Source organism: Salinisphaera sp. T5B8, from assembly GCF_040361255.1.
Classification (GTDB): domain Bacteria; phylum Pseudomonadota; class Gammaproteobacteria; order Nevskiales; family Salinisphaeraceae; genus Salinisphaera.
The window spans coordinates 1-111,160 of record NZ_APNG01000012.1 but is presented as its reverse complement, the minus strand read 5'-3'; the positions used below and the strand labels follow the sequence as shown (position 1 = coordinate 111,160).

Here is a 111,160-nt window from a genome sequence, read left to right as displayed (position 1 = left end):
CCCGGCATTCGCGGGCGACGTGCTGGTCGCCGAGGGGGAGCAACGCTCGCGCTCCGGGCGTACCGGTGTCTACGACGTCACAGTGCGCAACCAGAACGATGAAATCGTTGTGCTCTTTCGTGGGCGTGCCCATCAGGTGCGCGGCGATGTGCTTGAGGTAATGGCGTCCTAGCCCTGTCGGTGCGCGAGCATCTGGCTTTCGCCTGCGATGGAGCACGCATAAGGCACGCGGCGGCATCGGTCGCGAGGCTTTCGTAAAACATTAACGCCGCCCCGGCGGCAACGAGATGGAGGAGATGAACATGGCCGCATTGATGGAACCCGAATCGCTGCTCGAACCGATCGAAACCGCCAGCCGCAACGAATTGCAGGCGTTGCAGCTCGAGCGACTGAAATGGTCGCTACAACACGCCTACGACAACGTACCCCGGTACAAGGCCAAGTTCGATGCCGCCGGCGTGCATCCGCGCGATCTGAAAACGCTCGCCGACTTGGCCAGGTTTCCGTTCACCACCAAGCAGGATCTGCGCGACGCCTATCCGTTTGACATGTTTGCCGTGCCGCGCGAGCAGGTATCGCGTATCCATGCCTCCAGCGGCACCACCGGCAAGCCGACGGTCGTGGGCTATACCGCCAACGATATCGAAACCTGGGCCAATCTGGTGGCGCGTTCGATTCGCGCCGCCGGTGGCAAGCCGGGCGATATCGTGCATGTCGCCTATGGCTATGGGCTTTTCACCGGCGGGCTCGGCGCGCACTACGGCGCCGAAAAACTCGGTTGTACCGTGATCCCGATGTCGGGTGGGCAGACCGAAAAGCAGGTCCAGCTGATCCGCGATTTCAAGCCACGCATCATCATGGTCACACCCTCGTACATGCTCAACATCATCGAGGAGTTCGAGCGCCAGGGGCTGGATCCACGCGACTCCTCGCTGGAGATCGGCATTTTCGGCGCCGAGCCCTGGACCAATGCCATGCGCGAAGAAATCGAGCGCCGCGCGGGTATCGACGCGGTGGATATCTACGGCCTATCGGAAGTGATGGGCCCGGGCGTGGCCAACGAATGCGTCGAAACCAAGGACGGGCCGGTGATCTGGGAGGATCATTTCTACCCCGAAATCATCGACCCGGATACCGGCGAGGTCATGCCCGACGGCGAGCCCGGCGAGCTGGTATTCACCTCGCTGACCAAGGAAGCCCTGCCGATCGTGCGCTATCGCACCCGCGATCTCACCCGGCTGCTGGCACCCACCGCGCGTTCCATGCGCCGTATCGACAAGATCACCGGTCGCTCCGACGACATGCTCATCATCCGCGGCGTGAACGTGTTTCCAACCCAGATCGAAGAGATCATCTGCAAGCAAAAAGGCCTGGCGCCGCACTATCTCATCGAGCTCACCCGCGAGGGCAATCTCGATCATGTCGCACTCACCGTCGAGCGTGGCCACGATTTCGACGACCATGCCACCGAGGACGAAACGCTGAGCAATCTGCAGCAACACATCAAGTCCTATATCGGCATCAGCACCAAGATCACGCTGTCGGCCGTGGGTACGCTGGAGCGTTCGCTGGGCAAGGCCAAGCATGTAATCGACCGCCGTCTGGGTCACCACGGTCATTCATAGCGCAACCGGCGGGCGTTGTGCGGCGCCCGCCCTGTGCATAAAAAAAGCCCCGCCGGAGCGGGGCTTTTTCGTGGGGCCGTTGTTTAGAACGTGGCCCAATCGGCGTCGTCTTCGACCAGGGCAGGCTCGGCCTTGCGCGGCTCGCGCTTGGGCGCCGGGCTGGCCGGCTTGGCGGCGGCGGGCTTGCTCGCCGGCGCGGCCGGCGTATGGGCCACATGCGACTGTACAGCCGGCGCACCCATCGCTGCGGTCGCGGCGATACGGAAGAACGCCATCTGCGTCTTCAGCGTATTGGCCTGCTCTTCGAGCGAACGGCTGGCGGCCGCCGATTCCTCGACCAGCGAGGCGTTCTGCTGGGTCATGCTATCCATCTGCGAAACGGCCAGGTTGACCTGATCGATACCGCTGGACTGTTCCTGGCTGGCGGCCGCGATTTCGGAGATCAGATCCGAGACCTTGTTCACGCTGTCCACGATCTCGTCGAGCGTACGACCCGACAGGCTGACCTGGGACGAGCCTTCCTTGACCTTGTTGGCGCTGTCCTCGACCAGTTCCTTGATGTCCTTGGCCGCGGTCGCGCTGCGGCTGGCCAGGTTGCGGACTTCCGCGGCCACCACGGCAAAGCCGCGGCCCTGTTCGCCGGCGCGGGCTGCCTCGACCGAGGCATTGAGCGCGAGCAGGTTGGTCTGGAAGGCGATGTCGTCGATCAGGCCGACAATCGAGGAAATCTTGCGGCTCGATTCCTCGATTTCCTGCATGGAGGCGACCGCCTGACTGACCACTTGGCCGCCATTTTCGGCCTGGCTGCGTACGCCGCGGGCCAGCTGATCGGCCTGCGCTGCGTTGTCGGCATTCTGTTTGACCGTGGAGGTCATCTGTTCCATGGAGGCAGCCGTTTCCTCGAGGTTGGCCGCCTGCTCCTGGGTCCGCGAGCTGAGTTCGTCGTTACCGGTCGCGATCTGGCCCGCACCGACGCTGACCGAATCCGAGCTGTCACGCACACGGGATACGATATCGGACAACCGATCCTGCATCGTGGACAACGCGACCAGCATGGCGCCGAATTCGTCGCGACGGTTGGTATGAATCGGCGTATCCAGATGACCGTCGGCGATGGCATGGACCACGCCCAGGGCCTGGTTCAGCGGCGAGGTGATCATGCGCGTCAGGATCACGACCAGCGCAATCGCCAGCACGAGCACACCGATTACGGCGGCAACGATGATCTGACGGCCGAAGTCGCTCGACGCCTGTGATGTGGCGAAGGCACCGTCAGCCTGGGCGACCTGTTGCTCTTCGATATCGCCCAGCGTGTCGCGCAGCGAATCGAACAGGGGGAGTGCCTGTTCGCGATACGTCGCGCGGGCTTGCTCGAATGCGTTGTTGTCTATTTCGCGGGTTAGCGTCTGAACTACCGACGGCAGTTTTGCAATTGTCGCGTCGGACTGGCTGGCCACGGCCCGCTCGGCATCCGTGCTGACCAGCGCGGGGTAGTAGGCGTTCCAGGCCTGCGTGATCTTTTCCATGCGATCTCGCGCCTCAGTTACGTAGGTATCTGCGGCGCGCGGATCGGCGCTGTCGATCACCGTGAGCATGTTCGCCTGCATACCGTTAAGCCTGATATGCGCCTGCGTGATATACGACAGCGCGCCCAGGTTTTCGTTGTATATCGAACGGGTGAAGTCGTTGCTGTTACCCAAGGCGTTGTAACTCAAAACACCCAGCGCAATGACAAGCAACAGAATGAGCGCGAAGCCGGCGCTCAATTTCGCTTTGACGCTTTTCAGTAGAGAAGACATAGGTTTTTCCTTCGAAAGAGCCCGGCTCAAGTCGTCCTCGGGCATTGAGGGGCTGTGCCGCGACGACAAGGTTTATCGGCAAAATTGACGTTATTTTTGGCGATCGACGGCGGCGCCGATTGCGCGTAGGGGTATATCGTCCGCACAGGCGCAGACCTTGAACAAGGGCAAGCAAATAAGCGTCAGACGCAACACGGGAGGACGCGAGGCATGTCGCCGTGCGCAACGAAATCAGGTATCTGCGCCTCGATGGGAAGCTACGGCGCAGCCGTTTCGAGGCGCTGCGCTCGACTCGGTCTGAGGTAGCGTTGGGCGTGGATTACGCTGTGCGAATCCAACCTGCGGTCTTGGCGAAACCGGTTGCCCGGTCCGGCCTTAGACGCAAGCCGACAGAGACTTAATTGGCCTGGTGGCGGCCGCGCCAGATACTAGGGGCGACACCAAAGCGATCCTTGAAGGCATGGCTGAAGCGGGCACTGTCGCCAAAGCCGTGGGCGAGCGCGATATCGGTAATCGACTGGCTGGACGTCGTATCCTGCGCCAGCGCGTCACGCGCGTGTTGTAGTCGGGTTTCGCTGATCAGGCGGGCAGGGGTCGTGCCCTGACGGGCGAGCAGGCCGTAGAGCGTGCGCCGCGACACGCACAATACGCTGGCCAGCCGATCGGGTGTGAGGTCGCTGCTGGCCAGATGGGTGGCGATATAGTGGCGGGCGCGCTGGATACGCTGGGCGTCGAGATCGGCTTCATCCGGCTCGGCGGCCCGCGCGAAGGTGGCGGCGAGCATCGCGCCCACGCCCTGCATGACATCGCTAATGCCCGGGTCATCGGCCTGGGGGCGCGAACGGGCGAGTCCGGTAATCGCGCCGAGCGCCGCCTGCATGGTCGGGATATCGTTGAGTTCGGTCGCACTGACCCGTTCCGCATAGCGCGGCAGGCGGCTGTCGACATCGTAGGGGATCAGCAGCACGGCCAGGCGGGCGCCGTCGCCGACGCGGATCCGGTAGGGCCGGGTGGTATCACACAGCGAAGCCCGACCCGGCACCAGACACACCGAGCGGCGGTCCTGGCTGAGTTCCATCGTGCCGGCGAGTTGCCACATCACTTTCAGGTAACCGGCGTTGGCCTGGCGGGCCAGTTGCGGCGTCCGGGCCACGTCCGAGGCGGCACTGCCGATATGGGTCAACGTGCACTCACCCAGTGCACAGCTGCTGGCCTGCGCCTGGAACGGGGATGTCGTACGGCTGGTCATCTGCAGTGGCGGAAAATGCAGGTTGACATAGTCCTGCCAGCCGCCGAGATCGGAAAAACGGCTCGCCTGCGGTCGGTATTGCGGATACGACATGTGATTCGACGGTCTCCAGCCCGTAGCGCCCGATTGTGTCGGGTCGAATAGTTGCAATGCGCATGCCAGTTCGTCGGGCGCCTGCAACGCTTTTATTCGTGTTTACCCCGTTGTTCGCGCACTGTCAAAGCGCGCACCGCGCAAGTGCGCTCGCTGCACACAGCGACAAGCCGATATGCACGCTGGCGCATGCGGGGTGGGCCGCCGGGGCGCAGGCTCGAACGCACCGATAACCGATCACCGCGGGTCATCGATCACGTTTGTCGCGAGCGTGGGCCCGTGCGTGTCTAACTGTTCGAGGAGCACGCGTGAATCAGGCATTCCAACACTTCATCGCCGGCCAGGCGGTCGACGCCTCCGATGGCGCGACCATGACCCTGCCCGACCCGGCGAGCGGGCAAACGCTGGCCACCTCGGCGGCAGGTACCGCCGACGACGCCACGCGGGCGATCGATGCCGCGCATGCGCAACTCAAGGGCGGCGAATGGTCGCAGATGAGCGGCGCGGCGCGCGGCTTGTGTCTGCATCGTCTGGCGGATCTGGTCGAACGCGATGCCGAGCAGCTCGCCGATATGGACGCGAATGCGATTGGCCGCCCGCCGGCCGAGCCGCGCATGCTCGATCTGCCCAATGCGATTGCCACCCTGCGGCATGCCGCGGGCTGGGCCGACAAGCTCGAAGGCCGCACCATTCCCACCGCCGGCTATATGGGCCAGCCCACTTTGTCCTACACCGAGCTGGTTCCGGTGGGCGTGGTCGCGGCCATCGTGCCCTGGAATACGCCGTTGATGATCACCTGCTGGAAACTCGGTGCGCTACTCGCCGCCGGTTGTACGACCGTGATCAAACCGGCCGAACAGACGCCGATGTCGGCGCTGCATCTGGCCCGGCTATGCCAGGAAGCCGGCATTCCCGACGGTGTGGTCAATGTGGTGACCGGCGACGGCGCAACGCTCGGGCCGGTGCTGTGTGAACATCCGAAGGTTGCCAAGATCACCTTCACGGGGAGCCCGGAAACGGGCGCGGCGATCCAGCGTCTGGCCGCGCCCCTGTTCAAGCATGTCGCGCTCGAGCTCGGCGGCAAGAGCCCGCAGATTGTATTCGACGATGCGGATCTTGAGGCGGCCGTGGGCGGCTGCGGCATGGGCCTGTTCTTCAACCAGGGCCAGGTCTGTGCCGCCGGTACCCGTATTCTCGTACATCAGGATATCGCCGAGACTTTCAGTGCCAGGCTCGCCGAACTCGCGCGCGGTATTCAAGTGGGCGATCCGGCCGATGCCGATACGCAGATGGGCGCGGTCGCCAGTCAGGGCCAGTACGACAAGATCAACGACTATATCCGCCGTGGCAGCGACGAAGGCGCGACGCTGCTGGCCGGCGGACCGTCCGAGCAAGAAAGCGGCGGCTGGTATGTGCGCCCGACGGTATTCGCCAACGCCCACAACGATATGAGCATCGCCCGCGACGAAATCTTCGGCCCGGTCGGCACGGTAATCCCCTTCGCCGACGAAGCCGAAGCCATCGCCATCGCCAATGACACCCGCTATGGCCTGGCGGCGACGGTATGGACGGCGAATGTCGCCCGTGCGCACCGCGTGGCCCGCCAGATCGAGGCCGGTGCGATCGGTATCAACGCCTGGGCGCCAATCGACCCGCAGCTGCCCTGGGGCGGCTTCAAGCAAAGTGGCATCGGCCGCGAATGCGGCCTGTCCGGCGTCCTGGCCTATACCGAAGAGCGGGTGACCACGGTCGTACTCTGACCGCAGGACGTGCCGGTTGTCTGGCTCGGCCAGCAGCCGGCACGTATCGAACCCGGCGCCGATGCTGTGCGCCGGCTATAAAAAATCAAAAACAAGCCGTCGTCGCCAATGGCCGACGTGCGATAAGACGAGGAGAGGGCGATGAAGAATCGGATAGGCGCGGCGGCGCGCCTGTGTGGCGCGTTGTGCGTGTTTGTCGGGGCCGGGGTGGCCGGTGCGGCGCCGGTGGATACGGCCCGGCTGAATAATGCAGCCGACGAGCCCGGCAACTGGATGACCCACGGCGGTACCTACCAGGAGCAGCGCTTCAGCCGACTCGACCAGATCGATCAGGACAACGTGGCCGACTTAGGGCTGGCGTGGTCGGTCCGGCTGGATATCGATCGCGGCGTGGAAGCCACGCCGATCGTCGTCGACGGCGTCATGTATACCACCAGCGCGTTCAGCATCGTTTATGCCTTCGACGCCAAAACCGGCGAGCTGTTGTGGGAATACGACCCCGAGGTCGCGAAAACAGCGGCCCGCGACGGCTGCTGCGGGCCGGTCAACCGTGGTGTCGCGGTCTACGAGGGCAAGGTGTTCGTCGGCGCCTTCGATGGCCGGTTGATCGCGCTCGATGCCGATAGCGGTGACGAAGTCTGGAGCGTGAACACGCTCATCGACACCGACCGCAGCCAGACCATCACCGGTGCGCCGCGCGTGGTCAAAGGCCGGGTGATCATCGGCAACGGCGGCGCAGAAATGGGCGTGCGTGGCTATATCACTGCCTACGACGCCGACACCGGCAAACAGGCCTGGCGCTTTTTCACCGTGCCGGGTGATCCGTCCAAGCCGGCCGAAAGCAAGGCCATGGCAATGGCGCGCAAGACCTGGTTTGGTGACAAGTACTGGAAACAGGGCGGCGGCGGGACCGTGTGGGACTCGATGGCCTACGACCCGAAGCTGGATCTGCTCTATATCGGGGTCGGCAACGCCAGCCTCTGGAACCGCCAGGCGCGCAGCGAAGGGAAGGGCGATAACCTGTTCGTGGCTTCCATCGTCGCGATTCGCCCCGAGACCGGCGAATACGTCTGGCACTATCAGCAGACGCCGGGCGACCAGTGGGATTTTACCTCGACGCAGACGATCACGCTCGCCGATCTTGAAATCGACGGCAAGACACGCCCGGTGCTCATGCAGGCACCCAAGAACGGTTTCTATTACGTGATCGACCGGACCAACGGCGAACTCATTTCGGCCGAGACATACGTGCCGGTGAATTGGGCCAAGCGTATCGACCTGAAGACCGGCCGCCCCGTGGTCGACATGGAAAAGGCCGACTGGACGAAGGGGCCGAAGCTGATGATGCCCGGCCCACTGGGCGGGCATAACTGGATGCCCATGTCGTACAACCCGCAAACCGGGCTGGCCTATATCCCGGCCCAGATTGCGCCGGCGTTGCTCGAACCCGACAACGAGGCGACCTGGCAGGGCCGCGGCACCCTGCAGCTGGGTACACAGCCGGTGGCCTTGCCCGAAGATGCCAAGGCCCGTGCTGAGATCGTGAATATGTATCGCGGCAAGCTGCTGGCCTGGGACCCGGTCGCCCAGCGCGAGGTCTGGAGCCATGATTATCCGACCATCTGGAACGGCGGCACCTTGTCGACGGCCGGCGGGCTGGTATTTCAGGGCACCGCCAATGGCGAAGTACGGGCCTACGCCGCCGATGACGGCGAGCTACTCTGGCGATCGCCCGCGAATACCGGCGTGATGGCCGGTCCGGTGACCTACAGGGTTGATGGCGAGCAGTACGTGACCTTCATGGCCGGTTGGGGCGGTGTTTTTCCGACCGCCTTCGGCGGGCTGGCGGCGAACACGCAGGTTGAGCCGCGGGCGCGGGTGCTGACCTACAAGCTCGGCGGCAAGGCGCGCCTGCCCGACGAGCCCAAGCGCGTGCAGGCCATTGAGGCCGATATACCGGCCAACGAGGCCGATGCGGATACGATTGCCCAGGGGCGGGACCTGTTCAATGTCCATTGCGGCGTGTGTCATGGCTTTAGCGCCTATAGCGGCGGGGTCGTGCCCAATCTGCGCAATATGTCGGCCGCCACGCACGACGATTTTCTGCGCATCGTCGCCGGTGGCACCCGTATCAAGCAGGGCATGCCATCGTTCGCCGATCGCTTGTCGCAACAGCAAATCGAAACGATCCATGCCTATCTGATCAAGCGCCAGCACGATCTGGCCGCCGAGGCGGAAGACGACGCCGCGCCACGATAAGCCGTGCACCCGGGTCATCGGTCACTGGTGCGCCGATGGCCCGGTGCTTTGCCGTGCGTGCCCGATCCGACCGGGGGGCGGGGGCGCCAAACGCGTTTGTGCATAGTTTCGGCGAACAAACCTTGATGCACGTCACGACAAGCCGAATTGCACCAACCGACATGCGCCCGGGGCGTCAGCGGCGCAGTCTTGAGATACCGCTGGTACAGGCGAGGGGGCAGTCGGGCGCACCAGCGCAGCTGCACTGAATTTGCGGTCGACGCGGCCGTGGGCCGGCCGTGCCGCTCGTATCGAACAGCTCAAGCGAGGAACGACTATGAACAAACGACTGTTGCGTGCCGGCGGTATTGCCGCGCTCGCCGCGCTGGTCTGGAGTGCCGGCGCCATGGCGCAGTTACCGCCCGATGAAATCGGTACCGTCACGCTCGACAAGCCGGGCCCGCATCGTGCCTACATCATCGATACCCAGTTCGATAATGCCACCACCGGCAAGGTGGTCGTGGTCGATCCGGAACAAAAGAAAATGCTGGGCATGATCCCGACCGGCTATCTCGCGCCGTCGGTGCTCTCGCATGACGATACCCGCCTGTATTCGGCCGATACCTTCTGGTCGCGCGGGGTGCGCGGTGAACGTACCGACGTGCTTACCGCCTGGGATACACAAACGCTGGAGCCGGTCTGGGAAGTCGAGATTCCCAAAAAGCGCGCCAATATCCTCATGGAACGCAACATGCTGACCATGAGCAACGACGATCGCTTCGTCTATATCTACAACTTCACCCCGTCGACCTCGGTCACGGTGGTCGATACCGAAAACCAGAGTGTAGCCAGCGAAATCGATATCGCCGGCTGTGTGCTCAACTACCCGATCGGCAAGCGCGCCTTCGGCTCGGTGTGTGGCGACGGCAGCTTCCAGCGCGTCAAGCTCGACGACAGCGGCCACGAAGTTTCGCGCGTGCGCACGCCGTTCTTCGACCCGAACGAAACCGCGATGAACGAACGCGCCGCCCGTGACGGCGATATGTACTACTTCACCACGCTCGACGGCGTGATCCAGCCGATCGACGTCTCCGGCGACAAGCCGGTGGCGGGTGAGCGCTGGTCGTTGTTCACCGATGCCCAGCGTGAAGCGGGCTGGGGCGTGGGCGGCTGGCAGCTGATGACGATCTCGCCGGCGCGCAACGAACTCTATGTACTGGTGCACGAGGATCATGGCGATCGCAACTGGGAAGACCCCAGCGACACCATCTGGGCCTTCGATCTGGACAGCCATGAAAAGGTCGGCGAGCTCAAGACCGAAAACTATGTCTGGAGCCTGAATGCGACCTCAGACGACGAACCGCTGTTGCTGGGCGTGAATATCGACGGCGGGCTCGATGTATTCGATCTGTCAAAGATGGAATACATGCACACGGTAGAGGGCATCAGCGCGATACCGGCGCTGGTGCTCAGCAGCCACTAAGGAGGCCGCGATGATTCATCCGATCGTTGCCGTGGCCTGTTCGCTGGTGCTGGCGGTCATCCTGCTGACCGGCGCCAGCCACAAGTTGCGTGCGCCGCATCGCTTTGCGCGCCAGATCGAGGACTATGCATTGCTCTCCGGTCATGCCGTGTCGCTGGCGGCCCGGGCGCTGCCGGTGCTTGAAGTGTTGATTGCGGTCGCGCTGCTGGTGCCGGCCCTGCGTGCCTGGGGCGCCGCCAGCGCGGCCCTGCTGCTGGCGTTGTATACGGCCGCGATCGCGATCAACCTCTGGCGCGGACGTCGCGAGATCGATTGCGGCTGCAGCGGGCCGGGTCTGGAGCGTCCGTTGTCGGGTGCCTTATTGGTACGCAATGCGGTGTTGATCGCAATGGCCGTACTCGCCGCCGTGCCCAGCACCACCGCCGTGCTGCATGGCTTCGGCCTGTTTCTGATCGGCGCCAGCGTGGCGGCCGTTCTCATCCTTTACACCGCGACCGAAGGGCTGCTGACCAACCAGCCGCGCCTGAAGTCGCTCTCCGGGAGATAGTCATGGATGTCGCTGTGTTGTCCCAGATTCTGCTGTGGATCGTGGTCGTGGCGCTTGCGTTCGTGGTGATGGCGCTGGTGCGCCAGGTGGGCGTGCTGCACTCGCGTATAGCACCGGCCGGCGCGCTCATGCTCGACAAGGGCGTGGCCGTGAACAGCCCCGCGCCGCAGGTCACTGCCACCGATCGCCACGAGCGCCCGGTGAATGTCGGCTACAAGGCCGACAAGGGCCAGCTGCTGTTTTTCATGTCGCCGACCTGTCCGATCTGCAAATCGCTGTTGCCGACGCTGCGTTCGCTGGCACGCAGCTATCGGCGCGATCTGGACGTGGTGTATGTCAGCGACGGCGATGCCGCTTCGCAACAGGCGCTGATCGCCGAGCACGGCCTGGAGGACGCCATCTATGTGGTCGGCCCGGAGATCGGCATGACCTACCAGATCGGCAAGCTGCCCTATGCGGTGCTCATCGATGCCGACGGCGTACTGCGCGCCAAGGGCCTGGTCAACAACCGCGAACATCTGGAAAGCCTGTTCGAAGCCCAGTCCATGGGCGTGGGCTCGCTCCAGGAATACATGCAGGGCCACAAGCGGGCCGCGCACTAACCACCGGGGGACACCATGAAATTTCTAGATCGTTTCTTCGAACGCTCGACCCGTCAGCTCGCGTATTCGACTTCGCGCCGCAACGCCCTGGTGCGTTTCGGCTCCTGGGTGGTGGTCGGCAGCGCGCTGCCGTTGATCCTGCCGGTGGATCGCAGCGCCGGTAACGCGCATGCGGCCGAACCGGGCACGCCTGGTGACCCCGGCGATCCGCAAAGCTGTGACTACTGGCGCTATTGCTCGATCGATGGCTTTCTGTGTACCTGTTGCGGCGGCACCATCAATGCCTGCCCGCCCGGCACGGATGTATCGGAAGTCACCTGGGTAGGCACCTGCCACAACCCCGCCGACGGGCGCGATTACATCATCGCCTATAACGATTGCTGCGGTAAGCAGGCCTGCGGCCAGTGTGCCTGTAACCGCAACGACAGCGAGCAGCCGCTCTATCGCCCCTTCAACAACAACGACATCAACTGGTGTCTGGGCGCCGAGCATCTGACCTACAACTGCACGATTGCGACCATTCGGGATGTGGCCAGCTAGCACGATGGGTACGCGTGCGCTTGTCGCGGCGGCGTTGTGTCTGCTGGGGGCAACCGCCACGGCACAGAGTCTGCCGGGGCCGGACAATCGGCCGGCCCCCGGCAACGAGGTGCCGGCGCTCACGCCGCGCGAAGCCGGCTATCGCCCGCAGGTGAACTATCAGCTCGAATGCTCGGGCTGTCACCACGTCGACGGCGAGGGCTCACGCGCCAACGATGTGCCGCGGATGAAGGATTTCGTTGGTCATTTTCTCGACGTGGAAGGCGGGCGTGCGTTTCTGGTGCAGGTGCCCGGCGTGTCGCTGTCGAGTTTCACCGACGCCCAGCTGGCGGACTTGCTCAACTGGATGCTCACCAGCGATATCGCCGGTGACAGCACGCCCGTCGACTTCGTGCCGTATACCGCCTCGGAGGTCGCCACTTTGCGGGCCGAGCCGCTCGAGCGTATCGATGTCAGGCGCAACGTGTTGCTCGAGCGCATGCGCGCCAAGCGCATTGCCATTCGCGACGGGCTGGGGGATCGGCCGTAGTCGAGCGAGTCGATCATGCAGCTCGCCAACGGCCGTCGTTGCCCGCACGTCCATCAATATCGGAATCGTCATAAACCGGGCGCACTGCGCCCACAAGCCAAGGGGGATTCATGAACACAACCAACAGCCGGCGCGCGGTGGCTATTGCACTGGCCGCCACCGCGGCTCTGGCATCGAGTCAGGCCGGCGCCCATACGCTCTACGATAACGGCGACACCGTGATCGACTTCGATTTCGAAGCCGCGGTCGGTGTATTCAACAGCTCGAAGTCCTATGCGCAGGTGCTGCGTACCGAAGACGACAGCCCGACCTGGCAGGAAGGCTATGCCAAATACGGCTTGAGCGCAGCCACCGGCCTCGACGGCGCGGGCAGCGTCTACGGCGCGTTCAACCTGTTGAGTTCCGCCACCCGTGGCGATGGCGATGCCGGTGGTTTTTCGACCGGCAAGGAAGAAGACACCCAGGTCGAGGACGCCTATATCGGCTGGGTGTCGGGCGATCTCGTGCCCTGGCTGGGCGAAGACGGTATCGACCTGTCGTTCGGGCGCCAGAGTTTCACGATCGGCGACGGTTTTCTCATCAATGGCGATTCGCTGAACTTCGGCGAAGGCTTCCAGCCGCTCGCCGATGCCGGTATCGCCCCGAACGGGCTCAGTCGCGGCGGCGCGTACTGGCTTGCGGCCCGTAAGGCCTTCGACAAGACCGCCATTCTGCGCCTGGGCGGCGACAGCGGGTTTCATCTGGACGGTTTCTGGCTGCATTCGGACAACAAGGCCCAGGCCGAAATGGAACTGGCGGGTGCCAATCTCGAATACCGGGACGCCACCTACGGCACCGTCGGCGTGACTTATCTCAAAGGTCTGGACGTCGACGAGGAATCGGCCGAATTCCTGGGCTATCAACATCGTGACGGCCAGAAAACACTGGCGTTTCGCGCCAACGGCAGTCTGGGCGTGGAAAACCTGTTCGTCTCGACCGAGTATGTCGATCAGGACAATGGCGACGACTACGCCGGCGGTGGCGACGATCACGCCTGGTACGGCGAAGCCGGCTGGACGTTTGCCGACATGCCCTGGTCGCCCAAACTGACCTACCGTTTTTCCAGCTTTTCGGGCGGCTTCGACCCGCTATTCTTCGGGTTCAACCGGGGTTATGGCACCTGGTTCCAGGGGGAAGTGGCGGCCAACTATGCCGGGCCGTTCAACAGCGATACCGACGTCCACCATGTGGGGCTGGCCCTGGCGCCCTCGGAAACGGTCGAACTGGGCGCGCTGTTCTTCCAGTTCGACAATGCCGGCGACGGCTTTCTCGACGGCAACGAAGTCGATCTCTATGCGCAGTGGATCGTCAACGAGCATCTCGTGATCAGCCCGTTGGTCGGCTTCTACACGCCGGACAACTCGGCGGCTGAAGGCGGCACGCAGATTGGCGATGACGACACCAACGTTTATTCGCAGGTGATCGCGATCGTGAATTTCTAAGGGCTACGGCCCCGGCGCATGCCGGGGCCGCCAGCGCACCGGCTTCAGTCGGTGCGATTGCCCATCGAGCCGGGCGGCGGCGGTACGTCGTCCGGCACGAAAAAGTCGGGCCAGAGTTCCTTGCTCGGATCGACCGCGTATTGCTCGAAGTCGTTGACGCCGTTTTCGTGCAGCAGCACATCGTCCATGCAGAAGCGGCCGGTGAAGTCGCGGCTGTTCTTGGTCAGGATGATATGCGCGGCGTCGGCCATGATCTCGGGGGTGCGGCAATGCGACTGCATTTCCTTGCCCCCGATCAGATCAATCGCTGCGGTGGCAATACCCGTACGCGGCCACAGCGCATTGAAGGCGATGCCGTCTTCGGCGAATTCCTCGGCCATGCCCAGCACGCACAGGCTCATGCCGTATTTCGCGATCGAATAGGCCACATGCGGGCCGAACCATTTCGGCTTCATGTCGAGCGGCGGCGAGAGCATGAGCACATGCGGATTCTCGGCCTTCTTGAGATGCGGAATACACTTCTGGCTGACCAGATAGCTGCCGCGGGCGTTGATCTGGTTCATCAGATCGTAGCGCTTCATCGGCGTTTCCAGCGTGCCGGTCAACGAAATGGCGCTGGCATTATTCACGCAGATATCGATACCGCCGAAACGCTCGGCAGTCTGCTCGACCGCCGCCTCGACCTGGTCCTCTTCGCGGATATCGCAGACGATCGGCAATGCCTTGCCGCCCGCCGCCTCGATTTGTTCGGCCGCGGTGTAGATCGTGCCCGGCAACTTTGGGTGCGGCGTATCGGTCTTGGCCGCGATGGCCACATTGGCCCCGTCGCGAGCGGCGCGAAGCGCGATGGCCAGGCCGATGCCGCGCGAGGCACCGGAAATGAAAAGCGTCTTGTTACTCAGATCAGCCATTTCGATCGTTCCTTCTACCGTGCGTTGTCGCTTTTGGGGAGTGCGAACCGCATCACGCGGTCGATCATCCAGGGCGTGAGCGAACCGGGGGACAGCCGCGACAGACGGGTCAGCATGCGATAAGACAAGCCGGGTACCACCTGCGAATGCTTGCCAAGGCCCTTGAGCGCGGCCTTGACTACATCTTCGGCGCTCATGATGGTCGCGCGCATGGGCGCGGGCCAGTTGGTCGGATCGACGTTGGCGTGATCGAAGAATTCGCTCTGGGTCAGGCCCGGACACAGCGAAACGACATCGACGCCGTCGCGGGCGAGTTCTTCGTGCAGCCCTTCGCCGAGGAACCGGTTCCAGGCCTTGGTGGCGCTGTAATTGGAAAACATCGGTGTCGGCATGATGCCGGCCACGGAGGCCAGCATGACGATACCGCCACGTCGATCGTCGCGCATACGCTGGCCGAAATGATGCGCCAGTATCAGCGGCGCACGGCAGTTGAGCGCGAGCATCTGCAGTTCGTCTTCGAGCGCATGATCGAGAAATTCGCCGGTCATGCCGGAGCCGGCGTTGTTGATCAGCAGCCCGACATGGCGCGTACCCAGGGCGTCGGTAATCGTGGTGAGAAAATCGTCGGCACACAGGTCAGCGCCGATGGCCAGCGTGCGTACCCCGTATTCCGATTCGAGCTCGGCGCCCAGGGCTTCCAGGCGCTCACGACGGCGCGCGACGAGCGCGACATTGACGCCCTTGGCCGCGATCTGGCGCGCGAACTCGGCGCCGATACCGGCGGACGCGCCGGTAATCAGGGCCCAGGGGCCGTATTTGTCGACAAAGGCCATGAAACAACTCCTGGCTTGCGGGGAATAACGACGAAGCGACCTACAGACCGTTCCAGTTCAATACCAATAGCCCGGTGTTGAGATACACCGCATAACTGACCCAGGCCAGATAGGGCACCAGTAAAAGTCCGGCGAGTCGGTCGATCCGCCAGAAGGCGGCGAGCGTTGCGGCTAGCACCAGCCATAGCGCGACGATGACGATCAGTGCCCAGAGCAGTGCGTGGGCGCCGAAGGCCACCGGCATCCAGAGTGCATTGAGCAGCAGCTGGAGCGCGAACAGCGCCAGCGCGCGACCGACGCCTGCCGCGCGCCAGACGCGCCATGCGGCCACGGCCATGCCGATATACAACAGCGTCCAGGCGATCGGAAACGCGATATCCGGCGGTGTGCCGGCCGGCTGGTTGAGCTGTTCGTACCAGAGCCCTGGCGGGAATACCGCGCCGGTCAGCGATACCAGTGCGACCGCGATACCGCATACCAGCGCCGCGCGCGTGGCATTGAACGACTCACGCATGGAAAACGCCCCGACGCGTGGGCACCCACCAGGTAAAGCCGAAGATCAGCGTGGCCATGATGGTTGTGCCCCAGCCAACCTTGCGCCCTTGGACGGCGATGAAGGCCAGCGGGAATTCGAGGATATGGATCATGAGCACGATCGCCCACAGCTGGGTAACCGGATGAGCAAAGCCGTACACGACATAGCAGTACAGGCCGAAGCCATGCAGTACCAGCAACACCAGATTGAGCAGCAGCCAGAAGCGGCGATTGTCGGCGATACGATCCATTGTCTAGACGCTGGTGGCGGCGCTGTCGGCGAGCATGGTCAGCAGCAGCTTCGGCATGGTTTCGGAGGTGCCCAGATAGGGCGCGATCTCGATATGCACGTCCGGATGCTGTGCCTGGGTCGTTGCGACTTCCTCGGGGATATCCTCGGCGACATGCCGGCCGGCTGACAGAAAATAGGGCAGTACGGTGATATGCGCCGCGCCGTCCGCGATCAGGCGTTCCAGGCCGTCCGGGATCGAGGGGTCGGCGAGTTCCAGAAAGGCGCATTCGATCGCAGCGAAACGCTCGCCGGATTCGGCGCGCACGCGCTCGGTGAGGGCGCGCACTTCGTCGTTCGAAGCCTGACGGCGACTGCCGTGGGCCACGACAAGCAGGGATTTTTTCATAGCCGCAATCCTACCAGAGCATGATGCGATGCAGGCGGCCGGACAGGTATCAATGCGGTTGGTAGACTATGTTGATCTACATCAACGCAGGTATCTCGCCATGCAGATGCCCTCCAACGAACCCGTCACCTTCCAGCGCGACTGCGAAGCGGTGCTCATTCCGGCCGGCGATACGGTCGAGATTCCGGTCGGCACCCACGGCAACATCACCCAGGCGCTGGGTGGCTCCTTCACGGTCTATATCGCCGGCAACCTGATTCGCATCGCCGGTGAGAACGCCGATGCGATCGGCCAGGAACCGCCCGAGCCGCTGCGCCTGCCCGAAGGGGCGGGCAACGACGATGTCGAAGCCATGGTATGGGACCAGATGCGGACCGTGTTCGACCCGGAGATCCCGATCAATCTGGTCGATCTCGGCCTGGTCTATCAGTGCGATTTCGATCATAGCGACCCGCAGGCGCGCATCGTGGATATCGACATGACCCTGACCGCGCCGGGCTGCGGTATGGGCGATATCCTCGTCGACGATGTGCGTAACAAGGTCAAGATGGTGCCCACCATCGCCCAGGTGCGTGTCGAGCTCGTATTCGACCCGCCGTGGACGATGGAAATGATGAGCGACGCCGCGAAGCTCCAGGTGGGCATGCTCTAGGGAATCTGTCGCACAACCTCTCGCGGATCGCGTTCGAGGCCGAACCCCGGGCGGGCTGTGGCCTTGCGCGCGCTTGATCGGCGTCAGTGTTCGCTACCGTGCAACTTGCGATTGGCTTGGGCACGCTACGCTCTCACTTGTCTGTCAATCGCGCGCAAAGCACACCGGCGCGACCGCGACAGGTGATGCAGAGATTCCCTAGCGTCGATATCGGTTTGCGCCGCCTCGCCTTGCCGGCGGGCGAGCGCGAACGTAGCCTTTGCTGCATCTTGCATCGACCAAGGAGCAGCCCGGGTGGCGGAGACGATTGAAAGCGGCGTGGGCGCCGAGCGCCGGCTACTGGGGCTGAGCTGGTCGCATTTTCTCAACGACGGTGCTGCGACCTTTTTGCCTGGCATCCTGCCGGCGTTGCTGATTCAGATGCAGCTGTCGGTCAGCCTGGCCGGCACCATCATGGCGGCGCTGCTGGTCGGTCAGGGCTTGCAGCCGCTGGTCGGCCTGCTCGGCGATCGCTTCGGCGGGCGCACGTTCGTCGTGCTGGGCCTGCTGGGTTCGTCGGTTGGCGGGGCGCTCATCGGTTTCGTGGATACGATGCCCTGGCTGATCGCCGTGCTGGTGCTCATCGGCATTTCCAATGCCCTGTTTCATCCGCAGGCGTTGGCTGGCGTACGCTTGCTGTCGCATCAGCGCCAGGGCAGTGCGATGTCGTTTTTTCTGGTCGGCGGCGAAATCGGGCGTGGTGTCTGGCCGGCACTGGCCAGCCTCGTGGTGGTACATATCGGCATGTCATATCTGTGGCTGCTGTCGATCCCGGCCCTGTTCACCCTGCCCCTGTTATGGCGCTGGGCGCCGAGCCTGCCCGCGCGTCAGGCCGATACCACTCCGATCGCCTGGCGCCGGCATGCGGGGCCCTTGAGTCGGCTGGTGTTGTTCTGCGCGTTGCGCGCGCTGATCATTTTCAGTGTGATTACGTTCGTGCCGGTGTTGTGGTCCCAGGCCGGCGGCGGGCTCACCGCGGGCGCGAGTTTCATCACCGTGCTCATGGTCGTCGGCGTGATCGGCAATCTCGGCGGCGGGCGACTGGCCGATTCGCAGCCCACGCGCCCGATACTCATCGGCTCGATGCTGGTGTCGAGCGTGCTGCTCCTCGCCTTTGTGGTGCTGCACGGGCTGTGGCTATGGCTGGTGCTGGCGGCGTTGGGGATCGCGCTGTTCTCGACCCTGCCGTTGACCATGCTCATTGCCCAGGACGTGTTACCGGAGAACCGCTCGTTCGGCTCCGGCCTGGCACTGGGGCTTGCCAACGCGATGGGCGCGTTGGCGATCATCGCTTTGGGGCCGGTGGCCGAGCATTTCGGCGCGGCCGCGCCGCTATGGCTGGCCGCAGTCGGTGGCCTGATCGCGGCGGTGCTGGCGTTCTGGCTGCCGGCGCATCGCGCGCCGACGCTAGGGAATACGTCCTAGAAATGCACCAGACCGAGCACGCCGATGAGAATCAGATAGCCGGCGACGATGTAGTTGAGCAGGCGCGGCACCACGAGAATGGCAATGCCGGCGGCCAGCGAGACGATCGGTACGAGGCTGGCATCGGAAATGGTGATGGTCATCGAACAGCGGCGGTGAGGAATTTGTCGTGAGAATGCGGCAAGGCGCAGCCGAGCGCAATCAGCTGCTGCCCGCGGTGCGCCCGATCAGCCGGTCGAGCTCGCGCCGTTGCAACGTCAGCGCTTCACGGGTCGCGGTTTCCAGATCGCGGGTGTTGCGCATGGCCGAAAATCCTTCGGCCAGCAGGCCATAGGTCTGGCCCATGCCCAGCGCCTTGGCTGGCGAGCTGGCCAGCTTGAACGCCCAATAGGCGGCGCGGTTGTCGGCAAAGCCGCCGAGCAGATCCACGAGCTCGCCGACCCAGCCGATCTGCTGTTCGCGTACGTCGAATCGGCCAACCTCGCGAAAGGCGGCGACATAGCCCTTGCGGGTGATGGGCTGATCGGGCGTGCGCGTTTCCAGCTGCTCGGCCATGTCGGCATCCAGGGTATCGGCGGTATGCTGCAGACGCACCGCGATCACCAGCGGTCGATGGTCGTCGATGATGCGACCGATACGGTTCGCGATCTTGCCCGGGTCGGCGGTCAGCTCCGACCAATCCGCTTCGAGATAGAAGCTGCGGGTAAGAAAATGCAGCAGATCTTCGCCGTCGTAGCGCTCGGCCAGGGGGCGATGCAGGGCCGCGGTGTTGCGGGCCTGCCATTCGCGTAGCGCGGCCAGGCGGGCGTCGAACGCCGGCTCACTACGCTCGGCAAGCGCGGCGCGGGCCTGGCGTAGTTCGATGAGTGCCTGTTCGAGATTCGAGCTCATGGCGTAACCGGGGCCGGTCGGGATATACGTGCGAAGGCGTCGGCTGCAAGACTGCCCAGATAGAGCGTATCGCCGTGTTCTTCGACGCTGGTGATTGGGGCGAAGGCATTCGCTGCATCGTCGCGCAGGTCGGTGACCACCGTACCATCGGCTTTGATCCCCAGCAGGCTGGCCACGTGCTTGGGCGCCGGCTGGAGCGCCTCGGGCAGATGGAAGACGATTTTTCGCAGCCAGGGCTTGTCGGCGGCGAAATCCAGCAGCTGGTTGCGCGGGGCGAACAGCGCGACCCACAGCGTATCGCTGTCGGCGCCGTGCGAGATCCCGTCGGGAAAGCCCGGCAGCCGGTCGATGAAAATATCGCTCTGACCCGCCTTGTCGCCGGTCAGCCAGTAGCGCAATACACGATAGCTGCCGGTTTCGGTGACCAGTACATGGGATTGATCGCCGCTGACAGCTACACCGTTGGCGAACTGTAGTCCGCCGAGTAACACGGTGACGCTGGCGGTGTCCGGGTCGTATTCCAGCAGCCGGCCGTGGCCGCCGTGTTCGAGAATATCGGTGCGATAGGCCGCCTGGTCGTACTTGCTCGACGCGTCGGTAAAATAGATGCGTCCGTTGGCGGCGACATCCACATCGTCGGTGAATTTGAATGGCACACCGTCGGCGCCGCTGGCCAGGATCTTGATATCGCCGTCGCTGTTGATCGCCAGCAGGCCCTTGTCGGCATCGGCCACGATCAGCGTCTGGCCCGGGCGGCTCGTGTCTGCGGCGGGGATACCGTTCTGGGCTGCGTTATCAGGCGGCGCCACCGGGCCATCCGAGAACGCCAGGCCGAGCGGGCGGCCATTGGTCGTGGCGAATACCTCGCCGTTGCGCCCGTTGCTGTCGAAACGCCGGATCGTACCGTCCTCGTAGCCGGCATACAGCCGCCCCTGATCGTCGATCGCGACATCTTCGGGGCCCACGGCCACACCCTGGGCCAGACGTTCGGCCTGGGCCAGCGGCGCGCTTTGCACCGGCGCGTTGCCGGTCACCGCAGGCGCCGGATTCCACGGCTGGGGCGTGAAATCGCTGGGCCAGAACAGCGCATAGGCGATGAACGCCAGCAGCGCGATCAGCAACAGGGTGAACAGTTTTTTCATGTCGTTCCTTGGCCCGCTAAACGCAGTCGGGCGGTGAATCCGCCTACAATGATCGCAAATATCAGTGCCGCTCGTTTACCTGTCCTCAGCAAACGACACGCGCGGGGCGACGTCTGGCACGCGCAAAAGACGCCAGCGCGGCCGTGGCGGCATAAATCTTAAAGGTTGCCTAATGAACGACACCGTTTCGCCCGCCCTGCTTGCCAAGCGCCGTGCCAGCCTCAGCCGGATCGACCGACTCGCGTGGTGGCTCGACGATGCCTTCGAAATTCCGGTTATCCGTAAACGCGTGGGCATCGACGGCATTGCCGGCCTCGTGCCCTTTGCTGGCGATCTGGTCGGTGCGGGGCTGTCGAGCCTGCTGGTGATCGAAGCCTTGCGTCTGGGTGCGCCCAAAAGCGTATGGATGCGTATGGGGGCCAACGCGGGCGTGGATTTCCTCGTCGGCCTGGTGCCGGTGGTCGGCGATATTTTCGATATTGCCTGGAAGGCCAATCGTCGTAACGAGCGTGTGTTACGACGCTGGCTGGAAAAAACCACCCAAACCGAAAAAAAAACCGCTCGCTGGGGCGGCGCGTTAGGCGTTAGTCTGGGGCTGGCCGCTGCATTCATCGTCACCGTCGTGCTCTGGCGCGCGCTATTCGGGTAAGCTCATGAGTCATAAAATTGATGTCGGCGATCGTGCCCCCGCTATCCAGCGCCGTGCCCACGACGGGCGCGAGATCGACACCGAGGCGTCGCTCGGAGAGCGGCCGCTCGTGGTCTATTTCTATCCGCGCGACGGTACGCCCGTGTGTACCCGCCAGGCCTGTGGCTTTCGCGATCAACTCGAGGCCTTCAACGCCATGGATGCCGAGGTCATCGGTATCAGCGCCGATGACGATGCCAGCCATCGGGACTTCGCAGAGAAACACGCGCTCGATTTTGCGTTAATTGCCGATGAGGACGGTTCGCTGTCCAAGGCCTTCGATGTGGGTCGTGCGCTGGGCGTGCTGGGCAACCGGGTGACCTTCGTGATTGATCGCGAGGGCATCGTGCGTCTGCGCTATCAGGCCCAGATGGCCGCGAACCGGCATGTCGACAAGGCGCTGATCACGCTGCGCGAGATCGGCTAGGCCCGACGAGCTACTGGCCGCGCAGCACCGCCCACAACAGCGCCGCCCAGCCCACGATCAGCAGCACGCCGCCGATGGGCGTGATCGCGCCCAGCCAGCGAATGCCCGAAAAGGCGAGCAGATACAGGCTGCCGGAGAAAACGAGCGTGCCCAGAACAAAGCAGATCGTGGCCACGCTCATGCCTGCGGAGCCCACGCCCTGGCGGGCGAGCAGGCCGACGCCGAGCAGCGCGAGCGCGTGATAGAACTGATACTGCACGGCGGTATGCCAGATCGCCTGCATGTCGGCAGTCAGCCGGTCGGCCAGGGCATGAGCGCCAAAGGCGCCGAGCAGTACCCCGATCAGCCCGTACAGACTGGCCGCGGCGAGTGCGAATTGGGTCATGAGCGAGCGGCCTCAAGGTCGATGAAGAGTTGGTTCTCGGCATAGCGTACGGCACGCCCGCCCAGATGCACGCGATCGTCGGCCAGCCGGCAAATGACGGTGCCGCCGCGGCGCGAGATCTGGCGTCCGGCGAGTTCGGTCTTGTGTAGACGCGCGCCCCAGTAGGGGGCGAGCGTACAGTGCGCCGAGCCGGTGACCGGGTCTTCGTCGATACCGTGCGCGGGTGCGAAATAGCGGGAGACGAAATCGTGTATGCCGTCGTCGGCGGGGGCGGTGGCGATCACGCCGCGATTGTCTTCGCGATTGCAGGCCGCCAGCGCGCGCATATCGGGCGCGAGCGCGGCTACGATGGCGGCCTGGTCGAATATGGCCAAGTGATTGGCGCCGACATGCCAGGCCACGCTGGTTGCGCCCAGCGCGGCTTCCACCGCTGCGGGCGCGCGCTCGAGCGGCTGTGCCGGTCGGCTGGGAAAATCCAGCCAAAGCATGCCGTCGGTTTCGCGCACGCCGAGTTCGCCGGCATGGCGGGTGGCAAAACGCAGTGGCGCGCGAAAGCCCGTGCGACAGTGCAACAGCACATAGGCGCTGGCCAGCGTGGCGTGACCGCACAACTCGACCTCGCAGGTCGGCGTGAACCAGCGCAGCTGGTGCGTCGTGTCGCCGGGTACGACGAACGCGGTTTCGGCCAGGTTGTGCTCGGCCGCGATCGCGAGCAGCGTCGTATCATCGAGCCAGTCGTCGAGCAGGACCACCGCGGCCGGGTTGCCGCGAAATACGCGGTCGGTAAAGGCATCGATATGCCAGGCGCTGAGTTGCAGTATCGCGTCTGTCATGGAAATGTCATCTGCTGTTGCTATCCGTTAAGCCCATTTTTCAAGCCGGCGCCTCGCGCCGCGAGTCGATTTCGCATGAGTGCAAACGCCAAAGACGTCGCAGAGCGCGAGCTCGATGCCCCCGATCTGTTCATCAATCGCGAGTTGTCGCTGCTCGAATTCAATGATCGGGTGCTCGAACAGGCCCGCGATACGCGCGTGCCGCTGCTCGAGCGGCTGAAATTCCTGTGTATTTCCTCGACCAATCTGGACGAGTTCTTCGAGGTGCGCGTGGCCGGGCTCAAGCAGAAGGCCGAACTGGTCAACTCGCCCACCGAGGCCGACAACCGCACGCCCACCGAAGCACTGCGTGCGATCAGCATGCGTGCACACGAGTTGGTGGCCAAACAATACAGCACGCTCAACAACGAATTGATTCCGGCGTTGCAGGAGGAGGGTATCCGCTTTCTGCGCCGTTCGGAATGGAACGCCGAGCAGCGCGCGTGGCTGGCCCAGTTCTTCGAGGAGGAATTGCTGCCGGTGATCAGCCCGCTGGGGCTGGACCCGGCGCATCCGTTTCCGCGCATTCTCAACAAGTCGCTGAATTTCATCGTATCGCTCGACGGCACCGATGCCTTCGGACGCAAGATCGATTATGCCGTGGTGCAGGCGCCGCGCGCGCTGCCGCGGGTGATCCAGCTGCCCCAGGAAACCGGCAGCGGTCCGCACGATTTCGTGTTCCTGTCGTCGATCATCCATCAGCATGTCGGCGACCTGTTCCCGAGCATGGGCACGCGCGGCTGCTACCAATTCCGCGTGACGCGCAATTCCGATCTGTTCGTCGACGAAGAAGAGGTCGACGATCTGCTGCGCGCGGTCGAGGGCGAGTTGCCGTCACGCCGCTATGGCGATTGCGTGCGCCTGGAAGTCGCGCATAACTGCCCCGACTCGTTGAGCAAATACCTGCTCGATCGCTTTTTGCTGTCGCGCGAGGATCTGTTCCAGGTGGACGGGCCGGTCAACGTCAACCGCCTGATGTCGCTACTGGATACGGTCGATCGCCCGGATCTGAAGTATCCGGCGTTTTCGCCGCGCCTGCCCAGCGAACTCGGGCCCAGTGGCGATCTGTTTGCCGAGATTCGTGCCTCGGACGTGTTGCTGCATCACCCCTTCGATTCGTTCCTGCCGGTGATCGATTTCGTGCGCCGGGCCGCGTCGGATTCGCGCGTACTCGCGATCAAGCAGACGCTGTATCGCACCGGGCCCGATTCGGCGGTAGTCGATGCGCTGGTCGAAGCCGCGCGGGCCGGCAAGGAAGTCACCGTGGTCGTGGAGCTGCGTGCGCGTTTCGACGAAGCCGACAACATCGAGCTGGCCAACCGGCTGCAGGCCGCCGGCGCGCATGTGGTCTATGGCGTGGTCGGTTACAAGACCCACGCCAAGATGACACTGATCGTGCGCCGCGAAACCGACGGTTTGCACAACTACGTGCATCTGGGCACCGGCAACTACCATCCCAAGACCGCACGGCTGTATACCGACTACGGTCTGTTCTCCTGCGACGACGATCTCGGCAACGATGTGCACGAGATGTTTCTGCAGCTCACCAGCCTGGGCAAGGTCTCGGGACTGGCACGGCTGCTGGATGCGCCGTTTCGCCTGCATGCAGCGATCATCGAAAAGATCGGCCGCGAGGCCGAGCATGCGAAGGCCGGCAAGCCGGGCCACATCATTGCCAAGATGAATTCTCTGGTCGAGCCGCAGGTGATTCGTGCGCTCTATGCCGCCTCCCAGGCCGGGGTGAAGATCGAGCTGATCGTGCGCGGTATCTGCTGTCTGCGCCCGGGTGTGGCCGGCGTGTCGGAGAATATTCATGTGCGTTCGATCGTCGGCCGGTTTCTCGAGCACACACGAGTGTTCTATTTCGCCAACGACGACGACCCCGAGCTGTATCTGGCCAGCGCCGACTGGATGGATCGGAATTTCTTCCGCCGCGTCGAAACCTGCTTTCCCGTGACCAGCCCGGCGTTATATGATCGGGTGCAGCGCGAACTGGCGCTCTACCTCGCCGACAACAGTCAGGCATGGCTGCTGGGCGAAGACGGGCGCTATACGCGTGCCGAGCCGGTCGGCGACGAACCGCCGCTGGCCGCTCAGAAGCGGCTGATGGAGGGGCCGGGCTGATCGCGGCGCATGCCACCGAATGTGAACCTGTGGTTGCGGTTGCGGTCTGATCGCGCGTAATTCTCGATTCGAGTCGGCGTTGGCGCCGGCTTCAACTCCGCAAGCAGGGGAAAGCATAGATGAAACAATGGATCACGGCGTTCGTGGCAGCGATCGCGCTGCTGTCGGTCACCACGACTGCCCTGGCGGCCAGCGAACAGGCCCAGGAACTCGACGATGCGACCACCGTCGTACGTCAGTTCGTGGATATCCCTGAAAATGCCATCCCGCCGGCCCTGCTGGGCCAGGCCTATGGCATCGCCGTCATTCCCAGCGTGTTCAAGGCCGGCTTCATCGTCGGCGGGCGCCACGGCAAGGGCGTATTGTCGGTACGTACCGCCGACGGCAGCTGGTCGAACCCGAGCTTCATCTCGCTGACCGGCGGCTCGATCGGCTGGCAGATCGGCGCGTCGTCGTCGGACATCATCCTGGTGTTCAAGACCCAGCGCAGCATCGACAAGATCGCCAATGGCCAGATCAACCTCGGCGCCGATGCCGCGGTGGCGGCGGGCCCGGTCGGGCGTAGCGCGGGCGCGTCGACCAATCTCGGCTTCGATGCCGAGGTCTACTCCTACTCGCGTTCGCGCGGGTTGTTCGCCGGCGTGTCGCTCGAAGGCGGCAAGATCAGCATCGATCGCGAAGCGAACTGGCTGTTCTACGACAAGGCCGGTATCGATGCTTACACCATCCTGCGTAGCAGCGACGAATCCAGTCTGCCGCAGCCCGGGCAGAAATTCGTGTATACGCTGGATCGCTACATGCCGCCGTCCAGCGAGTTCGATCGCGAGGCCGCGACCCGCGGCACGAGCATGGATTCGCGCAACAACAACGGCAATTCGGGCGGCAACGGCGCGCAACAGGACGATTACAGCCGCGGCCAGACCGTGCCCTACGAAAGCGGTAACGGCGTGGAAGTGCGCCAGGGCAATTACGACGCCCGGGACAACAGCGGCAATAGCGGCTACAACCAGAACAACAGCGCCAGCGACGACAACTACAACCAGGGTGGTGGTAGCGGCGACTACGGTAGCGGCAACAGCAACTATTGAGCGTTCTGTTTAGACGACCCTTTCGCTATGTGCTGATCGCTGTCGGCGTGCTCTTGCTCGCGCCGGCAGCGATGATTCTGCTCATGCGCTGGGTCAACCCGCCGGTGACGGCGTACATGCTGCGCGTTCATCTTCAAAGCGAGGCCAGCGACCAGGGTCCGACGATCTTCTACCGCTGGACCGATTTGGACGATATGGCCGCCTGCATGCCGCTGGCCGCGGTGGCCTCCGAAGACCAGACCTTCCCCAGCCATCACGGCTTCGTGTGGTCGGCGATTGGCGATGCGCTGGTCGACAACGCCGAAGGCGGCACCATTCGCGGCGCGAGCACGATCAGCCAGCAAACCGCCAAGAATCTGTTTCTGTGGCCGGCGAAAAGCTATATCCGCAAGGCCATCGAGGCCTATCTCACGGTCTGGCTCGAAGTGCTCTGGCCCAAGCGACGTATTCTCGAGGTCTATCTCAATATCGCCCAGTTCGACGACCGCGTATTCGGTGTGGGCGCAGCCGCCCAGCGGTTGTTCGGGATCAGTGCCAGCCAGCTCAGCACCGCCCAGTGCGCGCGCCTGGCCGCGGTATTGCCCAATCCGGAAAAATACAGCGCGGCCTCGCCGGGGCCTTATGTGCGGGGTCAGGCGGCCTGGATCATGCGCCAGATGCGTCAGCTCGGCGATGGTTATCTGGATGAAACGCTAGGCCGGTAAAGTAGACCGCTATGAACTCGTTCACGTATTGCCGGTGCCTCTCATGCTGATTCGCAGCGAATTCGAACCGGCATTCTGGCTGCGCAACGCGCACGCACAGACCGTGTTCGCCTCCAAGATGCGCTCGGCGCCGCCGATCGAAGTCGAGCGCGAACGCCTGGAACTCGACGACGGCGATTTTCTGGATTTGTCGTGGCTGCCCGAGCGCGGCCTGGATGCCGATGCGCCGGTGGTGATCGTGCTGCACGGGCTCAACGGTTCGCTGGAATCCAAGTATGCCCGCGGCCTGCTGCGCCAGGCCGATGCCCACGGCGCGCGCGGCGTGCTCATGCATTTTCGCGGCGCCGCCGAGCCCAACCGGCTGGCCCGCAGCTATCACTCGGGAGAAACCGGCGACTTCGAAACCGTGGTCGCCCATGTGCGCCGGCGTTTTGCGCGCGCACCGCTGGCCGCGGTGGGGTATTCGCTGGGCGGCAACGTACTGCTCAAGTATCTGGGCGAGCAGGGACGTGCGGCGCCGCTGGCCTGTGCTACGGCGGTATCCGTGCCCTACGATCTCAAGCGCTGTGCCGAGGCCATTCAGCAGGGGCTGTCGCGTATCTATCAGGCGCATCTGATCAATGGCCTGCGCGAGGCCTACGAGACCAAGTTCAAGCTCATCGAAGCCCCGCAGCCCTATCCGGATTTTCGCAAGCTGCGCGACTTTCCCGCCTTCGATAATGCCATCACCGCGCCGCTCAACGGCTTTCGTGATGCCGATGATTACTACGAACGCTCCAGCAGCGGCCCGTTTCTCAAGCATATCCGTGTGCCCACGCTGGTGATCCATGCCGAGGATGACCCGTTCATGGCACCGGACATCATTCCCGGACCCGAGGCGCTTTCCCAGGCGGTACGCCTGGAAGTCTCGCGTCATGGTGGCCATGTGGGCTTTGTGAGTGCCGGGCGTTACGGCGAGCCGGTCTACTGGCTGGAACAGCGCATTCCGGCCTGGTTGCGTGAACGTTTGCCCGGCTTCGTTGGCCCGGCATCGGTCAGCGAGGCCGAGGAAGCCGGCTAAGCGGCATGTCGGTCTCGCTGAGCGTGATCGTGCCGGCGATCGACGAAGCGACGGCGATTACCTCGTTACTGGCCGATCTGGCCGCCCAGCGCGATGTCGTTTTGCAGGTGATCGTCGCCGATGGCGGCTCGAGCGATGACACGGTCGCCGTGGCTCGTGCGGCCGGGGCCGAGGTGATTGCCAGTGCGTCCGGGCGCGGCATCCAGATGAATACGGCCGCAGCCCGCGCGCGCTACGACTGGCTGTGTTTTATGCATGCGGATAGCCGGCTGACCCACCCTGGCCAGCTCGCTGCGGCGATCGCCTGTTTGGATCAAATCGGCGATCACCGCGTGGCCGGACATTTCGCGCTGCGTTTCGTGCGCGAAACCGCGGGGCATGCGTTTTTCTATCGCTATCTGGAAGCCAAGAGTGCGACATCACGGCGTTACAGCATCAATGGCGATCAGGGCCTGATCATGCGCGCGCGTTTTTTTCACGAACTCGGCGGTTTCGATACGCGCCTGCCATTTCTCGAAGATCAACGCATGGCCGCGGCCATCGCCGCGGGTGGGCGCTGGCGGCTGTGCCCGTATCGGCTTGCAACCTCGGCGCGGCGTTTCGAACAGGAAGGCGAGCGTGCGCGTTACCTGCTCATGGCGTTGATCATGGCCATGTATAGCGCCGATGTGCCCTGTTTTTTCGAGCGCGCGCCTGCCGTGTACAAACGCCAGAGCCAGACCGCGCGGCTTGTCGTGACGCCGTATATCGATCTGCTGGCCGCGCTATGGCGCGAATACGGCACGTGCGCGGCGCTCAAGGTGAGTTGGCGTATGGCGGGCGTGGCGGTATCGCAGAGTTGGCAGCCGTTTCTGGCCCTCGATGTCGCGCTGCAACCGGTGCTCGGCACACGCCGTTATGCCAGTGCCTCGCACGATCGGCTGCCGACCGGCGTGCTGCACAATCGCGCCGTGCAGGGTGTTTTGATGGTCGTGGGTTTGTGCTGGGTTTTCGGGCCGTTACGACTGTGGTGTAGGCTGCGAAACAAATAATCGCCTGCCTGTCATGAATACGACCCAACCCGCTGCTTCGTCCGCCGATTCGCATGCCTACCGACGCGCGCTGGAAGGCACGCTCGGTATTCCGTTTACGCGCGGCAATCGCATCGAGCGTCTGGTCAACGGGGTTCGGATCTTTCCAGCCATGATCGAGGCGGTCGAGTCGGCCGCCGAGACGATCGATTTTCTGACCTTCATCTACTGGCAGGGCGAGGTCGCCGAGCGTTTCGGCCATGCCTTGGCCGAACGTGCCCGCGCAGGTGTTCGCGTGCGTATCCTGCTAGATAGCTTCGGCGCCCACACCATGCCCAAGGATGTGCTGGCCGAACTCGAAAACGCCGGCGCCCGGATCGCCTGGTTTCGTCCGGCCGTGCGCTGGCGCTTCTGGCAGGCCGATAATCGCACCCATCGCAAGATTCTGGTGGTGGACAACCGCATCGGTTTTACCGGCGGGGTCGGTATCGCCGCCGAATGGGATGGTGACGCGCGCGAGCCGAATGAATGGCGCGAAACGCATTTTCGTCTGACCGGGCCGGTGGTCGACGGCTTGCGCGGTGCCTTTCTATCGAACTGGGTCGAGGCCGGCGAGCGTGGTTTCGACGACAGCTGGGCGATGTCCGATCCCGACATCGCCGAGCACGAAAACGGCGCGCTCATCCAGGTGCTGCGCACTTCGGCCGCGGTGAACTACAGCGATATCGCGACCCTGTTTCGGCTGGTGATTTCGATCGCCCAGCGTCGGCTACGCATTACCACGGGCTATTTCGTGCCCGATACCGCCACCATCGACATGCTCTGTAATGCCGCCCGACGCGGGGTGAAAATCGAAGTGCTCATGCCGGGGCCGTATACCGATTCGCGGGTGGCGAGGGCCGCCGGCGATGATGCCTATCAACCGCTGCTCGAGGCCGGCGTCCATCTCTACCGTTACCAGCCGACGATGCTGCACGCCAAGATCGTGCTGGTCGACGACGTGGTGGCCATCAGTGGGTCGGCGAATTTCAACCACCGCTCCATGGGCAAGGACGACGAAATCGCCATCGCCATGATCGACCCGGACACCTTCGCCGCGCTCGACAGCGATTTCGATGACGATCGCGCACGTTGTCATCAGGTTACCCTCGAGAATTGGCAAAAACGCGGCGTCTTTCAACGCATCAAGGAATATCTCAGCCGGCTGCTCAAGCCACAGGCCTGAGTACGGCGATCGTTGTCACGCGCGGCGTAGCCGATCCAGGCGTAGGCGCGCGCGTGGATCGAACAATCGCCGTGCACCCAATGTCACCGCCAGCAGGGTGCCAAAGCCGGTGCCGGTGGCGATCAGGAACATGATCAGGATCTGATATTTGACCGCTTCCCAGGGCGGGCTGCCGGCCAGGATCTGGCCGGTCATCATGCCGGGCAGGCTGATGATGCCAGCTGCCGCCATGGCGTTGAGCATGGGAATGAGCCCGGCGCGCATGGCATCGCGCCGCATGTCGGCGATCGCCTCGGCCGCGCTGGCGCCCAGCGCGAGTCGCGTCTCGACCACGTTCGCGCCGCGCCAGACTTCCTGGGTGAGCCGGTCCAGCGCCAGCGCGATACCGGTCATCGTATTGCCCAGCAACATGCCCAGCAGCGGGATCGCGTACTGCGGCGTATACCAGGGCTCGACCCGAATCACGATCACCAGCGTCGCCACGGCCGTGACGAACGACGACAGGAACATGGCCGCCGTGCCGGCGAGAAAGCCATAGCCGCCGACGAAGCGTCGTTTCTGGCGGGTGGCTGCTTCGCGCCCGGCCAGCAGCAGCATGACAAAGGCCATGGCTGCGACCCAGTGCAGCTGCTGTTGGGCGAAGACCGCCTCCAGGATCAGGCCGACGAGCGCGAGTTGGGCGGCCGTGCGCACGGCCGCCACCAGCAGGGTTCGAGTGATGCCCAGCTGCATCGCCGTGGTCGTCGCCGCCAGCGCCAAAACCGCAATCGCGGCCAGGCCCAGATCGAATAACGACAGCGAAATCAGTTGCACGGCGTCGATACGGGTTGGCCGCGGGCATCGAGTACCAGCCGCGACGAGGCCACGCGGGCAAGCTGGGCCTCATCATGGCTCACCCAGATACAACAGGCATCGTGGGTGGTGCGATAGTCGCCGATCAAGCGCTCGACGCGTTCGATGTTCACGCCATCGAGATTGGCGGTCGGTTCGTCGAGCAGCAGCACGGCCGGGGTGTGGGCGAGGGTACGAACAAGTGCCATGCGCTGGCGCTGGCCGGAGGATAGATGCCCGATGGGCGTATCGAGCAGGTCGGGTTCCAGATCGAGTGCGGCGAGCAGGGATACGCAATCGCGATCGAAATGCGCACGCGGCGTATCCGCCCACCAGGCCGATTCCGCGGCCAGAAAGGCCACCTGGCGACGCCATTCGGGGGCGGGCATATCGGCGGCGCGTACGCCATCCAGCCGGCACTCGCCCGCGTGCGCGTCGAGATCGGCCATCGCCCGCAGCAGCCGGGTCTTGCCGGCCCCCGAGGGCGCGCTCAGGCCTAGGCAGCCGCCGGCTTGCACGGCGATATCGACCGGGCCGATACCGCCCACGGCCAGGGCGTCGACCACAAAGCGCGGCTTGCTCACGCGCGCTCTGATCCGGTTGGGCGCGTACGCTGTCTAGATCGCGTCGCGGTCGGTTTCGCCGGTGCGGATACGCACCACCTGGTCAAGGTTGTGCACGAAGATCTTGCCATCGCCGATCTGGCCGGTCTTGGCCGCTTCGATGATCGCGTCCACCACCGCTTCCACGCGGTCGTCGGCGACCGCGACTTCGAGTTTGACCTTGGGCAGGAAATCGACCGCGTATTCGGCGCCGCGATAGAGTTCGGTATGGCCTTTCTGGCGACCGAAACCCTTGACCTCGGTCATGGTGGTGCCGTGTACGCCCACCTCGGCGAGTGCTTCACGGACATCGTCGAGACGAAAAGGCTTGATGACGGCGGTAACCATTTTCATGGTTGGAAACTCCTCATTTTTGATGCCAGCGAGTCTAACAGCTGCCGCGGATCGTTACAGATCGTAACCGCGCTCTTCGTGCTCGAGAATATCCAGGCCGACCTGTTCGTCCTCGACACCCACGCGCAATCCCATGGTCGCTTCCAGCACCTTGAGAATGGCCCAGGTGAGCACGCCGGTATAGATGAATACGGCCGCCACGCCCAGGGCCTGGATACCGACCTGGCTGACAATGCCGTCGATACCCTCGGCAAAACCCTGGCCCGAGAACGGGCCGAGATCGGTCGAGGCGAATACGCCGGCCAGCAGCGTACCGATGATGCCGCCCACGCCGTGGACCGGGAATACGTCCAGCGAATCGTCGATACGCAGGCTGCGCTCGACCCAGAGCGTCGCCGCGAAACAGACCACGCCGGCGAGTATGCCGATCACGATCGCGCCGCCCGGGCCGACATAGCCCGAGGCCGGGGTGATCGTGCCCAGGCCGGCCACCATGCCGGTGACGATACCCAGCACGCTCGGCTTGCCAAAGCGGATCCATTCCGCCGCCATCCAGGTCAGACAGCCGGCCGCCGCTGATAGATGCGTGACCAGCATGGCCATGCCCGCCTGGCCGTTGGCGGCCAGCGCGCTGCCGCCGTTGAAGCCGAACCAGCCGACCCACAGCATGCCGGCGCCGGAAACCGTCATGGTCAGGTTATGCGGGGCCATCGCGGTTTTCTGAAAGCCGTGGCGCGGGCCCACGACAATAGCCGCGACCAGCGCGGCGACACCCGCGGTGACATGCACGACCGTACCGCCTGCGAAATCGAGCAGGCCGAGCTGGCCGAGCCAGCCGCCGCCCCACACCCAGTGCGTGACCGGCACATAGACCAGCAACAGCCAGGCTGCGGTGAATACCAGCAGGGTGGCAAAGCGAAAACGCTCGGCAAAGCCGCCGATGATCAGCGCCGGCGTGATCACCGCGAACGTCATCTGGAACAGCGCGAACACGGGCTCGGGAATCGTGCCGGCCACGCTGGTCACGCTCACACCCGCGAAAAAGAGCTTGTCGAGCCCGCCAATGAAGGCATTGCCCTCGGAAAAGGCCAGGCTATAGCCGCAGACAACCCAGATCAGCGATGCCAGGGCACAGATGGCAAAACACTGCATGAGTACCGACAGCACATTGCGTACCCGCACCAGCCCGCCGTAGAACAGGGCCAGCCCCGGCAGCGTCATGAACAGCACCAGCGCGGTCGTGGTCATCACCCAGGCGGTATCGGCACCATCGATTACCGGGGCGGCCGCGGCCGGAAGGCTGGAAAGGAGCAATACGGCAAACGCCAGCAGCGGGCTTTTATTCTTCGGCAGCATGAGGTTTCGCGGCGGTTTGGGATAAACGCCGGGAAGTATAGCGAAGCGATATACCCGTTCGTCTATCGGGCCCGGACTGGTTTGCGGCCGATCGACGGTAACGGCTGTTTTCGGTTCGGCCTGTTCGGCGGCACGCCATTTATCGCGGACAAAAAAAGAGGCCCCGTTGCCGGGGCCTCGTCGATGCGCAATCGCTCGCGAGCGCTTGCGATTTAGGACATCGAGCGACGGCTGCCGCCGGAGGTGAACTCCGGATAGGCTTCCATGCCGCATTCGCCCAGGTCCACGCCCTCGACTTCTTCTTCTTCGGAGACGCGGATACCGACCGTGAACTTCAGAATCGCCCAGACGATCAGGCTGGTGGCGAACACCCAGACGAAGATGGTGAGCGCGCCGATTGCCTGACCGGAGAAGCTCACTTCAGGGTTGGTGATCGGCACGACCATCAGGCCGAGCAGGCCGCAGACACCATGCACGGAGATCGCGCCCACCGGATCGTCGATCTTGATCTTGTCGAAGAACACGATCGAGAACACCACCAGGATACCGCCAGCGGCACCGAAGAGCGTGGCCACGAGCGGGCTCGGCGTGGAGGGCTCGGCGGTAATCACCACCAGGCCGGCCAGTGCGCCGTTGAGCGCCATGGTCAGGTCACCCTTGCCGAACATGGCACGGGCCAGCAGCAGGGCGGCGACCAGGCCGCCGGCAGCGGCGGTGTTGGTGTTGAGGAACACCATGGCCACCGAGTTGGCATTGGCAATATCGCCGAGCTTGAGCACGGAGCCGCCGTTGAAACCGAACCAGCCCATCCAGAGGATCAGCGTACCCAGCGCGGCCAGCGGCAGGTTGGCACCCGGAATGGCGCCAATGGTGCCGTCCGCGCGGAACTTGCCTTTACGCGGGCCGAGCAGCAGTACGCCCGCCAGGGCTGCCGAGGCGCCGGCCATATGCACGATGCCCGAGCCGGCAAAGTCGGAGAAGCCGAGGTCGCCGAGGGTGTACAGGCCGAACACGGAATCGCCGTTCCAGGTCCAGGAGCCTTCCATCGGATAGATGAAACCGGTCATGACCACGGCGAAGGTGAGGAACGCCCACAGCTTCATGCGTTCGGCGACCGCGCCGGATACGACCGACATGGCGGTGGCCACGAACACGACCTGGAAGAAGAAGTCCGAGGCGCCGGCATAGACCGAATCGCCATCGAAGCCGTTCTCGGCCGAGGCCGCGAGGGCTTTCTGTACCAAGTCGTCGCCGCCGGCGATGCCGTTCAAGAACAGGCTGCCGTCGTACATGATCATGTAGCCGCAGATCATGTACATGATGCAGGAGATCGAATAGAGCGCGATGTTCTTGGTCAGGATTTCGGTCGTGTTCTTGGCACGAACCAGGCCGCCCTCCAGCATGGAGAAGCCGGCGGCCATCCACATGACCAGTGCCCCGCAAATCAAGAAGTAAAAGGTATCGATTGCGTACTGCAATTCGAAGATATTATTTTCCATGGCGTGGGATTTCCCTCGAAATTTAAGGCGTTACGCGGGCGCGGCTTAAAGCGCGTCCTTGCCCGTCTCGCCGGTGCGGATACGGATGGCCTGTTCCAGCTCGGTGACGAAGATTTTGCCGTCGCCGATCTTGCCGGTATGGGCCGCCTTGGAGATCGCTTCCACGGCTGCTTCGAGTTCGGATTCTTCGATCGCGACTTCGATCTTCACCTTGGGTAGAAAATCGACCACGTATTCGGCACCGCGGTAGAGTTCCGTGTGGCCTTTCTGACGTCCGAAACCCTTGACCTCGGTTACGGTGATGCCTTGCACACCGACCTCGGAAAGCGCTTCGCGGACCTCATCGAGCTTGAACGGCTTGATTACGGCTGCGATTAATTTCATATGACCTGCTCCTGTCATGCGGTATCGCACGCTCCGTTGCCTCGCATTCAAGCAGTCGGGACGTGCAAGCGAGAGATTGCGATCCGGTCTAAGCACTCACCGTGCCAAGGCATGAAAAACAGCAGGTTATGCGCGAATCGAGGCGGGCGGGATAGGTCCGGAATCGGGCGCTCTGCGCGTTGCACCAATAAAGTGCAACGCGCTTTTGCGTAGCGCGTGGCTTCGCGTCATGCTGTGGTTTTAATCCTTGAGGTTGACCCGTAGCTATGCGCTCTATCGAAGATATCGCCACCCGTCTGGCCCAGGCGTTGCCGCCCCAGGTCGCGCCGCTGCGCGACGAGTTGCATGCCAATTTCCGTACCATCCTGCAGGGCCAGCTCGCCCGGCTGGATCTGGTGCCGCGCGAGGAGTTCGAAGCGGCCCGCGAGATGCTTGCGCATACGCGCCGCAAGCTCGATGCGCTGGAAGCCCAGGTGGCGGCCCTCGAAGCCGAACGCGATACGGCCGGCTCGCAATAACCGGTTTGGCGTGACGCTGGCAACGGTACATAGCCGCGCACAGACCGGCCTCGAGGCACCGCCGGTCACGGTAGAGGTGGATCTGGCCGGCGGCCTGCCGGCGCTCGCGATCGTCGGTCTGCCCGAAACCGAGGTCAAGGAAAGCAAGGACCGCGTACGCGCGGCCATCGTCAACAGCGGCTATGAGTTTCCGACCCGGCGTATCACGGTCAATCTCGCGCCGGCGGATCTGCCCAAGGAAGGCGGGCGTTTCGATCTGGCGATCGCCCTGGGGATTCTGGCGGCCTCCGGCCAGATCCCGGGCGAATCCGTGGCCGGTTACGAATTCCTGGGCGAGTTGTCTTTGTCCGGCACGCTGCGCGGCGTTCGCGGCGCATTGCCCGCCGCGCTGGCAGCGGGCAATGCCGAGCGTACCCTGGTCACTCCCGAAGACAATGGGCCCGAGGCCGCGCTCGCCGCGCCCGAGGGCGTATTTGCCGCCGCGCATCTGGCCGATGTGGCGGCGAGTCTGGCTGGCGACGAGGCGTTGTGGCATCGACCCCAGCCCGCGACCGGGCATCAAGCATCCGCGCATGAAGACATTGCCGACGTACGGGGCCAGCAACAGGCCAAGCGTGCGCTCGAAATCGCCGCGGCGGGCGGGCATTCGCTATTGCTGATCGGCCCGCCGGGTGCGGGCAAAACCATGCTCGCCTGTCGATTGCCCGGCCTGTTACCGCCGATGACGCACGCACAGGCCATGCAAAGTGCCGCGGTGGCCTCGATCTCACCCGGCGGGTTTTCGCCCGACAACTGGGGGCGGCGTCCGTTTCGCGCGCCGCATCATACCGCGTCGGGCGTGGCGCTGGTGGGCGGCGGCTCGGCGCCGCGTCCGGGCGAAATCACCCTGGCGCATAACGGCGTACTGTTTCTTGATGAGCTGCCCGAATTCGATCGCCGCGTGTTGGAAGTACTGCGCGAGCCGCTCGAATCCGGGCATATCGTCATATCGCGGGCGGCGCGGCAGGCTGAATTTCCGGCCGCGTTTCAATTGATTGCGGCGATGAATCCCTGTCCCTGCGGCTATCTGGGGGAAGCCTCGGGCCGTTGTCACTGCACCCCGGAACGTATCGAGCGCTACCGCGACCGGATTTCGGGGCCGCTACTCGATCGCATCGACATGCATCTGAATGTGGCGCCGGTGGCCCGCGACGTGCTCATGGGTGGTGCAGACACGCCGCCGCAGGAAAACAGCGCCACGGTACGCCAACGCGTGATCGCGGCGCGGGAACGCGCGGTGGCGCGTGGACAGGGCGCCAATGCCAGCCTCACGCCCGCGGCGATCGATACCCATTGTCTGCTCGAAAACAGTGCGCGCGCCATTTTGGAGCAGGCGATTGCGCGGTTGGGTCTGTCGGCACGGGCGTATCACCGTATTCTTCGGGTGGCGCGTACGATCGCTGATCTGGCCGGCGCCGATACCATCCAGTCTGCGCACGTGGCCGAGGCGATCGGCTTTCGTCAGCTCGATCGAAAACCCTCGGCATGAACCGGCTCGTCTATCGAAGATGAGCGAAGGCTAGCTGGGCCGGCCCGCGTTCAACACGCACTCCGAAGCCTTTGAAAACAGCTGACAAGCTCGGCTATTTCAATCCGGGCGGTTGGGGCGCGCCCTTGCTGCAGGCGTTGCTGACACGCGTATTCGACAAGCTGGCTTGTCAAAAAAAGGGCGCGGCCGGGTTTGTGGTCGGGCTTATCCATACTTGTTTATGCAATCTGATTCGGCCGGCGGCGCCTGACGGTAACGCGCATGCGCGCGTAGGCGCCGTTTGTGGCGCATGTCTTTATTTTGTCATCTTGCCGAGTATTAACCCGTTGCTTTGGCACGTCTCGTGCATCGAGTGATTTCATCCCGCTCAAGGCCCAGGCCGCGGCTGGGGTTTCTCGCTACGAGATATATTGCAAAGGGAGCAAAAACCGAGATGAAAAAACAACTTCTAATCGGCTGCGCGGCAGCGGTCGTTACCGTGTCCAGCGCCAGCGCGATTGCCGCCGAAGCCAGCGCCAATGTCGCTTACACCACCGACTACCGCTATCGCGGCGTGTCCCAGACCGATCGCGATTTCGCCATTCAGGGCGGTTTCGATTACGCGCTGGACAGCGGCCTGTATATGGGCACCTGGGCGTCGAACGTCGACAACTTCAACCCCAGCCCGGTGACCGGCGATAACGGTGCCCAGGCCGAAATCGATTTCTATGCCGGCTACGGGCTGGCGCTGAGTGACCACTGGGCGCTCGATTTCAACGTGCTCTATTACTACTACCCGGGCGCGAGCACGGCCGGTGACAACAACGAAATCGACTTCTGGGAATACACGCCCGGTATCGCCTATAGCGACGACAACATGACGGCGGCGCTGTCGGTGTCCTATAGCGACGATTTCTACAACGAATCGGGCGATGCCTTCTACTACAACACCAGCTTCGAATTCCCGCTGGAAGAGTGGCTGACCCTGGGCGTGCATGCCGGCTATCAGACCGTCGACGACAACGAGCTGTACTTCGAGGACTATGCGGATTGGTCGATCTCGCTGGCTACCACGCAGTTCGGCCTCGACTGGTCGGTGGCTTATGTCGATACCGATCTGGACGATACCGCCTGTGGCGGCGCCAATATCTGCGGCGCGACCGCGGTGGGCACGATCAGCAAATCGTTCTGAACGATCGCTGTATCCACGGCAAGAAGCCGGCCCTCGGGCCGGCTTTTTTTGTGGTCTGTCGGTGGGGGCGATCGCGACCGATCGCGACGATCGACCTGCTAGACTCTCGCGGCCATGGCGATGCCGAAACTCAATCCACAGCAAGACGCGGCGGTCCGTTATCTCGACGGGCCGTTGCTGGTGCTGGCCGGCGCCGGCTCGGGCAAGACCGGTGTGATCACACGCAAGATCGCGCACCTGATCTCGCGCGGCTATGCGGGCGACCGGATCGCGGCGGTGACCTTCACCAACAAGGCCGCGCGCGAAATGAAGCAGCGCGCTTCGAAGCTCATCGACAACGACGCCGCGCGTGGGCTGACCGTAAGTACCTTTCACAGCCTCGGCCTGCAGATGATTCGTACCGAGCATGCCGCGCTCGGCTACAAACCGCGGTTTTCCATTTTTGACGCCGAAGACGCCGACAAGCTACTGGCCGATCTCATCGGCAAGGACGCCGAGCTGCGCAAGACCGCGCGCTTTACCATCAGCGCCTGGAAATCTGCGCTGATGGACCCGGAGGCCGCGGCGGCGAGCGCGGCCGGCTCGGAACAGGCAATCGCACGGGCCTATGCGGAGTATCAGCGCCGCCTCAAGGCCTATAACGCGGTGGATTTCGACGACCTGCTCAGTCTGCCGGTGCAGCTGCTGCGCGAAGACGCCGCCGCGCGCGAGCGCTGGCAGAACCGGTTTCGTTACCTGCTCGTCGACGAATATCAGGACACCAACGCCGCCCAATACGAATTGATGCGTCTGCTCGCCGGGGTGCGGGCGGCGTTTACCGTGGTCGGCGACGACGACCAGTCGATCTATGCCTGGCGCGGCGCGCGCCCGGGCAATATCGCCGATCTGTCGCGCGACTTCCCGCATCTCAAGGTCATCAAGCTCGAACAGAACTATCGCTCGGTGGGCAATGTGCTGTCGGCGGCGAATACGCTGATTTCGTCCAACGCCCGTGTCTACGAAAAGAATCTGTGGAGCGCCATGGGCCCGGGCGATCGTATTCGCGTGCTCGCCTGTGCCGACGAGGCGGGCGAGGCCGATCGCGTGGCCAGCGAGATTTCGTCGCACCGGCTGCGCACCGGCAACGCGTTTGGCGACTATGCCGTGCTCTATCGCGGCAATTTCCAGTCGCGCGCGTTCGAAAAAGCCATGCGTGAACGCCAGATTCCCTATCGCGTCTCGGGCGGGCGTTCGTTTTTCGAGCGCAGCGAGATTCGCGACCTGGCCGCCTATCTCAAACTGCTGGTCAACCCGGATGACGACGCGGCGTTTCTACGCGTGGTCAATCTGCCGCGGCGCGAAATCGGCCCCGCCACGCTGGAAGCGCTGGCCCGCTACGCCGGTAGCCGACACCTGAGTCTGTTCGATGCCGCACGCGGCGTGGGGCTGGCTGGCGGCGTGGGTGATCGCGCCGGCCGGCGGCTGGCCGAATTCGTCGACTGGGCGAAAGGTCTGGCCCGTGACGGTGAATCCACGCCGGCCAAGGAACTGGTGGTCCAGTTGATTGCCGATATCGACTATCGTGAATGGCTACGCGATACCGCGGCCAATACCCGGGCGGCGCGCAAGCGCCTGGAGAACGTCGACGAGTTTCTTGCCTGGCTTGGCCATATGGAAGAAAACAGCGACGGCACGCCGCGCGGGTTGGATGAAGTCGTACGTCGGCTGAGTCTCATGGACTTTGCCAATCAAAGCGAAAAAGACATCGAAAACCAGGTGCACCTGCTCACCCTGCATGCCGCCAAGGGCCTGGAGTTCGATCATGTCTTTCTCGTGGGCATGGAAGAAGGGCTGCTGCCGCACCATGCCTGTATGGACGAAGACAAGATCGAGGAAGAACGACGCCTGCTCTATGTTGGTATCACCCGTGCGCGCAAGACATTGTCGTTGAGTTATGCACGCCAGCGCCGGCGCGGCGGCGAGAATACCGACAGCACCCCCAGCCGGTTTCTGGAAGAACTGCCCAAGGACGAAATCGACTGGCCCCAGGCGAAAAAACGCGACCCCAAGGCCGAAGCCGAGCACGGGCGCAGCCAGCTCGCCGCGCTCAAGGCGATGCTGAGCGAAAGCGCGGACTGAACAACGCGCCCGGCCAGGCACAAAGCGCGAAGTGCCGCGCCTGGGCGCTTCGAGATATCTGTCTTTTGCCTTATTCGCGTTTCTTCGCGTTCATTTGCGGACAAGATGCGCGCCTGCCGCCGCCGGCTGAGGCCTACGTAATCGGACGGGCTTTTGTGAGCGTTCAAAGACCCAGTTCGGTGAGCCCCGGGTGATCGTCCGGTCGACGCCCCTGCGGCCATGAGAACAGGCGTTGATCCGGTTGGATCGGACAATCGTTGATACTGGCAAGCCGGGTATGCATCAGCCCCGCGGCGTCGAACTGCCAGTTTTCGTTGCCGTAGGCGCGATACCACTGGCCCGTGTCGTCGCGATATTCATAGGCAAAGCGCACCGCGATGCGCGCTGCGCCATAGGCCCAGAGTTCCTTGATCAGACGATATTCCAGTTCGCGATTCCATTTGCGCTGGAGAAAGGCATGAATCGCCTCGCGCCCGGCCAGAAACGCCACACGGTTACGCCAGCGACTGTCCGGTGTATAGGCCTGCACGACGCGATCCGGGTCGCGGCTGTTCCAGGCGTCTTCGGCGGCCCGTACTTTCTGGCGTGCGGACGTTTCATCGAAAGGCGGCAGGGGTGGCTTGGTGGTCATGCATGCGCTCCAATGGATGTGGACAGAGTTGTCTACTTCGGTGAGTCTGGCCCATGTAGACCGACCTGTCTACAATACGCCCATGCATGAGATATCGATCGACCCCGAAGCGCCGGCGCGCGAACGCATTCTGCAGGCCGCCCAGCGGCTGTTTTATCGCGACGGTATTCGGGCCACGGGCACGAATGCGCTTATCGACGAAGCGGGCGTCACCAAGGTCACCTTCTATCGTCACTTCGCCAGCAAGGACGCGCTGGTCGAGGCCTTTCTGGATGCCCGGCATGCGTACTGGCTGGATTGGTTCGAACAGGCGCTCGACCGCCACGGCGCGACCCCGGCAGCGATCGCGCCCGCGCTCGCCGAATGGCTCGCCGATCCGGATTTTCGCGGCTGTGCCTTTCTCAACAGCGTCGTCGAATATGGTCGGGCGCTGGCGAGCGTGAAGCGCGTGGCGCGCATGCACAAACAGCAGATGATCGCGGCCGTGACGAACTGTCTGGATAAAAAGGATGCGGCCACCCAGCCAAAAGCGCGCCAGATCGCGCTGGCGATCGATGGCGCGATCATGCGTGTGCAAAGCGGGGAACCGGCGTCAGGCGTCGTGGCCGATCTCGACGCGCTGGTTCAATGCGTGGCCGGTACGTTCCCCGCGCTCAGTCAGGCATAAAAAAGCCGCCCCTGGGGCGGCTTTTACGAGCGCAGAATGCGGCGATTGTCTAGGTCGCGCCGGCTTCGCTGAGGATGTGATCCACGGCCTTGTGCATTTCCTCTTCGGACAGGTCCGGGTTGCCGCCCTTGGCCGGCATGCCCTTGTAGCCGTTGATCGCGCGCGAATAGAGTGTGTCCTTGCCCTGTTCGTCGAGGCGTTTCGTCCATTCCGCCGTATCGGAAACCTTGGGTGCGCCCGCAACGCCCGAAGCATGACAGGCCGCGCAAACGTTGGCATAGACTTCTTCGCCCGACATCGGCTCGCCGCTGTCTTCGCCGGAAGAGGCGGCCATGGAGGTGGCGTTCGGGTCGGTATTGACCGCATAGACCGGTTCGGTCCGGCTTTTCACGCGCTCAAGCTGTTCAGGGCGCATTTCGCCGCTGTCGCTCGCGCTGGTGATTAGTCGAGCGCCGACAATGGCCACGATCGTAATCAAAAACAGCGCCCCGAGTACGATCGTGAAAGCGCGAAAGAATGTCTGGTCGGAATTAGCGGTCATGGCAAACTTTGTTTTGCGTGAACGAACGGAGCGCGAAATTGCGCGCAGTATAACGGATTTTTCGCGTTACACGGATACGTGCCTGATCGCAGGATAGACGCAGCGCCAGCGTGTGCGTATCCTTTGCGGCGCCGATGCGCCCGTAGCTCAGTTGGATAGAGTGTCGGCCTCCGAAGCCGAAGGTCGCAGGTTCGAATCCTGCCGGGCGCACCATATAAAAATGCCGGCCGCAGCGCCGGTATTTTTATATGGTTCATCGATAAGTTCGAACCTGCGACAGACAAACAATACGTGTTCGACGCGCTCGTGCAGCGATTCCGAACCGTCGCGCAAGCGACGCGGCCTGAAGCGCCGCATCATCCTTCCAAGCGCAGGCCACAAAATGCCGCCCGTGAGGCCGGTATTTTCAGCGCAGCCATCCTGCGATGCCTCGAGAGGATTGAGAGGTTTGAGACTGACGCGCGACCTGTCGCGTTTGTAATCATCCAGGGCTCAACGCGGGACCGCGCGCCGGATCGCCGGGCTCATTGCATGAGAACGGCGAAGCGCACGGATTTTCCTCTATCGATACACGAGGGGATCGATGATCTGGAATGATCTACATATTCCGCCGTCGATAAGCGACCGTATCCACGAGTTATGGGACGAGCTGGCCGCGATCCCGGCCTCGCAGCCGGAAGAGCGGTTGCAGCATCTGTTCGATACGGTGGGTGCGCTGATCGGATCACGGCACGGGTTCTGGCTGTCGTCGTCGCGGATGCATGAGCCGTCGGCGGATGATCCGCTACTGGGTTGGCGTGCCCGCTCGATACATTTCTACGGCGAGCTGGCGTCGGATCAGACGGCCTACCGGCAATCGGTCAAGTGCTTCGATGCGGGGCGGATTGACGAGAGCACGCGTAATCACGTCCACCAGGCGGGACGCTTTCGAGCGTCGCTGCTTGCGGATCATGTGTCGGCGGCCTTCTTTAACGGTCGCCACTACGACGAGCACTATCGAGCACGGGGAATAGTGGATCGGCTGTTCGTGGTCTTGCCCGTCGGTGAAGACGTCGAGAGCTTTTTCATATTCGACCGGCTCGACGGTGAGCCGGATTTCGATCATGAGGCCTTGGCCGTCGCAAGCTATGCACTGAGAAGCCTGTCCTGGTTCACGCGTCAATTGCATCTGAGCTACGGCCAGCTCGTCGCGAAAACCCCGCTCACGCCGACCGAACGTCGCGTGTTGCGCCGATTGCTATCCGGCCGGGCCGAAAAGGCGATTGCCCACGATATCGATCAAAGCCCGCATACGACACATAACTACTTCACCAATATCTTTCGCAAGTTCAATGTGCGTAGTCGTGCCGAACTCATGGCGTTGTGGCTGGGACACGGCTAGGGAAGCTCTGCATAACCTGTCACGGTCGCGCCGGTGTGCTTTGCGCGTGGCTGGCAGGCAGCGGTGGGCGTAGCGTGCGGGTTGCACGGTGCGTTATGCCTCGACGCCGACCAGGCGCGCGCAAAGCCGGCGGCCCCTGCGGGGTTCGGCCTCACAGACGCCGCGGCCGCGTTGCCAGGCTTGACCTGCCCCTCGTTGATTTCCTGGGGCAGGCGCTGCGCTTGGACGCCTTGCCGCACCGTCTGTGAGGACTCGAACGCGATCCGCGAGAGGTTATGCAGAGCTTCCCCAGCGGCTGTTTGTATCGCGACATCGACATGTCGGCCAGTCGGGTAGGCGGTATCCGCACGTATAAGCCCGTCATCGATTCCGCAGTGCGGCGCTGCGCGGCGGCGCATGTGTCTGAAATCTGGTAGAAAAGCCACCGGAATACATCGCGAGGGCGTCCGCCCTCGGATGTTTTGCGCACAGGTCGTGGAACCGAACGATATGCGATACCGGACACAAACATGGCTGTTGGCGTTGGTGCTGATCAGTACGCAGGCCCTGGCCGGCCCGGGCCGCGGCGAGCCGGCGCAACAAGATAAGGCGAACGTGCGCGCTGCCGACCCGGGCACACCGTCAGACGCTGCGGCGGCTGACGAGCAGACCGAGCGCGAACGTTACTACCAAACGCTGTACGCCCATCTGCGCCAATCTCCCCTGCGCTATCCGCCGACGGCCGCTGAAGAGCGGGTGGAAGGTACGGCGCGAGTGCGCCTGGAGGTCGCTGGCGATGGCCATATCGCGGCCGGGCTGGCGCAAAGCAGTGGCGATTCGCGTCTGGATGCCGCTGCGTTGGCGGCGATGCAGTTGGCCAGCCCCGCGCCTGCCTGGAGCGACGATCCCACTGACTCGTTGACCGTAGTCGTGCCGCTCATGTTTCGGTTGAACGCGCCCACCCCGCAAGCAGCCGAGACCGCGCCCGGCGGGCACTGAGCCCGCCTTGCACGTTACCGCGCCGCAGCCAGTGGCTGCGGCGCGCCTGCATCATCGATACGCGGACTGTTTATCAGCCCGGCCCAGAAATAGATGGCCTTTGGGGCAATAGCGCGAGCATGTGGCGACATGCTTGCTGCGACCAGTAGCTTACAAGTAATTGATAAATAAACGGCATACAGGCGCCAGCGTTTATATTTTCATGGCATTGAAAACAGCTGGCCGAGGTTGGCTGTCTGGGGCCGGATTAATCGTCGAACGGCGGCTCATGCTGCCAATTGAAGAAATCGGGCATATCGGTGGATACACGGTTGGGGAAACGGGCAGGGCGTTTTTCCAGAAACGACGACACGCCTTCCTTGGCATCCTCGGAGCGCCCACGCGCGCGAATCGCCTGGCTGTCGATACGGTGCGCATCCATCGGATGGCCTTGCGCGTGCATGCGCCAAAGCAGTTGCCGGGTCATGGCAATGGATACCGGCGCGCTTTCGTCGGTGAGTTCATGGGCGAGTGCTACCGCCGCGTCGTAGAGCGCCTCGGGCGCGTGCAGCGAGCGCACCAGCCCGCGCTCGTGGGCCTCGCTGGCCGGAAAGACCCGGCCGGAATAGCACCACTCCAGCGCCGTGGACATACCCACGGTGCGGGTGAGAAACCATGAGGATGCGGCCTCCAGGGTGATGCCGCGCCGCGCGAACACGAAGCCGAACTTGGCATTGTCGGCCGCGATACGGATATCCATGGGCAGCTGCATGGTTGCGCCGATGCCCACGGCCGCGCCGTTGATCGCGCCGATGACCGGCTTGAGGCTGCGATAGATCCGCAGGGTCACCTGACCGCCGCCGTCGCGTCGGTGGTCTTCGCCCTGGCGTTTGTCGTAGTCGAAGGTGTCGCCGCCCTTGGCCAGATCGGCGCCGGCACAAAAGGCACGGCCGCGCCCGGTGACGATGACGGCACGTACGTCGTCGTTGGCGTCGGTGTGATCGAAGGCCGCGATCATCTCGTCCTTCATCTGCGGGGTGAAGGCATTCATGCGATCGGGGCGGTCCAGCCACAGCGTGGCGATACCGTCGTCTATTTCCAGCGAGATGGTCGAGAATTGCGGCGTGGTCATGTCGTTTTCCTTATTGCTTGGCCGTTGCGAGTCTAGCGAAGATGGCCACCGGCGAGCAGGGCCTTTATCCCGCTGCCGGGAAACGTGGCGTAATACGCTTGCTGCGATCGCAGCCATACCGCCGTGCGCGGATGAACTGGCCGAGCGCTTGGCCCCGACCCCCGCCGAATTCAAAAGCCAGGTCGCGCGCAAGTGGACCGGCATGCGGCGTGGGTGATACAGCCGCATGACCGACGCACGCACACGATTGAGCCGGCATCGCGGCGCCGCGACGGGCGCGCCATGAAATGCCGCCCCGGTGCGGGGCATAATCGCGATCGCGCCGTGGACCGGCTGTTCGTCGTTCGACGACGGTCCGTGGGCGTATCGATACCCGTTGCAAGGACATGACCGTGAAGATGCCCGCCTGGCAGACCGAGCCCGAACACTACGATTTGCGCCATACCGTGGCGCTGCAGTATGCGCACCTGGATACCATCCGCCATGCCAACAACGTGGCCGTGCACGGCCTGCATGTCGAAGCGCGGATCCGCTACCAGCTGGGCGCGCTCGGTCAGGCGCATCTGTTTTCCGATCGCGTGCTGTTGCGCCCGCGCCGCACGATCACCCATTTCCTGCGGGAAACGCACTATCCTCACGATGTGACCTGCAGCGCTCGCCTGATTGCGGTTACGGATCAGACCTATCGGCTGGTCACCGCGCTGTTTCAGCAGGGCGAATGCGTGGGCGTACAGGACTGCCTGATGGGCGCCTGGCATGACGATCGCTGGGTGGACCTGCCTGAGGATGTGCACGCGGCCCTTGCGCACAATCTCGCGGCCGAGGAGGTCGCCGTCAGCGACTGGCCGCCGAACCCGCCCGCGCAGGTGCCAATGACCGGCTACCCGGCCCACAGCGAGATATCCGGGCGCTATGCCGATCTCGACCCGGACGCGGTCATCGGCGAACTCGCGCTGTCGCGTTATATCGAACAGTCGCGCGCCGGTACGCTACGCCCGATTCGCAACGACCCCGCCCTGGGCATGCTGGTTGCCAGTGTCGATCTGAGCTATCACCGTTGGCACCACGGGCGTTCGGATGTACAGGTGGTTTGTGGTGTCGACCGGATCGGCAACAGTTCTTTCGCCCTGGCCGGCGCCGCTGTGGTCGGGCCCGCGCGGCTGGTCACCGCTCGTACCACCATGGTGCTCGTCGATGGGCACACCCGAAAGCCAACGCCGATCGACGACGCCTTGCGTGCGTCGATGAAGCCGTTGTTCATCAGCGACGGTGGATCGACCAGCTCGCCGATGTAGACAACGCCGGCGATCCGGCCGGCCTTTACTGGCATGCGATCCATTTCAAGGTCGACGCCCGCAGCTACGGGGCTTTGATGTCAGATCGCCGCCGCGTCATCTGCAAGTAATACCGGCAAGCGATATTGTGTCGAGCGCGACGCGGCGCGCGCCTTCGCTTATGTTCTGTTAGTATGCGCGCGCTCGACCGGCCCGCCTGACACCCGATGGTGTAACACGGCGGCCCGAAACCGAACCGAGCGCAGCCGCGCCCGTCGCGTTCGCGACCGCCATGCCGTGATTTATACGGTTTCTGGCCCGGCGCTTGCTCCGTGAACCGAATAATCCAGCGTCCGTGACAACAGGCGCTATCGCTACGTGTGCCGTGCGCCCCGGGGCCGCGGTACGACGTATCGTCCAGCAGGCACGACAACCGATGATCCAATCGATACGACAGACCTGGTTTTCCAATATCCGCGCCGATGTGCTCGCCGGTACCGTGGTCGCACTGGCGCTGATTCCGGAAGCGATCGCGTTTTCCATCATTGCCGGCGTGGATCCGAAAGTCGGGCTCTATGCCTCGTTCTGTATCTGTGTGGTCATTGCCTTTGCGGGTGGGCGCCCGGGCATGATTTCGGCCGCCACGGGCGCGATGGCGCTGCTGATGACTACGCTGGTCGCCGAGCACGGCCTGCAATATCTGCTCGCCGCCACGCTGCTGACCGGCGTGTTGCAGATTGTGGCCGGCGTTTTGCGGCTGGGTGAGTTGATGCGGTTCGTGTCACGATCGGTGGTCACCGGCTTCGTCAATGCGCTGGCCATTCTCATCTTCATGGCGCAGCTGCCGGAACTCACCGGCGTGACCTGGCATGTCTATGCCATGACCGCGGCCGGGTTGGGCATCATCTATCTGTTTCCCTATGTGCCGGTGATCGGGCGCATGCTGCCGTCGCCGCTGATCTGCATTCTGGTGCTCACCGGGGTCTATATGACCAGTGGCATGAGCATCAACACCGTGGGCGATATGGGCGAACTGCCGGATACGCTGCCGGTGTTTCTGTGGCCCGACGTACCGCTGACCATGGACACGTTCTGGATCATCCTGCCGTATTCGATCATGCTCACCGTGGTTGGTTTGATGGAGTCGATGATGACGGCCACGATCGTCGACGATCTCACCGATACCAACAGCGACAAGAACCGCGAATGCCGCGGCCAGGGCATCGCCAACGTCGGCGCCGGCCTGCTGGGCGGCATGGCCGGCTGCGGCATGATTGGCCAGTCGGTCATCAACATCAAATCCGGCGGGCGCACGCGTTTGTCGACCCTGTGTGCAGGTGTGGTGCTGCTGATCATGGTGGTCTTTCTGTCCGACTGGGTGTCGCGTATTCCCATGGCCGCACTGGTGGCGGTGATGATCATGGTGTCCATCGGCACCTTCAGCTGGGAGTCGCTGCGCGATATGCGCAAGCACCCGCTGAGTACGAATATCGTGATGGTGACGGTCGTTGCCGTGGTGGTGGCCACGCATAACCTGGCCATCGGCGTGTTCGTCGGCGTGCTGTTGTCGTCGCTGTTCTTTGCCAACAAGGTGGGGCGGCTGCTCTATATCGGCAGTCGCGAAACCGACGATGGGCGCGGTCGTGAATATGAAGTGGTGGGCCAGGTGTTTTTCACCTCGGCCGAGAAATTCGTGGCCGGCTTCGACTTCAAGGAAGCGCTCGATCATGTACGTATCGATCTGCGGCGTGCGCATTTCTGGGATATCACCGCGGTGGGCGCGCTCGACAAGGTGGTGCTCAAATTCCGCCGTGAAGGCGCCGAAGTGGATGTGGTGGGGCTCAACGAAGCCAGCGCCACGCTGGTCGATCGCATCGCCGTGCACGACAAGCCCGACGCTGAGAAACTGCTCGGCGGTCATTAGAAACGACAAGTAATCGAGGAGATTTCATGAGCGAGCGCCACGTCACCGCCTGTATCGATGGCTCGGCTTATTCGCAGGCCGTCTGCGATGCCGCAGCCTGGGCGAGCCTGCGCCTGGAGATCGGGCTGACCTTCGTGCACGTCATCGACAAGACCGGCCGCGCGGCCGAGTCCGATGTAAGTGGTCAGATTGGCCTGGGTTCGCGCGAGCATCTGCTTTCCGAGCTGGCGCAACTCGACGAGCAACGCGCCCGTCTGGAGCGCGAGCAGGGCCGGATCATGCTCGAGGCCGCCTGCGAACGGGCCGCGGCCGATGGGGTGGCGAATGCCGCTTCGCGTCAGCGCCACGGCGCGCTGGCCGAAACCCTGGTGGAACTGGAAGGCGCCACGCGCCTGCTGGTGCTGGGCAAGCGCGGCGAAACCGCGGATACGGCGCATGAACATCTGGGCTCGAATCTCGAACGGGTGATTCGTTCACTGCATTGCCCAATGCTGATCACGCCGCCTACGTTCAAAACCCCCGAGCGGATCGTCGTCGCCTTCGACGGCAGCCGCACGTCTAAGGCGATGATCGAACGTATCGCGGCCAGCCCGCTGTTCGCGGGCGTGGTCTGTCATCTGGTCTATGTAGGCGATGCCAGCGACGAATGCCGCAAGAAGCTCGACGATGCCAAGGCCGCTCTCGACGGTATCTGTTCCGAGGTCGTCATTGCGATTCTCGACGGCGAGGTCGAGGCCAGCCTGCGTGCCTACGAACAGGCCAACGCTATCGACATGCTGGTCATGGGCGCCTATGGCCACTCGCGTATCCGTCATCTGCTGGTCGGCAGTACCACCACGGAGATGATCCGGCGCGCGACGCTGCCGGTGCTGATTCTGCGCTAGTGGGCGTTATTCGCAGACAAGAAAAAGGGGCGATGTATCGCCCCTTTTTTCGTTTGGCCCGCGGGCCGGTCGCGCTTTCAAGCGTGCTTGATCACGGCGTCATGACCACCTTGATGCAGCCGTCTTCCTTGGCATTGAAGTTGGCATAGGCCTCGGGCGCGTCGTTCAGCCCGTAGCGATGGGTGATGATGAACGACGGGTCGATCAGGCCCTGTTCCACGGTATTGAGCAGGCCCTTGAGATAACCCTGCATATGGGTCTGGCCGCCCTTGACCGATAGCGACTTGTTCATCAGCGCGTTGATCGCGAAACCGTCCACCTTGTCGGTATAGACGCCCGGCAGCGAAAGGCGCCCGCCCTTGCGCACCGACATGATCATTTCGTTGATCGCATGCGGATGATTGTCTTCGGTGGAATCCGCGCTGCGGCGGATCGCTTCCGGGTCGCCCTGGCCGTGGGCTTCGGCGCCGACACAGTCGATACCGCAGTCCGGGCCGCGCCCGCCGGTCATATCGAGCAGCTTGCTGTAGACGTCTTCTTCTTCGAAGTTGATGACTTCAGCGCCGGCTTTGTCGTGGGCCAGCTTCAGGCGCTCCGGTACGCGATCGATCGCGATCACGCGGCCCGCGCCCATCATCCAGGCACTGCGAATGGCGAACTGGCCGACCGGCCCGCAGCCCCAGATGGCGACCGTGTCGCCGGCTTCCATATCGCACTGGTCGACGGCCTGATAGCCGGTCGGGTAGATATCCGACAAAAACAGCAGCTGATCATCGCGCAGGTCGGATTCGACCTTGATCGGCCCGACGTCGGCATAGGGCACGCGCACGTACTCCGCCTGACCGCCGGGGATGCCGCCCAGTACATGCGAATAGCCGAACAGCGCGGCCGGGGAATGCCCCATCAGCTCGGCGGCCTGATCGGCGTTCGGGTTGGAGTTGTCGCACAGCGAATACAGATGCTTGTTGCAGAAAAAGCAGCCGCCGCAGGAAATGGTGAAGGGTACGACCACGCGGTCGCCCTTTTTGAGATTATTCACGGCCGAGCCGGTTTCCACGACCTCGCCCATGAATTCGTGGCCGAGCACGTCGCCGGCCTGCATGCCAGCCATCAGGCCGTTGTACAGATGCAGATCGGAGCCGCAGATCGCGGTCGCGGTGATCTTGATGATGGCGTCGCGATCCTGCTGAATCTTCGGATCGTCGACGTTGTCCACGCGTACGTCGTGGGTACCGTGCCAGGTGAGTGCTTTCATGAGGCGTTCACTGTTTTGGGAACTGTCAGCCCTTATGCTGCACGCCGGGTTACGCCGGTGGAATGCGAATTATCACTGAACGGCCGGTGGGTAAAAGACTTTTGTGCTTGGCGTGGGGACAGGCGTAATCAATCGCGCCGACCCGCAGGCACGGGCCGACGCGGTCTGCGGGCTAGGGCGTGTCGTCATGAGATATGACGTCGCATTGCCCGCATCGGGCGTGTCAGGCAAGGCGCGGGCCGCCGAGCGTGGCCCGCCACGGTCAAGGTCCGCAACGCCGCATGGCGCGTCCGACGCGGGCAACCCGGAGGGTCGGCGGCCAAGCCCCGGCAATTCGGCGTTATCGCTCGCTTACGTGGCATGGCCACGCGACGCTCGCGATGCCTTGTCTTGCCGGCGCTTGGCTACCGATGCGCCGCCTTATCTTATGACGACACGCCCTAGAGCACGCCTTTTTGCTTGGCGGTATGGGTCGCGATGACGTCCATGAGCGTGGGCGACAGGCAGTCGTAGGGTTCCAGGCCCATGTCGTGCAGATGCCGGCGGATTTCGCCCATCTTGTTCGGGTCGGTGCCGCCTTCGATGATCGACGATACGAACGCCGCGAACTGGGGCGGTTCCCAGCCCTCGTCGTCGGAAAGTTCGGTATGGATGAAATCCAGGCCGTAGAACGGGTGCTTGCTGTCGTCGATATGCCCGACCATATGCGTGCCGCAGTCGCGACAGGCATGCCGTTTGATGGCCGCGTTTTCGTTGACGACCGAGAGTTTTTTCTCGTTGGCGGTGATCTTGACGCTATCGCTGGGTACGACCGCGATCTGGGCAAAGGTCGCGCCTTCGGGTTTCCAGCACATCGTGCAGCCACAGACATGGTTGTGCGCGCACTGTGACGAAACGCTGACTTCTACCGGGTCGCTGCTGCATTTGCAGTGCAGCGTGCCGCCGGAAAAATTTTCTGCGGCGGGCTTCATGCCCTGGTCGACGCTGGGATGTATCGTGATGCTCATGGTGACTCCTCGTCTCGCAATGAAACGGTTTATGGGCCATTGGCCGCTGGTTCGCCGGTGTTCGCACCGGCGTGCGATTCACATTACGCCGCCCATGACCTGCTTCAAATGCGACGTAAGCCGGGTATTGCCGACCGGTGGGGGTATTGCACCGGTGGTCACCGGGAGCGGCCATGGCGGCGGCTGAGCTGTATACGCTCGTCAGCGTCTGGCTTTTGGCCGGACTGCTGTTCGAGGCGATGGTGTGTATGCGCCAATGGCGCCATCTCGCGCGCGAGGGTGGCCAGGCCCGCGCGGCCCGCCACGGCCAGCGGCGGGCGCTGTTCGATTGGCTGGCCGGCTTCGAACGGGTGGTTCGTATCGCTTTCTGGCTCGGCGCGGGTGCGTTGGGCGCGATGTATGCGGGCCTGGCAGGCCACGCCGGTTTCGGCGTACTCATGTTTGCGGGCCTGTTTGCGGCAATCGATCAGCTGCTGTGCGAAATACGCCAGTGGGCGCGCTGGTGGTTCGTCGAGCGGGCGGCCGGCATGTCGCGAAAACGTGCCGTATCGCTGGCAGGCGACAGTGCCCGACGCGTGGGCGTGCAGGTCGCGATGGCGGTCCTGGCGGCGGTCTGGCTGTTGTGGCCGTTTTCGATCTGGGCGTTTGCGCTGGCCTGGCCGATCAGCGGTGTGCTCGCGATCGCGGGCATGGCGTTGTGGTTCTGGGCCCGGCCCAATCTCATCGCGCCATTGTTCGAACGCTTCACGCCACTCGCGGCTGGCGAACTGCGCCAGCGTCTGGATGCGATGATGCAGCACTGCGGCGTGTCGCTGGATACCGTGCTGGTGGTGGATACATCGCGTCGTTCGCGCGTGGCCAATGCCTATTTCACCGGGCTGGGCGCACATAAGCGAGTGGTGCTTTCGGATACGCTTATCGACTATCTCTCGGCCGCCGAACTGGCGGCGGTGATGGCCCATGAGCTCGGGCATTATCGCTGCGGTCATCTGCAGCGTTTCTATGCCAGCCAGGCCGGGCTGCTGTTGGCCGGTTATCTGGCGATCGGATGGGTCGCCGCCGCCGCCGATCTGGCCGTTGCGCCGGCCGTGCTGGTGTTTGGCGCCTATCTGCTGTTGCCGGCACTTGGCTGGCCGCTCAAGCTGTGGCAGTCCGCGCGCCGGCGCCGCTACGAATTTGAGGCCGATGCCTATGCCGCCGAGCATGCCGACGCGGCGGCATTGATCACGGCGCTGGAGAAGCTGCTGGCCAACAATCTCACCGCGCCGACCATGGATCGCTGGTATGCGGCGGTGTTCGCGACCCATCCGCCGGGCAGCGCACGGCTCGACCGGCTGCGTGCGATCCATGACTAGGGCCGTCATGCATGCGGCGGTATGGGCGTTGGCGATGTGCCTGCTGGCGTGTTCAACGCTCGTTTTCGCCGCAGCCGACGACCCGCGTGATCCGCTCGATTCGTCGCGCTGGCGTTACATGCGCGCTGCGCATTTTCGCGATGCGCCGGTGGTTTTCGATGAACGCGTGCAGGTGTGGGTGCCGGGCGCGGCCGATAACAGCGGTACCACGCCGGTACAGATACGCGCGCCGGGCCTCGACGATGTGGTCCAGATTCGCGTGATTGCCGATGCCAATGCCGACAGCCGGGTGCTGGATTATTTTCCGGTGGGCGCGCAGGCAGCGATCGGTTTCAGTTTGGTAGTGGAACAGGCCACGCCGCTACGCGCGGCCATGCGCACCGGCGACGGTGTATGGCATATCGGCGGACGCTGGGTGGATGCCGAAGGCGGCGGTTGTGCGCCGGCCAGCGTGATACCGACGGTTGATCTGACAGCTGGAACCCAGCCGGTCATCGCTGCGCATCGCTGGGCCCGGCACGAAAACAGCCAGCGTTTGAAGTTTCGTATCCGCCTGCCCGCAAGCGGCACGCCAGCGCGCAGCACCGAACAGATGACGGTGCGCGACGACGCCAGCGATGTGCGCGTACGCATCGTGGCGGGCACATCGCTCGACACGGCCAGCGTGTTCACACTGGATATCGATAGCCGCGCGCCGTTGCAGATCGAAGCCCGTGATACGACCGGCCAGCGTTATCGTACCCGTGTCTGGCAGCCCCTGGATGAGGCGAGCCGATGAGGCGCGTCTCGGTACTGGGCCTGTGCTGTGTGCTGTTACTGGCGACGATTCCGGCGCTGGCCGGCGACTACTACGCACTCACGCCGCAACGAATTGCCCCCGATACCTTTGTGTTCGAGGGCGAGCTCGAAGCCTTCGATTTCGACAACCACGGCGCGGTGGTCAATACCGGCTTCATCGTGACCGCGGATGGCGTGGTGGTCATCGATACCGGCCCGTCGCGGCTCTATGGTCAGGCCATGCGTGCGGCGATCGCCCAGGTAACCGATCAACCGGTCGTGGGGGTGTATATCACCCATGCCCATGCCGACCATTTTCTGGGCAACAACGCATTCGCAGACGTACCGATCGCCGCACTCGAGGCCACCGCTGCCACCATCGATACGGCCGGCAAACAGATGGCGCGTCATCTCTACGATCGGATCGGCGCGGCCATGCGTGGTACATCGGCGGTGGTGCCCAACAAAATCGTCGATCTCGGCAGCGACGGCCAGGCACGTGTGGATTACGGCGATCGCTATCTGCGGCTCATCGCGACGGCCGGGCATAGCCCGGGCGATCTGATGATTCTGGATGAGCGTACCGGCGTGCTGTTTGCCGGCGATGTCGTGTTCAATGAGCGTGCGCCGGCCACACCGCACGGCGATATTGCCGGCTGGTTACATTCGCTCGATGAAGCAGCGGCCAGCGGCTTTCGTATCGTGGTGCCCGGCCACGGACCCGTCGCCTACGATGACGCGCCCCTGGGTCAGACAGGTGACTATCTGCGCTGGCTCATGCATCGCTTCGAACAGGCGGCCGAGCGCGGAGACAGTGCCGCCGAGCTGATGTTCGAGCCCTTGCCGGCGCGCTGGGCGGCGCTGGCGGTCCAGCCGGCCGAGTATCGGCGGTCGGTGGGCTATCTCTATCCGGCCCTGGAGCGCGCGACGCTGTCCAGCCGTCCCGATTAGTCACCGCCCGGGCGCGTGGGTGAGTTCCAGGCTGATATGCCCGCCGGTGATCGTATGCGCTTGGCTGGTCAGGCGCTCGTCGCGCTCCAGCCGGGCCAGGCCCACGCCGGGGCAATACCATTCGCGTTGTTCGATGGGTACCTCGGTGGGCGCGAAACCCGCGCCTGCGCCGAGCTTGAAATACGCCCGGCCTACGGCCAGTACGCAGTGTTCGAAGCGTCCGGCTGGCACATCCACCGGCGCGTCGACGTCGGTGATTCGATAATCCAGGGTGATGGTGTTGCCCGGCGCGTGTTCGCTGATGAACGTCTGGGCACGATCGAGCAGATAGGTATGGGCCGGTTCGCGCCACTGCGCGCCGAGGGTGGCCGGTAGCGGCAGAATCTTGACTGCCGGTTGATCCATGATCGGCGTATGGCTGGCCACCGACTTGATCGCGACGCGGTAATAACCGTCGTCGCGCTCGGCCAGATAATAACGACGGCCCTCGTCGTTGCGGCGAATGGCGACCGCTGCCTCGCCGGCAAAGCCGCGCCGGGCCACGTTTTCCATGATGCGTGTCTGGCGCTGTGGCTCGGCGCCATTGCGTTGGACGACCATGCGATATTGCCAGCGCAGGCCGGGCTCCAGCGGGTTGAGCGCATCGGCGTCAGGGCGCGCATCGCAGGCCGCCAGCAACACGATGACCCCGACCAGCGCCAGCCTGGCCACGCAGTCTGCGACAGCGGCCATGCTCATTTCTCCGGCAGGGTGGGTTCGGGCAGATCGCGCAGTTCGATGCGCTGGTGATCGGGCGCGAAGGTGCCGGCCTCGCTGGTCATGGGCGCGCTGTCGTCGGTCATCGCCGTGCCGATCTGGAGCTGGCCGTTGCGCATGGCATCGCGGGCGCGCTCCAGCCGGGTGTGCAGTTCGCGTGCATAGGGCAGGGCATAGGCGCGCGGAATGCCGATGGGCTCGTCGTCGATGATGGGCGTGACCCATAAATAGATACGCCCGGGCGCGCCCTGGCTTTCATCAGGCTCGACGATCGACGAGGCATTGAGCAGAAAATGCCCCGGCAACGCCATGCGCGCCGGCCAGCCGCGTAAATCCTGCAATGAATGCCAGGTCACGAAATACAGCGCGCTCACCAGCACGATACAGCCGATCCGTACCCACAGCGGCCAGCCGCTACGGATATTGAGCGCGAGTACCAACACGCCGAGGGCGACATACGCCGCGCCGAGCAGCCAGAGCGTTTGTGTCATTGCGCTTCCTCATGGTTTGAAATCATGGCCCGTGTCGCGCTCATTGCACGATCGATTTGGGCAGGGTGTTCACGTGGCTGACCGAGCCGTCTGGATCGACGGTAAAGCGCACCGCGGTACGTTCCTGGCCGGGGTAGTCGAGGGTGATCTGATCCTTGAATACGATTTGCAGGCGCGGATTGACCCGGCTGACCACCACATCGGCCACGATCGGCTGGCCGGTCTGCGAGGCGTAATACTGTAGGTTGACGATATATTCGCCCGGCGCGCGCCCGCGAATGGTCACCACTTCCTGATTGAGTTCGTTGGTCACCCGCACGCCGTCGACGATCATTTCGTCGTTGATCAGCCCGCGATCGTCGCGATCCAGATTCATGAGCCCGGCTTCCGGATGCAGATACCACACGGTGTCGCCGCCGGGGCCCTGCACCCACAGATCGACATCGTCCGGCCGGCCCGATTCCCAGGTCGCGGTGACGATATATTCGGCCTTGGCCGGAATCTCGCCGGTTTGCGTGGGCGGGTTCAGAAAGAACACCGCGATCAGGAACATGAAGGTAAAACCCAGCAGCGCATTGAACAGCAGGTCGGTAAACGGGTCGGTTTCGCTGTGACGACGTTTGCGCCGAAAGGCCATGATGTGTTCAGCCCAGATGCCGGCTCTGGGCGAAGGTCACGATCCGCGCCTGCAGACGATCGGCTGCGCGATCGAGCAACAGATACTGCAGGCTCAAGACCATGCTCGTGCTCAGGCCTACCAGCGTGGTGTAGAGGGCCACGCGCATGCCCTGACTCATGCCCACCAGCAGTTGCTGAATCGCGGCCACATCGAACGATTGCGTGGCGTTGACGGTCGCCAGCATGACGATGAAGCCGATCACCGTGCCCAGCAGACCGAGCTTGATCAGCGCGCCACAGACGAACCAGCCCATCTCGTGGGCGCCGGCCAGCCGCTCGCCGAGCAGGTCCACCAGCGTGTCCGGCGGTCGGCCCTCGCGATGGCCATGAAAATGCAGCAGGGCGGCCAGATAGGCCGCAGCCGCGCTGGCTGGCTGCACGTGGCCATCCACGGTGAGCGTGCTGCGATCGGTCAGATCCAGGCGGGCGTTGTCGTCACCAGCGATCGCCTCGAAGCGGGCGGCTTCCAGCGACAGCCAGGCGCTGCGCACCCCGCAATAGCCCCAGGTCGCACAAAAGATCAGACCGATGATCAGGCTCACGCGCGTGCTGTCGCCGGCGATCAGCGCGGTGAGCACGTTGTACTGCTGTGCCACCCAGAGCACGAATACGAGCACGCCGGTGATGATCAGCCATTGCTGAAAGACATGCCCGGAGCCGGCGCCCGGATGGCTGCGGTGAAAGCGGGTCAGCGATATCGCCATGGGGGCTCCTTGTGCCGGCTGGAGGCGCCTGTCGATCGGCCCAGGTCGGGCTAGCCGAAACTGTCGCGCACGATGTTGTGATACCACGAACGCGCATAGTCGGCTTCGGCTTCGCGCGTGTTCGCATCAGCCGCCAGCGCGGAAATGCCGCCTGCGTTGGCGAGTGCTGCCAGTCGATCGCCGTCGACACGATAGACCTCGGTCACGCTGATGCCATAGTCGGGCGCGACCAGGCTGTAGCAGGCATTGATCAGCTTGGTCTCGCCCACCGCCTGGCCGGCCAGTTCGCGCGCGATCGCATGGGCACACAGCTTGGCCTGCATGTTGGCCGCATAGGCGGATTTGGGCATGGGGTCGGCGCGTGTGGCATCGCCGATCACGTGGACCCCGGCATGCCCCGGCACGGAAAAATCATGGGCGGCGACCGGTACCCAGCCGGCGGCATCGGTGAGCCCGGCGTCTTCGACCAGGCGCCCGGCACGCTGGGGCGGAATGATATTGAGCACGTCGGCGGCGTATTCGTCGCCGCCGACCGTGCGCACGCGCCGGCTGTGCGCATCCACTTCCACCACGCGAGCGCCGTCGCGCCGACCGCCGCGCCACTGCAGGCGGTCGCCGTAGCGCGCGCCCCAGCCGGTACGAAACAGCGGTTCCTTGGAGAAATGGTCCTTGGCGTCGAGGATGAGTACCTGTGCTCGCGGTTTGTGCCGGCTTAGAAAATGCGCGATCAGGCTGGCGCGTTCGTAGGGCCCGGGCGGGCAACGATAGGGATTGTCCGGCACGCTGATAATCACCCGGCCGTTGTCGGGCATGGCGCGTAATTGATCGCGCAGGGCGCGCAGCTGGCTGGCGCCGCCGGGCCAGGCATGGGGAATACGCGCCAAGGCGGCCGGGCCGTAGCCGGTAATGGCCTGCCAGTCGAAATCGATACCGGGGGCGATCACCAGCCGGTCGCCGGCGATCACGCGCCCGTCGGCCAGATGAATACGACGCCGACCCGGTTCCACGCCGTCGATATCGGCATGCACGACATCGACACCGGCCGCGCTCAGGCCGGCATGGGTCTGGGTGATCGCCGAAACCGGGCGCAGGCCGGCGACCACGGCATTGCAGAACGGCCCGGTCACGAACCGCGATTGCCGATCGACCAGGGTCACCCGCAGATCGGGCGCGAGCCGGCGCAGTGCCAGCGCGCAGCTGGCGCCGGCAAAACCGCCGCCGGCGATGACCACCTGGGACGACGTGCGTGCCTGTACGCGGCTGCCCAGGCCGAGCGATGCCAGCGTGGCCGCACCCGCCAGTCCGCGCAGCAGCCGGCGCCGATCGTTACGGGGCATGGTGTTCGCCGTGGTCGGCGCGCTCGAAGGTGCCGAAATAATCGGCCAGGGCCGCAATCTCGGCATCGTCATAGCCGGGCGCGATACGATTCATGATCGTGGTGGGGCCGTCGGCCGTGCCCTCGTCATCGCCACGGCGATAGGCCTGCATGCGTTCGATGAAGCGCGATCGTGCCAGTCCCGCCAGCGACGGCACGGCCCCGACCGAGCGGCCGTGCGGGCCATGACACGCCGTGCAGGCGCCGGCGAGCATCGCCCCGTCGGGGGTCGCGGCGCTGGCGAGCGTAGCCAGGCTCAACAACATCGGCACGACGATCGGGCGATATCTCATCGCCTTGAAACTACGCCCACCGTCGCCGCCCGGCAAGCGCCACGCCGCGGCTCGCGCGTGGCCGTGTTCGACTATTCGCGGGCTTGCACGCAACGACTGTTAGCGGGCAATTTAGATGGTCAAACAAGCATATAACCACGGCGCGCATGCGAACGTGCCGGGATCACTCATAACACGGCCGGCGTACACGACGTCGGCGTTTGGCGATGGCAGTGCCGGTTTGGCCCGGCCTGCCGGCAGGAGATGGCATGACAGCAAGCGCGCGTGTCGCAACAGGCCTGTGGCTAGCCGGGCTGATCGTGCTCGTGGCGTGGCTGGCCGGCTGTTCGGCCGATACGCCGGATAATGCCGACGACCCGTTGCGTATCGGCGTGCTCAAGTTCGGCACCGTGAGCTGGGAGCTGGACACCATCGCGCGCCATGGCTTGGCCGAAAAGCACGACGTGGCCATCGAGGTGGTGCCACTGGCTTCCGAGAATGCGTTGGCGGTGGCCTTGCAGGGTGGCCGTGTCGACATGATCGTTTCCGACTGGCTCTGGGCGGCCCGCCAGCGCGGCGCCGACCGCGACTATCAGTTCGTGCCCTATTCACGCGCGGTGGGCGCGGTCATGGTCAATCCCGCATCGGGCGTGAAAGATCTGGCCGATCTGACAGGGCGCAAGCTCGGTATCGCCGGCGGGCCGGTAGACAAGACCTGGCTGCTGCTGCGTGCCTATGCCCAGAAAACGCGCGGGCTGGATCTGGAGCGCGTGGTCGAGCCCACCTTTGCCGCGCCCCCCATGATCAACCGTCTGATGCTCGATGGCGCGCTGCCGGCGGCGATCAACTTCTGGCATTACAACGCACGCCTGTCGGCACTGGGCATGCGCGAGCTGGTCAGTGTTCGGCAAATGCTCGCCGGCCTGGGCATCGATACGGTGCCGCCATTGCTGGGCTGGGTCTTTGCCGAAGACTGGGCCGATCAGCATCGCGTCGAACTGCAGCATTTTTTCGCTGCCAGCCAGGATGCCAAGCGCCTGCTGGCCGAATCCGACGACGCCTGGGCGCCGCTCGAGGACATGATCAAGCCGGAAAGCGAGGCCGTGTTCGCGGCCATTCGTGATGGTTATCGCGCCGGCATCATCGAGCGCTACGGCGCGCCCGAGATCGCCGCGGCCGGCCAGCTGTTCGATGTGCTGGCCGCGGAAAGCGATGGCCAGCTCACCGGTGGCGTCAAACAGCTTTCACCCGATGTGTTCTGGGATGGATATCGCCTGCCATGACGGCACTGGTGCGTGCGGCATCGCTGCTCGGCCTGGCGCTGATCTGGCAGATCGCGGCCCTGGTCGTACACAGCGATGTGCTGCCCGGCCCGTTGGCGGTGTTGGCGGCGCTGATCGCACATACGCTTTCCGGCGAGCTGCCCTATCATCTGGCAATCACCCTGGCGCGCGTGGCGGCGTCGTTTTTGCTGGCGATGGCCATCGGTACGGCGGTGGGCATTGTCATGGGCCGCTACCGCAAGCTCGATCTGGTGCTCGATGGCGCCCTGGTGCTGGGGCTCAATATTCCGGCCCTGGTGACCATCATCCTTTGCTATGTCTGGTTCGGCCTCAACGATGTGGCGGCCGTGCTCGCTGTCGCGCTCAACAAGATTCCGACCGTGATCGTCATGGTGCGCGAGGGCGCAAGGGCGGTGGACCCGAAACTGCTCGCCGTCGCCCAGGCCTATCGCGTGCCCCGCTGGGTGACGCTGCGCCAGGTGTTTCTGCCGCAGCTCTATCCCTATCTCATGGGCGCGGCCCGCAGCGGCCTGGCGCTGATCTGGAAGATCGTGCTCGTGGTGGAACTGCTCGGGCGCAGCAACGGCGTGGGTTTTCAATTGCATGTGTATTACCAGTTCTTCGATATCAGCAGCATCCTGGCCTATACGCTGGCGTTCGCGGCGGTCGTGCTGCTGGTCGAAGCCCTGGTGATGCGCCCGCTGGAAAAACGGCTCACGCGGTGGCGCACATGAGCGGCCTGCAGATCGATATTCGCGAGAAGCGCTTCGCCGACACGGCCGTGCTGGGGGCATGTCGTATCGAAGCCGCGCCGGGCGAATTCATCGCCCTGGTCGGGCCGTCCGGCGCCGGCAAGAGTACGTTGTTGTCGCTGGTCGCCGGGCTGGATAGCGACTACCGGGGCGATATCCGCTGGGATGGCGCACCGTTATGCGCGCGTGGCGAATCGCCCGCGCATATGGGCATGATGTTTCAGGAGCCGCGGCTGATGCCGTGGCTGAGCGCGCTGGATAACGTAAAGCTTGCCGAGGCCGATCGGCTGGCCCACGAGCCGGGCTATCGCTCGCAGGCCGCGCGCTTGCTCGACGAAGTAGGGCTGGGAGCTGCCATGCATGCCTGGCCCAATCAGCTATCCGGCGGCATGCAGCGGCGTGTGGCGCTCGCGCGTGCGTTCGTGGTCGAGCCGCGGTTGCTGCTCATGGACGAGCCGTTCGTATCGCTGGATATGCCTACCGGCAATCGCCTGCGGCGTGCGCTGCTGGCGCTGTGCGAACGCCAGCGCCCGCTGGTGCTGTTCGTGACCCACGATCTGCGCGAAGCACTGGCGCTGGCCGATCGCGTGCTGTTTTTCGGCGGCACGCCCGCCCGTGTGCTGCTCGATCATCCGGTCGCCGGGGCACGCGGCAAGGATCTGGAAAGCGCGGAAGTCGCCCAGGCCCAGCAGGCCCTGCTGGCCCGGTTCCCGCAGCTTTTGTCGGGCATACTCGATAGCCACGCTGCCGCCACCGACGCCGAGGATCAGCCATGAACGAGCCCGCCCTCAAGGTCGATACCGTGAGCAAATCCTACGGCACGCTCAAGGCGCTCGATGCAGTATCGCTGGCGGTCGAGCCGGGTGAGTTCGTGGTCCTGCTGGGGCCGAACGGCGCCGGCAAGAGCACGCTGTTTCAACTGCTGACCGGGCTTTTCGTGCCCGATGCCGGGGCCATCGAGGTCGCCGGTCACGACATGCGCCGCGATGCGCGCGCCGCGCTGGCCAAGCTCGGTGTGGTCTTTCAGCAGCCCACGCTCGATCTTGATCTGAGTGTGGTGGCCAATCTGAAATTCCATGCTCGCCTGCACGGCATGGGCGCCAGGGCAAAGGCCCGTATCGACGAAGAACTGGCACGTATCGGCCAGGCCGAACGCGCCAACGATGCTGCCCGGGCGCTGTCCGGTGGTAACCGGCGCAAGATCGAACTCGCCCGGGCGCTGTTGCACGAGCCGGCGCTATTGCTCATGGACGAACCCACGGTGGGCCTGGACCCCGGCTCGCGCGAACTGCTGGTCGATTATGTCCACAAACTCTGTGCCGAGCGTGGCATGGGCGTGCTCTGGGCGACCCATCTGGTCGACGAGGCCGAGCGCGCGCACCGCGTCATCGTCCTGCACAAGGGCCAGCGCATCGCCGTGGATACCCCGCGCGCTTTGTGCGAGCAAACCGATACCACCTCGCTGGGCCAGGCTTTTCTCGAGCTCACCGGCGAGGCGCCCCAGAAAAAAGAGGAGACCGTCTAATGCGTTTCGATCCATACAAGCAGGTCCGCCTGGCATTGGCCGCCGTGCTCTTCACCGCCAGCCCGATGCTGTGGGCAGCCGGCACAGGCAATGTCTATGTCTCCAGCGAAGACGACGATGTAGTGAGCGTTTTCGACGGCAAAAGCCTCGACAAGATCGACACCATCGCCGTGTCCGAGCGCCCGCGCTGGCTGGCGTTTTCGCCCGACCATAAAAAGCTGTACGTGGCCTGTGGCGACGACGATTCCATCGACGTGATCGATATCGCGGAAGGCAAGGTCACCGACCGGCTCACCGATATCGACGATCCGGAGATCTTTGCCATCGGCCCGGACGGCAAGCGGCTGTATATCTCCAACGAAGACGATGCCCAGTTCACCATCTACGACATCGCTGCCAAGAAAGCCGTCGCCCAGATCGACGTGGGCCAGGAGCCGGAAGGCGTGCTTGTCACCCCCGATGGCAAGACCGCCTATGTGACCTCGGAAGTGGCGAACATGGTGCATCGGGTGAATCTCGACAGCCATGAGATCGAGGCCAATATCGTGGTCGGCAACCGCCCGCGTCGTTTCGCCCTGTCGGCGGACGGCAACACGCTGTGGGTGACCAACGAACTGTCCGGCTCGGTATCGCTGATCGATACCCGCAGCAACCAGGTCAGCGACACCATCGAATTCAAGCCGCAGGGCTTTCGCCCGGAAGACGTGACACCGGTGGGCATACGGCTGTCCGACGACGGCGCACATGCCTTCGTCACGCTCGGGCGCGCCAATCATGTGGCCTTTGTGAATACGAAAACCCATGCCGTCGAGGATTACGTGCTGGTCGGCGATCGCGCCTGGGGCATCGCCCAGAGCCGCGACGGCAAACAGCTGTATGTGACCAATGGCCTGTCGGATGATATGTCGATCGTCGATATCGACAAGCGCAAGACCCTGCGCTCGATCAGTGCCGGGCGCGTACCGCATAGCGTGGTGGTCGATACGGTGGTCGAGTGATCATGTCGCGCGTCAGACACCAGTCGAGATGCGCGCCGTTGTGGCGCGTCGTGCTGCTATGCCTGATTACTGCAGGTGGGGTGCTGGCGCTGCCCGGCCTGGCCGTGGCCCAGCAAAATCTCGAAGCGTTCGATATCGGCTATATCGGTTGGAACGACGATCCCCGCTATTCCGAAGCCCGTATCGAACGCGAATATCAGGGCGAGCCCTGGGGGCGGCCGATCGACGGCGCGCGGGTGGCCATCGACGAGGCGCGTTTTCCCGGTATCGCCGCCGGGGTGAAGTTCGGCCTGAACGAACAGCTGGTATCCAACACGCGTGCGGTGCTGGATACGGTGCGTGACATGCGCGATGCGGGTACGCGCTTCATTCTGCTCGATCTGCCGGCCGGCACGGTTTCGCGGGTGGCCGAAGAGTTTGCCGACGACGAACTGACGTTTTTTAACGTCGCCGCCCACGACGACCGCCTGCGCGGGGCGCACTGCCAGGCCAGCCTGCTGCATACGATTCCGTCGGATGCCATGCGCAACGATGCGCTGGCTCAGTATCTGGTATCGCGCCAGTGGCGCGATGTGCTCGTGCTGGTCGGCCCGGAACGCGCGGACAAGGTACTGGCGAAATCCTTTCGACGCTCTGCCAAGCGGTTCGGTCTGAATATCGTTGGCACGCGCGATTTCGTGCTCGGCAACGACCCGCGCCAGCGCGACAAGAACAATCCCAAACTGCTCACCTCCGGTATCGACTACGACGCGGTCTATATCGCCGACACCCAGGGCGAGTTCGCCCGGAATGCCAATTTCGCCATTCAGAAACCACGACCGGTGGTCGGCAGCGGTGGACTCGTGCCCCAGGCCTGGCACTGGGCCTGGACGCGCCACGGTGCGCGTCAGCTCAACCACCGGTTGGAGAAGAAGGCCGACCGGCATATGACCGCCTACGACTGGGCTGCCTGGGTGGCGGTGAAAGCCGTTGTCGAAGCCATCCAGCGCAGCGAAAGCACCGACTACGACACTCTGGCGGCCTATATACGCGGCGACGAGATCAATCTCGACGGCTTCAAGGGTTATCGCATGGGTTTTCGCGGCTGGGACGGCCAACTGCGTCAGCCCATGTTGCTGGGCAGCGGCAACTGGGTGGTCGCCCGTGCGCCGCTGGACGGCTTTCTGCACCCGGACAATTATCTGGACACGCTCGGCTTCGACCCGCGTGAAAGTGCCTGCAAGCTCGCGGGAAATTGATTTGAAAACGAAACGTCCGCAAATGAACGCGAATAAACGCAAATGATGAAGGCACAGGCAAGACAAAAGCGTTGTTGGGCGGTGACGCCACGTCAACGCCAGCAACACGACGAGGTGAGCGGCGGACTTGAGCCTGCGCAGGCGGTGCATGGCATCGGCCGCCGGTCGCGTCCGATAGCGGCCCGTTATCGTCTTATTGGCCTTTATTCGCGTTCATTCGCGGTCGAATTGCTTTGTGCCGGCTTTAGCATCTTCCCGGTTGGAGCGACAGGATTGTCATGCCGCGATTGAGCCATGTGCTGCAAGCATTGACCGCGGTTTCCTCGCGCGAAACCGTCAAGTTTCTGCATCAGCGGGGGCGGCTGGCCTCGGCGGTCGTGCGCCCGAGCCTGTGGCTGCTGATCTTCGCGGCCGGTTTCAAGAACGTGTTCGGCATATCCGTATTGCCGCCCTACGACAGCTATATCGAATACCAGGTGTATGTCGTGCCGGGCCTGCTGGGCATGGTGCTGCTGTTCAACGGCATGCAATCGTCGCTGGCCATGGTCTACGACCGCGAGATGGGGCTCATGCGGTTGCTGCTGACCGCGCCGTTGCCACGCTCGGTACTGCTGGCCTGCAAGCTGCTCGCGGGCACGTTTCTCTCCGTGCTGCAGGCGTATGCGTTTCTTGTCGTCTGTGCGCTGTTCGGCGTCGATCTGCCCTGGTGGCCGGGCCTGTTGACGGTGCTGCCCGCCTTGATCCTGACCGGCCTGATGCTCGGCGCGCTGGGGCTGTTGCTGTCGGTCTATATCAAGCAGCTGGAGAACTTCGCCGGCACCATGAACTTCGTGATATTTCCGATGTTCTTTCTCTCGCCGGCCTTGTATCCGCTGTGGAAGCTGGAAGAATCCGGCGCCACCGTCATCTACCAGCTATCGCGTATCAACCCGTTCACGCACGGCGTGGAACTGGTGCGTTTCGCGATGTACGGCCAGATCAACGGCGTCTCGCTGGCCGTGGTCGCCGGTACGCTGGTGGTGTTCTTCGCGCTCGCGGTCTGGGGCTACGACCCGCAGCGCGGGCTGGTCCGCCGCAAGGGGTGAGACGAATGGTACGCCCGGCGCGTTGTTAAACTGCGCACATGACTAGTCAGGCTCGCGCGGTTCCGACGATCAGTGCGCTTCGCTGTCCGCTACAGCGAGGTTTCGAGCGTCACGACTACGGGCAGCTGCTACTGCCGTTCGAAGCGTCCATGACCATCGTGGTCGAAACCTGTGCCTATACCATCGCCCCCGGTGAGGCGCTATGGGTACCGGCATGGGCGCGTCATCGTGCGACACGGGTCGCCGGTCGCATGCTGGTCGTCAATATCAATTTCGGCGAGCTTGGGCCCGGGCATGGCGTGGCCGGCGATGTTCGTCACGTGCGCCTGGATGGACAGGCGCAAGCGTTCTGCGACTTTCTCCGCGCGGGCTTGATAAACGATGGCCTGTCGTCTGCCGCGGCTCAGCGTCATAGCCTCGGGTTGCTCGCGGCACTGGCGCCGGAGGTGTTTGCGGCCACCGGCGATAGCCTGGCTCAGGCCTATGCCCGGTTGACGGTGCCTTCGGAACGGATATCGATCGCCGATCTGGCCGCCCGCGCGCATCTGTCCCCGAGTCAGTTCCGGCGGCGTTTTTTCGAGCGCTTTGGTGCGCCGCCACGAACGATACGTTCGCATGCTCGGCGTAATTGGGCGATGCAGGCGCTGCAGTCGCCGGATATCGGGGTTGCCGAGATCGCAGCGCGGCTGGGCTACGACAATACCGCGTCGTTCACGAACTTCTTTCGTCGTGAAGTGGGTATGCCGCCGGCCGCCTGGCGCGCGCGATATGAAAACCACGCACGCGGTTTGCCCGATGATTCGCGTTAGCACGCGTGACATGCTTCGCGCCGAATTCCTATCGCGAGAACGGTTATGCGAATTGCAATTATTGGTGCGAACGGCACGATCGGCGGCTGCGTACGCGCGGCGTTGAGCGGTCATGCGGATATCATCAGCGGCGGGCGCAACGATGCCGATTACGCCGTGGATATCACGCAGCCGGACTCGATCACGGCGTTCTATGAGTCGGTCGGCCCGCTCGACGGGGTGATCTGTACGGCCGGCGGCGCCGAATTTCATACCATCGACGCGTTGACGCCGCAGCGTAATGCCACCGCCGTGGCAAGCAAACTGCTGGGGCAGGTCAACCTGGTGTTGATCGGTCAATACTATCTCAATACGGGCGCCAGCTTTATGCTGACAGCCGGCATCATGATGGATCAGCCGATCCGTCACGGCACGTCGGCGGCCATGGCCAACGGCGGCGTAACGGCATTCGTACGCTCGGCGGCCGCCGGTCTGACATCGGGCCAACGTCTCAACGCGGTCAGCCCCGGCCTGTTACACGAATCCGAAGCCAAATACGGCGAATTCTTTCCCGGTTTCACGACGGTGCCGGGTGAGCGTGTCGCGCTTGCCTACAAGAAAAGCGTACTCGGTGTGGACAACGGCGAGATCATGCGCGTCTACTGACCGAGCACCGATAGACCGAAAAAGCCAGGCCGAGCGCGCGTTCGCCCGATACGCACGTCAATGCATACCGGCACGCCAGCCGCCGCGCCGGAAAAAGCCAAGCGCGGTCGGCGGCCGCAGGCGCGTGATTAACCGCGTGCTGTGACGATACGCCAGACGCTCGTGCGACAGCGCGCAAACAGTGCCGTATGGCCATCCGGGTCGGCGAGGCTGGCCAGGTCGTGCGTTAGACGTTGCGCGAAGCGCCGGAGACGGTGTCGGGCTGCGAACGACAGCACGGCAATTGTGCCAAACAGCACGCCGCTTGCCGGCTCGGCGTGCAGCGTGGCGATACTCAGGCCCAGGCAGATCACGCCATTGAGCACGAGTGCGCTGTCGTATTCATGGATATTGACGAGCCGTTTGTTGGCCAGGGCTCGGGCGTCGTTGCTGTTCATCGATCGGGTTCTCAGGGGTAGGGCATACGAGCGACGCTCTATTATCGGTCCCGCAGAACGAAAATGGAGTGTTTTCGGGGAATAATCTTGATTTTTTATGGGTGCGCGGCCGGTACGCAACGCAGTCGGCTGTGCGCAAGCAAGCAGATTGTCCGCCAATGAACGCGAAGACACGCCACCAAGGCGAAAGACAGGTCGCGCGAAGGCCGGCTGGCTGATGTTCACGCCGCATGCGCCACGGTTCGCATAATCAAGCGTTTGCCTGTATTCGCGGATGGTTATGGCGCCGGTGATCAATCCGCTGGCGATACGCTGATCGAACGCCAGGCCGCATCGACGAAGACGCTGGCATGCGTGACCGGTTCGCCGCCCACGCGGCCGGCAAGCCAGGCCCGACAATAATTTTCGCTCGCGCCCACGAGAAGCGAGGCATAGGTCTCGCGCGGCAGCGAGCGGACCTCGCCGGACTCAACGCCGGCCTTGAGCAGGCCCATCAGGTGGCCGAAGCGTTGTTTGTTCTTTTCCTTGAGCGCGGCAGCGTTCGCGCCGGCGGCGACCTCGCTGCGCGCGGCGTACATGAACCGCGCTTCGCGCGGGTGATGGCCGACCCAGTCCAGATAGCCGCGAATAAGCGCATCCACGACGTCATATGGCGTGGCGGCCTGTTCGAGTGCGGGCTGCGACCAGGCCATCTGTTCGTCGAGCAGCTGCAGAAACAGCGCAGCGATCAATCCGTCGCGATTGCCGAAATGGTGGTAGAGCGAACCGATACTGCTGTTCGCGCGGCGGCGGATCTGTTCGATGGTCATGCCGCTCAGGCCGTTTTCGTCGAAACAGGCGATCGCGCTGGCGAGCAGTTTGTCGCGGCTCGATCGGGGCGCGTCTGAGCGGGACTGGGGACTTGTCTTGGGCATATTAGAATAATATTCTAGAACTATATTCTAGTTGTCGTGGCATTCGTAATCACGGCGCAACCGCGAGGCACAGGTAATGGCCAGTCAGTCCAGGGTTCTGAAGTTATGGCAACGGCTCGAAAACCGGCCCGGTGGCCATTGGTTGTTCACGCGCCTGGTGTGTTGGCAGGCGCCCTATTTCGCGTCGATCAAGCCTCGAGTGCATGTACTTGAAGCTGGACGCTGCGAAGTCGGTATCCGCAAGCGACGAGCGGTGACCAATCATATCGGGTCGGTACACGCCATCGCGATGTGCAATATGGCGGAACTCGCCGGCGGGCTGATGACCGATGCCACGGTCACGCCCGCCTATCGCTGGATTCCCAAGGGCATGACCGTCGAATATCGCGCGATCGCCAAGACCGATCTGGTCGCGCGAGCCTATCCGCCCGAGGCGCCGGCAGCCGAGGGCGATTACGTGGTGGGTGTCGATGTGCACGACCGCGACGACCAGGTCGTGCTGCATGCCGATATCACGATGTGGCTGTCGCAGCCCAAATCCGGTCGCACTCGCAAGTGAGCCGTGTCGGCCGAATTCACGCAGGCCGGGACAGTCCATAAATCGACCCGGAGGATGACCATGACCGAGCTGTTCGACTACGGTCGACGCATACTGGCGCAGCAGCCCTTCAGTGTGTTGCTTGGCGCAGAACTGACAAGGTTCGAGCCCGGCGAAGCGGAACTGATTCTGCACATCCGCGATGCGCTGAAGCAGCAGCACGGGTTTGTCCATGGCGGCGTAATCAGTTATCTCGCCGATAACAGTCTCGCCTTCGTGGGCGGATCGGTATTAACCGATGTGGTGACGTCCGAATACAAGATCAATTACGTGCGGCCCGCCATCGGCGAACAGCTTGTTGCCCGGGCAAGCGTCTTGGCGTCAGGCAAACGCCAGGCCGTATGTCAGGCCGAGGTGTATGTAGTCGCAGATGGCCAGGAGCGGCTTGTTGCGGTCGCTCAGGGCACGCTAAGCAAGGTTGATTCGTAGTAACCCGATGTCGTGTATAGGTCGGCGGTACGGACAGACGCCGAGCGGGGCGCGTGCCGCGACACCCGATCCCACTGGCCGGGTGTCGCATTTCGAGCCATCGCCTGTCATCGCCGGCCGTGGGCGCAGCCGGTTCGCGGCCGTTTCTAGAACGACAACCGCGCGCCCAGGTTGAAGCGCCGACCGTCGAGCAGGCGGCCGTAGTTTTCCGGGGCGATCTGCTTGTCGAGCAGGTTGTAGATGCCGCCGTAGACATCCAGCTCATCGGTGAGCCGATGGCGGATGCCGGCATCGACGAGCGTATAGCTCGGGTAACTGATGCTCAGCCCGCGGCGGCTGGCGACCTGTTCGGTATGGCTTTTATAGCGGGCCTGGGACCATAGCCGGGTGGCCACGGTAACGTCCCAATCCAGGCCGAGGGTAGCCCGGTGTTTGGGCTGGTCGCTCAACGGCAGGCCGGCATTGGTGCCGGTTTCCTGTTCGCTTTTCGTATAGGTGTAGCTGGACGAGGCGCTCAGCGTCTGGGTGATCGGTGTTTCCAGGGTGAATTCCACGCCGTCGATCTTGGCCTTGTCGACATTGCTGTACTGATAAAGCGCGGTGTAATCCTCACCGGCGAACGGGCAGGCCGCATCGCCCGCGCGGGTATCGCAGACGATGGGTTTCTGGATCTTGTTTTCGAAGTCGGTATGAAACACCGTCAGGCTCGAGGCGAGTCCGCCCTGTTCGGATTGCCAGTAAAGGCTGGCTTCGTAGGTCGTGCTCTTTTCCGGTTCCAGATCGGAGTTGCCGACATCGCGACAGCCCGGGCAGCGCGGCCCGCCGCCGCCTTCGATCCAGCTGGAATCGCCTTCCTTGAGATCGGGGTGCGATAGCCTTCGCTCACGCCGCCCTTGAGCGTGAGCTGCGGGGTGAGGCTGTACACACCGTAGAGGCGCGGCACCAGCTCGTCGCCATAGTTTTCGTCGTAGACATAGCGCAGACCCGTAGTCAGCGCGAAGGTGTCGGTGATAAACCATTCGTGTTCGATGAACGGCGCGATTTCATAGCGTTCGAGGTCGGAAGCGCCCAGGCCGCGGTCGGGGTTTTCGCTGCGCTGCTTGCGGTACTGCGTGCCGACCGTGAGCAGTTGCCGGTCCAGCGGCACGACGGTCTGGGTGTTGGCCGTGATGCGTTCGTAGGTGGACTGATAGCTCGAATCGTTCTGTTCGAGCTCGGTGTGCTGGATATAGCTGCGGGTGGTGATGCGGTCGGTCCACGCGATGCTGTGGCGCAGGGTCTGGCGTTCGCGTTCGGTACGCAGCTCGCGATCAGCGCCGGTAAGCTCGGCGTTGGCATCGGTATCCTGGCGGCCGGTGCCGGCTTCCAGGCTCAGCCGCTGGCGCGCGTCGATGGCCCAATCCAGCCCGGCATCGAGATTGCGGCGAAGATAGCCGGCATAGCCGTTTTCGATCGCATCTTCCTCGCGCTGCAGGATATTGCCGTTAAGGCGTAGCGAGAGCGTGTCGTCGATCAACGGCCCGCTGACGCTGAAATCGCCCTGTTGGCGATTGCCGGATTTCGAGTCTTCCTGGACGAGGGTGTCGGCGGTGATGGTACCGCTCCATTCGTCGGCGACCGGTTTGGTGATCACATTGACCACACCGCCAGGTGCGTCCGAGCCGTAGATCGTGGACATCGGCCCGCGAATGACTTCGATACGCTCGATCGCCGATACCGGCGGCAGCCAGCTGTACTCCGCGCCCGAGCCATAGCCGTTGTAATGCGCCTGGCGCGAGCCCTGGGGCACGCCGTCGACCAGTAGCAGGGTGTATTTCGGGTCCAGCCCGCGAAGCGAGATTTCGCCGGTGCCGCCCTTGCCGGTGGGGCCTTCGTCGAGATATACGCCGGGCACGTCCTGGAGCGCCTGCTGGATATCGCGATACGACTTGTCCTCCAGCGCCTGGCCATCGACGACCGAAATACTGGCCGGCGCGTTCTGCGGATCGACCGCGTAGCCCGAGGCCGAAGCGGAGGTGACCGTGATCTCGTCGAGTTCGTCGTCGGCGTCGAGCAGCAGCACCGCGTCATCCGGACTTGCCGTTGTGGATTGGGCGTACGCGTTGTGCCCCGTGAGTACGCTATAGCTCAACACCACTAGCATGGCCGTGCTGCCCAGCCAGCCGGCACACCGACGCGGCCGACCAATTCCCCCTGAATGGATCATCGTTTCCCTTTTTCATTGATGTAGCCAGATGTTGCGTGTGAACCGGCACTTGCCGGATAGGCCCAGTCATTGCTGCGTACCACGCCATCCCCCGGCGCGCCGATCGTCGACAACGCTTATCGTGTTAACGTAATACAAATGATAATGATTCGCAATTGTGAACGTGGCATTATCAAACCGGGTCGTATCGGATTGAGTACGCGCGGGTATGCGGGTCGCGGGCTGCGCATAACGGCCATCAGGCCGGCTGTAAGCCTGCTTATTGACCCGGTATGGCAATAAATGGGCAGGCGGTTGGGCCCGCGTCGGCGCAGGCACGCGCATCGTAGCTAGCCACCGCTAAGCCATTGAAAAAGAAAAGCGGGGCAAGCGTCGGTGCGTTATAAAAAACAGGCAGCCCGCCGGCACCTCGGATAACGTCGGTGCCGACAGACCGCCTGCCGGAGGAGATCGGTCGAGTTCGGGTTGATTGGCGCTCAGAGTTCGATACGCACGCCGCCCCAGATGCCCCGCGGTGCGCCGGGGCCGATGAAACGCGTGGCGTCGTCGTAGCGATCGCCTTCGAGTACTTCGTCGGCTTCGCCGTAGAGGCCGAATGTCTCGTAGTCGGAATCCAGCACGTTGTTCACCCGCACGAATGTGGTGATTCGGTCGGTGAGCTGGAACGCGGCATTGGCGTTGACGATGGCATAGCCGTCGATCTTTTCGCTGTCGGTGTTGGACTCGTCGCCGCGATAGATCTGATCGCCATTGCCGATCACATCCATGCCCACGCGCAGGCGGCTGGTGGGTGCCCAGTCGATACCGACGTTGAACAGATGTTCCGGAATGAGCGGAATACGATCGCCGGGTTCGACCTGCTGGGTCGGGTCTTCGCCGGGGGCGGCGTTTTCGTCGGCCATCGGGTGGTTGGGCGAATTGGTAGTGAACGAATCGCGGAACTCGGCGTTGAGATAGGTGTAGTTCGCTGATAGCCGCCAGCGTTCGGCAAAGGCCCAGTCCAGGCCCAGTTCGATGCCCTGACGCCGGGTTTCGCCGACGTTGTCGAAATAGCCTTCAAAACGGCTTTCGGCGGCAATGAACAGGATGTCGTCCTGATTGTCGGATCGAAATACCGAGGCATGCCACTGCAGATCGTTACCGCCACCGCGCAGGCCCAGTTCATAGCTGGTGGTCACCACCTGCTCGAGCGGCGGGTCGTCGACGAAGCCGTTGGGCAGACGACAGGGCGCGTCCGGGTTAGCACAGGTGAGTTCCACCGGGGTGGGCGCACGCGAGGACTGCGATACGCTTGCGAAGCTCGTGAGTGCGTCGTTGATCTGCCAGGTCAGCCCGCCGGCCAGATTCAGACGCTTGAATTCGTGATCGCCGGACAGGCTGGTGTCGTCGTCATCGTCGCCGCCTTCCACCTCGGGGGAGGTGTCGTGCAGGGAGATAGCGGTGCGGTTGTAACGCCCGGCAAGCGTGCCTTCGAGTGCGTCGGTAATCGGCACGCGTTGCAGAAAGAACAGGCTGGCGGTGCTGTTGTGCGCCGACACGCCGGTCAGCGATTCGCCGGAGAGAATGCCGCTGCCCACCGTGCCGCGGTCCTCGGTAAGGCTGGCCAGTTCGGTCTGCTGGTAGAAATCGCTGCTGGCATAGTCGAGGCTGGTGCCCACGATCAGCTCGCCGCCGAGCACGCCGTTCTGGCGGCCCTGCAGGTTCAGCCCGAAGCCGTTTTCCTTGGTGCGCGAGCTGTTTTCGGTGCCGCCGATCACCGCATCGCTGGCCAGCACGGGGTTGCCGTCGGCATCGACGACCACTTCCTCGTCGCCGCCGTCTTCGGCTTCTTCGCACAACAGCCCGCCGTTGGCCGCGTCTTCGCAGTCTTCGAATTCGGAGCCGTCGCCGTTGAAGGTATCGATTTCGTTGCGCCGATAATAGGCGCCCCAGGCGAGGGTGAAATCGTCGCTGTAGTCGCGTGTGCCGCGCAGGTTGAACATCACCATTTCGGGCTTGGTTTCGTCCGGATAGGTGAATACGGCATCGCGGCCCTCTGCCTCGGCGAGTTCGGCCGGGATGGCGCCGTTGCCGCGCAGGCTGTTGTCGGCCGCGGTGATCGAGAAATCCAGCGTGCTGTGGTCGGTGAGCGTGGAAAACTGGGTAAACAGCTGGGCCACGTCGGAATCGGAAAAATCGCGCCAGCCGTTCTCGGACATGCCCTGAGCAGCGAAATACCAGGCCTCGGTGCCGTTGTTGCCACCGGCCTGTACATGGCCGCCGAAGCGGCCAAAGTCGCCGCCGAAGACTTCGGCCTCGGCGCCTTCGTAGGTAAAGCCGGTCTTCGTTTTCACCGACAGCGCCCCACCGAGGGTGTTCTGGCCGAACAACGGATTGGCGCCCGGGATGAGATCGATGGAATCGATAGCCACCTGCGGAATCAGATCCCAGTTGACGGTATCGCCAAAGGGCTCGTTGATACGCACGCCGTCCTGATAGATCGACAGCCCCTGCGGCAGGCCGAGCAGCGGCGAGGCGGTATAGCCGCGATAGTTCAAATCCGGCTGAAACGGGTTGTTGGTGGCGTCGTTGACGTGGACGCTCCCCAGCTCCTGTTGCAGGTACTGGTTGAGATTGAGCGTCTCGGCGCGCTCGATTTCCTGGCTGTCCGCATGTTGCACGTTGGCCGGATAGCGCTCGGCATCGACTTCGCTGCCGGCGAACGGTGTGGCGCCGATGACGTCGATGCCGCGCAGTTCGAGTGTCTGCGCGGGTGTGGCTTGCCCGGCCAGCAGACATGCCGTGCCCAGCGTCAGGCCCAGCCCTTGTCGATAATCCATGACTCCCCCGTTTGTTCTTTTTTTCTTGTTCGAGTCTTGCCCGGCGGTGTCCGGCGCTCAATGGGAAATCTTCCCAATTTTGGTCGGGCACGGGATGGCTCCGACTTATTGATGATGCCGACCACTCAGCCAGCCGTGTTCAGGCAGGCGTCCTGGCCGCGACTGAACGCGAAGCCACGAGCCGGGTCCAGCAAATATCTAGTCCGCAAATGAACGCGAATAAACGCGAATGAAGGCAGGCCGGTGTGGGGGATGTATTCAGTACTCCAAGCCGTACGCTGAAATTTATGAACAATTCAGATGTAACGAAGCCCGTATTCGGGAATGACCGGCCACGCAAACCGTCTTCCATTCGCGTTCATTGGCGTGCATTCGCGGACCGTTTTCTTTCTTGAAGGCGACGTCCTGTTTACGCGGCGGCGCGGCGCCGCGAGCCGGACCGAGACAAGCATCTTGTCCGCAAATGAACGCGAAGAAACGCGAATGAAGGCAGGCAAGCCCCGCGGCATGTGCACCGCTTCAGGCCGTACGCTGAAATTTATAGATGGCTACCGCGCAACGAAGCCCGCAGTCGTGAACGGCCGCCCACGCGAACCGTCATCCATTCGCGTTTATTGGCGTTCATTCGCGGACAATCTTTCTTGTTCGAGGAAAGAAGCCACAGACGGCGTATCAGCTGTGCGAGCGCGGGATTTCGGCGTGGATATGGGTGCCGTGGCCGCAGCGGCTGTCGATATGCAGATGACCGCCGAGCAGATCGATACGTTCGGCCATGCCGGACAGCCCCAGCCCGGGGCGATAGCCGTTGACATCGAACCCGTGGCCGTCGTCGCGTATGTCCACGTGCACGGTATGGCCGCTGAGCGCGAGGTCGATATCGATCCGGGTAGGCGCGCCGTGGCGCAGGGCATTGGTGAGCGCCTCCTGGATCAGACGAAAAATGTGGATGGCAATCGGCGTGGCGATGCCGGCCAGCTGTTCGTCGCCGTTGTAGGAGAGTGCGACGCCGGGATGACTGCGCTGGCGGTTGGCGATGTGGTCTTCGAGGGCTGCATCCAGGCCCAGTTCGTCGAGCCCCGGCGGGCGCAGGCGACGCATCATCAGACGCGTCTGGTCATAGATGCGCCCGGCGACCTGGGAGATGACCTCGGCGGATTCGGCCACGCCCGCGGGCAGTTTGTCGCCGCGGGCGAGAATGCCGGCCGCATCCGCGCGAATCGCGGTCAGGCTCTGACCGAGTTCGTCGTGCAGTTCGCGTGCGATTCGGTGGCGTTCGTCTTCCTGAATACGCAGGGAGTGTTCGCGCAGGCGCCGGTTTTCCTTCTGCGCGGCATCGAGGGTGGCGGCCATGTGATTGAACTGGGCGGCGATGCCGTCGAATTCGGGCAGGGCAAAGCGCGGTAGACGGATCGCGTAGTCGCCATGTTCGATACGTGCGAGCGCGGCATCGATACGCCGTACCGGGACCAGTGCGCGTCCGAACAGGCGATAGACCACGGCGATCGTGGCCAGGTAGAACACGATGAGCAGCGCCAGCAGGCCGCGTGTGTCCTGCCAGGCCTCGGTAATTTCGTCGTCCGGGTCGGCCAGGATGCGCACGGCGTAGTCGGGCGCGACCGCGAGCCGCCGCTCGGGCAATGTGGCAGGGCGCGTCAACGCCGCAAACCAGCGCGGCGCGCTGGCGTTCGCTACCGGCTCGCAGGGTGGTGCCGAACGGTTGTCGCGTGCGACCAGCGACAGGCACAAATGGCGCAGATGGCCGATGCCGGCCAGCCGGCGTGCCGCGGCCAGGGCTTCGCCGTCACTGCGAATACTGTTTTCGACCAGATCGGCCGCGAGGGTCACGCTGGCCTGCATTTCTTCGGCAATGGCATCGCGGGCGTTGTGTATCGCAAGCCAGGCAGCCGCACCGAGTACCAGGGCCAGTAGCAGCGTGACCGCGATCATCAGCCGCTGACGTAGGCGCAGACGTGTACGCGCCGCGCGGGCCTCGCCTGCGCTTTGGTGGGCGCTAGAGTGCGACGACACCAGTGCGTATCGCCAGTCGGGTCAGGTCGGCCGTGCCGCCGACGCCGAGTTTCGCGCGCAGGCGCGAAGCATGGTTGGCCACGGTCTTGGGGCTGACGAACAGTTCTTCGGCAATGTCGTTCACGCTCGCGCCCGAGGCCAGCAGCCGGAAGATTTCGAACTCGCGCGACGACAGGCAGGCCAGCGGATTGGCCGGATCTTGCGCGGACGGCTCGGCGTCGACGAGGTTCGCGTCGAGGTATTGATGCCCCAGTGCGACCTCGCGTACGCCCTCGATCAGTACATCTGCGACCGCGCGTTTGCCGATATAGCCGGTCGCCCCCGCGGCCAGTGCGCGGCGTACGAAGATGGCTTCTTCGTGCACCGAAAACACCAGCACGCGTGTGCCGGGGTGGCGGCTGCAGATCCGCCGCGTGGTTTCGATCCCGCTCATGCCGGGCAGCGACAGATCCATGACGATCACGTCGAATTTACCCTCGCGACACAGGGCATAGGCGCGTTCGCCGCTGTCGGCCTCGCCGGCCACTTCGATATCGCCGGCCAGCTTGAGCAGACGCGCATAGCCGGCGCGTACGACGGCATGATCGTCGACGAGCAGAACCCGGATTGGCTGCTTGGGCATGGCAAACTCCTGACGCATTCGAGTACGCATTGGGCTCTACGATAGCGTAATCGAATACCGCTCCGGGTGCGCCAACCCGGCGGCGGCAAAAGAAAACTCTTGATTATGTGCAACGTTCGGCCTGCGGCGTAGACACAAGCTCTTCGGCCTTCGAGCGGTCGGGCTCTTGCTGGCCGCCAACCTGCTTGCTCGAGACAAGCACGCTGCGTTTCATAGATAACCTGGAAGCCATTTATCCGCAGATTGCGCAGATTACGCAGATTTTCTTATTTCGCCATAGTGGGCGATCGCGGTGCTGGCTACTGCCTACCTGGCTCGGGTGACAGTGGCCAGGGGAAAAGGTCCGCAGATCGACGCAGATCACGCAGATCGAAGACGGTCAATCACGGTCGTTGGCTGTCAGGTGGCGCGCTTTTTCATCTGTGTAATCTGCGGTTCGTCTTAAGAACGAAGCCATCTCACGGTCGATGACGGAACTGCACACACAGCGTGCTTCGTCAGCGGGCTGGCTTTGGCGCCCCTTTAGCGCCGAGCGTTTTGTCTTCTGCCTTATTCGCGTGTATTCGCGTTAATTTGCGGCCAACCTGCTTGGTGCGCGCGGACAACTGGGTTTCATACATACATCAACCTGAAAAGAAAAGCCGGCTGCAGGGGGCGCAGCCGGCTTCGGGTGCACAGCCGCCGAGGGGGCGCGGCGGCCGTGTGCCTGGTTACAACGACACCGTCACGGTCTTGGTTTCGGTGTAGTTGTTGAGCACCTGGGCGCCCATTTCGCGGCCCCAGCCGGACTGTTTGTAACCGCCGAACGGCAACGCCGCGTCGAAGATGTTGTAGCAGTTGACCCAGACGGTGCCGGCCCGCAGTCGGGACGCCAGCTTGTGCGCGCGGCCGATATCCTGACTCCAGATACCCGAGGCCAGGCCGAACACGGTGTCGTTGGCCCGATTGACCAGGTCGCGGTCGAAATCGGAGAACTTCGTCGCCGTGACCACCGGCCCGAAGATCTCTTCCTGGACGACTTTCATATCGTCGGATACATCGGTAAGCACGGTCGGCTTGACGAAATAGCCATCGCCGTCGCCGCGTTCGCCGCCCGCTGCGGCTTTCGCGCCCTGGCTCTTGCCGGATTCCAGATAGCCGGTCACGCGGTCGAACTGGGTACGCGATACCAGCGGGCCCATCTGGGTTTCGGGGTCGAGGCCCGGGCCGAGCTTGATGTTGCGGGCGAATTCGGCCACGCCTTCGACCACCTGGTCGTAGACCTTTTCATGCACGAACAGCCGCGAACCGGCGGCACAGCACTGGCCGTGGTTGAAGAAGATCGCGTTGGCCGCACCCGGAATGGCTTTTTCCAGATCGGCGTCGTCGAGCACGATGTTCGGCGACTTGCCGCCCAGCTCCAGCGATACCTTCTTGAGGTTGCCCTTGGCGGCATCGACGATCAGCCGGCCCACTTCGGTGGAGCCGGTAAAGGCGATCTTGTCGACCATCGGATGGGCGGCGATCGGTGCGCCGGCTTCTTCGCCGAAGCCGGTGATGATGTTGACCACGCCGTCCGGCACACCGGCTTCCTGCATGATCTCGGCGAGCTTGAGCCCCGACAGCGGGGTTTCCTCGGCGAGCTTCATGACGATGGTATTGCCGGTAGCCAGCGCCGGGGCGAGTTTCCAGGCAGCCATGAGCAGCGGGAAGTTCCAGGGGATGATCTGGCCGCACACGCCCACCGGTTCGCGCCGGGTATAGGCATGCCATTCGGCACCGGGCGCATAGGGCACGGTGGGGGTAATCATTTCGCCGTTGAGCTTGGTCGCCCAGCCGGCCATGTAGCGAAACATCTCCGCAGCCAGCGGCACGTCGGCAGCACGGGCGATGGAAATCGGCTTGCCGTTGTCCAGCGATTCGAGCTGGGCCAGCTCTTCCTGATAATCCATGATCAGATCGCCGATCTTCCAGACGATACGCTGGCGTTCGGCGGGTGCCATGCGCGTCCACGGGCCGTCGTCGAAGGCACGGCGCGCGGCCTTCACGGCCTTGTCGACATCCACCTTGGTGGCCGATTGCGCCTGGGCGATGACCTGATCGTTGGACGGGTTGTAGACATCGAAGGTCTCGCCCGACTCGCAGGCCACCCACTGGCCGTCGATGAGCATCTTGCGTGGACTGTCGATGAATTCCCGGACGCTGGGTTCAAGCGAGACTTCGGATGCGGCGACTGCACACATTGGTTTCTCCTCCATTGATTTAATCGCGCCGGCGGCATGCGCGGCGCATTTGTTTTGATTGCGTTCGTCGCGGTAGACGACGACACCACTGCCCCAACCGCAAGATTCAGGCCATACACGGGTTATCGCTGAATCAACGACTTGCGCGCGGCATTGGGCACACCGCGCCGCCGCGACTGTCACGTTTTCGGTACAGCGGTGTTGCAGGATGTGTCGGGCCCGTGACAGCGGCTTGTCTGCGCCAGGCGAACCTGCTAGAACCGAGTCAGACCCGCAGCCAAAAGCGGGCGATATGAATTCGACGGCGTGTGCAAGACACGGTGTCTGCGAGGAGTAGCGATGGTCGATCTGGCGACGCATCCGTCGGCGGCGATAGCGCATGGCGATTCGGCCGATCTCGTCACGGGATCTTGGAACCGCTGTATTCGCGACTACCGGCTCGACCCGGCCCGTATCGAACTCGATGTGGTCTCGCGTAGCCAGTTGAGCGCCCACCGCGATCAGCTCGGCGAGGTGGTCTCGATCGCCAGCCACGAAATGGGCAACCTCGCCGCCCAGATCGCCGGTTCCGGCTATGCGCTCATGCTCACCGATGCCCAGGGCGTGATTCTGTACAACCATATGGAATCGGCCCTACGCTCGGATTTTCGCGCGGCCGGGCTGTGGGACGGCGCCAACTGGAGCGAGTGGCGCCAGGGCACCAATGGCATCGGCACCTGCATCGTCGAACAACGACCGGTGGTCATCCACTGCGCCGACCATTTCGCGGTCCGCCACTCGGGGCTGAGCTGTTCGGCCGCGCCGATTCGTGATGCGGGCGGCGAGCTGCTGGCCGTGCTCGATGCCTCGTCGGTGCAATGCGAAGGCACGCGCGCCGGTCAGATGCATACGGTCGCGCTGGTGAGCATGTCGGCGCGGCTGATCGAGAAGACGCTGTTCGTGAATGCCCATCGCGCATCGCGGATACTGCGTTTTCATGGCCGGCCCGAATTCGTGGGCCTGATCCACGACGGGCTCATCGCCCTGGACGAGCAGGGCTGTATCGTCGCCGCCGACGACAACGCCGCGCTGCAACTGGGGATGGACACACGCGCTGGACTCGTCGGTCAGGCGATCGAACAACTCTTCGATATCGACTCACAGGCGCTGGATGGCGCGGCATCCGGCCAGACGGTCTGGCCGCTGCACGATCGCTCACGCGGGCGCCGCTACTATGCCCGCGTGGTCGCTCCGGCACGCACGCCGGCCTTGGGCGCGCCACGCAGTCTGCAGATCCCCGCACGCGCTCGAAGCCGCCGACCAACACTGGCGGAACTCGCCGGTGGCGATCGCCGCATGGCAGAAAACGTGCGCTGTGCCGAACGCGTGGTCGACCGGCGGATCGCGATCATGCTGCGCGGCGAAACCGGGACCGGCAAGGAGGTATTCGCGCGTGCCCTCCACGAGGCCAGCGCGCGTGCCGCCCAGCCATTCGTGGCCGTCAATTGTGCCGCGATCCCGGAAAGCCTGATCGAAGCCGAGCTGTTCGGTTACAAGCCGGGCGCGTTTACCGGCGCCAGCCGCGAAGGCATGCGCGGCAAGATTCTGCAGTCCTCGGGCGGCACGCTGTTTCTCGATGAAATCGGCGATATGCCGCTGGCCCTGCAAACCCGTTTGCTGCGCGTGCTCGAAGAACGCGAGGTGGTGCCGCTGGGCGGCGATACGCCCATCGCGCTCGATCTGAACGTGATTTCGGCCACCCATGCCGACCTGGGCGCGAAGGTGGCCACCGGTGATTTTCGCGCCGATCTCTACTACCGGCTCGACGGGATCACGCTCACGTTGCCGGCGGTGCGTGAACGTGCCGATCGCGCGGCGCTGCTGCGCTCGGTCATCGCCAGCGAACACGACGGCACGGCAGCGATCCGAATCGCCGAAGACGCCATGGCGGCGCTGCTTGGCTACGACTGGCCGGGCAATATCCGCCAGATGCGCAATGTCATGCGCACCGCGCTCGCGCTGTGCGAGCAGGATCTCGTGCGCCGGGGCGATCTGCCCGCGGAAATCCTCGACGCAGGCGAGCGCGCGGCTGCGGCTGACAACGCGGACGAAGCCGTTGCCGGCCGGTCGGACAACCCGCTCGCCAGCGCCGAGCGCGAGGCGTTGCTGGCTGCGCTGGAAGACAACGGCTGGAATGTGTCGCGGACTGCGGCCCAGCTCGCCACCAGCCGCAACACGCTCTATCGCAAGATGAAAAAACACGCGATTGCGCCATCGGCCAGGCGCTGAAGTGGGCGAGCGCTGCGTTCTCAGGGACGTATAGCACGCCGGTTGCAGCTGGCACGACTCCTGCCTGATTCGCCCGGTCGAAACTGTCCCAGGATGACGTCATGTATGTACGCGTACTCGGATCGGCCGCCGGTGGCGGCTTTCCGCAGTGGAACACCAATGTCGGGCTCAACCGCCAGCTCCACGAGGGCACGACCCGTGCCGAGGCTCGCACCCAGTCGTCGATCGCGGTCAGCGCGGACTATGAGCACTGGCTGCTGGTCAACGCCTCGCCCGACGTGCGCCAGCAGATACTCGATTTCGAAGCACTTCGCCCGGCGCCGGAAACGCGGGGCACCGGCATCGGCGCGGTGCTGCTCATGGACAGCCAGATCGATCACGCCACCGGGCTGATCATTCTGCGCGAGGGCGACACGCTGCCCGTCTGGTCAACACGTCCCGTTTACGAAGACCTGACCACCGGCCTGCCGCTGTTCAACGTGCTTTCGCATTACTGCGGCGTGGACTGGCACGAGATCGATACCGCCGCTGAACGTTTTGCGATCGATGGCGTGCCCGGGCTGTCGTTTCGTGCAGTCGAGCTGTCCTCGGCCGCACCGCCTTATTCGCCGCATCGAGGCGATCCGCACCCGGGCGACAACATCGGCCTGCTGGTCACCGACGACGCCACCGGCGGCACGCTGTTCTATGCCCCCGGCCTCGGCGCGCCGGACGACACCATCGCCGCCGTCGCCCGCGAATCCGACTGCCTGCTCGTCGACGGTACCTTCTTTACCGAAACCGAGATGATCGACCAGGGCGTGGGCAAAAAGCCGGCGGCCGCCATGGGCCATCTACCGCAGTCCGGCGAGAACGGCATGCTGGCCTGGCTGGCGAATTTCCCCGACAAGCGTCGGGTGCTCATCCATATCAACAACACCAATCCCATTCTCGATCCGGATTCGCCCGAGCGCGCCACGGTCGAAAACGCGGGCGTGGAAGTGGCTCATGACGGCATGGAACTGAAACTGTGAGCGTTGCGATTGACGAGCGCGAAGCCTGGCCGCGCGACGAGTTCGAAGCCCGCCTGCGGGCACTCGGCGCGCGTTATCACATTCATCATCCCTATCACCGGATGATGCACGAAGGCCGCTGCACGCCGGATCAGATCCGCGGCTGGGTGCTCAACCGCTACTACTATCAGGTCTGTATCCCCATCAAGGATGCCAACGTGCTCGCCAACTGCCCGGACCCGGCCGCACGCCAGCTCTGGGTCCAGCGCATCATCGACCACGACGGTGCGCCGGGCGAAACCGGCGGCATCGAAGCCTGGCTGATGCTGGCCGAAGCCACGGGCCTGGATCGTCAGCGCGTACAGAATCTTACCGACCTGTTGCCCGGCGTGCGTTTCGCCGTGGATGCGTACGTGAACTTCGCCCGGCGGGCCACCTGGCAGGAAGCGGCCTGTTCCTCGCTCACCGAACTGTTCGCCCCGGAAATCCACCAGCAGCGCCTGACCGGCTGGCCCGATCACTACCCCTGGATCGACGATGCCGGCCTGAGCTATTTCCGCAAGCGCCTGTCCGAAGCCCGGCGTGATGTCGAACACGGCCTGCGCGTCACGCTCGACCATTTCGTCACCCGTGCACAGCAGGAACAGGCGCTATCGATTCTGCAGTTCAAGCTCGACGTGCTCTGGAGCATGCTCGATGCCATGTGGATGGCCTATGTCGAAGATATGCCGCCGTACCACAGCTGCCCGGAGCCCGGCCGATGAGCATGCCGGAAACGATCAGCGCCGACGCCGTGCCGTGCATCGCCCGCGGCCACCGCCTGCAGTTCGAACCGGCCCAGGACTGCCACGTGCTGCTCTACCCGGAAGGCATGATCACCCTCAACGAAAGTGCGGCGGAAATCCTGCAGCGCTGCGACGGCCAGCGCTCCGTGCAAGCGATCTGTGACGATCTCTCGGCGGCGTTCGCCGGGGCCGAGGTCACATCTGATGTACACGATTTCTTGAAGCTTGCCGCCTCCCACGGTTGGGTCATATTGGCTTGAGCCAAGTGCGATAGATCGGGCGTTCCGCGGTTTTCTTGAAGCGGATAAGCAAGCGTTCCCGGGTCGGTCGGCTTTGCTATGTTGTGTGAATAAATCACACAGCGGCGTCGTTACATGGTCAGGACGATCCGTATCACCATCGGTTCTCGGATGGATGAGTTCGTGGGCCAACTGGTCGACTCGGGCCGCTACGGCTCGACAAGCGAAGTCGTGCGCTGCGCATTGCGTTTGTTCGCACGCCGGGAGCAGGCGAATGGTGCGCTTCGCGCGGCTGTAGAAGCCGGAGAACGCAGCGGCGAGAGCGACGAAACGCTGCGAGATATTGCCGACCGGGTGAAGCATCGCCACGGTATAGGCTTTTGAACCGGGCGCTGGAAGACTTCGCCAAGATCACCGTTACCGTAGTTTTCTATCGCGCCCGTGCGCACGGCATATTCGTTATCCGCCCGCTCCATCAGTGCATGGAGCCGCTGCGGCATTTCGACGATCTGGATATCGACTGATCGGAAAACCCTACTCGGCGAGTCCGGCGGCAACGGTTTGATTCGCGCCGGGCGGTTTACGGCCCCTCGCGTGCCACCCGTGATCCATGCAGTCGCTTCGAATTCTTGGGATTCCGAAACACGATCGGCTGGGCCGCAGGGGCTTCGGCCGGCTGTGCGTTCGCGCGCTCGACCGCGTCGGTGACGAGATGGTGCTCGGGTGATTTCGCACACACCGGGTCGGTGGCGTACATATCGCCGGTGAGCATATAGGCCTGGCAGCGGCAGCCGCCGTAGTCCTTCGTCTTTTCCGAACAGCTGCGACAGGGTTCCTTCATCCAGTCGTAGCCGCGGAAATGATTGAAGGCGGGGGATTCGCCCCAGATCCAGTCGATGTCGTGGTCGACCACGTTCGGGAATTCCAGGCCGGGTAGCTGGCGCGCGGCGTGGCAGGGCAGGGTCACGCCGTCCGGCGCGACGGTGAGAAAGATATCGCCCCAGCCGCTCATGCAGGCCTTGGGTCGGTCTTCGTAGTAGTCGGGCACGACGAAATAGAGCTTCATCGCGCCGCCGCGTTCTCGATACGCCGTGGTCACGCGTTCGGCATGGGCGAGCTGTTCGCGGGTGGGCATGAGCGCATCGCGGTTGTGCCAGGCCCAGCCGTAGTACTGGGTGTTGGCCAGTTCCACATAGTCGGCATCGAGCGCCTCCGCCATGGCGATGATCTCTTCGATATCGTCGATGTTCTTTCGGTGCAGCACGATATTGAGCACCATTGGATAGCCGTGGCGCTTGATCGCCCGGGCCATGTCCTTCTTCTTTTCGAAGCTGTCGCTGCCGCCGAGGAAGTTGTTCAGCTCGGCATTGCTGGCCTGAAAGCTGATCTGGATATGATCCAGCCCGGCCTCGGCGAGGCGTTGCACGCGGGCATCGTCCATGCCGATGCCAGAGGTGATCAGGTTGCTGTAGTAGCCGAGCTGTCGAGCTTCGGCGACGATTTCCTCAAGGTCCTTGCGTACCAGCGGCTCGCCGCCGGACAGGCCGAGCTGGGCCGCGCCCATGCCGCGGGCCTGGCGCAGCACGCGCTTCCAGTCTTCGGTCGAGATTTCACGCCCGATCTGCGCCATCTCGGTCGGATTGCTGCAGTAGGGGCATTGCAGCGGACAGGCATAGGTCAGCTCGGCCAGCAGCCATAGCGGGCGGGCCGGCGTTTCGCCGTCGTGACGGGTGGGCAGCGTGGGGTGGGTCGCGCTCATGATTGGCTCGATGCGCACGAGAAAGGGGGCCGCGAAGCCCCCTTTGCTGTACGCGACAACCGGTTTAGCGGTTGTTGACGTACATCGTGATTTCGAAGCCCAGACGCAGGTCGTGGGCCTTCGGGGTCGTCCACTGTTTCATCGCGATCTCCTTGGTGTTGTCGTAAGTGGCCTTTGGATCAATGCATCGACCGTGCCAGCGCCAGTACGGTGGTTCGCGCGCCAAGCGGTTGTGCGCCAAGTGCTTTTTCAACGCCTGGCACCGATACGCCGGCTGCGGCCCGTGGTTGGCCAGGATGGCGAATAGTGGCCGATCTGGCTGGCCAATATTGGCCACTCGGCGCGGACTCGTTTGAAACCGCAACAGGCCCTAGACTCGCGGGATGATTGTTCGACCTGCCGATTCGCTCAAGCGCTTGATCCGGCGCTATCAGCTTGCGTTACTGCTGGTACTGATGGCCGCGGCCGGTCTCGGCGCGCTCTGGGCAAGTTTCTGGCAGGCGGGTTATCAGCGGTCGCTGCGCTTCAACGAACTGCTGATCGAGGCCCAGGCCGTGCGCGGCGATCTGTATCGCCAGATCAAGGCCGTCGACACGCTGCGCGAAGACGGCCCGCGCGATGACTACTGGCAACGGCTGTATCGCATCGACGAGCATTTCTATCGAATGCGTCGCGTGGCCGACACTGCGGACGAACAAGCCAGCATCGCACGCATGGAAGCCGCCTATGGTTTGATCCTCGCAGCCATGAACCGGGTGGTGACCACGCCGGGTAGTGATGCCGACGAAACCGCGTTCGATACCTGGCAGACCGGCGATTTCGAAAACGCCTACAGCCAGCTCACACAGCAAGTCGCCGCGCGCCGCGATGCCCTGGCCGAGCGCATGGGGCTGTGGAACCGCATGGCGCCGTGGCTGGCATGGTTGCCGCTGCTCTGCGGCATTGCGCTCGCGCTCTGGCTCAACCGGCGTTTTGTGCGCGAGTTTTTGCGCCCGCTCGAACGGCTGGTGGCCGGCACCCGCGAAATCGCCCAGGGCCGACTGCACTATCGCCTGCGCCCGCAAGGCGTGGCCGAGGTCCGCCATCTCGCGGATACGCTCAATACGATGGCCGCGGAACTCGAACACAAGCGCCAGGCGCTGGTCGAACGCGAGCGCGAAGCGGCGCTCGGCGCGCTCGTGCCGGTGATCGCCCACAACATCCGTAATCCGCTGGCGGGTATTCGTGCCAATGCCCAGATGCTGGACCGCCAGGCCACGGTCGACGATGTCGAGGAAACCGGCGCCGACATCATGGACGCGGCCGACCGGCTGGAACGCTGGCTCGATGCGCTGCTTACCTATCTGCATCCGCTCGATCTCGAGCGTAAACAAACGTCGCTCGATGCCATCGTCGATGGCGCAATCGCAGCGCTCGGCGGGCGGCTGGCCGCGGCCGATATCGAACTGGCGCGTGAGCGTGCGCCGGTGACGGTCGATGCGGATGCGCCGCTGCTCGAACAGGCGCTACACGGCCTGCTCGCCAACGCGCTCGAAGCCTCGCCGGCCGGTTCGCGAATCACGGTCACCACCGGCCGAACCGACGCCGGTCAGGCGCGCCTGGATATCGTTGACGCTGGCCCGGGCATGACGGTGGTGCCGGACCCGCATTCGAGCGCGCCGTTACGTACCACCAAGCGGCGGGGCACCGGTCTGGGAATCCCCTTCGCCTACAAGATCATTCAGGCGCACGGCGGCACGCTCGACTATCAGCCGGGGGACGCGGGCGGCACCTGTGTGCGTATCCATCTGCCCGTGAGCGACACGCCATGAGTCGTGCCCATATTCTGTTGCTGGAAGACGAGGGCGCGCTCGCCCGCGCGCTGGACCGGCGCCTGCGCCGCGACGGCTATACGGTGGCGATCTGCGAAAACATCGCCAATGCCAAGCTGGCCGCGCGTCGCCGCCCGCCCGATCTGGCCGTGCTCGATCTGCGCCTGCCGGATGGCTACGGCCTGCATTTTCTCGACTGGCTGCGCGGCGAGTTGCCAGACATCCCCGCGGTCGTCATGACCGCCTATGGCGAACTCGAGGATGCCATCGCGGCCATGCGCCTGGGCGCGGTGGATTTTCTCAGGAAACCGCTCGATCTCGAGGCCTTGCATCGGGTCGTGGGCGATGCGCTGGCGCGGCAGACGCCCGCATCTCAGCAGGCGTGCCCCGACGGGCATACGCCGGACGACCGGCTGATCGGCGACAGCCCGGCGATGCAGGCGCTGTACGCCCAGCTCGATCGAATCGCTGCCCTGGGCGCGGGTGAGGCACCGCCGAACGTACTGCTCACCGGCGAAACCGGCACCGGCAAGGATCGCGTCGCACGGTTGCTGCATGCGCGATCGCCGCGCGCGAGTGAGCCGTTCCTGCAGGTCGACTGTGCCGCGCTGCCGCGCGATCTGGTCGAGGCAGAACTGTTCGGGCATGAAAAAGGCGCCTTCACCAACGCCCATCGCGCCCGGCGTGGGCTGCTCGCCGCAGCCGGCGCGGGCACCGCTTTTCTCAACGAAATCGGTGAGCTGCCCCTGGCGCTCCAGGCCAAGCTGCTTACCGCGCTGGAGTCGCGTACCGCGCGCGAGATTGGCGGCGATCGCGAGCACGATATCGAGGCCTGGTTCGTGGCCGCGACCAATCGTGACCTGGCCGGGATGATGGCAGCCGGGGATTTTCGCGAAGATCTGTACTACCGGCTCAATGTGCTCACGCTGCATCTGCCGCCGCTACGCGAGCGCGGCGCGGATGTGATCGCGCTGGCCGACCATTTCGTCGCGCGTACCGCCGAACGCTATGCCAAGCCCGTACCCACGCTTGCCGAAACGGCGCGGGCTGCGCTGCGCGCGCATACCTGGCCGGGCAATGTCCGCGAGCTGCGGCATGTGATCGAACGCGCGGTGCTCGTGCACGCCGAAGACGTGATCGAAGCCGTGCATCTACAGCTGCCCGAGGCGCAGCCTACGGGGCGCGAGCCGACGGCGGCAGCCCATGCCGGTACGCCGGTGTCCACGCTGGCCGACTCCGAGCGCGCGCTGATCGAACGCACCCTTGCCGACACGCGACACAACATCTCCGAAGCCGCGCGCCGACTGGGCCTGAGCCGCGGCGCGCTGCGCTACCGGCTGGATAAATACGGCCTCAGCGGCGACTGAAAACACCGCAATCGCTAGCCATCGCTGTCATCGAGCTGTTGCTCGAGCCATTGCTGGAGTCTTTGGCGGGCGTTGCGTTTGGTCATGCGCTTGGTGGCGATGGCCACCGGGCGCATGAGCTGGTTGTCGTCGCCGCGGACCAGGAACTTGCGCTGCGCGCCGATCACGCCGCCTTCGGGGCCGTAACTGGCGATCACCGTCACCTTGAAGTTGTGCACCGACAGGCTGCGCAGGGGCTGGTTTTCGTCGGCGCGTAGGTCCTTGTGACGTTTCGCGGTCTGGCGCAGCAAGGAACGAAAGGTGCCCAGGTTCATCTGCTCGCCGACCTGGAGCGGGCCCTGGCGGGTCACCTCGCGCGGGTGATTTTCGCTATCGCGCGGTTGGGCTTCGTCGAAGTCGGTAATGGCCTCGGTGTATTCGTTGTCCTGGGCACGAATGGTCATCGTGATGCTGTGGATATAGACCGGCTCCTGACTCATGTTGCTGATCAGGCACACGGAGTCGACCTGCTGGCCCCAGCCCTGGTTGATGAGAATCCGGGCCTTGCGCTGGCGCCGAAAGCCGGAATACAGCAGGTGCGCATAGAAAAGCCAGACGGCCAGCGTGCCGAGGCTGGCGAAAAAAGACAGCGCCTGGGCGTTGTCGTTGATCCATTGCCACATGATGAAATTGTTTGCCTTGCTCTGTGGGCCGGCGGCCCGTGTCGTGTATGGGTTATGAATGTCCGGTGGTTTGCGTACGCCGGTCGGCTTCGGTCATGGCCCGCAGGTAGTGCTCCAATGCGCGCGCATCACGCCTTGAGGCCCGTAATCGGGTGCCATGCGTATCGGCGCGTATGGACGGGCCCGTGGCATCGACGGAAAACCGATGCTCGGCGCCGACGATCTGTTCATACGGCCCGGCCGTGACGATCGCGGTCACCGTGAACGCGTCGATCGCGTGGGCGAGGTCGAGATCCTCCTCAGCCTCGATCATGCCGGCCTTGCGGGCCGCTTCGGCCAGCAACCATTCGAACGGGCCGAGATCGAGCTGCTGGCTGGGGGCGATCGGCCCCTGGCCGATGGCTTCGGCGCCAGCGCCGCTCGGCTGGGCCTGCCACTGTTTTTCCACGCTGCCGGTATGACATTCGCCCTCGGCATCATGCAGATCGATGAACACTGCGCGCAGATAGACGGATTCCTTGCCCATGTTGCTGAGCAGGCAGATCGAATCCGGCCCGTGCCCCTTGGCCTGTTTGATGAACAGCTGCGGTTTTTGCTGACGGCGCTGGTTGGCGGACATGATCTGCCCGTAAACCGTCCACACGATCAGTGTGACCGCTGTGACGATCACGGTCAGCGCGGGCGCGTGCGCGGAAATGAATGACCACATGAGACGACGGTCGGCGTAAAACGGTCGCGCAATATAGGCAGCCCTCGGGCCGCGGTATATCGTGACAATCCGCTGGGGGAATGTACGGGTAGCGCGACGCCGAAAGCGGCTGCTATAGCCGCGTTTCGCCGATGACCGGTCTGCATCTCACGTGCGCGCACCGGGGCCGCTGCACCCCTTGTCGAACGCCGGTAGCGTATATGTCGGCGTGGCCAGACAGGCCATTCGGGTGAGTGTCGCCACCGAGCCGATATGCAGCTTGCCCATGATATTCGCCCGATGGCTTTCGGCCGTGCGCTTGCTGATACCGAGCATCAGCGCGACCTGGCGTGTCGATAGCCCGGCGACCAGGCCACTGGCGATTTCGGCTTCGCGCGGCGTGAGCCGTGCCAACTGCTGGGCATAGACGCGGGTGTCGCTTTGTTGCGCGTGCTGTCTCTGGGTCCAGCGCAGGCAGCGGTCGATCTCGTCGAACAGGCGCTCCGGCGGTGCCGGCTTTGCCAGAACGCCGGACGCGCCCAGCTGCATGGCCTCGACCGCGAGCCGAATCGTGGCATTGCCGGTCATGAAGATCGTGCGCACGGCCAGCCCGGCCGCGCTGATCTGGCGTTGCAGTTGCAGCCCGTCCATGCCGGGCAGGCGCATATCCACGATCGCGCAGCCGCTTTCATGTTCGTGGCGCGGCTGGCGTTCGAGGAATCGCTCCGCGCTTTTGAAACAGCGCACACGATAGCCGGCATCGCCGATCAGACGTTTCAGGGATTCGCGTACCGCATCGTCGTCGTCCACGACGTAAATAAGTTCAGTCACTGTTTGCTCCTGGGTCATGTTGCGTATTGGCAATCGGTATTGACGGGGGCCCAGTTTCTTTTCAGTGGCGCAGGCGTGCCCGTGCCTGCATGGGGCCATGCCCCGGTTGTTGAATCGAATCGTTCCAGATGCCCGCGCCGACTGTTCGGACGTACAATCAGCGTGAATGATGGTCATATTTACGTGCAGGCGCGCGGTTTTCAAGCGTTCATTGATCACGCGCAATCACGGACACGCGGCGGGTAGGCGCGATCGGTTATAGTTGCATTACGCAGGTATGCATGATGTTGATTGATGAAAGTCGTTGAATTCGAAGCATTCGGCCCGGCCCGCAATCTCGTGATGGGCGAGCGTCCCATGCCTGTCTGTAGCCCCGACGAGGTGCTGATCAAAACCGCCGCCGTGAGCGTGAACCCGGTGGATGTGAAAACCCGCCAGGGCGAAGTGCTGGCCTCGCAGCTGGAACATGCCCTGCCGCTGATTCTGGGTTGGGACGTGGCCGGCGAAGTCGTCGCAGTCGGCGATGACGTCAAGCACCTGAACGAAGGCGATGCCGTGTTCGGCATGATCCGCTTTCCGCTGCCACCCAACGGTTATGCCCAGTACGTGACCGCGCCCGCCGACGAACTGGCCGTCATTCCCGCGGGCGTGTCATACGAGGCGGCCGCGGCGAGCACGCTGGCCGCACTCACTGCCTGGCAGGCGTTCACCCATTTCGGCCAGCTCAAGGCCGGCGATCGTGTACTGATTCATGCCGCCAGCGGCGGGGTGGGGCATTTCGCGGTGCAGATGGCCAAACGCCTCGGCGCGTACGTGATCGCTACGTCGTCGGCCAAGAACCGGGCGTTCGTCGAATCGCTCGGTGCCGACGAACATATCGACTACAAAACGCAGCGTTTCGAGGATGAAATCGGCGACATCGATTTCTGTCTGGAAACCCAGGGCGGGCCGCAATTCCAGCGCTCGGTCAGCGTCATGCGCGACGGCGGCACGATCATCAATCTGCCGTCCGGCCTGGTCGAAAGCGACCGCGAGGCCGCCGAGGCCAAGGGGCTGGTCGTGAACTACTTCATGCACGTCTTTCCCAGCGGCGAGCACATGCGCGAAATCGCTACAATGCTCGATGCGGGGACGCTTTTGCCCCATGTGTCCGCGCGTTACCCGCTCGAAGAAACGGCTGCGGCCCACGAACATATCGAAAGTGGGCGCACCGTGGGCAAGGTAGTGATCGCGCTGTAACCTGCGCCAGTATTCGGCGTGCGAACGGCGCGCATGCCGTGACGGGTTTCCGGCCGAGGTGCGCTGTAGCCGATGATTGAATTACGCCAACTGCGCCAGTTCGTCGTGGTCGCCGAGGAGTTGCATTTTCATCGGGCAGCACGCCGGCTGAACATGTCGCAGCCGCCATTGAGCGCGGCCATCAAGCGTATCGAAGACGAGGTCGGCGAAGCGCTGCTCGTGCGCGGCCCGCGCGAAAACCACTTGACGGCGGCCGGTGCGGCGTTTCTCGAACAGGCACGCCAGACCCTCGCCGCAGCCGAGCGCTGTGTACCCGCGGCCCGCGCCGCCGCGGCCGGCCAGACCGGGCGGCTGCGTATCGGCTATGTCGGCAGCGCAATGTACGGGCGTCTGCCGGCTACGGTACGGGCATTCCGGCGTGCCTGGCCGCAGGTGCGTGTCGACCTGATCGAGGAAACCACCGCCGGCCAGATTCGAGCCCTGCATGAGCAGGCTCTCGACCTGGCCGTGGTGCTGCCGCCGCTGGCCGACGACAGCCAACTGATACTGCAATCCTTCGATCGCGACCGGCTGGCGATCGCGGTGCCGGCGGATCATCCCCTGGCGAGCAAAACCGACCTCGCCGTCGCCGATCTGGCCGGCGAGGCCTTCGTCTTCTGGCCGGGGCATGAAGGCCGTGGGTTTTTCCGGCGCGCGCTGGATCTGTGTCACGGCGCCGGCTTCGAGCCGGATATCGTGCAACGCGCGCGGCAGATTCACGGCGTGATTGCGCTGGTCGCCGCCGAAGCGGGGGTGGCGATCGTGCCGGCCAGCATGGCCTCGGTACGTAGCAACGAAGTGCATTACCGCATTCTCGACGCCGACCCGGCGGCCGCGTTCGAGCTGGCCGCGGCGCGCCGTGCCGACTGCGACTCGCCGTTGGTGAGCAATTTCCTGCACATCGAGGCCTGAGGCTGATACGCGACAGGTATCGGCCGCCCGGGTGAAAGGTATTAGTCGGCGGCTGGGGCGGTGCTTAGTCTGGCGTGCACATTCTGATGCACGACAGCCCCATGCTCGATTTCAACCAACGGATTGTTCTGATCACCGGCGCCGCGCGCGGTATCGGTCTGGCCTATGCCCGGGCGCTGGGCGCCCGCGGCGCGCATGTCATCGTGCACGACGCCGGCACCGATGGCGACGAGGTCGGCCGTGATCCCGACGTGGCCGCGGCAGCGGCCGCCACGTTGCAGGACGCGGGCTATTCGGCCGAGCCGGCCAGTGATGTCATCGAAACTCGTGAGGGCTGCCGGGAGCTGGTCGCGCGTATTCTCGCCCGGCACGGGCGCCTGGACAGCGTGATCCACAATGCCGGCTGGGTCGGCTATCAGGCCATCGACACGCTCACGCCGGATTTTCTGGCCCGGGCCACCGCCATTCATCTGAACGCCCCGGCCTGGCTGGTCCAGGCCGCCTGGCCGGCAATGGTCGCGCAGGGCCATGGCCGTATCCTGCTGACCACCTCGGATCGCGCCCTCTATCCGCAGTATGCCCAGGCGGGCCTGGCGGCCTATGCCGCCACCAAGATGGCGGCGGTCGGGCTGATGAATGCGCTGGCGCTGGAAGGCGCGCCCCACGATATTCGTGTGAATGCGATTTCGCCGGTGGCCAAGACCCGTATGTGGGGCGTGACCGAACAGCCCACTGAACTCACGCCGGACAGCATCGCCCCCGGCGCGGTATTTCTAGTCAGCGACGCCTGCACCGACAGCGGCTGGATACTGCGCGCCAGCAACGGCCAGTTTCATGCCGTACGCGCAAGCGAGGCCGCGGACGTGGACTATCCGCGCGATATCCGGGGCGTGGTGGCCGACAGTGCCGCAAGCCTGGCCGCCCGTTGGGCGGAGGTGGCGCCCGTGCGCCCAGAGTACCGCGCCGCTGGCTGAGCGCGCGGGAAAACAGGTTTTGCGGGGTGATCCGAATTTCCAATATAATGGAATTCGGTCCAATGATTTGTTTTCAATGGATAACGCGACCCCGCAGGACCTGCACCGGCAGTTCGCCCAACGCATCAAGGCGTTTCGAACCGAGCGCGGCCTGACGCTGGTGGGCCTCGCGGCGCTGACCGGTATCGGCAAGTCCACGCTATCGAATCTGGAGCGCGGTGAGGGCAACCCCACCATCGAGACGATATGGCAGCTCGCCCAGGGCCTTCAGGTCGGCTATGGCGAACTCGTGGGGAGCGCCGCGCCGCAGGCATCGGCGGCTGCCGGGGTGTCGGTGGTGCTCGTCGATCGCGAAGACGCCGAGCGCAAGATCGAGACGTTTCGCATGCACTTCGACGCTGGTGCATGCCGGCAGGCCGACGGGCATGCCGCCGGCGTGAGCGAACACGTCCTGGCGCTTCGAGGCACGCTGACGGTGGCAACGCCGACCGAGCGTGCCGTGTTGCAGGCAGGGCAGGCTTGTACGTTCGTCGCCGATCGGGCGCATCGCTACGAAGCCGGCAGCGCTGGCGCGGCCGCACTCGTGTCGGTCGTCTATCCCGGGCCACAGCCGACATGAGCCGTCGGCGCGGTCTTGTGCGCGGGCTGCAGTCGGCGGGGCCGATCTGTCTGGGCTATGTGCCGGTGGCGATCACCTTCGGCGCCGCGGCGACGAGCTTTGGCTACCCATTCTATGTGCCGCTGCTGTTTTCGGCCGCGATCTTTGCCGGCGGCAGCCAGTTCATTCTGCTGGCCGCGTTGCAGGACGCCACGCCGTGGCCGTATGTGGTGGCCCTGTGTGCGTTGATCGATTCGCGGCATATCGTCTACGGCGCTTTTCTACGCCGCATATTCCCGGCGCGCCTTTCGGCGCGCTTGCCTCTGGCCATGGGCTTGACCGACGAGGTGTTCGCTACCGCGCTCACGCGGCGTGATGCGACGCCGGGGCGGCAGTTGACCGCCTGGCTCGTCGGTCTGGCCGCGGCAGCGTATCTGTCCTGGGTTGCCGGCACGGCCCTGGGTGCCGTGCTGGGCACGGTGCTCAGCCACGCCGCGCCGGCGCTGACCCATGCCCTGGATTTTGCCCTGCCGGCGCTGTTTCTGGCGCTGTCGCTGGACAACCTGAACCGCGAAACGGCCGCGCCGCTGCTGGCCGGCGCGGGCGCCGCACTTGTGGCTGTCTGGCTCGGCAATATCGCCCTGGCTCTGGCAGCCGGCATGGCGGTGGCGGTCACGGCGGCGGGCTGGCTTCACCGGTCGGAGGCGACATGACCGACAGGTCGTTGTTCATCGCCATTGCGGCCATGGCGGGGGTGACGGCGTTCAGCCGCATTCTGCCGTTTCTGCTGTCGCCCGACAGCCGGTTGCTCAAGCTGCTTTCGGGCGACCATCCGGCAATCCGAATCGCCGGCCCCGCGTTGCTGGTTGCCCTGGCCGTGGCGAGCCTGGCCGGGCCGATAATCGAGAGTCCGTCGTGGCAGACGTTGTTGAGCTACGCGGTGGGTGCGGTGGCAACGGCCGTGGTTCTACGCTGGCGCCACAGCGTGGGCCTGGCCGTGGTGGCAGGTATCGTCGCCTTCGGGCTTGCCGGCCCGGCCATGCGTTGGCTTGTGTCCTAGCCCGGCCGCGCCTGATCAGGCAGCGGCGAAGTCGTCGGGCAGGCGCACCAGCGTTGCGCCCCAGGACAGCCCCACGCCGAAGCCGACCAGTAGCAACAACGCGCCGGGTTTGATCTGGCCCTTGGCGGCGGCGCGCTTGATAGCGATCGGGATGCTGCAGGACACGGTATTGCCGATGTCTTCCATGCACACCACGAAGCGCTCGGCCGGCAGGTCGAGCTTTTTGCGGATGCCTTCGAGCACGGTCGCACTGGCCTGATGCGGCACGACGGCGTCGATGTCGTCGAGGCTTACGCCGGCCTTGTCACAGAGTGCATCGATGGCCTTGGGGACTTCGCGCAGGGTGAATTCGATCACCGCGCGCCCGTTCATGTAGATGTTGTGATCGCTACGCGTATTGCCGTGGCGGTCGGTGTATTCCTCGACCGGGCGGTCGACGGCACGGTTGCGCAGCCCGCTGTTGGGGACGATCAGATCCTGGGCGCCGGAGCCGTCGGTGCCGTAGACGAACGGGCCGATCGCCTCGGCGCCGTCGCCATGGACGTCGCTGGCGCTCATGAGCGTGGCCGCGGCGGCATCGCCGAACAGCGCGCGTACGCTCTTGTCGCCCGGATTGACGAACTTGCTGTAGGTGTCGGCGGTGATCAGCAGCAGCTTTTTGGACTGGCCGGTTTCGATCAGCGCCTTGGCCACGCCTAGGGCATAGATATAGCCGGAACAGCCGAGATTGATATCCAGCGCGCCGATATGCGTGGGCAGACCGAGGCGCTGCTGCACCAGACAGGCGGTCGTGGGCGCGAGATAGTCGGGCGTCTGGGTGCAAAAGATCAGGTAGTCGATATCGCTGACATCGGTGCCCGTACGTGCAAGCAGATCGCGCGCGGCGGTGACGCCGAAATCCGAGGCGCATTCGTCGTCTGAGGCTACATGGCGCGCGCGGATGCCGGTTTTCTCGGCGATCTTTTCCAGCGGCCAGTTGGGAAAGCGCGCCGCGATTTCTTCGATCGATTCGGTACGCGCCGGCAGCATGTATTCGATAGCGTCGATCACGGCGGCCATCAGCGACGACCTCCACGGCGGATGAGGGCTCGACAGGGCAACGTATCTCTCCCGATGACAGCAGCAATCACGAGTCTATGCATAACACAGGCGCCGATGCGCAAAACGCTCAATATCGGCGCCCGTACGGTGCGCGTCAATGCACGTACGCAAGCGTATGCTGCGCTTTGTCGTGTTTAAGGCTGTGAACCTGCGGGCCGCGCGCTTGCAGTCATTTCGTCGACGCGCCGCCGTATACGCGGTTGCTGCGGTCCGCTGCGCACGCTCGGGCGTCAGTCAACGCGATAGCTTTCGATAAAGCGGCGGTCGAGCCAGTGCTTGAGCCAGACGCTGCTCCGGCCCAGCCACCAGTGCTGGCCGCGCGTGGCCAGTCCGGTGCCGTCGCCGAGATCCAGAATCGATAGCCACTTCGACTGCGGCTGGTAATTGGTGAGCGCGCCGTCGTCCAGGCTGGCCTGAAGATTGGCCAGCAGCACCGGCGCCTGGCGCACGCCGAACACGCCCAGGCGCGCCAGCGCATGGCCGCGGACATGGGCACAATCGCCCACCGCGAATACCCGCGGATCGTCGATGCTGCGCAATGTGGCGTCGACGACCAGACCGTCGTCGAAGGCGAGATCGAGCTGTTCGAGCCAGTCGTGTGCCACCAGGCCGGTGGCGATGACGGCATGCGCTGCGGCAATGCGTGCGCCATCTTCGCAGATCAGTTCGCCGGCACGGCGTTCGGTGATCTGCCGGTGGTACTGAATGTCGATGCCGAGGTCGGTCAGTTTTTCGGCCAGCCGTTTGCGTGCGCGGGATGGCAGCGACGGCGCCAGCGTCTCGCCGCTCTGGAGCAGGCGGATGGCGGGGCGCGCCCCGGCCGGCGCATGGCGTCGGGCCAGGGCGGCGATATTGGCGGCGATTTCACAGCCGGTGTTGCCGCCACCGATCACAGCAACGGGCGGCGCGTCGCCGGCCGCGAATGCCTGGCTTAGCGTGGCGCGAAGAGACGCAAGATTGGCAATCGGCTTGACCGGCCAGCAGTTCGCCTCGGGCGTACAGCCGGTGATCGTGTCGCTGGCCACGCCGCTGCCGACGTTGAACGATAGCCGGTCGTAGTCGAGTGTTTGTCCATCGGCAAGATGCACGCGCCGTTGGGACCGATTCACACGCGTGACCCGCCCGGCTACGAACACGCCGCCGTTGGCTTCGATGAGCGCGCGGGCATCGATCTGATCGTCTGCGGGGTCGAACCGGCCGCCGAGCATGCCGGTCGCCCGGCCCGAGTACCAGAACTTACCCGGGTCGACGAGGGTGACCTCGGCGCCGGCGTCGATGAGTTGTTGGGCATAGGCTGCGACATGCAGATGGGCATGGCCGGCGCCCACGAGCACGACCCGGGCAGGGCGGCTCACGCGTGGGTTTCGTTATCCGGGTGCTCGACCGGGTAGCCGGCGGCCTGCCAGTCGCCATAACCGGCATCGAGCGCCTTCACATCGCTATAGCCGCTGGCGGCCAGTGCGGCGGCACCGCGTGCGGCCCGAATGCCGGCCGCACAGTAGGTCACCACCGGGGTGTCGCGGGCGACACTGATTTGCGGCTGCGCTTCCAGCCCGTCGATCGGGTGATGCACCGCGCCGGCGATATGCCCCTGTGCCCATTCACCGGGTTCGCGTACATCGATGAACCGTGCGCCGGCCTGGTGGGCTTCGAACGCGCCCTCGAGGTCGATCACCTCGACCGGCGTCTGATCGCTGCGTGCGCGATCGGCGTTTCGCGGTGCGGATGAACGGCCGCCGCGACCGAGCCAGCGCCGAAGGGTGTCGAGAATCGTCATGTCTATCCGTCTGCCTTGGAATGGATTACGGAATCTGAACCGCTATTCATACACGGCCCGCGTTTGCCTGCCCAACGGCCTCCCTACATGGTGCGATGGCACTACGCCATCGTCATTCTATGACCCCGCGGGGCAACGCTGTAGTGGCGCCTGTGGCGTCAAACCGCGCAGCGGCCGGGTTTTTGACTGCACGGGCTGGCCTCGACGCGCGCCTATTGGCCATCAGCAAAAGGCTGTCGCGACCGCCGGTTAGCCGCGCGCCAAGCACACCGGTACGAGCACGCAAACTTGTGCAACGCATGCCTAGTGTACGACGCCGACACAACCCGCGCGGTTTCATCTTTTTGATAAGCATTCGTATTTAGCTTATTCTCGGCCACCTGCCGAATCACCGCGCGGCGTATGTCGTCGGCAACGCTGCGGAGAAGGTCATGTTCGAACTCAATGCCGCACGCTTCGAGGTCAATGGACGCTGTCTTCTCGAAGCCACCGACCTGCGTTTTACGCAGGGGCTGGTCTATGGCCTGATCGGGCACAACGGTTCGGGCAAATCCACGCTGCTCAAGCTGCTGGCGCGCCAGCAGAACGCCAGCCGCGGCCAGGTATCCCTGAACGGGCGTGCACTCGGCGAATGGGGCGATCGTGAATTCGCGCGTGAGGTGGCTTATCTGCCCCAACAGTTGCCGGCCGCCACCAGCCTGACCGTGCGCGAGCTGGTGTCGTTCGGGCGCTACCCCTGGCAGGGCCTGCTCGGGCGCATGACCCGCGAAGACAAGCGCGCCGTGGCCCGGGCCATGGAACTCACGCGTATCGAAGCCATGGCCGATCGCATGGTGGATACGCTCTCCGGCGGCGAGCGCCAGCGCGTCTGGCTGGCCATGCTGCTCGCCCAGGGCAGCCGCTTTCTGCTGCTCGACGAACCGCTCTCGGCGCTGGATATCGCCCACCAGGTGGATACCCTCGCGCTCATTCGCGAACTGGCCACCACGCTCGGCATCGGCGTGATCATCGTGCTGCACGACGTGAACATGGTGTCGCGCTACTGTGATCAGCTGGTGGCCCTGCGCGGCGGCAAACTGCTTGCCCAGGGCGCCCCGCGCGAACTCATGTGCGATCAAACGCTGGAAGAAATTTACGGTGTGCGCATGCGCGTGATGGAACACCCGGCCGACAACCACCCCATCGCCGTCGTCCAGTGACCCGGCGGGCCGCTGCCGCTGGCGCTGTGTTATCACGGCGCGCGATCCGTATTGGCTGGCTGCTCGGGCTGGCCTTGTTTTTTTGTGCCGTGGTCGGCGTCGCCCAGGCCGAAGACACCCCGCGCGTGGCCGTCATCGACTGGGGCCAGGCCCAGACCCTCATCGCCCTCGGCGCGCCGCCGGTGGCCATGTCGCAAATCTCGGCCTACAACGAATGGGTCGCCGCACCCGACGTGCCCGACGGCGTGCGCGACCTGGGCCTGCGGGTACAGCCGAATATGGAGCTGTTGTCGCAGCTGGATATCGACATGGTCACCATCACCTCCATGTACTCCGGCCTGCGTGAACGCCTCGCCCCCATCGCGCCGGTGGAAACGATCGATATCTACGACGGCAACGGCGCGGTATGGGACAAGACCGTCGAGTCCACTCGCCGCCTGGGGGCGCTGGTGGGTCGCGAAGCGGCTGCCGACGCGCTTATCGACGACACGCAGGCGCGTATCGCCGCCTGTGCGGCCCAGGTGCCCGCGCACGTAAAACCGCTACTGGTGGTCCAGTTCATGGACGCCCGGCATGTGCGCGTGTATACCGAAGACAGCCTGGTCGGCAGCGTGCTCGAGCGCATGGATATCGCCAACGCCTGGCAGGCCGGCGGTAACTACTGGGGTTTTGCGACCGTGCCGCTCGAACGGCTGGCCTCGATCGAAAACGCCCGCATGGTGGTGGTGAAACCGCTGCCGGTCGGCGTGGCCGAAGAAATCGACACCAGCGTGCTCTGGCATCACCTGCCCGCCGTTAACAACGCCCCGGTGCTCTACGTGCCGCCGGTATGGGGCTTTGGCGGGCTGCCCTCGGCCAGCCGCTTTGCGCGCGTGCTGGTCACGGCGCTTGGTCACGACTGCAGCACTGGCAAGGCCGCCACGTGATCATGCCGTGGGTCACACCGGCGCGTCTGTGCGGTGGCTTCGCGCTGCTGCTGGCCGTGCTCGCGGCGTTCGTGCTGCACGAAAATTCTGCGGCAGGCATCGCCGCACTCTGGGCCGACAGCAACGATATCGCAGGCGTGCTCGCCCGCTACAACTGGTTGCCGCGCGTAACGGCCGCACTCGTCGGCGGCGCCGGGCTGGCCCTGGCCGGCGTGCTGTTCCAACAGACCCTGCGCAACCCGCTGGCCGCCCCCACCACCCTGGGCGTGGTCGGCGGCGTACACCTGGCATTGCTGCTGGGCACGCTGTTCGCGCCGGCGCTGATGGTGCATGCCCGCGGACTTGTCGGCTTTGCGGGCGGTGCCGGGGCCATGGCGCTGGTCTTTGCACTCGCCTGGCGACGCAACCTCGCCCCCACGGTGGTGGTGCTCGCCGGGCTGGTCGTCAATCTCTATTTCGGCGCGCTCGCTGTCGTGCTGCTGCTATTCAACGAAGAAGCGCTGCGCGGCATGATGATCTGGGGCGCGGGTTCGCTCGCCCAGAACAACTGGGACGGCGTGCTCTATCTGCTGCCGCGTCTGGCGCTGGCCGGCGTGGCTGCGGTGGCCTTGTCGCGCGCGCTGGCGCTGCTGGATCTCGACGATACCAACGCAAAGAATCTGGGTATTTCGCTGGCTTGGCTGCGGGCGGCCAGCCTCGGTTTGGGCGTGTTCGCCAGCTCCGTGGTGATCGTCGAGCTGGGCATCGTCGGCTTCATCGGCCTGGCCGCGCCTTCGATCGTGCGCCTGGCCGGCGCGCGTCGGCTGGCGAGCCGGCTGATCTGGGCACCGATATTCGGCGGGCTGCTGCTGGCGGTCACCGACCAGGTGCTGGAACTGGTCACGCTGCACTCGTCCATGCTTATTCCCACGGGCGCGACCACGGCCGCACTCGGCGCGCCGTTGCTGCTATGGCTCATTCCGCGCCTGAATCTGGCCCGCGAACCCGGCTCGCCGCCGACGCCGGCCCCGCGCAGCCAGACGCCCGGCCGGCTGGTGGCCATGCTCGCTATCGGGCTGGTGGGTGCTGTCGTTGTTGCGCTGTTCGTGGGGCAGGGCGCGGACGGCTGGGACTGGCCCTTCACCCGCCCCTGGGACGAAACCGGCCTGTGGCGCGTGCCCCGCGTACTGGCCGCCGGCGCGGCCGGGGCCATGCTGGCGGTGGCCGGCACCGTCATCCAGCGCGTATCCGGCAACGCCATGGCCAGCCCCGAGGTGCTCGGCATCAGTGCCGGCACCGGGCTGGGCGTGCTGGCGGTAGTGCTGCTCATGCCCGGCGCCGGCGTGCCGGTACTGCTGCTGGCCGGCATGCTCGGCGCGCTCGCATCGCTGGCCGTACTGGTCGGGCTCAACGCCCGCAGCGACTACGAACCCGAGCGCGTGCTGCTTACCGGCATCAGCGTGCTGTTTCTGTTCGATGCCGTCGCCAAGATCGTGCTCGCCGGCGGCGACCCGCGCACCCAACAGCTGCTGGCCTGGATGTCGGGCACTACCTACTACGTCGAACTGCCGCTGGCCGTGACGGTCGCCGTACTTGGGCTGGTGCTGTTCGCCGTAATCCGGCCGCTGCAGGTCTGGCTCGACCTGCTGCCGCTGGGCATGCCCACGGCCCGATCGCTGGGCGTAAACGTCGGCATCAGCCGCCTGCTGCTGCTGGTACTGGTCGCATTGCTCACCGCAGGCGCTACGCTCGTGGTCGGCCCGCTGAGCTTCATCGGCCTGCTCGCCCCCAACCTCGTACGCATCATGGGCCTCGCCCGCGCCCGCCACCAGCTCGCCGGTGCTGCCGTACTCGGCGCCCTGGTCATGGTCATGGCCGACTGGATCGGCCGCATGCTGCTGTTCCCCAGCGAAATCCCCGCCGGCATCGTCGCCACGCTTATCGGTGGGAGTTACTTCATGTGGCGGTTGCGGCGGCTTTAGGCCGTCTCTGGGCGAAGGCGAGATCGTTCGCGAATGGAAGCTAATTGCGGGGCGGGACAGGATGAATCGATCGTCATTAAGGTTGCCGTCTTGACTTGTTTCCGCAGTTCAGTACCGACCATCCCCGCAATTTGAGTAGCAGCGCCCCCAGAGGCATAGCAAGCTAGGGGAATCGATGGTCACAATTTCCACTCTTGGCTGATCGCGACTCGAAGTAGACAGCTGGCAAATGTAACCGGCTATCGTTACGTATAACGACCTAAGCCCCCGACAGCTGCAAAACGCTGTCCTCCATAGCCGCTACGGCATGTTCGTTAACGACGCGGCCAAGCTTTTGTGGATCTTCTACGACGACATAGGCCCACTGGCCATGCTCTCCGAGATTGTTGATCGCCGCGACCCAGCGGTGGGCTGCCTTGGCTTTGCGGTCCGCATCGTCATCGTAACGGCCCTTCACTTCCACTATGAGGCGCAGGTCATTGTCGAGCACCGCAATGAAATCCGGCGTGTACTTCGGTGAGAGATCGCCCTTGCGGTAGGGAATCAGAAAGCCCAAATGGTCATTCTTGACCCAGCGCGCCACGCCGGGATGCGTATCCAGCGCGAACGCAGCACTCTGCTCCCACTTGGCCGTATCCGCGACCATCGCATTCAGATGGCATTTTTGTACTGCATAGATCGGCTTCGTCGAATGGAAATCGACGTATTCGGTGCTGCCCCGGCCGCTGGCGCCTTGCGGTATGACCGGCAATTCGTGAGTGTCGCCGTCACCGCTCGTGCGAATGGCCTCGAACAGCGCGGAAACCGCTGCCTGCTCATAATGGCCTACAGCGAGCACATCGCAGGCTTGGCTGTCGCCCTTGCGTACCAACTTCGTGGGATCAGCCAGGAAGCGCCGGGCGGCAAACAGCACTGCCTGGAACAGCTTCGAAGTCGGAACGGTGTCGACACCGAATTCTTCTTGCCAGCGGCGCACCACTCTATGCGCCAGCCGGAAGGCAACCTGCTGGTCACGAAACCGCGCCCGCCATTCCTTCAATGAAAGCGTCGGGCGCTCGCCCGGTCCGTAGGTAGACAGTGCACCCTCGGGCGCGGTTAAGGACGTGAGCTCGACGGTCTGCGGTATTTGCATCGGGTCGAGCGTCACCTGAGGGACGCACGACCAATCCAGCCTCACTTCGAACTTGCCGCGTTGTTGATAGCCGGTCACGATCGGGAACGCAATCGTATACGCCGATTTTTCCGGCACCGAATAGATATGGTTGGGATCGGGCGGATCGACCGGATCGCGCGATTCGCGCACTTTGAACGGCACGAGTTCGAACGGCACGCCGAAAACCTGGGCGGTTTCTTCTGCGAACTGGTCCGTACCGTCCGTTTTCAACGCATAGCTGCGCCGGCGCAGCGCGCGGCCCACGACCTGCTCGCACAGCAGCTGCGAACCAAACGGTCGCAGACCAATGATATGCGTCACCGTGTTCGCATCCCAGCCTTCCGCGAGCATGGACACTGAAACGATGCAGCGCACATCGCGCCCTGGCGGTACGTGCTCGTCAACCCAGTACAGCGAGCCGTCGTTGTCGTCGCTGGCTACTTTCTCGTTGTGCTTGCGCACGAGCTCCGACCAGTCCTCGGGCACGCGGCGCCCCGGCCATTCGGCCTTGCCGACGGTATCCAAAATAAAGCGCAATCGTCGGGTTTCGTCTTTCGTGCCACCGGCTTCGATGTCCTCGACAACCCTGGAATCGATGCGCACCGTCACTTCCCGACCGGGGGCGTTGCGGAACAACGCGGGCGGCTCGCCGTAGCCGCCTTCATCATTAGCCAGCCAGTTGTGCACAGCCTTCGCCACTTGGGTATCACGACATACCACGATGAAAACCGGCGGCACCGGATGCTTTTGCTGGTGTTTGGCAAAGCGCTGCCATTGTTCAAAGCGTTGCCTCCATTCATTGGCCAGTAGGTTGATGGGAGCGCTGGCGTAGTTCAGTACCAGCTCCGGCGTCAGCTTGCTGCCATAGCCGTCCTGTTCGGCCTTTTCCTGAACCCATCGCCAAATATTGAAATACGCCGCCTCCTGGGCGCCGGTCGGATCGCGAGAGGGCAACTGCGGTATTTTCACGAGGCCCGACTCGATCGCATCCAGGAGCCCGAAGTCCGATACAACCCAGGGAAAAGGCTTGCCGACTTCGTTGCCCGACCCTTGGATATAGAACGGGGTCGCGGACAGATCGACGCATAGACGAATACCCTTGCGCCGGCCGCCGGCCAGTTTGTTGATCCGGTCCAGACCTTCGATCCAGATCGTGGCCTCGCGCGCGTTTTTCTTCGACAGATTCTTGTCGTCGTCAAGATCGGCGGCATCCGTCACGCGGTCGCCGCGCCGATAGGCATGATGGGCTTCGTCGTTGAATACGAGCCAGTGCGGCGCGCGCCCGCGTCCCGAGCCGAGCTCGCGGCGTATCCGCTTGAACCAGGCCGCGTCCGATTCGAAATACTTGGTCTCGCGGGTTTCGTTCTTCTTGCCCGCGTTCCTGACCACCTCGACCGCTTCGCCGGTTTTGACCACTTTCGCGGATTGGCCGTTGACGCTGCCGGTTTCCAGTTTGGCCAGACGATGCCAGTTGGCGACCATCACTTCGCCGCGGCGCAGATCATCCATGCGCTGGGGCGGGACGAGCTGGCGCGTACGGTACAGGCTCAGATCACCGCGCGCCGGGTCGAGCTCGCCAAGCCGCTCGCGGATGGTCACGTTGGGGCAGACAACGAGCACCGTATCGGTAAAGCGATCATCGGTCGGCGCTGCGATACGGTTAAGGATCGACCAGGCGGACAACATACCCATGACTGTAGTCTTGCCTGTGCCGGTGGCCATTTTGCAGGCGTAACGCGTAAAGGCGCTAAAGCCATTGGCCTTGGCGTCCGCACTCGGCTCGTCGGTCGGGATCGGCGGAATGTCCTTGCGATACGGCGCGGCCGCCTCCACCAGAAAGATCAGAGTTTCGGCGGCCTCGACCTGGGCGAAGAATAGCCGCTGCATCCGATCCTCGGACCGCCACAGCGAGATCAGCTCGCGCGTAACGGGTGATACGCCGTCATACGCTTTTCCGGTTAACTCACCGACGCGCCACGTCGCCACCCGCTGGCGCAGCAGATTCACCAACGCCAGCTCTTCCTCCTGACCGACATCGGCCTCGCCGAACAGATCCTTGTCGCCGCGCTTGGACGCCGATCGCCCGCGCTCGGCGTGCTCGGGCACCCGAAAGTAATAGCTGGCAGGCCGCCGGCCTTGAGCCTTGATCGGTTGCTCGCCGCGTTCAATCTGCCAATGATATTCCGGCTCGTAGAACGGCGAATTGATGATCGGCGACTCGACTTCGAACGGCCCGCCGGGCGCGTCAATGAACTTTTCCGTCTCATGCATACAGCAACCGCCGTCCCTTGGCCTCTGAAACGGATCGACCCCCCTCGCGCGAGGTATCAACCCACAATTCTACTGTCTCACTGGATGCCTGTAGCGCCGCCTCGCACGTGGCACCATGCGCCATGCAGTCCAGCAGCTCCGGCACATCCGCCACGAAGACGCCGTCCTCGTCGCTCCAGTAAATGATGATCTCGTATTGATGCATCACTCGTTGACCTCCAGGCCGCCCGAACAATGACGGCCCGCACCTCCGTGGCCTGGCAAGGCTTAGCCTTCGCGTAACCCTCGTGCAAATTGATCCGCTCCTCGATGTGGCCGCGTCTGATATGACGGCTATCTCGCGTTCGCTCCGCGAAACCCAGGCGCAGCAGCAGTCCGAGCAGATCGGCCAACGCGATCTTGGTTCCCCCCGCTCGTTGAACACTTGCCTCCGTAGTTTCTCCAACCGGCTCACCCGGTCGGCTCCCGCACCGCCATCAGCTCGTTGCCACGCTCGTCGATCACCTTGACGGCGATACGGCGTTGGCTACCGAGCACGAACGGCTCACTCTCCGTGCCGGCCAAGTGCTCCCAGACACTGTCGTCAAAATCGGCCTTGAGCGATTTCTTCAGGTTGTCCCAAGCACCAGTGCGCGGGAAGAACACCTGCGAGGCACAAAACACCAGCCCGTTGTAATCGGTATCCAGCATCCAGCACGGCAGGTTCTCGGCGGCGATGGACTCGGTTTCCAGATTGTCGGGCCGGAAAATATCCAGACCGCGGACTGCGGCCTGATACAACGGTGCGCCGTCGTCGCGCCGACCAACCGGGTAGAGCGCCACGTCCGGCAGCCCGGTCACGGAAAAGATCTGGTCGGTATGGCTCGTCTTCAGCAGATCGGCCATCACAACGTCCGGCGTGACGTTAATGTAGGTACAAGGGATGCGGAGCTTGGCGCGATCGCTGGCCAGTTCCCCCGCCTTAGCCTGTATGGCAAAGCCGAATAGATACAGCTGGTCGTACTTCAGAAAATAAGCCTCGCGCGCCGCCTCATAAACCTGCTGTGAGTGAATCGCGCCCTCCTCCGGGCCGAAAACCACGGCAATTCGCTGCGCCTCGCTACCGTTGGCTTCGCTGGTCGCCTCCGCGTTCAACCATTCGCAGTCCGTCAGCGGCCGCACTGAGTCCAGCGAGAGCGACTCGTTACCCGGCAGCCGCAGCGTATGCGCTCGGCGCAGCACTTCGACCATGCGATCGAGATAAGCACGCGGGTTTTCATACGACGAGCGTTCGTCCGCGATCAAGCCCCCGGCCGTCTCGTCGAACGTGGCCGCAGCCTGTATCGTCGCCTCCACCGTGAACGGCCCGCAGACGCGAGTGATTTTCTTATTCTGCTCGGGACGATCGACCAGAGTGACCATTTCCGGCTCTTCGTTATTGGCGATCGACTTGAGCGTGATGCGCGGTACCAGGCCACCGACTTCCTCACCCTTGCGGTTCTGTTTCCGCTTATAGACAAAGCCACCCGCCGGGCCGCGCTGCGGCTCCTTCAACTCGTACCAAGGAAAATTGGCGGTCAGCAACCGCTGGCGAGCCAGCGCCAGCGGCACGCGCGACGTATCGCAAGTAATCCAGCGTCGCCCCCATTGCTCGGCCACATAGGCCGCCGTGCCGGATCCGCAGGTGGGGTCAAATATAATGTCTCCAGGATCGGTTGCCATTAAAACACAACGCTCTATAACTGGCGTAGACGTTTGAACAGCATATATTTTCGGATCAGAACGACTTTGCACTGCACCGCTAATATCCGACCATAAATTCCCGATTTTTGAATAGCCAAAATCATCGACATAACGACGATAGCTTAGGCCGCCCTTGCTGGTTATATGCAATCTCCCAGCGGTTTCGAGCATTCTCATACCAGGCTCGTTTGTCTTAAAGGTTCCTTTACCTGGTTTGAATTTCTTTCCCTTATATATGTATTCGGTTAAGTCACCCTTACCCGCCGGCCGAGAGCTCGTTAGGTTATCTACTCGGAATATCCTGCCCTCGTTCGGTGGCTCAACAACACCTTTCTTTTCATCCGGAGTTAGCGGGCGTGTATTTCCATTACCAAAATCAATTTGATCATATCGCTCATTGGATTCGTCAGCGCGATGAAGATAAATAGCGTTGTACTTTGTCCGACTAATATCCTTCGCGTACCAAATCAAATAATCACAAGTCGACCCTAAGAGCCTTCTCCCTTCACTTGTCGTCTTTCGCACAGTAATTACAGCAACAAAGTTATGCTCCCCCAGCGTTTCAGCGCACACTTCTTTGACATGATGCAGATTCTCATCTGAAATCTGCACGAAGACACTGCCGCTCTCGGTCAATAGCTCCCGCGCAAGCAGCAGGCGGTCGCGCAGATAGCTCAGATAGGAGTGCAGGCCCAGCTCCCAGGTGTCGCGGTAGGCCTTGACCATTTCCGGCTCGCGAATCATCTGCTCGTCCTTGCCATGCGTAACGTCGCGCTTGCGCACGAACGGCTGGAAATTCGAGCCGAATTTCACCCCGTAAGGCGGGTCGATATAGATCATCTGCACCTGGCCTCCGAGCCCTTCGTATTCGAGCAGCGAGTTCATCACCTGTAGTGAGTCGCCCAGGATCATGCGGTTGGTCCAAGGGCCGGTGTGCTCGTAGGCGTCGAGCTTGTCGGTAATATCGGCCTGAGGATCGCCGAATAGCTCCAGCGTCTGGCCCGCAGATCGATAGCTATCCAGCCTGTCCAGAATCGCGCGGGTCGATTGGCGCTCGTGCACGAACAGGGGCACCGTCGGCACGCTGATCCGCTGACGCTCCGCCTTGCCGGCCCAGTTCAAAAAAGGCCGACTCAGACTTTGCAGCCGGGCTGAACACTGGCGCAGCGACTCGAAGCGCTCGCCGCTGCCGCGCCACTGCTGAGGTCGATCGAACACTGCGGCCTCCCCCTTTTCGGCCGCTTGCGTGATCAGATGTAAAAGCCATTCGGCAAAGTCCCGCTCGGCGCTTTCATCCCAAGCTAATTCCGGCGCTAGGCTGGAGTCATAGCGATAAGTTTTCGGCCCCCGCGCGTTTGGAAACTGGTCCTGCAGCCCCACGTCCGGGCGCTGCGTCGCCTGCTCCGGGTGGCGGTAGTTGCCATATCGCCCGTCGCCCGACTCATCCCCGGGCACCGGCGCACTCGTCGATTTTCGCTCCGCGCCAGCGATGCCTTCCCTATCGGCATCGCTCGCGCCATTCGCCTCATCCGCATCGCTACGAGCTCGATTAAGATAAACCGAACCACCGCGCCCACGGCCTTTGCTTAGTACACCCTCGGTAATCAACTGGGCGCGGGCCGCCTCGATTACGTCGTCGCCGGCCGGTTGTCCAGCTTGGTCGAGCCGCGCCCGAACATCCTGGAACAGACTTTTATTGCCAATGGTACGGCCGTTATCCGGCACGGCCGCCAGAATCGCGTCGCGAATGCGCGAGTCCATATCGCCCCTCTCTAGTGCGCGTACGCCTCGGCGCGCGCTTTCAATGCGTTGCTTCCCTAATGCAGGAGCCGTCGACCCTCGGCCACCATACGGCAACTGTAGGACATCGTTGGTTTTCACTGGAATAATGTGACTGTACTGCGCACAAGTTGGATAAGCCAGAAGGCATGAATAGCGACGACGGTCAATCCGAATACTGGGCATTCTCGAAAGCGATGTAGGTTCTCGAAGCGCGCCACGGCGCAATACCGACAGAACTGGCTGCGCGGGCGATGCGCGGCCCCGATGCGGAGCTAGGAAGTATCGTGATTTAATTTCCCTGCGGCGCTACTTCGTTTAATTTCCTGTTGATCTCAACAAGAACACGATGGGATATACCGCACCACGTCGATATCAATCAATTTCGAGCGGAAGCGCTGCCGTTCGCTGGTCCGCTTTCGGCCCAGGCTGTGTGAAAACGCGTGAGTTAGCGTACTTTTCCCCATCAG

At 63.7% G+C, this 111,160-nt stretch carries 111 protein-coding genes and 1 tRNA gene (1 of these 112 cut by a window edge); 64 read left to right on the top strand and 48 right to left on the bottom strand.

Annotated features, from left to right (window positions below):
* Positions 1 to 172: the end of a hydroxyphenylacetyl-CoA thioesterase PaaI gene (gene paaI / locus T5B8_RS12225; protein WP_353179115.1), read on the top strand. 305 nt of this gene lie to the left of the window's left edge; the window shows 172 of its 477 coding nt (coding positions 306-477); its start codon lies beyond the left edge, outside the window; it ends in the stop codon at positions 170 to 172.
* Positions 173 to 302: 130 nt separating this feature from the next.
* Positions 303 to 1,625, top strand: a complete 1,323-nt coding sequence (gene paaK / locus T5B8_RS12220; protein WP_353179114.1) for a phenylacetate--CoA ligase PaaK — start codon at positions 303 to 305, stop codon at positions 1,623 to 1,625.
* A gap of 83 nt (positions 1,626 to 1,708) precedes the next feature.
* On the opposite strand, the gene T5B8_RS12215 is transcribed toward paaK, so the two are convergent.
* On the bottom strand, positions 1,709 to 3,424 hold the full coding sequence (locus tag T5B8_RS12215) for a methyl-accepting chemotaxis protein (RefSeq protein WP_353179113.1): 1,716 nt from the start codon (positions 3,422 to 3,424) through the stop codon (positions 1,709 to 1,711).
* Positions 3,425 to 3,821: 397 nt separating this feature from the next.
* Positions 3,822 to 4,766: a helix-turn-helix domain-containing protein gene (locus tag T5B8_RS12210; protein ID WP_353179111.1), complete on the bottom strand. Its 945-nt coding sequence runs from the start codon at positions 4,764 to 4,766 to the stop codon at positions 3,822 to 3,824.
* A gap of 308 nt (positions 4,767 to 5,074) precedes the next feature.
* Here T5B8_RS12210 and T5B8_RS12205 point away from each other — a divergent pair, with 308 nt between their 5' ends.
* The 8 genes from T5B8_RS12205 (at position 5,075) to T5B8_RS12170 (ending at position 13,946) form a co-directional block, all read left to right on the top strand.
* Positions 5,075 to 6,526 carry an aldehyde dehydrogenase family protein gene (locus T5B8_RS12205; protein WP_353179110.1) on the top strand — a complete coding sequence of 484 codons (1,452 nt, stop codon included), beginning with the start codon at positions 5,075 to 5,077 and terminating at the stop codon, positions 6,524 to 6,526.
* 141 nt (positions 6,527 to 6,667) lie between these two features.
* The gene (locus T5B8_RS12200; protein ID WP_353179109.1) at positions 6,668 to 8,785 is read left to right on the top strand and encodes a PQQ-dependent dehydrogenase, methanol/ethanol family; all 2,118 of its coding nucleotides are present in this window, start codon (positions 6,668 to 6,670) and stop codon (positions 8,783 to 8,785) included.
* Between the two features lie 316 nt (positions 8,786 to 9,101).
* Positions 9,102 to 10,247: an amine dehydrogenase large subunit gene (locus tag T5B8_RS12195; protein ID WP_353179108.1), complete on the top strand. Its 1,146-nt coding sequence runs from the start codon at positions 9,102 to 9,104 to the stop codon at positions 10,245 to 10,247.
* A 10-nt stretch (positions 10,248 to 10,257) separates the two neighbouring features.
* Positions 10,258 to 10,794: a MauE/DoxX family redox-associated membrane protein gene (locus T5B8_RS12190; protein WP_353179106.1), complete on the top strand. Its 537-nt coding sequence runs from the start codon at positions 10,258 to 10,260 to the stop codon at positions 10,792 to 10,794.
* 2 nt (positions 10,795 to 10,796) lie between these two features.
* Positions 10,797 to 11,396: a methylamine dehydrogenase accessory protein MauD gene (gene mauD, locus T5B8_RS12185; protein WP_353179104.1), complete on the top strand. Its 600-nt coding sequence runs from the start codon at positions 10,797 to 10,799 to the stop codon at positions 11,394 to 11,396.
* 15 nt (positions 11,397 to 11,411) lie between these two features.
* On the top strand, positions 11,412 to 11,936 hold the full coding sequence (locus T5B8_RS12180; RefSeq protein ID WP_353179103.1) for a methylamine dehydrogenase light chain: 525 nt from the start codon (positions 11,412 to 11,414) through the stop codon (positions 11,934 to 11,936).
* A 4-nt stretch (positions 11,937 to 11,940) separates the two neighbouring features.
* The gene (locus T5B8_RS12175; protein ID WP_353179101.1) at positions 11,941 to 12,465 is read left to right on the top strand and encodes a cytochrome C; all 525 of its coding nucleotides are present in this window, start codon (positions 11,941 to 11,943) and stop codon (positions 12,463 to 12,465) included.
* 110 nt (positions 12,466 to 12,575) lie between these two features.
* A complete protein-coding gene (locus T5B8_RS12170) occupies positions 12,576 to 13,946 on the top strand; it encodes a hypothetical protein (RefSeq protein ID WP_353179099.1) in 1,371 nt (456 codons plus the stop codon).
* Between the two features lie 44 nt (positions 13,947 to 13,990).
* On the opposite strand, the gene T5B8_RS12165 is transcribed toward T5B8_RS12170, so the two are convergent.
* Genes T5B8_RS12165 through T5B8_RS12145 form a run of 5 tightly spaced genes read right to left on the bottom strand, consistent with a single transcriptional unit; the run spans position 13,991 to position 16,862 of the window.
* The gene (locus T5B8_RS12165) at positions 13,991 to 14,857 is read right to left on the bottom strand and encodes an SDR family oxidoreductase (protein ID WP_353179097.1); all 867 of its coding nucleotides are present in this window, start codon (positions 14,855 to 14,857) and stop codon (positions 13,991 to 13,993) included.
* A gap of 14 nt (positions 14,858 to 14,871) precedes the next feature.
* The gene (locus T5B8_RS12160) at positions 14,872 to 15,690 is read right to left on the bottom strand and encodes an SDR family NAD(P)-dependent oxidoreductase (protein ID WP_353179096.1); all 819 of its coding nucleotides are present in this window, start codon (positions 15,688 to 15,690) and stop codon (positions 14,872 to 14,874) included.
* 40 nt (positions 15,691 to 15,730) lie between these two features.
* Entirely contained in the window at positions 15,731 to 16,204 is a 474-nt protein-coding gene (locus tag T5B8_RS12155; RefSeq protein WP_353179094.1) for a TspO/MBR family protein, read from the bottom strand.
* On the bottom strand, positions 16,197 to 16,475 hold the full coding sequence (locus tag T5B8_RS12150; protein ID WP_353179092.1) for a hypothetical protein: 279 nt from the start codon (positions 16,473 to 16,475) through the stop codon (positions 16,197 to 16,199). Before T5B8_RS12150 ends, T5B8_RS12155 begins: the two co-directional genes overlap by 8 nt.
* A 3-nt stretch (positions 16,476 to 16,478) precedes the next feature.
* Entirely contained in the window at positions 16,479 to 16,862 is a 384-nt protein-coding gene (locus T5B8_RS12145) for a sirohydrochlorin chelatase (RefSeq protein ID WP_353179090.1), read from the bottom strand.
* A 100-nt stretch (positions 16,863 to 16,962) separates the two neighbouring features.
* On the opposite strand from T5B8_RS12145, the gene sufT reads away from it, so the two are divergent.
* Together sufT and T5B8_RS12135 are read left to right on the top strand one after the other, a co-directional pair.
* The gene (sufT, locus tag T5B8_RS12140) at positions 16,963 to 17,514 is read left to right on the top strand and encodes a putative Fe-S cluster assembly protein SufT (RefSeq protein WP_353179089.1); all 552 of its coding nucleotides are present in this window, start codon (positions 16,963 to 16,965) and stop codon (positions 17,512 to 17,514) included.
* 294 nt (positions 17,515 to 17,808) lie between these two features.
* Positions 17,809 to 18,978, top strand: coding sequence for an MFS transporter (locus tag T5B8_RS12135; protein ID WP_353179088.1), 1,170 nt, complete (start codon positions 17,809 to 17,811; stop codon positions 18,976 to 18,978).
* On the opposite strand, the gene T5B8_RS12130 is transcribed toward T5B8_RS12135, so the two are convergent.
* The 3 genes from T5B8_RS12130 to T5B8_RS12120 are packed head-to-tail and all read right to left on the bottom strand — an operon-like array spanning position 18,975 to position 21,011.
* Positions 18,975 to 19,121, bottom strand: coding sequence for a DUF3096 domain-containing protein (locus T5B8_RS12130; RefSeq protein ID WP_353179086.1), 147 nt, complete (start codon positions 19,119 to 19,121; stop codon positions 18,975 to 18,977). The two genes, T5B8_RS12135 and T5B8_RS12130, sit on opposite strands and share 4 nt — an antisense overlap.
* Before the next feature lie 58 nt (positions 19,122 to 19,179).
* Positions 19,180 to 19,869, bottom strand: a complete 690-nt coding sequence (locus tag T5B8_RS12125; RefSeq protein WP_353179084.1) for an FFLEELY motif protein — start codon at positions 19,867 to 19,869, stop codon at positions 19,180 to 19,182.
* Entirely contained in the window at positions 19,866 to 21,011 is a 1,146-nt protein-coding gene (locus T5B8_RS12120) for an SMP-30/gluconolactonase/LRE family protein (protein WP_353179083.1), read from the bottom strand. Before T5B8_RS12120 ends, T5B8_RS12125 begins: the two co-directional genes overlap by 4 nt.
* 172 nt (positions 21,012 to 21,183) lie before the next feature.
* Here T5B8_RS12120 and T5B8_RS12115 point away from each other — a divergent pair, with 172 nt between their 5' ends.
* On the top strand, positions 21,184 to 21,660 hold the full coding sequence (locus T5B8_RS12115; protein ID WP_353179081.1) for a DUF4112 domain-containing protein: 477 nt from the start codon (positions 21,184 to 21,186) through the stop codon (positions 21,658 to 21,660).
* Between the two features lie 4 nt (positions 21,661 to 21,664).
* The gene (locus T5B8_RS12110) at positions 21,665 to 22,126 is read left to right on the top strand and encodes a peroxiredoxin (RefSeq protein WP_353179079.1); all 462 of its coding nucleotides are present in this window, start codon (positions 21,665 to 21,667) and stop codon (positions 22,124 to 22,126) included.
* Between the two features lie 10 nt (positions 22,127 to 22,136).
* Here the strand turns inward: T5B8_RS12110 and T5B8_RS12105 are convergent, their stop codons facing one another.
* A complete protein-coding gene (locus tag T5B8_RS12105) occupies positions 22,137 to 22,511 on the bottom strand; it encodes a DUF423 domain-containing protein (protein ID WP_353179077.1) in 375 nt (124 codons plus the stop codon).
* Complete coding sequence (locus tag T5B8_RS12100) at positions 22,508 to 23,344, bottom strand: PhzF family phenazine biosynthesis protein (RefSeq protein ID WP_353179076.1); 837 nt, start codon at positions 23,342 to 23,344, stop codon at positions 22,508 to 22,510. The genes T5B8_RS12105 and T5B8_RS12100 overlap by 4 nt, the downstream gene beginning before the upstream one ends.
* Before the next feature lie 75 nt (positions 23,345 to 23,419).
* On the opposite strand from T5B8_RS12100, the gene ppk1 reads away from it, so the two are divergent.
* From ppk1 to T5B8_RS12070, 6 genes are all read left to right on the top strand, one after another.
* Positions 23,420 to 25,507: a polyphosphate kinase 1 gene (gene ppk1, locus T5B8_RS12095; RefSeq protein ID WP_353179074.1), complete on the top strand. Its 2,088-nt coding sequence runs from the start codon at positions 23,420 to 23,422 to the stop codon at positions 25,505 to 25,507.
* A gap of 119 nt (positions 25,508 to 25,626) precedes the next feature.
* Positions 25,627 to 26,595: a lipid-binding SYLF domain-containing protein gene (locus T5B8_RS12090; protein WP_353179073.1), complete on the top strand. Its 969-nt coding sequence runs from the start codon at positions 25,627 to 25,629 to the stop codon at positions 26,593 to 26,595.
* Entirely contained in the window at positions 26,592 to 27,299 is a 708-nt protein-coding gene (gene mtgA, locus T5B8_RS12085; RefSeq protein ID WP_353179071.1) for a monofunctional biosynthetic peptidoglycan transglycosylase, read from the top strand. The genes T5B8_RS12090 and mtgA overlap by 4 nt, the downstream gene beginning before the upstream one ends.
* A gap of 43 nt (positions 27,300 to 27,342) precedes the next feature.
* Entirely contained in the window at positions 27,343 to 28,359 is a 1,017-nt protein-coding gene (locus tag T5B8_RS12080) for a hydrolase (protein ID WP_353179069.1), read from the top strand.
* Between the two features lie 5 nt (positions 28,360 to 28,364).
* Positions 28,365 to 29,390: a TIGR04283 family arsenosugar biosynthesis glycosyltransferase gene (locus tag T5B8_RS12075; RefSeq protein WP_353179067.1), complete on the top strand. Its 1,026-nt coding sequence runs from the start codon at positions 28,365 to 28,367 to the stop codon at positions 29,388 to 29,390.
* Positions 29,391 to 29,403: 13 nt separating this feature from the next.
* Positions 29,404 to 30,594 (top strand): phospholipase D-like domain-containing protein, encoded by a 1,191-nt coding sequence (locus tag T5B8_RS12070; RefSeq protein WP_353179065.1) that lies wholly within the window; start codon positions 29,404 to 29,406, stop codon positions 30,592 to 30,594.
* A 15-nt stretch (positions 30,595 to 30,609) separates the two neighbouring features.
* On the opposite strand, the gene T5B8_RS12065 is transcribed toward T5B8_RS12070, so the two are convergent.
* The 6 genes from T5B8_RS12065 to glnK form a co-directional block, all read right to left on the bottom strand.
* Positions 30,610 to 31,407, bottom strand: a complete 798-nt coding sequence (locus T5B8_RS12065; protein ID WP_353179063.1) for an ABC transporter permease — start codon at positions 31,405 to 31,407, stop codon at positions 30,610 to 30,612.
* The gene (locus tag T5B8_RS12060; RefSeq protein WP_353179061.1) at positions 31,398 to 32,009 is read right to left on the bottom strand and encodes an ABC transporter ATP-binding protein; all 612 of its coding nucleotides are present in this window, start codon (positions 32,007 to 32,009) and stop codon (positions 31,398 to 31,400) included. Before T5B8_RS12060 ends, T5B8_RS12065 begins: the two co-directional genes overlap by 10 nt.
* Before the next feature lie 33 nt (positions 32,010 to 32,042).
* Entirely contained in the window at positions 32,043 to 32,381 is a 339-nt protein-coding gene (locus T5B8_RS12055) for a P-II family nitrogen regulator (RefSeq protein ID WP_353179060.1), read from the bottom strand.
* A 54-nt stretch (positions 32,382 to 32,435) separates the two neighbouring features.
* The gene (locus T5B8_RS12050; protein ID WP_353179058.1) at positions 32,436 to 33,737 is read right to left on the bottom strand and encodes an ammonium transporter; all 1,302 of its coding nucleotides are present in this window, start codon (positions 33,735 to 33,737) and stop codon (positions 32,436 to 32,438) included.
* A gap of 212 nt (positions 33,738 to 33,949) precedes the next feature.
* Positions 33,950 to 35,236 (bottom strand): ammonium transporter AmtB, encoded by a 1,287-nt coding sequence (locus T5B8_RS12045; protein ID WP_353179057.1) that lies wholly within the window; start codon positions 35,234 to 35,236, stop codon positions 33,950 to 33,952.
* A gap of 45 nt (positions 35,237 to 35,281) precedes the next feature.
* Positions 35,282 to 35,620, bottom strand: a complete 339-nt coding sequence (gene glnK, locus T5B8_RS12040; protein WP_353179055.1) for a P-II family nitrogen regulator — start codon at positions 35,618 to 35,620, stop codon at positions 35,282 to 35,284.
* A gap of 266 nt (positions 35,621 to 35,886) precedes the next feature.
* Here glnK and T5B8_RS12035 point away from each other — a divergent pair, with 266 nt between their 5' ends.
* From T5B8_RS12035 to T5B8_RS12015, 5 genes are all read left to right on the top strand, one after another.
* Positions 35,887 to 36,138, top strand: coding sequence for an accessory factor UbiK family protein (locus T5B8_RS12035; RefSeq protein WP_353179054.1), 252 nt, complete (start codon positions 35,887 to 35,889; stop codon positions 36,136 to 36,138).
* 10 nt (positions 36,139 to 36,148) lie between these two features.
* Positions 36,149 to 37,666 (top strand): YifB family Mg chelatase-like AAA ATPase, encoded by a 1,518-nt coding sequence (locus tag T5B8_RS12030; protein WP_353179052.1) that lies wholly within the window; start codon positions 36,149 to 36,151, stop codon positions 37,664 to 37,666.
* Between the two features lie 71 nt (positions 37,667 to 37,737).
* Positions 37,738 to 38,022, top strand: a complete 285-nt coding sequence (locus T5B8_RS12025; protein WP_353179051.1) for a hypothetical protein — start codon at positions 37,738 to 37,740, stop codon at positions 38,020 to 38,022.
* A 77-nt stretch (positions 38,023 to 38,099) separates the two neighbouring features.
* Positions 38,100 to 38,837, top strand: a complete 738-nt coding sequence (locus T5B8_RS12020) for a TorF family putative porin (protein ID WP_353179049.1) — start codon at positions 38,100 to 38,102, stop codon at positions 38,835 to 38,837.
* Positions 38,838 to 38,951: 114 nt separating this feature from the next.
* Positions 38,952 to 40,955 carry a UvrD-helicase domain-containing protein gene (locus T5B8_RS12015; protein WP_353179047.1) on the top strand — a complete coding sequence of 668 codons (2,004 nt, stop codon included), beginning with the start codon at positions 38,952 to 38,954 and terminating at the stop codon, positions 40,953 to 40,955.
* A gap of 163 nt (positions 40,956 to 41,118) precedes the next feature.
* Here the strand turns inward: T5B8_RS12015 and T5B8_RS12010 are convergent, their stop codons facing one another.
* Entirely contained in the window at positions 41,119 to 41,586 is a 468-nt protein-coding gene (locus tag T5B8_RS12010; RefSeq protein ID WP_353179045.1) for a nuclear transport factor 2 family protein, read from the bottom strand.
* An 82-nt stretch (positions 41,587 to 41,668) separates the two neighbouring features.
* Here T5B8_RS12010 and T5B8_RS12005 point away from each other — a divergent pair, with 82 nt between their 5' ends.
* Positions 41,669 to 42,253, top strand: coding sequence for a TetR/AcrR family transcriptional regulator (locus tag T5B8_RS12005; protein ID WP_353179043.1), 585 nt, complete (start codon positions 41,669 to 41,671; stop codon positions 42,251 to 42,253).
* A 49-nt stretch (positions 42,254 to 42,302) separates the two neighbouring features.
* Here T5B8_RS12005 and T5B8_RS12000 read toward each other — a convergent pair whose 3' ends face one another.
* Positions 42,303 to 42,794 carry a c-type cytochrome gene (locus T5B8_RS12000; protein ID WP_353179041.1) on the bottom strand — a complete coding sequence of 164 codons (492 nt, stop codon included), beginning with the start codon at positions 42,792 to 42,794 and terminating at the stop codon, positions 42,303 to 42,305.
* A 136-nt stretch (positions 42,795 to 42,930) separates the two neighbouring features.
* Between T5B8_RS12000 and T5B8_RS11995 the strand changes: the two genes are divergently transcribed.
* The 3 genes from T5B8_RS11995 (at position 42,931) to T5B8_RS11985 (ending at position 45,153) form a co-directional block, all read left to right on the top strand.
* Positions 42,931 to 43,007 (top strand) — tRNA-Arg (locus T5B8_RS11995).
* A 370-nt stretch (positions 43,008 to 43,377) separates the two neighbouring features.
* Positions 43,378 to 44,175, top strand: coding sequence for a helix-turn-helix transcriptional regulator (locus T5B8_RS11990; protein WP_353179040.1), 798 nt, complete (start codon positions 43,378 to 43,380; stop codon positions 44,173 to 44,175).
* Between the two features lie 489 nt (positions 44,176 to 44,664).
* On the top strand, positions 44,665 to 45,153 hold the full coding sequence (locus T5B8_RS11985) for an energy transducer TonB family protein (protein ID WP_353179038.1): 489 nt from the start codon (positions 44,665 to 44,667) through the stop codon (positions 45,151 to 45,153).
* 247 nt (positions 45,154 to 45,400) lie between these two features.
* Here T5B8_RS11985 and T5B8_RS11980 read toward each other — a convergent pair whose 3' ends face one another.
* Entirely contained in the window at positions 45,401 to 46,264 is an 864-nt protein-coding gene (locus T5B8_RS11980; RefSeq protein WP_353179037.1) for a crotonase/enoyl-CoA hydratase family protein, read from the bottom strand.
* A gap of 392 nt (positions 46,265 to 46,656) precedes the next feature.
* Here T5B8_RS11980 and T5B8_RS11975 point away from each other — a divergent pair, with 392 nt between their 5' ends.
* The 3 genes from T5B8_RS11975 to T5B8_RS11965 all read left to right on the top strand — a co-directional run bounded on the left by T5B8_RS11975 (position 46,657) and on the right by T5B8_RS11965 (position 50,346).
* Entirely contained in the window at positions 46,657 to 47,559 is a 903-nt protein-coding gene (locus T5B8_RS11975) for an acyl-CoA thioesterase (protein WP_353179036.1), read from the top strand.
* 415 nt (positions 47,560 to 47,974) lie between these two features.
* On the top strand, positions 47,975 to 49,462 hold the full coding sequence (locus T5B8_RS11970) for a SulP family inorganic anion transporter (RefSeq protein WP_353179034.1): 1,488 nt from the start codon (positions 47,975 to 47,977) through the stop codon (positions 49,460 to 49,462).
* A gap of 26 nt (positions 49,463 to 49,488) precedes the next feature.
* Complete coding sequence (locus T5B8_RS11965) at positions 49,489 to 50,346, top strand: universal stress protein (RefSeq protein ID WP_353179032.1); 858 nt, start codon at positions 49,489 to 49,491, stop codon at positions 50,344 to 50,346.
* A gap of 91 nt (positions 50,347 to 50,437) precedes the next feature.
* On the opposite strand, the gene T5B8_RS11960 is transcribed toward T5B8_RS11965, so the two are convergent.
* Together T5B8_RS11960 and gfa are read right to left on the bottom strand one after the other, a co-directional pair.
* Positions 50,438 to 51,601, bottom strand: coding sequence for a zinc-dependent alcohol dehydrogenase (locus T5B8_RS11960; protein ID WP_353179030.1), 1,164 nt, complete (start codon positions 51,599 to 51,601; stop codon positions 50,438 to 50,440).
* A 440-nt stretch (positions 51,602 to 52,041) separates the two neighbouring features.
* Entirely contained in the window at positions 52,042 to 52,608 is a 567-nt protein-coding gene (gene gfa, locus T5B8_RS11955; RefSeq protein ID WP_353179028.1) for an S-(hydroxymethyl)glutathione synthase, read from the bottom strand.
* 173 nt (positions 52,609 to 52,781) lie between these two features.
* Between gfa and T5B8_RS11950 the strand changes: the two genes are divergently transcribed.
* From T5B8_RS11950 to T5B8_RS11940, 3 genes are read left to right on the top strand one after another with little or no spacing between them, the layout of a single operon-like run.
* On the top strand, positions 52,782 to 53,963 hold the full coding sequence (locus T5B8_RS11950; protein WP_353179027.1) for a M48 family metalloprotease: 1,182 nt from the start codon (positions 52,782 to 52,784) through the stop codon (positions 53,961 to 53,963).
* Positions 53,956 to 54,741, top strand: coding sequence for a thiosulfate oxidation carrier protein SoxY (locus T5B8_RS11945; protein WP_353179025.1), 786 nt, complete (start codon positions 53,956 to 53,958; stop codon positions 54,739 to 54,741). Before T5B8_RS11950 ends, T5B8_RS11945 begins: the two co-directional genes overlap by 8 nt.
* A complete protein-coding gene (locus T5B8_RS11940; RefSeq protein ID WP_353179024.1) occupies positions 54,738 to 55,691 on the top strand; it encodes a quinoprotein relay system zinc metallohydrolase 1 in 954 nt (317 codons plus the stop codon). The genes T5B8_RS11945 and T5B8_RS11940 overlap by 4 nt, the downstream gene beginning before the upstream one ends.
* Here T5B8_RS11940 and T5B8_RS11935 read toward each other — a convergent pair whose 3' ends face one another.
* From T5B8_RS11935 to T5B8_RS11910, 6 genes are read right to left on the bottom strand one after another with little or no spacing between them, the layout of a single operon-like run.
* Positions 55,692 to 56,423 carry a hypothetical protein gene (locus T5B8_RS11935; RefSeq protein WP_353179022.1) on the bottom strand — a complete coding sequence of 244 codons (732 nt, stop codon included), beginning with the start codon at positions 56,421 to 56,423 and terminating at the stop codon, positions 55,692 to 55,694.
* A gap of 2 nt (positions 56,424 to 56,425) precedes the next feature.
* On the bottom strand, positions 56,426 to 56,938 hold the full coding sequence (locus T5B8_RS11930) for a hypothetical protein (RefSeq protein ID WP_353179021.1): 513 nt from the start codon (positions 56,936 to 56,938) through the stop codon (positions 56,426 to 56,428).
* A gap of 40 nt (positions 56,939 to 56,978) precedes the next feature.
* Positions 56,979 to 57,575, bottom strand: coding sequence for a hypothetical protein (locus tag T5B8_RS11925; RefSeq protein WP_353179019.1), 597 nt, complete (start codon positions 57,573 to 57,575; stop codon positions 56,979 to 56,981).
* 7 nt (positions 57,576 to 57,582) lie between these two features.
* The gene (locus T5B8_RS11920) at positions 57,583 to 58,320 is read right to left on the bottom strand and encodes a MotA/TolQ/ExbB proton channel family protein (RefSeq protein ID WP_353179018.1); all 738 of its coding nucleotides are present in this window, start codon (positions 58,318 to 58,320) and stop codon (positions 57,583 to 57,585) included.
* 50 nt (positions 58,321 to 58,370) lie between these two features.
* The gene (locus T5B8_RS11915) at positions 58,371 to 59,657 is read right to left on the bottom strand and encodes an FCSD flavin-binding domain-containing protein (RefSeq protein ID WP_353179016.1); all 1,287 of its coding nucleotides are present in this window, start codon (positions 59,655 to 59,657) and stop codon (positions 58,371 to 58,373) included.
* A complete protein-coding gene (locus T5B8_RS11910; protein WP_353179015.1) occupies positions 59,647 to 59,988 on the bottom strand; it encodes a c-type cytochrome in 342 nt (113 codons plus the stop codon). The genes T5B8_RS11915 and T5B8_RS11910 overlap by 11 nt, the downstream gene beginning before the upstream one ends.
* Positions 59,989 to 60,236: 248 nt before the next feature.
* On the opposite strand from T5B8_RS11910, the gene T5B8_RS11905 reads away from it, so the two are divergent.
* From T5B8_RS11905 to T5B8_RS11860, 10 genes are read left to right on the top strand one after another with little or no spacing between them, the layout of a single operon-like run.
* A complete protein-coding gene (locus tag T5B8_RS11905) occupies positions 60,237 to 61,250 on the top strand; it encodes an ABC transporter substrate-binding protein (protein ID WP_353179013.1) in 1,014 nt (337 codons plus the stop codon).
* Positions 61,247 to 61,984, top strand: a complete 738-nt coding sequence (locus T5B8_RS11900; RefSeq protein ID WP_353179011.1) for an ABC transporter permease — start codon at positions 61,247 to 61,249, stop codon at positions 61,982 to 61,984. Before T5B8_RS11905 ends, T5B8_RS11900 begins: the two co-directional genes overlap by 4 nt.
* Positions 61,981 to 62,778 carry an ABC transporter ATP-binding protein gene (locus tag T5B8_RS11895; protein WP_353179009.1) on the top strand — a complete coding sequence of 266 codons (798 nt, stop codon included), beginning with the start codon at positions 61,981 to 61,983 and terminating at the stop codon, positions 62,776 to 62,778. The genes T5B8_RS11900 and T5B8_RS11895 overlap by 4 nt, the downstream gene beginning before the upstream one ends.
* Complete coding sequence (locus tag T5B8_RS11890; protein WP_353179007.1) at positions 62,775 to 63,527, top strand: lanthanide ABC transporter ATP-binding protein PedB/LutE; 753 nt, start codon at positions 62,775 to 62,777, stop codon at positions 63,525 to 63,527. Before T5B8_RS11895 ends, T5B8_RS11890 begins: the two co-directional genes overlap by 4 nt.
* Positions 63,527 to 64,525: a PQQ-dependent catabolism-associated beta-propeller protein gene (locus T5B8_RS11885; RefSeq protein WP_353179005.1), complete on the top strand. Its 999-nt coding sequence runs from the start codon at positions 63,527 to 63,529 to the stop codon at positions 64,523 to 64,525. Before T5B8_RS11890 ends, T5B8_RS11885 begins: the two co-directional genes overlap by 1 nt.
* 2 nt (positions 64,526 to 64,527) lie before the next feature.
* Positions 64,528 to 65,763, top strand: a complete 1,236-nt coding sequence (locus T5B8_RS11880) for a lanthanide ABC transporter ABC transporter substrate-binding protein PedA1 (RefSeq protein WP_353179004.1) — start codon at positions 64,528 to 64,530, stop codon at positions 65,761 to 65,763.
* Between the two features lie 42 nt (positions 65,764 to 65,805).
* On the top strand, positions 65,806 to 66,054 hold the full coding sequence (locus T5B8_RS11875) for a hypothetical protein (RefSeq protein ID WP_353179002.1): 249 nt from the start codon (positions 65,806 to 65,808) through the stop codon (positions 66,052 to 66,054).
* Entirely contained in the window at positions 66,042 to 66,848 is an 807-nt protein-coding gene (locus T5B8_RS11870) for a lanthanide ABC transporter permease protein PedC (protein ID WP_353179000.1), read from the top strand. The genes T5B8_RS11875 and T5B8_RS11870 overlap by 13 nt, the downstream gene beginning before the upstream one ends.
* A gap of 38 nt (positions 66,849 to 66,886) precedes the next feature.
* Positions 66,887 to 67,657: a helix-turn-helix domain-containing protein gene (locus T5B8_RS11865; protein ID WP_353178998.1), complete on the top strand. Its 771-nt coding sequence runs from the start codon at positions 66,887 to 66,889 to the stop codon at positions 67,655 to 67,657.
* A 45-nt stretch (positions 67,658 to 67,702) separates the two neighbouring features.
* Positions 67,703 to 68,302 (top strand): short chain dehydrogenase, encoded by a 600-nt coding sequence (locus T5B8_RS11860; RefSeq protein ID WP_353178996.1) that lies wholly within the window; start codon positions 67,703 to 67,705, stop codon positions 68,300 to 68,302.
* A 128-nt stretch (positions 68,303 to 68,430) separates the two neighbouring features.
* Here the strand turns inward: T5B8_RS11860 and T5B8_RS11855 are convergent, their stop codons facing one another.
* Positions 68,431 to 68,739, bottom strand: coding sequence for a hypothetical protein (locus T5B8_RS11855; protein WP_353178994.1), 309 nt, complete (start codon positions 68,737 to 68,739; stop codon positions 68,431 to 68,433).
* Positions 68,740 to 69,032: 293 nt separating this feature from the next.
* Positions 69,033 to 69,653: a TetR/AcrR family transcriptional regulator gene (locus tag T5B8_RS11850; protein ID WP_353178992.1), complete on the bottom strand. Its 621-nt coding sequence runs from the start codon at positions 69,651 to 69,653 to the stop codon at positions 69,033 to 69,035.
* A 76-nt stretch (positions 69,654 to 69,729) separates the two neighbouring features.
* Between T5B8_RS11850 and T5B8_RS11845 the strand changes: the two genes are divergently transcribed.
* On the top strand, positions 69,730 to 70,212 hold the full coding sequence (locus tag T5B8_RS11845) for a hotdog fold domain-containing protein (RefSeq protein WP_353178990.1): 483 nt from the start codon (positions 69,730 to 69,732) through the stop codon (positions 70,210 to 70,212).
* Positions 70,213 to 70,272: 60 nt separating this feature from the next.
* Positions 70,273 to 70,680, top strand: coding sequence for a PaaI family thioesterase (locus tag T5B8_RS11840; protein WP_353178989.1), 408 nt, complete (start codon positions 70,273 to 70,275; stop codon positions 70,678 to 70,680).
* Positions 70,681 to 70,826: 146 nt separating this feature from the next.
* Here T5B8_RS11840 and T5B8_RS11835 read toward each other — a convergent pair whose 3' ends face one another.
* The 6 genes from T5B8_RS11835 to T5B8_RS11810 all read right to left on the bottom strand — a co-directional run bounded on the left by T5B8_RS11835 (position 70,827) and on the right by T5B8_RS11810 (position 80,577).
* Positions 70,827 to 71,459 carry a TonB-dependent receptor domain-containing protein gene (locus tag T5B8_RS11835; RefSeq protein WP_353179169.1) on the bottom strand — a complete coding sequence of 211 codons (633 nt, stop codon included), beginning with the start codon at positions 71,457 to 71,459 and terminating at the stop codon, positions 70,827 to 70,829.
* Positions 71,381 to 72,886, bottom strand: coding sequence for a TonB-dependent receptor domain-containing protein (locus T5B8_RS11830; RefSeq protein ID WP_353178987.1), 1,506 nt, complete (start codon positions 72,884 to 72,886; stop codon positions 71,381 to 71,383). The genes T5B8_RS11835 and T5B8_RS11830 overlap by 79 nt, the downstream gene beginning before the upstream one ends.
* Before the next feature lie 476 nt (positions 72,887 to 73,362).
* On the bottom strand, positions 73,363 to 75,705 hold the full coding sequence (locus T5B8_RS11825; RefSeq protein WP_353178985.1) for a TonB-dependent receptor: 2,343 nt from the start codon (positions 75,703 to 75,705) through the stop codon (positions 73,363 to 73,365).
* Positions 75,706 to 76,377: 672 nt separating this feature from the next.
* Entirely contained in the window at positions 76,378 to 77,733 is a 1,356-nt protein-coding gene (locus T5B8_RS11820) for a histidine kinase (RefSeq protein WP_353178984.1), read from the bottom strand.
* Positions 77,717 to 78,355: a response regulator gene (locus T5B8_RS11815; RefSeq protein WP_353178982.1), complete on the bottom strand. Its 639-nt coding sequence runs from the start codon at positions 78,353 to 78,355 to the stop codon at positions 77,717 to 77,719. The genes T5B8_RS11820 and T5B8_RS11815 overlap by 17 nt, the downstream gene beginning before the upstream one ends.
* Before the next feature lie 710 nt (positions 78,356 to 79,065).
* Positions 79,066 to 80,577 carry an aldehyde dehydrogenase family protein gene (locus T5B8_RS11810; RefSeq protein ID WP_353178980.1) on the bottom strand — a complete coding sequence of 504 codons (1,512 nt, stop codon included), beginning with the start codon at positions 80,575 to 80,577 and terminating at the stop codon, positions 79,066 to 79,068.
* Between the two features lie 339 nt (positions 80,578 to 80,916).
* Here T5B8_RS11810 and T5B8_RS11805 point away from each other — a divergent pair, with 339 nt between their 5' ends.
* The 6 genes from T5B8_RS11805 (at position 80,917) to T5B8_RS11780 (ending at position 85,385) form a co-directional block, all read left to right on the top strand.
* Positions 80,917 to 82,845 (top strand): sigma-54-dependent Fis family transcriptional regulator, encoded by a 1,929-nt coding sequence (locus T5B8_RS11805; protein WP_353178978.1) that lies wholly within the window; start codon positions 80,917 to 80,919, stop codon positions 82,843 to 82,845.
* 101 nt (positions 82,846 to 82,946) lie between these two features.
* A complete protein-coding gene (gene pqqB, locus T5B8_RS11800) occupies positions 82,947 to 83,858 on the top strand; it encodes a pyrroloquinoline quinone biosynthesis protein PqqB (protein ID WP_353178976.1) in 912 nt (303 codons plus the stop codon).
* A complete protein-coding gene (pqqC, locus tag T5B8_RS11795; RefSeq protein WP_353178975.1) occupies positions 83,855 to 84,601 on the top strand; it encodes a pyrroloquinoline-quinone synthase PqqC in 747 nt (248 codons plus the stop codon). Before pqqB ends, pqqC begins: the two co-directional genes overlap by 4 nt.
* Complete coding sequence (gene pqqD, locus T5B8_RS11790) at positions 84,598 to 84,882, top strand: pyrroloquinoline quinone biosynthesis peptide chaperone PqqD (protein WP_353178974.1); 285 nt, start codon at positions 84,598 to 84,600, stop codon at positions 84,880 to 84,882. Before pqqC ends, pqqD begins: the two co-directional genes overlap by 4 nt.
* Before the next feature lie 114 nt (positions 84,883 to 84,996).
* On the top strand, positions 84,997 to 85,245 hold the full coding sequence (locus T5B8_RS11785; RefSeq protein WP_353178972.1) for a type II toxin-antitoxin system ParD family antitoxin: 249 nt from the start codon (positions 84,997 to 84,999) through the stop codon (positions 85,243 to 85,245).
* Positions 85,242 to 85,385 (top strand): hypothetical protein, encoded by a 144-nt coding sequence (locus T5B8_RS11780; protein WP_353178970.1) that lies wholly within the window; start codon positions 85,242 to 85,244, stop codon positions 85,383 to 85,385. Before T5B8_RS11785 ends, T5B8_RS11780 begins: the two co-directional genes overlap by 4 nt.
* Before the next feature lie 56 nt (positions 85,386 to 85,441).
* On the opposite strand, the gene pqqE is transcribed toward T5B8_RS11780, so the two are convergent.
* Together pqqE and pqqA are read right to left on the bottom strand one after the other, a co-directional pair.
* Entirely contained in the window at positions 85,442 to 86,620 is a 1,179-nt protein-coding gene (gene pqqE / locus T5B8_RS11775) for a pyrroloquinoline quinone biosynthesis protein PqqE (protein WP_353178968.1), read from the bottom strand.
* A 64-nt stretch (positions 86,621 to 86,684) separates the two neighbouring features.
* On the bottom strand, positions 86,685 to 86,762 hold the full coding sequence (gene pqqA / locus T5B8_RS11770; protein ID WP_209059483.1) for a pyrroloquinoline quinone precursor peptide PqqA: 78 nt from the start codon (positions 86,760 to 86,762) through the stop codon (positions 86,685 to 86,687).
* Between the two features lie 241 nt (positions 86,763 to 87,003).
* On the opposite strand from pqqA, the gene T5B8_RS11765 reads away from it, so the two are divergent.
* Complete coding sequence (locus tag T5B8_RS11765) at positions 87,004 to 88,431, top strand: ATP-binding protein (protein ID WP_353178966.1); 1,428 nt, start codon at positions 87,004 to 87,006, stop codon at positions 88,429 to 88,431.
* Positions 88,428 to 89,798 carry a sigma-54-dependent transcriptional regulator gene (locus T5B8_RS11760; RefSeq protein WP_353178964.1) on the top strand — a complete coding sequence of 457 codons (1,371 nt, stop codon included), beginning with the start codon at positions 88,428 to 88,430 and terminating at the stop codon, positions 89,796 to 89,798. The genes T5B8_RS11765 and T5B8_RS11760 overlap by 4 nt, the downstream gene beginning before the upstream one ends.
* A gap of 14 nt (positions 89,799 to 89,812) precedes the next feature.
* On the opposite strand, the gene T5B8_RS11755 is transcribed toward T5B8_RS11760, so the two are convergent.
* From T5B8_RS11755 to T5B8_RS11745, 3 genes are all read right to left on the bottom strand, one after another.
* The gene (locus T5B8_RS11755; RefSeq protein WP_353178962.1) at positions 89,813 to 90,460 is read right to left on the bottom strand and encodes a hypothetical protein; all 648 of its coding nucleotides are present in this window, start codon (positions 90,458 to 90,460) and stop codon (positions 89,813 to 89,815) included.
* A gap of 52 nt (positions 90,461 to 90,512) precedes the next feature.
* Positions 90,513 to 91,169 carry a hypothetical protein gene (locus T5B8_RS11750; RefSeq protein WP_353178960.1) on the bottom strand — a complete coding sequence of 219 codons (657 nt, stop codon included), beginning with the start codon at positions 91,167 to 91,169 and terminating at the stop codon, positions 90,513 to 90,515.
* A gap of 147 nt (positions 91,170 to 91,316) precedes the next feature.
* Positions 91,317 to 91,979 carry a response regulator transcription factor gene (locus T5B8_RS11745; RefSeq protein WP_353178958.1) on the bottom strand — a complete coding sequence of 221 codons (663 nt, stop codon included), beginning with the start codon at positions 91,977 to 91,979 and terminating at the stop codon, positions 91,317 to 91,319.
* A gap of 294 nt (positions 91,980 to 92,273) precedes the next feature.
* Here T5B8_RS11745 and T5B8_RS11740 point away from each other — a divergent pair, with 294 nt between their 5' ends.
* The 6 genes from T5B8_RS11740 (at position 92,274) to T5B8_RS11715 (ending at position 96,801) form a co-directional block, all read left to right on the top strand.
* Positions 92,274 to 93,218, top strand: coding sequence for an NADP-dependent oxidoreductase (locus T5B8_RS11740; protein WP_353178957.1), 945 nt, complete (start codon positions 92,274 to 92,276; stop codon positions 93,216 to 93,218).
* Positions 93,219 to 93,290: 72 nt separating this feature from the next.
* Positions 93,291 to 94,169, top strand: a complete 879-nt coding sequence (locus T5B8_RS11735) for a LysR substrate-binding domain-containing protein (protein WP_353178955.1) — start codon at positions 93,291 to 93,293, stop codon at positions 94,167 to 94,169.
* A gap of 101 nt (positions 94,170 to 94,270) precedes the next feature.
* On the top strand, positions 94,271 to 95,143 hold the full coding sequence (locus T5B8_RS11730; RefSeq protein ID WP_353178953.1) for an SDR family NAD(P)-dependent oxidoreductase: 873 nt from the start codon (positions 94,271 to 94,273) through the stop codon (positions 95,141 to 95,143).
* Between the two features lie 76 nt (positions 95,144 to 95,219).
* Positions 95,220 to 95,762 carry a helix-turn-helix domain-containing protein gene (locus tag T5B8_RS11725; RefSeq protein WP_353178951.1) on the top strand — a complete coding sequence of 181 codons (543 nt, stop codon included), beginning with the start codon at positions 95,220 to 95,222 and terminating at the stop codon, positions 95,760 to 95,762.
* Positions 95,759 to 96,454, top strand: coding sequence for an AzlC family ABC transporter permease (locus T5B8_RS11720; protein ID WP_353178949.1), 696 nt, complete (start codon positions 95,759 to 95,761; stop codon positions 96,452 to 96,454). Before T5B8_RS11725 ends, T5B8_RS11720 begins: the two co-directional genes overlap by 4 nt.
* Positions 96,451 to 96,801, top strand: coding sequence for an AzlD domain-containing protein (locus tag T5B8_RS11715; RefSeq protein WP_353178947.1), 351 nt, complete (start codon positions 96,451 to 96,453; stop codon positions 96,799 to 96,801). The genes T5B8_RS11720 and T5B8_RS11715 overlap by 4 nt, the downstream gene beginning before the upstream one ends.
* A gap of 15 nt (positions 96,802 to 96,816) precedes the next feature.
* Here the strand turns inward: T5B8_RS11715 and T5B8_RS11710 are convergent, their stop codons facing one another.
* The 3 genes from T5B8_RS11710 to T5B8_RS11700 form a co-directional block, all read right to left on the bottom strand.
* Positions 96,817 to 97,860: a 3-oxoacyl-ACP synthase III family protein gene (locus tag T5B8_RS11710; protein ID WP_353178945.1), complete on the bottom strand. Its 1,044-nt coding sequence runs from the start codon at positions 97,858 to 97,860 to the stop codon at positions 96,817 to 96,819.
* Positions 97,861 to 98,132: 272 nt separating this feature from the next.
* Positions 98,133 to 99,257 (bottom strand): NAD(P)/FAD-dependent oxidoreductase, encoded by a 1,125-nt coding sequence (locus T5B8_RS11705; RefSeq protein WP_353178943.1) that lies wholly within the window; start codon positions 99,255 to 99,257, stop codon positions 98,133 to 98,135.
* On the bottom strand, positions 99,254 to 99,679 hold the full coding sequence (locus tag T5B8_RS11700; RefSeq protein ID WP_353178942.1) for a rhodanese-like domain-containing protein: 426 nt from the start codon (positions 99,677 to 99,679) through the stop codon (positions 99,254 to 99,256). The genes T5B8_RS11705 and T5B8_RS11700 overlap by 4 nt, the downstream gene beginning before the upstream one ends.
* A gap of 431 nt (positions 99,680 to 100,110) precedes the next feature.
* Here T5B8_RS11700 and T5B8_RS11695 point away from each other — a divergent pair, with 431 nt between their 5' ends.
* Genes T5B8_RS11695 through fhuB form a run of 3 tightly spaced genes read left to right on the top strand, consistent with a single transcriptional unit; the run spans position 100,111 to position 103,765 of the window.
* Positions 100,111 to 100,878: an ATP-binding cassette domain-containing protein gene (locus T5B8_RS11695; RefSeq protein WP_353178941.1), complete on the top strand. Its 768-nt coding sequence runs from the start codon at positions 100,111 to 100,113 to the stop codon at positions 100,876 to 100,878.
* A gap of 26 nt (positions 100,879 to 100,904) precedes the next feature.
* Positions 100,905 to 101,804 carry an iron-siderophore ABC transporter substrate-binding protein gene (locus T5B8_RS11690; RefSeq protein WP_353178939.1) on the top strand — a complete coding sequence of 300 codons (900 nt, stop codon included), beginning with the start codon at positions 100,905 to 100,907 and terminating at the stop codon, positions 101,802 to 101,804.
* Between the two features lie 2 nt (positions 101,805 to 101,806).
* Complete coding sequence (gene fhuB, locus T5B8_RS11685) at positions 101,807 to 103,765, top strand: Fe(3+)-hydroxamate ABC transporter permease FhuB (protein ID WP_353179168.1); 1,959 nt, start codon at positions 101,807 to 101,809, stop codon at positions 103,763 to 103,765.
* 259 nt (positions 103,766 to 104,024) lie between these two features.
* Here fhuB and T5B8_RS11680 read toward each other — a convergent pair whose 3' ends face one another.
* The 3 genes from T5B8_RS11680 to T5B8_RS11670 form a co-directional block, all read right to left on the bottom strand.
* The gene (locus T5B8_RS11680) at positions 104,025 to 107,189 is read right to left on the bottom strand and encodes a BPTD_3080 family restriction endonuclease (RefSeq protein WP_353178938.1); all 3,165 of its coding nucleotides are present in this window, start codon (positions 107,187 to 107,189) and stop codon (positions 104,025 to 104,027) included.
* Entirely contained in the window at positions 107,182 to 107,394 is a 213-nt protein-coding gene (locus T5B8_RS11675; RefSeq protein ID WP_353178936.1) for a type II toxin-antitoxin system HicB family antitoxin, read from the bottom strand. The genes T5B8_RS11680 and T5B8_RS11675 overlap by 8 nt, the downstream gene beginning before the upstream one ends.
* A 245-nt stretch (positions 107,395 to 107,639) precedes the next feature.
* The gene (locus T5B8_RS11670; protein ID WP_353178934.1) at positions 107,640 to 110,672 is read right to left on the bottom strand and encodes a site-specific DNA-methyltransferase; all 3,033 of its coding nucleotides are present in this window, start codon (positions 110,670 to 110,672) and stop codon (positions 107,640 to 107,642) included.
* Between the last annotated feature and the right edge of the window lie 488 nt (positions 110,673 to 111,160).

What these genes read in the sequence shown, in the direction of transcription:
- paaK (WP_353179114.1), top strand. Translation starts at nt 303, where the DNA reads ATGGCCGCATTGATGGAACCCGAATCGCTGCTCGAACCGATCGAAACC.
- T5B8_RS12215 (WP_353179113.1), bottom strand. Translation starts at nt 3,424, where the DNA reads ATGTCTTCTCTACTGAAAAGCGTCAAAGCGAAATTGAGCGCCGGCTTC.
- T5B8_RS12210 (WP_353179111.1), bottom strand. Translation starts at nt 4,766, where the DNA reads ATGTCGTATCCGCAATACCGACCGCAGGCGAGCCGTTTTTCCGATCTC.
- T5B8_RS12200 (WP_353179109.1), top strand. Translation starts at nt 6,668, where the DNA reads ATGAAGAATCGGATAGGCGCGGCGGCGCGCCTGTGTGGCGCGTTGTGC.
- T5B8_RS12195 (WP_353179108.1), top strand. Translation starts at nt 9,102, where the DNA reads ATGAACAAACGACTGTTGCGTGCCGGCGGTATTGCCGCGCTCGCCGCG.
- T5B8_RS12190 (WP_353179106.1), top strand. Translation starts at nt 10,258, where the DNA reads ATGATTCATCCGATCGTTGCCGTGGCCTGTTCGCTGGTGCTGGCGGTC.
- mauD (WP_353179104.1), top strand. Translation starts at nt 10,797, where the DNA reads ATGGATGTCGCTGTGTTGTCCCAGATTCTGCTGTGGATCGTGGTCGTG.
- T5B8_RS12180 (WP_353179103.1), top strand. Translation starts at nt 11,412, where the DNA reads ATGAAATTTCTAGATCGTTTCTTCGAACGCTCGACCCGTCAGCTCGCG.
- T5B8_RS12175 (WP_353179101.1), top strand. Translation starts at nt 11,941, where the DNA reads ATGGGTACGCGTGCGCTTGTCGCGGCGGCGTTGTGTCTGCTGGGGGCA.
- T5B8_RS12170 (WP_353179099.1), top strand. Translation starts at nt 12,576, where the DNA reads ATGAACACAACCAACAGCCGGCGCGCGGTGGCTATTGCACTGGCCGCC.
- T5B8_RS12165 (WP_353179097.1), bottom strand. Translation starts at nt 14,857, where the DNA reads ATGGCTGATCTGAGTAACAAGACGCTTTTCATTTCCGGTGCCTCGCGC.
- T5B8_RS12160 (WP_353179096.1), bottom strand. Translation starts at nt 15,690, where the DNA reads ATGGCCTTTGTCGACAAATACGGCCCCTGGGCCCTGATTACCGGCGCG.
- T5B8_RS12155 (WP_353179094.1), bottom strand. Translation starts at nt 16,204, where the DNA reads ATGCGTGAGTCGTTCAATGCCACGCGCGCGGCGCTGGTATGCGGTATC.
- T5B8_RS12150 (WP_353179092.1), bottom strand. Translation starts at nt 16,475, where the DNA reads ATGGATCGTATCGCCGACAATCGCCGCTTCTGGCTGCTGCTCAATCTG.
- T5B8_RS12145 (WP_353179090.1), bottom strand. Translation starts at nt 16,862, where the DNA reads ATGAAAAAATCCCTGCTTGTCGTGGCCCACGGCAGTCGCCGTCAGGCT.
- sufT (WP_353179089.1), top strand. Translation starts at nt 16,963, where the DNA reads ATGCAGATGCCCTCCAACGAACCCGTCACCTTCCAGCGCGACTGCGAA.
- T5B8_RS12130 (WP_353179086.1), bottom strand. Translation starts at nt 19,121, where the DNA reads ATGACCATCACCATTTCCGATGCCAGCCTCGTACCGATCGTCTCGCTG.
- T5B8_RS12125 (WP_353179084.1), bottom strand. Translation starts at nt 19,869, where the DNA reads ATGAGCTCGAATCTCGAACAGGCACTCATCGAACTACGCCAGGCCCGC.
- T5B8_RS12120 (WP_353179083.1), bottom strand. Translation starts at nt 21,011, where the DNA reads ATGAAAAAACTGTTCACCCTGTTGCTGATCGCGCTGCTGGCGTTCATC.
- T5B8_RS12115 (WP_353179081.1), top strand. Translation starts at nt 21,184, where the DNA reads ATGAACGACACCGTTTCGCCCGCCCTGCTTGCCAAGCGCCGTGCCAGC.
- T5B8_RS12110 (WP_353179079.1), top strand. Translation starts at nt 21,665, where the DNA reads ATGAGTCATAAAATTGATGTCGGCGATCGTGCCCCCGCTATCCAGCGC.
- T5B8_RS12105 (WP_353179077.1), bottom strand. Translation starts at nt 22,511, where the DNA reads ATGACCCAATTCGCACTCGCCGCGGCCAGTCTGTACGGGCTGATCGGG.
- T5B8_RS12100 (WP_353179076.1), bottom strand. Translation starts at nt 23,344, where the DNA reads ATGACAGACGCGATACTGCAACTCAGCGCCTGGCATATCGATGCCTTT.
- ppk1 (WP_353179074.1), top strand. Translation starts at nt 23,420, where the DNA reads ATGAGTGCAAACGCCAAAGACGTCGCAGAGCGCGAGCTCGATGCCCCC.
- T5B8_RS12090 (WP_353179073.1), top strand. Translation starts at nt 25,627, where the DNA reads ATGAAACAATGGATCACGGCGTTCGTGGCAGCGATCGCGCTGCTGTCG.
- T5B8_RS12080 (WP_353179069.1), top strand. Translation starts at nt 27,343, where the DNA reads ATGCTGATTCGCAGCGAATTCGAACCGGCATTCTGGCTGCGCAACGCG.
- T5B8_RS12075 (WP_353179067.1), top strand. Translation starts at nt 28,365, where the DNA reads ATGTCGGTCTCGCTGAGCGTGATCGTGCCGGCGATCGACGAAGCGACG.
- T5B8_RS12070 (WP_353179065.1), top strand. Translation starts at nt 29,404, where the DNA reads ATGAATACGACCCAACCCGCTGCTTCGTCCGCCGATTCGCATGCCTAC.
- T5B8_RS12055 (WP_353179060.1), bottom strand. Translation starts at nt 32,381, where the DNA reads ATGAAAATGGTTACCGCCGTCATCAAGCCTTTTCGTCTCGACGATGTC.
- T5B8_RS12050 (WP_353179058.1), bottom strand. Translation starts at nt 33,737, where the DNA reads ATGCTGCCGAAGAATAAAAGCCCGCTGCTGGCGTTTGCCGTATTGCTC.
- T5B8_RS12045 (WP_353179057.1), bottom strand. Translation starts at nt 35,236, where the DNA reads ATGGAAAATAATATCTTCGAATTGCAGTACGCAATCGATACCTTTTAC.
- glnK (WP_353179055.1), bottom strand. Translation starts at nt 35,620, where the DNA reads ATGAAATTAATCGCAGCCGTAATCAAGCCGTTCAAGCTCGATGAGGTC.
- T5B8_RS12035 (WP_353179054.1), top strand. Translation starts at nt 35,887, where the DNA reads ATGCGCTCTATCGAAGATATCGCCACCCGTCTGGCCCAGGCGTTGCCG.
- T5B8_RS12020 (WP_353179049.1), top strand. Translation starts at nt 38,100, where the DNA reads ATGAAAAAACAACTTCTAATCGGCTGCGCGGCAGCGGTCGTTACCGTG.
- T5B8_RS12015 (WP_353179047.1), top strand. Translation starts at nt 38,952, where the DNA reads ATGGCGATGCCGAAACTCAATCCACAGCAAGACGCGGCGGTCCGTTAT.
- T5B8_RS12010 (WP_353179045.1), bottom strand. Translation starts at nt 41,586, where the DNA reads ATGACCACCAAGCCACCCCTGCCGCCTTTCGATGAAACGTCCGCACGC.
- T5B8_RS12005 (WP_353179043.1), top strand. Translation starts at nt 41,669, where the DNA reads ATGCATGAGATATCGATCGACCCCGAAGCGCCGGCGCGCGAACGCATT.
- T5B8_RS12000 (WP_353179041.1), bottom strand. Translation starts at nt 42,794, where the DNA reads ATGACCGCTAATTCCGACCAGACATTCTTTCGCGCTTTCACGATCGTA.
- T5B8_RS11990 (WP_353179040.1), top strand. Translation starts at nt 43,378, where the DNA reads ATGATCTGGAATGATCTACATATTCCGCCGTCGATAAGCGACCGTATC.
- T5B8_RS11985 (WP_353179038.1), top strand. Translation starts at nt 44,665, where the DNA reads ATGCGATACCGGACACAAACATGGCTGTTGGCGTTGGTGCTGATCAGT.
- T5B8_RS11980 (WP_353179037.1), bottom strand. Translation starts at nt 46,264, where the DNA reads ATGACCACGCCGCAATTCTCGACCATCTCGCTGGAAATAGACGACGGT.
- T5B8_RS11970 (WP_353179034.1), top strand. Translation starts at nt 47,975, where the DNA reads ATGATCCAATCGATACGACAGACCTGGTTTTCCAATATCCGCGCCGAT.
- T5B8_RS11965 (WP_353179032.1), top strand. Translation starts at nt 49,489, where the DNA reads ATGAGCGAGCGCCACGTCACCGCCTGTATCGATGGCTCGGCTTATTCG.
- T5B8_RS11960 (WP_353179030.1), bottom strand. Translation starts at nt 51,601, where the DNA reads ATGAAAGCACTCACCTGGCACGGTACCCACGACGTACGCGTGGACAAC.
- gfa (WP_353179028.1), bottom strand. Translation starts at nt 52,608, where the DNA reads ATGAGCATCACGATACATCCCAGCGTCGACCAGGGCATGAAGCCCGCC.
- T5B8_RS11950 (WP_353179027.1), top strand. Translation starts at nt 52,782, where the DNA reads ATGGCGGCGGCTGAGCTGTATACGCTCGTCAGCGTCTGGCTTTTGGCC.
- T5B8_RS11945 (WP_353179025.1), top strand. Translation starts at nt 53,956, where the DNA reads ATGACTAGGGCCGTCATGCATGCGGCGGTATGGGCGTTGGCGATGTGC.
- T5B8_RS11940 (WP_353179024.1), top strand. Translation starts at nt 54,738, where the DNA reads ATGAGGCGCGTCTCGGTACTGGGCCTGTGCTGTGTGCTGTTACTGGCG.
- T5B8_RS11935 (WP_353179022.1), bottom strand. Translation starts at nt 56,423, where the DNA reads ATGGCCGCTGTCGCAGACTGCGTGGCCAGGCTGGCGCTGGTCGGGGTC.
- T5B8_RS11930 (WP_353179021.1), bottom strand. Translation starts at nt 56,938, where the DNA reads ATGACACAAACGCTCTGGCTGCTCGGCGCGGCGTATGTCGCCCTCGGC.
- T5B8_RS11925 (WP_353179019.1), bottom strand. Translation starts at nt 57,575, where the DNA reads ATGGCCTTTCGGCGCAAACGTCGTCACAGCGAAACCGACCCGTTTACC.
- T5B8_RS11920 (WP_353179018.1), bottom strand. Translation starts at nt 58,320, where the DNA reads ATGGCGATATCGCTGACCCGCTTTCACCGCAGCCATCCGGGCGCCGGC.
- T5B8_RS11915 (WP_353179016.1), bottom strand. Translation starts at nt 59,657, where the DNA reads ATGCCCCGTAACGATCGGCGCCGGCTGCTGCGCGGACTGGCGGGTGCG.
- T5B8_RS11910 (WP_353179015.1), bottom strand. Translation starts at nt 59,988, where the DNA reads ATGAGATATCGCCCGATCGTCGTGCCGATGTTGTTGAGCCTGGCTACG.
- T5B8_RS11905 (WP_353179013.1), top strand. Translation starts at nt 60,237, where the DNA reads ATGACAGCAAGCGCGCGTGTCGCAACAGGCCTGTGGCTAGCCGGGCTG.
- T5B8_RS11900 (WP_353179011.1), top strand. Translation starts at nt 61,247, where the DNA reads ATGACGGCACTGGTGCGTGCGGCATCGCTGCTCGGCCTGGCGCTGATC.
- T5B8_RS11895 (WP_353179009.1), top strand. Translation starts at nt 61,981, where the DNA reads ATGAGCGGCCTGCAGATCGATATTCGCGAGAAGCGCTTCGCCGACACG.
- T5B8_RS11890 (WP_353179007.1), top strand. Translation starts at nt 62,775, where the DNA reads ATGAACGAGCCCGCCCTCAAGGTCGATACCGTGAGCAAATCCTACGGC.
- T5B8_RS11885 (WP_353179005.1), top strand. Translation starts at nt 63,527, where the DNA reads ATGCGTTTCGATCCATACAAGCAGGTCCGCCTGGCATTGGCCGCCGTG.
- T5B8_RS11880 (WP_353179004.1), top strand. Translation starts at nt 64,528, where the DNA reads ATGTCGCGCGTCAGACACCAGTCGAGATGCGCGCCGTTGTGGCGCGTC.
- T5B8_RS11875 (WP_353179002.1), top strand. Translation starts at nt 65,806, where the DNA reads ATGATGAAGGCACAGGCAAGACAAAAGCGTTGTTGGGCGGTGACGCCA.
- T5B8_RS11870 (WP_353179000.1), top strand. Translation starts at nt 66,042, where the DNA reads ATGCCGCGATTGAGCCATGTGCTGCAAGCATTGACCGCGGTTTCCTCG.
- T5B8_RS11865 (WP_353178998.1), top strand. Translation starts at nt 66,887, where the DNA reads ATGACTAGTCAGGCTCGCGCGGTTCCGACGATCAGTGCGCTTCGCTGT.
- T5B8_RS11860 (WP_353178996.1), top strand. Translation starts at nt 67,703, where the DNA reads ATGCGAATTGCAATTATTGGTGCGAACGGCACGATCGGCGGCTGCGTA.
- T5B8_RS11855 (WP_353178994.1), bottom strand. Translation starts at nt 68,739, where the DNA reads ATGAACAGCAACGACGCCCGAGCCCTGGCCAACAAACGGCTCGTCAAT.
- T5B8_RS11850 (WP_353178992.1), bottom strand. Translation starts at nt 69,653, where the DNA reads ATGCCCAAGACAAGTCCCCAGTCCCGCTCAGACGCGCCCCGATCGAGC.
- T5B8_RS11845 (WP_353178990.1), top strand. Translation starts at nt 69,730, where the DNA reads ATGGCCAGTCAGTCCAGGGTTCTGAAGTTATGGCAACGGCTCGAAAAC.
- T5B8_RS11840 (WP_353178989.1), top strand. Translation starts at nt 70,273, where the DNA reads ATGACCGAGCTGTTCGACTACGGTCGACGCATACTGGCGCAGCAGCCC.
- T5B8_RS11830 (WP_353178987.1), bottom strand. Translation starts at nt 72,886, where the DNA reads ATGATCCATTCAGGGGGAATTGGTCGGCCGCGTCGGTGTGCCGGCTGG.
- T5B8_RS11825 (WP_353178985.1), bottom strand. Translation starts at nt 75,705, where the DNA reads ATGGATTATCGACAAGGGCTGGGCCTGACGCTGGGCACGGCATGTCTG.
- T5B8_RS11815 (WP_353178982.1), bottom strand. Translation starts at nt 78,355, where the DNA reads ATGCCCAAGCAGCCAATCCGGGTTCTGCTCGTCGACGATCATGCCGTC.
- T5B8_RS11810 (WP_353178980.1), bottom strand. Translation starts at nt 80,577, where the DNA reads ATGTGTGCAGTCGCCGCATCCGAAGTCTCGCTTGAACCCAGCGTCCGG.
- T5B8_RS11805 (WP_353178978.1), top strand. Translation starts at nt 80,917, where the DNA reads ATGGTCGATCTGGCGACGCATCCGTCGGCGGCGATAGCGCATGGCGAT.
- pqqB (WP_353178976.1), top strand. Translation starts at nt 82,947, where the DNA reads ATGTATGTACGCGTACTCGGATCGGCCGCCGGTGGCGGCTTTCCGCAG.
- pqqD (WP_353178974.1), top strand. Translation starts at nt 84,598, where the DNA reads ATGAGCATGCCGGAAACGATCAGCGCCGACGCCGTGCCGTGCATCGCC.
- T5B8_RS11785 (WP_353178972.1), top strand. Translation starts at nt 84,997, where the DNA reads ATGGTCAGGACGATCCGTATCACCATCGGTTCTCGGATGGATGAGTTC.
- pqqE (WP_353178968.1), bottom strand. Translation starts at nt 86,620, where the DNA reads ATGAGCGCGACCCACCCCACGCTGCCCACCCGTCACGACGGCGAAACG.
- pqqA (WP_209059483.1), bottom strand. Translation starts at nt 86,762, where the DNA reads ATGAAACAGTGGACGACCCCGAAGGCCCACGACCTGCGTCTGGGCTTC.
- T5B8_RS11765 (WP_353178966.1), top strand. Translation starts at nt 87,004, where the DNA reads ATGATTGTTCGACCTGCCGATTCGCTCAAGCGCTTGATCCGGCGCTAT.
- T5B8_RS11760 (WP_353178964.1), top strand. Translation starts at nt 88,428, where the DNA reads ATGAGTCGTGCCCATATTCTGTTGCTGGAAGACGAGGGCGCGCTCGCC.
- T5B8_RS11755 (WP_353178962.1), bottom strand. Translation starts at nt 90,460, where the DNA reads ATGTGGCAATGGATCAACGACAACGCCCAGGCGCTGTCTTTTTTCGCC.
- T5B8_RS11750 (WP_353178960.1), bottom strand. Translation starts at nt 91,169, where the DNA reads ATGTGGTCATTCATTTCCGCGCACGCGCCCGCGCTGACCGTGATCGTC.
- T5B8_RS11740 (WP_353178957.1), top strand. Translation starts at nt 92,274, where the DNA reads ATGAAAGTCGTTGAATTCGAAGCATTCGGCCCGGCCCGCAATCTCGTG.
- T5B8_RS11735 (WP_353178955.1), top strand. Translation starts at nt 93,291, where the DNA reads ATGATTGAATTACGCCAACTGCGCCAGTTCGTCGTGGTCGCCGAGGAG.
- T5B8_RS11730 (WP_353178953.1), top strand. Translation starts at nt 94,271, where the DNA reads ATGCTCGATTTCAACCAACGGATTGTTCTGATCACCGGCGCCGCGCGC.
- T5B8_RS11725 (WP_353178951.1), top strand. Translation starts at nt 95,220, where the DNA reads ATGGATAACGCGACCCCGCAGGACCTGCACCGGCAGTTCGCCCAACGC.
- T5B8_RS11720 (WP_353178949.1), top strand. Translation starts at nt 95,759, where the DNA reads ATGAGCCGTCGGCGCGGTCTTGTGCGCGGGCTGCAGTCGGCGGGGCCG.
- T5B8_RS11715 (WP_353178947.1), top strand. Translation starts at nt 96,451, where the DNA reads ATGACCGACAGGTCGTTGTTCATCGCCATTGCGGCCATGGCGGGGGTG.
- T5B8_RS11710 (WP_353178945.1), bottom strand. Translation starts at nt 97,860, where the DNA reads ATGGCCGCCGTGATCGACGCTATCGAATACATGCTGCCGGCGCGTACC.
- T5B8_RS11700 (WP_353178942.1), bottom strand. Translation starts at nt 99,679, where the DNA reads ATGACGATTCTCGACACCCTTCGGCGCTGGCTCGGTCGCGGCGGCCGT.
- T5B8_RS11695 (WP_353178941.1), top strand. Translation starts at nt 100,111, where the DNA reads ATGTTCGAACTCAATGCCGCACGCTTCGAGGTCAATGGACGCTGTCTT.
- fhuB (WP_353179168.1), top strand. Translation starts at nt 101,807, where the DNA reads ATGCCGTGGGTCACACCGGCGCGTCTGTGCGGTGGCTTCGCGCTGCTG.
- T5B8_RS11680 (WP_353178938.1), bottom strand. Translation starts at nt 107,189, where the DNA reads ATGCATGAGACGGAAAAGTTCATTGACGCGCCCGGCGGGCCGTTCGAA.
- T5B8_RS11675 (WP_353178936.1), bottom strand. Translation starts at nt 107,394, where the DNA reads ATGCATCAATACGAGATCATCATTTACTGGAGCGACGAGGACGGCGTC.
- T5B8_RS11670 (WP_353178934.1), bottom strand. Translation starts at nt 110,672, where the DNA reads ATGGACTCGCGCATTCGCGACGCGATTCTGGCGGCCGTGCCGGATAAC.